General features: G+C 31.4%; 97 protein-coding genes and 1 pseudogene (1 of these 98 running past the window's edge). 39 read left to right on the forward strand and 59 right to left on the reverse strand.

Translation table 11 applies throughout. The features are described from left to right. The 4 genes from Q7I96_06685 to Q7I96_06700 form a co-directional block, all read left to right on the forward strand. Positions 1-379: hypothetical protein (locus Q7I96_06685; GenBank protein ID MDO9627291.1), on the forward strand; the 379-nt coding region annotated here is incomplete at its 5' end. Positions 380-629: 250 nt separating this feature from the next. Further along, a complete protein-coding gene (locus tag Q7I96_06690; GenBank protein MDO9627292.1) occupies positions 630-2729 on the forward strand; it encodes a right-handed parallel beta-helix repeat-containing protein in 2100 nt (699 codons plus the stop codon). A 208-nt stretch (positions 2730-2937) separates the two neighbouring features. Continuing rightward, positions 2938-3672: an acetolactate decarboxylase gene (gene budA, locus Q7I96_06695; GenBank protein ID MDO9627293.1), complete on the forward strand. Its 735-nt coding sequence runs from the start codon at positions 2938-2940 to the stop codon at positions 3670-3672. 140 nt (positions 3673-3812) lie between these two features. Next, a complete protein-coding gene (locus tag Q7I96_06700; GenBank protein ID MDO9627294.1) occupies positions 3813-6617 on the forward strand; it encodes a PEP/pyruvate-binding domain-containing protein in 2805 nt (934 codons plus the stop codon). A gap of 111 nt (positions 6618-6728) precedes the next feature. Here Q7I96_06700 and Q7I96_06705 read toward each other — a convergent pair whose 3' ends face one another. Continuing rightward, on the reverse strand, positions 6729-7715 hold the full coding sequence (locus tag Q7I96_06705) for an NAD-dependent epimerase/dehydratase family protein (GenBank protein MDO9627295.1): 987 nt from the start codon (positions 7713-7715) through the stop codon (positions 6729-6731). Between the two features lie 311 nt (positions 7716-8026). Between Q7I96_06705 and Q7I96_06710 the strand changes: the two genes are divergently transcribed. Beyond that, positions 8027-8908 (forward strand): hypothetical protein, encoded by an 882-nt coding sequence (locus tag Q7I96_06710; protein ID MDO9627296.1) that lies wholly within the window; start codon positions 8027-8029, stop codon positions 8906-8908. An 80-nt stretch (positions 8909-8988) separates the two neighbouring features. Here the strand turns inward: Q7I96_06710 and Q7I96_06715 are convergent, their stop codons facing one another. The 7 genes from Q7I96_06715 to Q7I96_06745 form a co-directional block, all read right to left on the reverse strand. Further along, positions 8989-9669 carry a SprT family zinc-dependent metalloprotease gene (locus tag Q7I96_06715; protein ID MDO9627297.1) on the reverse strand — a complete coding sequence of 227 codons (681 nt, stop codon included), beginning with the start codon at positions 9667-9669 and terminating at the stop codon, positions 8989-8991. A 320-nt stretch (positions 9670-9989) separates the two neighbouring features. After that, the gene (locus tag Q7I96_06720) at positions 9990-10292 is read right to left on the reverse strand and encodes a carboxymuconolactone decarboxylase family protein (protein ID MDO9627298.1); all 303 of its coding nucleotides are present in this window, start codon (positions 10290-10292) and stop codon (positions 9990-9992) included. A 59-nt stretch (positions 10293-10351) separates the two neighbouring features. After that, positions 10352-12415 (reverse strand): AAA family ATPase, encoded by a 2064-nt coding sequence (locus Q7I96_06725; protein MDO9627299.1) that lies wholly within the window; start codon positions 12413-12415, stop codon positions 10352-10354. Positions 12416-12851: 436 nt separating this feature from the next. Continuing rightward, a complete protein-coding gene (locus Q7I96_06730; GenBank protein ID MDO9627300.1) occupies positions 12852-13709 on the reverse strand; it encodes a prenyltransferase in 858 nt (285 codons plus the stop codon). A gap of 88 nt (positions 13710-13797) precedes the next feature. Next, positions 13798-14634: a phytoene/squalene synthase family protein gene (locus tag Q7I96_06735; protein ID MDO9627301.1), complete on the reverse strand. Its 837-nt coding sequence runs from the start codon at positions 14632-14634 to the stop codon at positions 13798-13800. 5 nt (positions 14635-14639) lie between these two features. Further along, a complete protein-coding gene (gene crtI / locus Q7I96_06740) occupies positions 14640-16112 on the reverse strand; it encodes a phytoene desaturase family protein (protein ID MDO9627302.1) in 1473 nt (490 codons plus the stop codon). A gap of 209 nt (positions 16113-16321) precedes the next feature. Beyond that, a complete protein-coding gene (locus Q7I96_06745) occupies positions 16322-17074 on the reverse strand; it encodes a carotenoid biosynthesis protein (GenBank protein MDO9627303.1) in 753 nt (250 codons plus the stop codon). A gap of 163 nt (positions 17075-17237) precedes the next feature. Between Q7I96_06745 and Q7I96_06750 the strand changes: the two genes are divergently transcribed. From Q7I96_06750 to Q7I96_06760, 3 genes are all read left to right on the forward strand, one after another. Further along, entirely contained in the window at positions 17238-18920 is a 1683-nt protein-coding gene (locus Q7I96_06750) for an AarF/ABC1/UbiB kinase family protein (GenBank protein ID MDO9627304.1), read from the forward strand. Positions 18921-18996: 76 nt separating this feature from the next. Beyond that, entirely contained in the window at positions 18997-19359 is a 363-nt protein-coding gene (locus Q7I96_06755) for a DUF5518 domain-containing protein (GenBank protein ID MDO9627305.1), read from the forward strand. Between the two features lie 211 nt (positions 19360-19570). Continuing rightward, positions 19571-20017, forward strand: coding sequence for an Hsp20/alpha crystallin family protein (locus Q7I96_06760; protein MDO9627306.1), 447 nt, complete (start codon positions 19571-19573; stop codon positions 20015-20017). Positions 20018-20173: 156 nt separating this feature from the next. Here Q7I96_06760 and Q7I96_06765 read toward each other — a convergent pair whose 3' ends face one another. After that, positions 20174-20386, reverse strand: coding sequence for a hypothetical protein (locus Q7I96_06765; GenBank protein ID MDO9627307.1), 213 nt, complete (start codon positions 20384-20386; stop codon positions 20174-20176). A gap of 59 nt (positions 20387-20445) precedes the next feature. Between Q7I96_06765 and Q7I96_06770 the strand changes: the two genes are divergently transcribed. The 3 genes from Q7I96_06770 (at position 20446) to Q7I96_06780 (ending at position 23348) form a co-directional block, all read left to right on the forward strand. After that, positions 20446-20817 carry a DUF2085 domain-containing protein gene (locus tag Q7I96_06770; protein ID MDO9627308.1) on the forward strand — a complete coding sequence of 124 codons (372 nt, stop codon included), beginning with the start codon at positions 20446-20448 and terminating at the stop codon, positions 20815-20817. A 247-nt stretch (positions 20818-21064) separates the two neighbouring features. Continuing rightward, entirely contained in the window at positions 21065-22858 is a 1794-nt protein-coding gene (locus Q7I96_06775) for an endonuclease NucS (GenBank protein MDO9627309.1), read from the forward strand. A gap of 82 nt (positions 22859-22940) precedes the next feature. Beyond that, on the forward strand, positions 22941-23348 hold the full coding sequence (locus Q7I96_06780; GenBank protein MDO9627310.1) for a zinc-ribbon domain-containing protein: 408 nt from the start codon (positions 22941-22943) through the stop codon (positions 23346-23348). A 208-nt stretch (positions 23349-23556) separates the two neighbouring features. Here Q7I96_06780 and Q7I96_06785 read toward each other — a convergent pair whose 3' ends face one another. Beyond that, positions 23557-24255: a hypothetical protein gene (locus Q7I96_06785; GenBank protein MDO9627311.1), complete on the reverse strand. Its 699-nt coding sequence runs from the start codon at positions 24253-24255 to the stop codon at positions 23557-23559. A 351-nt stretch (positions 24256-24606) separates the two neighbouring features. On the opposite strand from Q7I96_06785, the gene Q7I96_06790 reads away from it, so the two are divergent. The 3 genes from Q7I96_06790 to Q7I96_06800 all read left to right on the forward strand — a co-directional run bounded on the left by Q7I96_06790 (position 24607) and on the right by Q7I96_06800 (position 26879). Beyond that, positions 24607-25725 (forward strand): histidine kinase dimerization/phosphoacceptor domain -containing protein, encoded by a 1119-nt coding sequence (locus Q7I96_06790; protein ID MDO9627312.1) that lies wholly within the window; start codon positions 24607-24609, stop codon positions 25723-25725. Between the two features lie 225 nt (positions 25726-25950). After that, positions 25951-26460, forward strand: a complete 510-nt coding sequence (locus Q7I96_06795) for a hypothetical protein (protein MDO9627313.1) — start codon at positions 25951-25953, stop codon at positions 26458-26460. Between the two features lie 95 nt (positions 26461-26555). Then, positions 26556-26879: a sensor histidine kinase gene (locus Q7I96_06800; GenBank protein ID MDO9627314.1), complete on the forward strand. Its 324-nt coding sequence runs from the start codon at positions 26556-26558 to the stop codon at positions 26877-26879. Positions 26880-27011: 132 nt separating this feature from the next. On the opposite strand, the gene cofH is transcribed toward Q7I96_06800, so the two are convergent. Then, positions 27012-28055, reverse strand: coding sequence for a 5-amino-6-(D-ribitylamino)uracil--L-tyrosine 4-hydroxyphenyl transferase CofH (gene cofH, locus Q7I96_06805; GenBank protein MDO9627315.1), 1044 nt, complete (start codon positions 28053-28055; stop codon positions 27012-27014). 96 nt (positions 28056-28151) lie between these two features. On the opposite strand from cofH, the gene Q7I96_06810 reads away from it, so the two are divergent. The 4 genes from Q7I96_06810 (at position 28152) to Q7I96_06825 (ending at position 35291) form a co-directional block, all read left to right on the forward strand. Then, the gene (locus Q7I96_06810) at positions 28152-28643 is read left to right on the forward strand and encodes a hypothetical protein (protein ID MDO9627316.1); all 492 of its coding nucleotides are present in this window, start codon (positions 28152-28154) and stop codon (positions 28641-28643) included. Between the two features lie 327 nt (positions 28644-28970). Next, positions 28971-31649 carry a PAS domain S-box protein gene (locus Q7I96_06815; GenBank protein MDO9627317.1) on the forward strand — a complete coding sequence of 893 codons (2679 nt, stop codon included), beginning with the start codon at positions 28971-28973 and terminating at the stop codon, positions 31647-31649. A gap of 288 nt (positions 31650-31937) precedes the next feature. After that, positions 31938-34553 carry an MEDS domain-containing protein gene (locus Q7I96_06820; protein MDO9627318.1) on the forward strand — a complete coding sequence of 872 codons (2616 nt, stop codon included), beginning with the start codon at positions 31938-31940 and terminating at the stop codon, positions 34551-34553. Positions 34554-34766: 213 nt separating this feature from the next. Beyond that, complete coding sequence (locus Q7I96_06825) at positions 34767-35291, forward strand: DUF308 domain-containing protein (protein ID MDO9627319.1); 525 nt, start codon at positions 34767-34769, stop codon at positions 35289-35291. Between the two features lie 106 nt (positions 35292-35397). Here Q7I96_06825 and Q7I96_06830 read toward each other — a convergent pair whose 3' ends face one another. Together Q7I96_06830 and Q7I96_06835 are read right to left on the reverse strand one after the other, a co-directional pair. Beyond that, complete coding sequence (locus Q7I96_06830; protein MDO9627320.1) at positions 35398-35796, reverse strand: SHOCT domain-containing protein; 399 nt, start codon at positions 35794-35796, stop codon at positions 35398-35400. 147 nt (positions 35797-35943) lie between these two features. Continuing rightward, positions 35944-36168 carry a hypothetical protein gene (locus Q7I96_06835; protein MDO9627321.1) on the reverse strand — a complete coding sequence of 75 codons (225 nt, stop codon included), beginning with the start codon at positions 36166-36168 and terminating at the stop codon, positions 35944-35946. A 191-nt stretch (positions 36169-36359) separates the two neighbouring features. On the opposite strand from Q7I96_06835, the pseudogene Q7I96_06840 reads away from it, so the two are divergent. The 5 genes and pseudogenes from Q7I96_06840 to acs all read left to right on the forward strand — a co-directional run bounded on the left by Q7I96_06840 (position 36360) and on the right by acs (position 41646). Continuing rightward, positions 36360-36821: pseudogene (locus Q7I96_06840) on the forward strand (permease). 85 nt (positions 36822-36906) lie between these two features. Next, on the forward strand, positions 36907-37281 hold the full coding sequence (locus Q7I96_06845; protein ID MDO9627322.1) for an AI-2E family transporter: 375 nt from the start codon (positions 36907-36909) through the stop codon (positions 37279-37281). Between the two features lie 153 nt (positions 37282-37434). Then, positions 37435-38550 (forward strand): histidine kinase dimerization/phosphoacceptor domain -containing protein, encoded by a 1116-nt coding sequence (locus tag Q7I96_06850; GenBank protein ID MDO9627323.1) that lies wholly within the window; start codon positions 37435-37437, stop codon positions 38548-38550. Positions 38551-38667: 117 nt separating this feature from the next. Further along, positions 38668-39504 carry a hypothetical protein gene (locus Q7I96_06855; GenBank protein MDO9627324.1) on the forward strand — a complete coding sequence of 279 codons (837 nt, stop codon included), beginning with the start codon at positions 38668-38670 and terminating at the stop codon, positions 39502-39504. Positions 39505-39741: 237 nt separating this feature from the next. Continuing rightward, a complete protein-coding gene (acs, locus tag Q7I96_06860; protein MDO9627325.1) occupies positions 39742-41646 on the forward strand; it encodes an acetate--CoA ligase in 1905 nt (634 codons plus the stop codon). 836 nt (positions 41647-42482) lie between these two features. Here acs and Q7I96_06865 read toward each other — a convergent pair. The 7 genes from Q7I96_06865 to Q7I96_06895 all read right to left on the reverse strand — a co-directional run bounded on the left by Q7I96_06865 (position 42483) and on the right by Q7I96_06895 (position 55850). Beyond that, a complete protein-coding gene (locus tag Q7I96_06865; protein MDO9627326.1) occupies positions 42483-44408 on the reverse strand; it encodes a PP2C family protein-serine/threonine phosphatase in 1926 nt (641 codons plus the stop codon). Positions 44409-44560: 152 nt separating this feature from the next. Beyond that, on the reverse strand, positions 44561-44974 hold the full coding sequence (locus tag Q7I96_06870) for an ATP-binding protein (protein MDO9627327.1): 414 nt from the start codon (positions 44972-44974) through the stop codon (positions 44561-44563). A 66-nt stretch (positions 44975-45040) separates the two neighbouring features. After that, entirely contained in the window at positions 45041-45337 is a 297-nt protein-coding gene (locus Q7I96_06875; protein MDO9627328.1) for an STAS domain-containing protein, read from the reverse strand. A gap of 90 nt (positions 45338-45427) precedes the next feature. Beyond that, entirely contained in the window at positions 45428-47170 is a 1743-nt protein-coding gene (locus tag Q7I96_06880; GenBank protein MDO9627329.1) for an MATE family efflux transporter, read from the reverse strand. A 9-nt stretch (positions 47171-47179) separates the two neighbouring features. Next, complete coding sequence (locus tag Q7I96_06885; GenBank protein ID MDO9627330.1) at positions 47180-54931, reverse strand: amino acid adenylation domain-containing protein; 7752 nt, start codon at positions 54929-54931, stop codon at positions 47180-47182. 23 nt (positions 54932-54954) lie between these two features. Next, on the reverse strand, positions 54955-55128 hold the full coding sequence (locus Q7I96_06890; protein ID MDO9627331.1) for a hypothetical protein: 174 nt from the start codon (positions 55126-55128) through the stop codon (positions 54955-54957). A 62-nt stretch (positions 55129-55190) separates the two neighbouring features. Further along, entirely contained in the window at positions 55191-55850 is a 660-nt protein-coding gene (locus tag Q7I96_06895; protein ID MDO9627332.1) for a 4'-phosphopantetheinyl transferase superfamily protein, read from the reverse strand. A gap of 259 nt (positions 55851-56109) precedes the next feature. Here Q7I96_06895 and Q7I96_06900 point away from each other — a divergent pair, with 259 nt between their 5' ends. Then, positions 56110-56913 (forward strand): nitroreductase family protein, encoded by an 804-nt coding sequence (locus Q7I96_06900; protein MDO9627333.1) that lies wholly within the window; start codon positions 56110-56112, stop codon positions 56911-56913. 135 nt (positions 56914-57048) lie between these two features. Here Q7I96_06900 and Q7I96_06905 read toward each other — a convergent pair whose 3' ends face one another. The 3 genes from Q7I96_06905 to Q7I96_06915 form a co-directional block, all read right to left on the reverse strand. Next, entirely contained in the window at positions 57049-57930 is an 882-nt protein-coding gene (locus Q7I96_06905; GenBank protein ID MDO9627334.1) for a cation diffusion facilitator family transporter, read from the reverse strand. A gap of 344 nt (positions 57931-58274) precedes the next feature. After that, complete coding sequence (locus tag Q7I96_06910) at positions 58275-58976, reverse strand: hypothetical protein (protein ID MDO9627335.1); 702 nt, start codon at positions 58974-58976, stop codon at positions 58275-58277. Positions 58977-59193: 217 nt separating this feature from the next. Next, entirely contained in the window at positions 59194-61389 is a 2196-nt protein-coding gene (locus Q7I96_06915) for a response regulator (GenBank protein MDO9627336.1), read from the reverse strand. A 260-nt stretch (positions 61390-61649) separates the two neighbouring features. On the opposite strand from Q7I96_06915, the gene Q7I96_06920 reads away from it, so the two are divergent. From Q7I96_06920 to Q7I96_06935, 4 genes are all read left to right on the forward strand, one after another. Then, complete coding sequence (locus Q7I96_06920; protein MDO9627337.1) at positions 61650-61871, forward strand: hypothetical protein; 222 nt, start codon at positions 61650-61652, stop codon at positions 61869-61871. Between the two features lie 295 nt (positions 61872-62166). Next, a complete protein-coding gene (locus tag Q7I96_06925) occupies positions 62167-62538 on the forward strand; it encodes a hypothetical protein (GenBank protein MDO9627338.1) in 372 nt (123 codons plus the stop codon). A gap of 72 nt (positions 62539-62610) precedes the next feature. Continuing rightward, positions 62611-62910, forward strand: coding sequence for a hypothetical protein (locus Q7I96_06930; protein MDO9627339.1), 300 nt, complete (start codon positions 62611-62613; stop codon positions 62908-62910). Between the two features lie 286 nt (positions 62911-63196). After that, positions 63197-64234, forward strand: a complete 1038-nt coding sequence (locus tag Q7I96_06935) for a hypothetical protein (GenBank protein ID MDO9627340.1) — start codon at positions 63197-63199, stop codon at positions 64232-64234. On the opposite strand, the gene Q7I96_06940 is transcribed toward Q7I96_06935, so the two are convergent. From Q7I96_06940 to uvrB, 7 genes are all read right to left on the reverse strand, one after another. Beyond that, positions 64235-65356 carry a DUF763 domain-containing protein gene (locus Q7I96_06940; protein MDO9627341.1) on the reverse strand — a complete coding sequence of 374 codons (1122 nt, stop codon included), beginning with the start codon at positions 65354-65356 and terminating at the stop codon, positions 64235-64237. Between the two features lie 135 nt (positions 65357-65491). Continuing rightward, complete coding sequence (locus Q7I96_06945) at positions 65492-66352, reverse strand: methanogen output domain 1-containing protein (GenBank protein MDO9627342.1); 861 nt, start codon at positions 66350-66352, stop codon at positions 65492-65494. Positions 66353-66400: 48 nt separating this feature from the next. Beyond that, positions 66401-68158, reverse strand: coding sequence for a histidine kinase dimerization/phosphoacceptor domain -containing protein (locus Q7I96_06950; protein MDO9627343.1), 1758 nt, complete (start codon positions 68156-68158; stop codon positions 66401-66403). Between the two features lie 103 nt (positions 68159-68261). After that, positions 68262-68699 carry a response regulator gene (locus Q7I96_06955; GenBank protein MDO9627344.1) on the reverse strand — a complete coding sequence of 146 codons (438 nt, stop codon included), beginning with the start codon at positions 68697-68699 and terminating at the stop codon, positions 68262-68264. A 140-nt stretch (positions 68700-68839) separates the two neighbouring features. Next, complete coding sequence (locus Q7I96_06960) at positions 68840-69775, reverse strand: ATP-binding protein (GenBank protein ID MDO9627345.1); 936 nt, start codon at positions 69773-69775, stop codon at positions 68840-68842. A 397-nt stretch (positions 69776-70172) separates the two neighbouring features. Further along, positions 70173-73100 carry an excinuclease ABC subunit UvrA gene (gene uvrA / locus Q7I96_06965; protein ID MDO9627346.1) on the reverse strand — a complete coding sequence of 976 codons (2928 nt, stop codon included), beginning with the start codon at positions 73098-73100 and terminating at the stop codon, positions 70173-70175. Between the two features lie 153 nt (positions 73101-73253). Next, positions 73254-75215, reverse strand: coding sequence for an excinuclease ABC subunit UvrB (gene uvrB, locus Q7I96_06970; protein MDO9627347.1), 1962 nt, complete (start codon positions 75213-75215; stop codon positions 73254-73256). 500 nt (positions 75216-75715) lie between these two features. Between uvrB and uvrC the strand changes: the two genes are divergently transcribed. The 3 genes from uvrC (at position 75716) to Q7I96_06985 (ending at position 79984) form a co-directional block, all read left to right on the forward strand. Next, the gene (gene uvrC / locus Q7I96_06975) at positions 75716-77479 is read left to right on the forward strand and encodes an excinuclease ABC subunit UvrC (GenBank protein MDO9627348.1); all 1764 of its coding nucleotides are present in this window, start codon (positions 75716-75718) and stop codon (positions 77477-77479) included. A gap of 421 nt (positions 77480-77900) precedes the next feature. Further along, complete coding sequence (locus Q7I96_06980; protein ID MDO9627349.1) at positions 77901-79172, forward strand: methanogen output domain 1-containing protein; 1272 nt, start codon at positions 77901-77903, stop codon at positions 79170-79172. Between the two features lie 98 nt (positions 79173-79270). Further along, positions 79271-79984 (forward strand): ATPase domain-containing protein, encoded by a 714-nt coding sequence (locus Q7I96_06985; protein MDO9627350.1) that lies wholly within the window; start codon positions 79271-79273, stop codon positions 79982-79984. Positions 79985-80121: 137 nt separating this feature from the next. Here Q7I96_06985 and Q7I96_06990 read toward each other — a convergent pair whose 3' ends face one another. Together Q7I96_06990 and Q7I96_06995 are read right to left on the reverse strand one after the other, a co-directional pair. Continuing rightward, entirely contained in the window at positions 80122-81150 is a 1029-nt protein-coding gene (locus tag Q7I96_06990; GenBank protein ID MDO9627351.1) for a M42 family metallopeptidase, read from the reverse strand. A gap of 105 nt (positions 81151-81255) precedes the next feature. Continuing rightward, entirely contained in the window at positions 81256-81486 is a 231-nt protein-coding gene (locus Q7I96_06995; protein MDO9627352.1) for a DUF5668 domain-containing protein, read from the reverse strand. Positions 81487-81872: 386 nt separating this feature from the next. Between Q7I96_06995 and Q7I96_07000 the strand changes: the two genes are divergently transcribed. The 3 genes from Q7I96_07000 (at position 81873) to Q7I96_07010 (ending at position 83692) form a co-directional block, all read left to right on the forward strand. Then, entirely contained in the window at positions 81873-82616 is a 744-nt protein-coding gene (locus tag Q7I96_07000; GenBank protein ID MDO9627353.1) for a 4-phosphopantoate--beta-alanine ligase, read from the forward strand. A 105-nt stretch (positions 82617-82721) separates the two neighbouring features. Next, complete coding sequence (locus Q7I96_07005; protein ID MDO9627354.1) at positions 82722-83285, forward strand: AAA family ATPase; 564 nt, start codon at positions 82722-82724, stop codon at positions 83283-83285. 17 nt (positions 83286-83302) lie between these two features. Next, positions 83303-83692, forward strand: a complete 390-nt coding sequence (locus Q7I96_07010; protein MDO9627355.1) for an RNA-binding domain-containing protein — start codon at positions 83303-83305, stop codon at positions 83690-83692. Positions 83693-83801: 109 nt separating this feature from the next. On the opposite strand, the gene Q7I96_07015 is transcribed toward Q7I96_07010, so the two are convergent. The 7 genes from Q7I96_07015 to Q7I96_07045 all read right to left on the reverse strand — a co-directional run bounded on the left by Q7I96_07015 (position 83802) and on the right by Q7I96_07045 (position 90510). After that, positions 83802-84488 carry a TIGR00289 family protein gene (locus tag Q7I96_07015; protein ID MDO9627356.1) on the reverse strand — a complete coding sequence of 229 codons (687 nt, stop codon included), beginning with the start codon at positions 84486-84488 and terminating at the stop codon, positions 83802-83804. Between the two features lie 138 nt (positions 84489-84626). After that, entirely contained in the window at positions 84627-85436 is an 810-nt protein-coding gene (locus Q7I96_07020) for a hypothetical protein (protein MDO9627357.1), read from the reverse strand. A 72-nt stretch (positions 85437-85508) separates the two neighbouring features. Continuing rightward, entirely contained in the window at positions 85509-85940 is a 432-nt protein-coding gene (locus Q7I96_07025; protein MDO9627358.1) for a hypothetical protein, read from the reverse strand. 69 nt (positions 85941-86009) lie between these two features. After that, on the reverse strand, positions 86010-86408 hold the full coding sequence (locus tag Q7I96_07030) for a hypothetical protein (protein ID MDO9627359.1): 399 nt from the start codon (positions 86406-86408) through the stop codon (positions 86010-86012). A gap of 9 nt (positions 86409-86417) precedes the next feature. Next, positions 86418-87455 carry a hypothetical protein gene (locus Q7I96_07035; protein MDO9627360.1) on the reverse strand — a complete coding sequence of 346 codons (1038 nt, stop codon included), beginning with the start codon at positions 87453-87455 and terminating at the stop codon, positions 86418-86420. A 12-nt stretch (positions 87456-87467) separates the two neighbouring features. Then, positions 87468-89606: a hypothetical protein gene (locus Q7I96_07040; GenBank protein MDO9627361.1), complete on the reverse strand. Its 2139-nt coding sequence runs from the start codon at positions 89604-89606 to the stop codon at positions 87468-87470. Between the two features lie 4 nt (positions 89607-89610). Beyond that, positions 89611-90510, reverse strand: coding sequence for a hypothetical protein (locus Q7I96_07045; GenBank protein MDO9627362.1), 900 nt, complete (start codon positions 90508-90510; stop codon positions 89611-89613). Positions 90511-90704: 194 nt separating this feature from the next. Here Q7I96_07045 and Q7I96_07050 point away from each other — a divergent pair, with 194 nt between their 5' ends. Continuing rightward, the gene (locus tag Q7I96_07050; GenBank protein ID MDO9627363.1) at positions 90705-91091 is read left to right on the forward strand and encodes a pilus assembly protein; all 387 of its coding nucleotides are present in this window, start codon (positions 90705-90707) and stop codon (positions 91089-91091) included. A gap of 58 nt (positions 91092-91149) precedes the next feature. Here the strand turns inward: Q7I96_07050 and Q7I96_07055 are convergent, their stop codons facing one another. The 15 genes from Q7I96_07055 to Q7I96_07125 all read right to left on the reverse strand — a co-directional run bounded on the left by Q7I96_07055 (position 91150) and on the right by Q7I96_07125 (position 107458). Further along, a complete protein-coding gene (locus Q7I96_07055) occupies positions 91150-92127 on the reverse strand; it encodes a DUF2101 family protein (GenBank protein MDO9627364.1) in 978 nt (325 codons plus the stop codon). 27 nt (positions 92128-92154) lie between these two features. Then, positions 92155-92577 carry a class III signal peptide-containing protein gene (locus Q7I96_07060; protein ID MDO9627365.1) on the reverse strand — a complete coding sequence of 141 codons (423 nt, stop codon included), beginning with the start codon at positions 92575-92577 and terminating at the stop codon, positions 92155-92157. 164 nt (positions 92578-92741) lie between these two features. Then, positions 92742-93899 carry an A24 family peptidase C-terminal domain-containing protein gene (locus Q7I96_07065; GenBank protein ID MDO9627366.1) on the reverse strand — a complete coding sequence of 386 codons (1158 nt, stop codon included), beginning with the start codon at positions 93897-93899 and terminating at the stop codon, positions 92742-92744. A gap of 259 nt (positions 93900-94158) precedes the next feature. Then, complete coding sequence (pyrG, locus tag Q7I96_07070) at positions 94159-95763, reverse strand: CTP synthase (glutamine hydrolyzing) (GenBank protein ID MDO9627367.1); 1605 nt, start codon at positions 95761-95763, stop codon at positions 94159-94161. A gap of 449 nt (positions 95764-96212) precedes the next feature. Then, on the reverse strand, positions 96213-97409 hold the full coding sequence (locus Q7I96_07075; GenBank protein MDO9627368.1) for a cofactor-independent phosphoglycerate mutase: 1197 nt from the start codon (positions 97407-97409) through the stop codon (positions 96213-96215). A 222-nt stretch (positions 97410-97631) separates the two neighbouring features. After that, a complete protein-coding gene (locus Q7I96_07080) occupies positions 97632-98648 on the reverse strand; it encodes a homoserine dehydrogenase (protein ID MDO9627369.1) in 1017 nt (338 codons plus the stop codon). Between the two features lie 121 nt (positions 98649-98769). Next, positions 98770-99258 carry an amino acid-binding protein gene (locus Q7I96_07085; protein MDO9627370.1) on the reverse strand — a complete coding sequence of 163 codons (489 nt, stop codon included), beginning with the start codon at positions 99256-99258 and terminating at the stop codon, positions 98770-98772. Positions 99259-99382: 124 nt separating this feature from the next. Next, the gene (gene gatC / locus Q7I96_07090) at positions 99383-99595 is read right to left on the reverse strand and encodes an Asp-tRNA(Asn) amidotransferase subunit GatC (protein MDO9627371.1); all 213 of its coding nucleotides are present in this window, start codon (positions 99593-99595) and stop codon (positions 99383-99385) included. Between the two features lie 253 nt (positions 99596-99848). Then, entirely contained in the window at positions 99849-101438 is a 1590-nt protein-coding gene (gene asnB, locus Q7I96_07095) for an asparagine synthase (glutamine-hydrolyzing) (protein MDO9627372.1), read from the reverse strand. 355 nt (positions 101439-101793) lie between these two features. Continuing rightward, positions 101794-102174 (reverse strand): helix-turn-helix domain-containing protein, encoded by a 381-nt coding sequence (locus tag Q7I96_07100; protein ID MDO9627373.1) that lies wholly within the window; start codon positions 102172-102174, stop codon positions 101794-101796. 178 nt (positions 102175-102352) lie between these two features. Then, positions 102353-103066, reverse strand: a complete 714-nt coding sequence (gene cysE / locus Q7I96_07105; GenBank protein ID MDO9627374.1) for a serine O-acetyltransferase — start codon at positions 103064-103066, stop codon at positions 102353-102355. A 141-nt stretch (positions 103067-103207) separates the two neighbouring features. Next, a complete protein-coding gene (cysK, locus tag Q7I96_07110; protein ID MDO9627375.1) occupies positions 103208-104194 on the reverse strand; it encodes a cysteine synthase A in 987 nt (328 codons plus the stop codon). Between the two features lie 413 nt (positions 104195-104607). Next, positions 104608-105600 carry a sensor histidine kinase gene (locus tag Q7I96_07115; protein MDO9627376.1) on the reverse strand — a complete coding sequence of 331 codons (993 nt, stop codon included), beginning with the start codon at positions 105598-105600 and terminating at the stop codon, positions 104608-104610. Between the two features lie 36 nt (positions 105601-105636). Beyond that, complete coding sequence (locus tag Q7I96_07120) at positions 105637-106023, reverse strand: response regulator (GenBank protein ID MDO9627377.1); 387 nt, start codon at positions 106021-106023, stop codon at positions 105637-105639. Next, the gene (locus Q7I96_07125; protein MDO9627378.1) at positions 106004-107458 is read right to left on the reverse strand and encodes an ATPase domain-containing protein; all 1455 of its coding nucleotides are present in this window, start codon (positions 107456-107458) and stop codon (positions 106004-106006) included. Before Q7I96_07125 ends, Q7I96_07120 begins: the two co-directional genes overlap by 20 nt. 642 nt (positions 107459-108100) lie before the next feature. Between Q7I96_07125 and Q7I96_07130 the strand changes: the two genes are divergently transcribed. After that, complete coding sequence (locus tag Q7I96_07130) at positions 108101-108967, forward strand: 4Fe-4S dicluster domain-containing protein (protein MDO9627379.1); 867 nt, start codon at positions 108101-108103, stop codon at positions 108965-108967. Between the two features lie 297 nt (positions 108968-109264). Here the strand turns inward: Q7I96_07130 and Q7I96_07135 are convergent, their stop codons facing one another. After that, positions 109265-109630 (reverse strand): DUF5518 domain-containing protein, encoded by a 366-nt coding sequence (locus Q7I96_07135; protein MDO9627380.1) that lies wholly within the window; start codon positions 109628-109630, stop codon positions 109265-109267. 231 nt (positions 109631-109861) lie between these two features. Beyond that, positions 109862-110326, reverse strand: a complete 465-nt coding sequence (locus Q7I96_07140) for a DUF2124 domain-containing protein (protein ID MDO9627381.1) — start codon at positions 110324-110326, stop codon at positions 109862-109864. 141 nt (positions 110327-110467) lie between these two features. Between Q7I96_07140 and Q7I96_07145 the strand changes: the two genes are divergently transcribed. Continuing rightward, positions 110468-111658: a Xaa-Pro peptidase family protein gene (locus tag Q7I96_07145; GenBank protein MDO9627382.1), complete on the forward strand. Its 1191-nt coding sequence runs from the start codon at positions 110468-110470 to the stop codon at positions 111656-111658. A gap of 38 nt (positions 111659-111696) precedes the next feature. Here the strand turns inward: Q7I96_07145 and Q7I96_07150 are convergent, their stop codons facing one another. Continuing rightward, on the reverse strand, positions 111697-112164 hold the full coding sequence (locus Q7I96_07150; GenBank protein MDO9627383.1) for a hypothetical protein: 468 nt from the start codon (positions 112162-112164) through the stop codon (positions 111697-111699). A 113-nt stretch (positions 112165-112277) separates the two neighbouring features. Between Q7I96_07150 and Q7I96_07155 the strand changes: the two genes are divergently transcribed. Further along, positions 112278-112997 (forward strand): MBL fold metallo-hydrolase, encoded by a 720-nt coding sequence (locus tag Q7I96_07155; protein ID MDO9627384.1) that lies wholly within the window; start codon positions 112278-112280, stop codon positions 112995-112997. 62 nt (positions 112998-113059) lie between these two features. Here Q7I96_07155 and Q7I96_07160 read toward each other — a convergent pair whose 3' ends face one another. After that, positions 113060-113845: a fumarylacetoacetate hydrolase family protein gene (locus tag Q7I96_07160; GenBank protein MDO9627385.1), complete on the reverse strand. Its 786-nt coding sequence runs from the start codon at positions 113843-113845 to the stop codon at positions 113060-113062. 200 nt (positions 113846-114045) lie between these two features. Between Q7I96_07160 and Q7I96_07165 the strand changes: the two genes are divergently transcribed. Further along, on the forward strand, positions 114046-114897 hold the full coding sequence (locus Q7I96_07165) for an MBL fold metallo-hydrolase (GenBank protein MDO9627386.1): 852 nt from the start codon (positions 114046-114048) through the stop codon (positions 114895-114897). A gap of 74 nt (positions 114898-114971) precedes the next feature. Here Q7I96_07165 and Q7I96_07170 read toward each other — a convergent pair whose 3' ends face one another. Then, a protein-coding gene (locus Q7I96_07170; protein MDO9627387.1) for a HEAT repeat domain-containing protein crosses the window boundary here: on the reverse strand, positions 114972-115343 show its 3' portion. It continues 489 nt past the right edge of the window; the window shows 372 of its 861 coding nt (coding positions 490-861); the start codon falls outside the window, past its right edge; its stop codon occupies positions 114972-114974.

Here is a 115343-nt window from a genome sequence, read left to right on the forward strand (position 1 = left end):
GGTGCCTGAAGGTTTAGAATTTGCTGGAACTAATGTGGATGTAGGAACTTACACCTACAACCCAACTACTCGGACTATAACCTGGAATATTGGTGATGTACCTGTAGGAGATCCATACATGTGGTTATCCCTTAAAATACTGCGTGCAGGAAGCTTCTTGATTAATCCGCAACTATCAACCAGTACCTATGACCCTACACTGAACACTGATACTCAAAGCCTAACTATACATGCCTCTGCAGCAACAAACAATAATACAAACAATACAATAAACGCTTCAAATAACACTGTAACTATGCAACACACAGGAATGCCATTAATGGCCCTAATATTGGCCTTATTCATGGTAATAGGTGGGATGATAAGTAGTAAAAAATAAATAAACCCTTTTTTTTTCTTTTTTTCTTAATTGGAATTATAGTTATATGTCTTTTTTTAATAGAAAGTTATAATAGTTTTATATTTTATAATAATATAAGAGGAAAATATATTTATTTTTTATTAAACTCATTTCACCTCGTTTAAATTCATAATTAAGTAAATTAAATTTATTTAAATTTTGAATAATAATTTTAATTTTAATAATTTATTTTATCAAAAAAAATAAGCATAAAGGAGGTGAAAAAAAGTTGAAAACAAAAACTATAAAATTCGACTATAAAATCTTCCTAATTTTAAGTTTAGTGCTTTTTGTAGCATTAACTACCATATCTACTTCTAATGCGGCCACACCGTTGCATGTTAATGGTGCTGATGGTAATGACACCTGGGATGGAACCACTCCCACTTATACTATTGGAATCACCGGGCCCATGAAAACCATACAAACCGCCATAGATGCTGTAGACAATGATGGAACAGTTCATGTAGCCGATGGAACCTATAAGGAACACTTAACATTAAATAAAAATGTTAATTTAATAGGTGAAAGCCAGAACGGTACCATTATCGACGGGAATAATACTGGGCGACCCATAACCATAAATCCGGATATGAAAGTCACCATAAGCAAATTCACTGTGAAAAACGGAAATTCATCTGGTGGTGGTGGAATCAGTAACAATGGTGATTTAACCATCACTGAGACTACCATAACCGAGAACACCGCTACCGCCATAGATGGATATGCTTATGGTGGGGGAATATATAACCACGGTAATTTAACCATCATTAACAGCATAATTTCAGAAAATACGGTTATTGGAGATACTGCTTATGGTGGGGGAATCTACAACGATGTGAATTTAATCATCAACAATAGCACTATAACTGGTAATACTGCCACTTCCACCGATGGATATGCGGATGGTGGAGGAATAAGCAATGAGTATGGTATTATAACCATCAATAACAGTATCATAACAGGTAATACTGCCACTGGGGCTAGCGTTTATGGTGGAGGAATTAGTCATTCTTTTTTAGGCACTTTAACTATTAATAATAGTTCTATAACTGGCAATACTGCCACTGGAAATTATATTTATGGTGGGGGAATCAACAACTGGGGTGCATTTATTACCATCAATAACAGTTCCATAAATGGTAATACTGCCACTGGAACAAAAAATGCTTTTGGTGGGGGAATCTACAACAACGGTGATTTAACCGTTAATAGCAGTTCCATAAATGGTAATACTGCCACTGGGGGCCGTGTTTATGGTGGAGGAATTTACAACTACAATTATTTAACCATTAGAGAAACCACATTAACAGACAACACTGCAACAGGAGTTATGGTTTATGGTGGGGGAATCAACAACAATGGTAATTTAACGGCGAATTTTAACCGTATAGTAAATAACTCACCTAATGCCATATACATCGACAAAGAATCTGTTCAATCTGATGTTGAATATAATTGGTGGGGTTCTAATAACCCGGATTTTGCTACTTTAATAAATGGTACGGTGGACTACAATCCATGGCTTTACCTGACTATCGCTGCCAATCCAACAATTATCAACAACGGAGAAACCAGTCAAATTACGGCCAGTTTCAATAACTTGTTTAATGGAACTACTATTACTCCATTGGATCCACTAACAGGTCATATACCTGATGGATGTCCGGTAACCTTCAATACAGACAAAGGGAGTATAGGATCTAAAATCATAGACAAAGAAACCACGGGAGGAATCGCCACGGCTATACTAACTGCTGATGAAACCGCAGGAATAGCACACATCACAGCCACCACCGACGCACAAGCAGTAAACACGGAAGTAACTATCAATCCTAAATCCAGCCTGTACCTTACTATAACACCCAATAAAACCAACCCGGTAGTTGGTGACACTGTAATTTACACCCTGAAAGTGGGTAACCACGGACCAGACACCGCAAAAAATGTGGTAATGACCTATGTGGTGCCTGAAGGTTTAGAATTTGCTGGAGCAAAAGTGGATGTAGGAACTTATACCTACGATACTGCAACTCGAACCATAACATGGACTATCGGTGAAGTACCAGTAGGTGATCCTTACATGTGGTTATCCCTTAAAATACTGCGTGCAGGAAGTTTCTTGATTAATCCGCAATTATCAACCACTACCTATGACCCTACTCTGAACACTGATACTCAAAGCCTAACTATACACGTCGCTGCAGCAAAAAATACAGTAAACTCAGCAACTAATACAGTAACCATGCAACACACAGGAATGCCACTAATGGCCCTAATATTGGCCTTATTCATGGTAATTGGTGGAATGGTAAGTAGTAAAAAATAAATAAACTTTTTTTTCTTTTTTTAGTGATTTAAAGCATACTCTCGAGCTAATTATTTAATAAAATGCTAATTGTATATTAATTACTAAGTTAACTCATTCAATGGTAACAGATGGATCTTTGGAAATTAATCTTTTTTAATCAAAGTTACTTCAAATTATTCCTTACAAAAAATAAATAATTTATACTAAAATTTATAGATATTATATTATGTCACACACGCTTCTCATTTTCATCGGATTAATAATGTTTTCACTGGCAGGGATGAACTCTTATTTGGTTACACCTATGCTCCAGGAGGATCAAGACACTTTGTATCAGGTTTCAACTATCCAGAACCTGTCTGCCGGAGGTTACGATGGTTACCTGACCCTGAGCCAACTTAAAAAACAGGGCGATTTTGGTATCGGGACTTTCAATAAACTTGATGGGGAAATGATAGTATTAAATAATACTGTATACCAGGTTAAATCTAATGGAACTATTGTAAATCCATCTGATTATGAAAAAATACCTTTTGTCATGTTGACTTACTTTGATGCATATAATACAACAATTGTAAATAGTTCGAATGGTAGTGACCTGGAAAATTCTTTAAATAAAACTTTTCCACAATCCAACATCTTCTATGCCATTAAAATAGAGGGAAATTTCAGCCATATAAAGGCCAGAAGCGTACCTGAACAGAATCCGCCCTATAAAAACCTATCAGAAGTTATAAAAAACCAGACCGTCTTTGAGTTTAATAATACAAATGGGACCATTGTAGGATTCTGGTGTCCCAATAATATGGGTGGTATAAATAATCCTGGTTTCCATTTCCATTTTATCTCCCAGAATAAAACCGAGGGTGGACACGTCCTGGAGTTCGCTGTAGATAATGCCACCATGCAGGTGGATGATACGCCTAAATTTTACATGAATATTCCTATGAATGGTTTTTAAATTAAAACCATAGGAATTAAATTTTATTTTTTAATATTATAATAATTTAGATTCATCTATCAGTTTATTTTTTAATATGTGATGTATTGAAATTTAACTCAAATGGCTGACCATTGATAGATATTTTTGGGCATAGCATCGTGATAGATTCAAATCATAGCGAGTATCTATTAAAAGGAAATCTTATTGTTTTATATTCTACTTATTTTAAAATAAGTACAGAAATTATACTGATTAATAATGGCAATGATAACATGTCCGATATACAGCATTATGTGCTAGATCTTAGAGAAAAAGAACTTCCTATTGAAAAAATTGGAGGCAAGGCCCTTAATTTGGGAAAAATGTCAGAAGCAGGTTTTAATATTCCCCCAGCATGCATTGTCTCGGTTGATGCCTATGATTTTTTTATTAAAAAGGAATTAGAAGGTAAAATATCTAAAATACTTGATTCTATTGATTTTAAAGATGAAAATTCTATCTCTTCTGGATGTTCTTCCATTAGAAGCATAATAAAATCAGAAGAACTACCAACAAACCTTTTTTTAGAAATTAACAATAGCATAAAAAATCTCCCGGAAGGATATTATGCCGTGAGATCATCGGCCGTGGCTGAAGATCTGGCCGATGCCAGTTTTGCCGGGCAACTGGACAGTTTTTTGAATGTGAAAAAGGAAGATATTCTAGCGAATATCGTTGATTGTTGGGCCTCTTACTGGACTGATCGTGCGGTAAAATACCGACACGATTCTTCCATTGGACACTTAGACAGTGAAATGACAGCGGCTGGAATAGCTGTATTGGTACAAAAAATGGTCAATGCAGATATCAGTGGAGTAACTTTCACCGCCAATCCAGTAAATGGTAGGAATGATATTGTTATTGAATCTTCCTGGGGCCTGGGTGAAGCTATTGCATCCGGAATAGTAACCCCTGATATTTTTGTTTTAGGAAGAGATGGAAATATCATTGAAAAAAATATTAAAACAAAAAAGAAGGGATATTTCCTTGAAGATGGGAGCAATACTTTAATTGATATAAGTGTGGAAAAAAGGGAAAAATCAAGCCTCAATGAAAAAATTCTGGAAAAATTACTAAAATCTGCTTTGGAGCTGGAAAAATTCTTTAATCTTCCCCAGGATATTGAATGGGCTTTGGAATGTAACAAAACAGAAAACCCAGATATCTATATCCTCCAATCACGACCAGTAACCACCCTCACTGATACCTCTGAAAAAGATGATATCTTATGGAGCCGGGCCTATGGGGACGAGTACTGGGCCGATGCCACCACTCCTCTCTTTTACGATGTCATGGGTAAAATGCTCACTGATTACGTTAACCATGAAGGGGCCTGCATAATGGGCTATAAAGAAATAACAGACACTAAACTATTAAAGCTTCACAAATCAAGGGTTTATTTTAATAGCTGGGTTTTAGAAAAAGCATTCTCCTATTATCCTAAATTTGCCAGATCTAAAGAGTTATTAAATTATTTCCCCTTAGAAGACCAGGAAAGAATTTCCCAGTATCCATCCAGTTTACATAAAACATTACTCTCCCAGATTTTAGTGGCTATCCGGGACCCGGACGGTATGATGCATAAAACTGATAAGGCCTATCGAAAATGGGCTAAAGGTTTCATGAAAAAATGTAAAAAATTTGATAAAACAGATTTAACTCTGCTAAATAACTTAGAACTGGCAGCTTTTTATAATGATATTGAAACTTCAGGAATTAAACACTATCAACTCATACGATACGGTATGGTCTCCCATTCCATAGCCACTAACTTAATGGTTAAAAACTGGTTGGTAAAATGGTTGGATGATAAGAATGGTACTCTATATGCTGGCTTAATCTCTGGTTTAGACGATAATAAAACGGTGGAAATGAATATTAGATTCTCGGATTTGGCCAAAATTTTAAGAAAAAACCCGGATTTATTAACCAAAATAAATTCCATTGATGATTTAAGCACGCTAAGTGAAAGAGAACTTGAAAATCTTATCTCTTTTAATTCAAAATTCAAAAAAGAATTTAATTCATTTATAAAAAGATATGGGCACCGTTCCAATACTAGAGAAATACTTTATCCTCGTTGGAGGGAAGATAAGGCTTACGTATTAGAAGTTATTAAGTTACTTTCATCTTCTGATTTAGATTTAAGAAAAAAGGAATCAGAAAGTCGTCACTATAGATTTAAAACCGAAAAAAAGGTCTTCAAGAAAATAAAAAAACAAAAAGGTGGGTTCATCAAGGCCAGGCTATTTGGGGTGGTGCTTAATCTTGCCCAGACCTACTTAACTTTCCGGGAAAATCAGAGATTCTACCTCGATCACCTGCTTTTCCGTCAGAGATTGATCCTGAGAGAAATGGGAAGGAGATTGATGGCTAGGAATATTATTGATGAAATAGATGATGTTTTCTTCCTTTTTGAAGTAGAATTATTCTCATTTTTCAAAGAAACTCCATCAGAAAAAGAATACAATGATATTCTTCCTGATTTAAGAGATAAAATTCTAAAAAGGAAAAAGGAATTCTACCGCTATAAATCGTCACTCCCACCTAAATTCTTAAAAAATGGGATAGAATTTGACGATACAGTAATGGAATATGGTCAGAATGCTATTTATGGAGCTGCTGCCAGTCCTGGAACATTCCAGGGCATAGCAAGAGTAGTGGAATCCATTGAAGAATTGTCAAAACTGGAAGATAATGAAATTCTTATAACCAGTAACACCGATCCGGCCTGGACTGCTGTATTTTCCAAGATAGGTGGCCTTATCACGGAAACTGGAGGAATATTATCCCACGGTGCGGTTATTTCACGTGAATATAGGATACCTGCTGTAACTGCGGTTAAAGGAGCTACTAAAATTTTCAAAACAGGTGAAAACTTAGTTATTGATGGTAATGAAGGTGTGGTCTATAAAAAAGAATAATTAAAAAAGAATAAATTATATTGTAGAAGGAATATTTCTTATGAGAAATTCAACAATATATTTATTTTAATTATTAATTTTAAATACTGAATCCGCCATTTTATAAAAGGCTTATTTAAAATCATTCTTTAATTGATTACCAATCCAGAAATAAGTTTCTTTTAATCCATCTTCCAGGCTGGTTTTTGGTTCCCATTTAAGAATTTTTTTAGCCAATGTTAAATCAGCATTTCGACCTCGAACTCCCTGAGGAGCACTAAGATCATATTTTTTCTCAATATCCTTACCTGAAATAGAAATGATTATATCTGCAAGTTTATTTATGGTAACCAGAAAATCAGTACCAATATTTATTGGTTCAATGTGATCAGATTCCATTAATTTCAATATTGCATCCACACAATCATCAATAAAACAATAGGATCTGCTCTGGTGTCCGTCACCCCATATTTCAATTTCACCCGGGTCAGAGGCTAAAGCCACTTTTCGACATAAAGCAGCCGGAGATTTCTCTCTACCGCCCTGGTAAGTTCCTTCTGGACCATAAATATTATGAAATCTTCCCACTCGCACGTCTAAACCATAATCCCGGTTATAGGCTTCGCACATCTTTTCGGTGTATAATTTTTCCCATCCATAAAAATCATCAGGATCTGCAGGATATGCGTCTTCCTCTTTTAAACTCACATCATTTGGATTATTTTGTTTATATGTTGGATAGATACAGGCCGATGAGGAGAAAAATAAACGATTAATATTATTTTCATGGGCGGCTTGTAACATATGGGTATTAATTAAAACATTATCATGCAGGACATCAGCACCAATTTCCGAAATAAAACCGATCCCACCCATATTAGCTGCTAAATTAAATACATAATCCATATCTTTAACAGCTTGTATACAATTGTCTTTTTCTCTTAAATCAAGAGTCAATTTCTCGCAGTAGTAGGGTTCTTCCAGATATCCATCCCATTTAATATCAACTGCACGAACAAAGCTTCCAAGATCAATTAGTTTTCTTGCCAGATGACTACCAATAAAGCCCCCGGCACCAGTAATTAGTACATTTTTTCCTTCCCAATATACAGATTTCATTTAAATCCCCTTTGATAATATTTTATACCATTGTTAATTAAAATTAAGTTTAATTTCTATATTTAATAGATGGATTTAATTAATATTAAATTATTGTATTAATTTCATTTAAATAGATGAAAATAAAATTATGTACCTCAAATCAAAAATTCCAAAATCGGTATAATAAAATTATAATATAATTTCCCTAAGTTAATGGGGGGAATTAAAAACTGAAAATAAATACCATTATAAATAATTGAAATCATTTTAATTATTAAAGATTAATTCAAAAACTTACAATATTGTAATTATTATTAAATGGGGATTATATGGAAATTGATCTAAAAACTCTAAAAAAACATGAAGAATGGAATGAAAGCTATTATTTTAATTTTCACGACAAAAAAAACGATTTAACGGCCTTTATGCGTATCGGAAACAAGATCAATAAAAATGAAAAATCAATGTTCTTCTATCTAATGTCTTCCACCATGACTGCTGGGATTAAATTAGAGACTCCTTGTGATGATAAACCATTAAGTATTGCTGGTTTAGAGTATCAGGAGATGGAAACGGGCCAATGGAGACTCAAGTATGATGGTTCAATTTTTAATCCCGTAGAGAAAACGCAGTTTATAATTAAAATGGACGTAACTTGGGAAGCATTAAACCCCATCATGGATTACGTGGAATGTGTGGATGAAAAAGAAACTGAAATGTCATCTAATGTGGCTTCGGAGCATTACGAACAGTTTGGAAAAGCTCAGGGAACAATTGAAATTGATGGTCAAGTATTGAAAATTGACGCATTAGGTGAGAGAGATTTAAGCCGAGGTATACGGGCCTGGGGATCTCCCAAGATGTGGATGTGGATTAATGCCGAGTTTTCTCAAGAAGAAGCTTTTAATATAACCAAACTATCAGTTGAAGAGGGAGATATTGATGCCGGATACTTATATACTGATTCAGTTAATGAACCACTGATAAAGTCCGACATTGATGTAGAATTTAATAATGGAATTCCTTCGTGTTTTTCCATGGCCTTATTAGATAAAAAAGGTTCTGAATATTCCATTGAAGGAGAAGTAGTTAGATTTGGAATGATTCCTGTAGATGAGAAGATGATTCTCATAGAAACCCTTTCTAAATACAATTGGGATGAAAAGGAAGGATATGGTATTGCTGAGTTTTTAATTCCTAAAACGGTATAAACCGGGAAATACTTTAATTATTTTATTATTTTTAAATTTATTTTCTAATTTTTAATAATAGAATTTTTTAAAGAATACAATTATAAATCCAAATCAGACCCATTAGTTCTCAACCAATCTTTTCTTGATTGATAGTCATGCATAACAGATTCCACAATTTCCCAAAAGCGTTCGTTGTGTTTAATTTCTATTAAATGGGCTAGCTCATGTACTATCACATAATCAATTATAATCATGGGAGCCATAATTAATCTCCAATTAAAATTCAAGTGTTTATCTGAAGTGGAACTCCAGTGATTATCCAGTCCCATAATCCTTATAGGATCTGGTGAAACTCCTAATCGGGCCTGGAAGTAATCTATTCTCTGTTGGATATGTTGCTGGGCTTTATCTTTATAGAATTTAATGAAATATTCTCTGGCTTGGTCCTGATAATCTCTATCCAGATGAAAACGACCTTGTCTGAGAGAGAGGGGTTGTTTTAGATTTTTTTTAATATTTAATTTATAGGATTTTCCTAAATACAAAAATACTTGGCCATTTTTTATTTCCCTTTTAACATTAGATTCAGGTTTCAATTTTGGCATAGATTTATAAATTATATGCTTTTTATTATCAATAAACTGGTTTAATTCGTTAATGGTAATTTCTTGAGGCGCCAGGACATTAATTGCTCCACTGGGTTCCACAGAAATGTTCATAGTCTCTCTTTTTTCTCTTTGAAGATTGAAATAAATATCCCCACATTTCATTTTAATCATTGCAAATCATCTCAAGTTTTAGCTAATTAATAAATTTATTATTGTTAAATATTTTTTATAAGTAATCAGAGTATCAAATATACTTTATCTTCATATTTTAATCTTTGTGGATATTTCCGGATTAATGATCACGAATACAAATAAATGGTTAATATTTAAAGATTATTTAATTAGATAATTATCTTTTTTAAAATAAGAATGGCATTCCTTAAAATAATCTTAGAATATAATTCCTGAAAAAAGTTACTTATTTTAAAAAAATCACAAAATTAATAAAAGAATATCTTAATTAATAAAAAAAATAAAGAAGAATATTTCAATCATTCATCAAGTACAAATGATGCAAATGTGAATCCAGATCCCAATCGTACCTGGCCCGCCACGGCAGCGGCTTCTTTAATTTCATCTATACTGGCCCCTGCCAAAAGAGCATTTTCTTTGTGGGCATTTACACATTGTTCACATTTTATGGCCACCGCACATGCTAAGGCTATAAGTGATTTATCTTTGGATGATAGGGCACCGTCCTTCATTATTTCTGCTGCTAAGTTTTTAAATGCGACATCTAATTCTTCACTAACTGATTCTGTAAAACGGTAAGGCCTAGGTTTTTTTTCTTGCATTTAATGTACTCCCTTAACTTTATTCAGTGATAAACCCTGCATCAATTAATTCTTTTTTTCTAATTAAACTTTTCATTGAGACATTTTTTAAATTCAAAAGCATCTACATGTAATTTTAATTGTTCAGAAGCTGGAAGTGCTGATCTTTCAAAATGTCTCATATTAGAGAGTATACTCATTTCAATTATAGCTTCCATGGATCGAACCCCATGCTTATATTCTGGAACTTTAATTAATGCATTTAATACGGAAGGATCAATATTTGCTTCTGATTCTAAAAAGATGTTTTTAGCTTTTCTCTCTAAAATAGATCGTAATACCATGGCCCTTCTTATCATGTAAAGGTAATCATGTTCTGTTTTTTTATCAATACCAGCTATATCAACATATCCTCGTAACCTACTTATGAAATCGGCTCCTTTGACCTGGTCCTTATCTTTATCATTATCAAATTCTTCAAAGGTTTTGTTCCGGCCTCCGGCAAAAACAAAAATACATTTTCCAATAGGGTGAATTATCTCTCCTTGTTTAAAAGTACCATCATTCATAGGGGCTAAAAAGTATTTTAACCAACCATAAGGAACATTATCCAGATCAGAATCAAATTCATCAAAAAATACTAATGGTGTTTTACCTGTAAGTGATGTACTCTGAATGATGTGGAAAGCGCTGAACAAATCACTGGGCGATTGAAATTGAGACAAATTAAATTCTATAGGTTCTATATCCTTAGAAATAGTTTTTGCAATTTGAGTAACACCAAATGATTTTCCAGACCCCGGAGGTCCAAAAACTGCTATGGAAAGGGGCTCTTTAATGTTCTTTTTAGATAAATAGTCCAGTATAAGGTTTCTACTATTATGAAAGCTTTCAATTTCTTTTCTATCAACCGTACGCAATTCCCCAAACTCAGCAATAGGAGACTGTAATAAAACGCTCTCTTTAGATTTTACATATTGGCCCGCTGCTTTAGAAACCTCGTCTTCTCCTTTTAGTTTTTGTTCCATAATTTTCCAGTTTAACTTATCCACAAATTCCACATCTTGAATTTTTCCTTTATCTTCATCAAGATTTTTAAACATTTCTGGGAAAGGATAATTCATTTTCTCAGTCTCATCTATAATAAAACCAATTTCAAGAAGATTACGACTGGATATTATTCCTTTTTTAATCCCCTCAATTAATTTATCTCTATAATTTGATGGATTGTTTTGAATTTCATGTATTAATCCTGAAATAAAGGCACTACGTAATCCTTTCATATAATGACCATTATATCTTTGTTCCAGTGCTCCTTCTAAAACTTCAGGATCAAAAAATAGGGTATAATTTGCTTTTTCTCCATCAAATTGATATAGGATGGCACCATCTACTCCAAAACGAACAATCAAATTTTTGCATTGACTAATATCTTTAATATGTGAATTACCTTCTCCCTTCCGAATTTTCTCCATTTCATTTAAAAAATCATATGCGGAACGTTCCCAGGATAAACTTCTACTTATTCTTAAACCTTTTTCTCGTAAATCATCTGCTCTGATGATGACTATTAAATTTGCTTGATTTTTTAAAGATTCCCATAAATCGCCGCGGACTAAAGGTCGGCTCATTTTAAGTATAAATAAACTATTTATCCAATCTGAATTTTGAAATTGACTCCAGAGATTTTCTGAATCCCTAAAATATTTATTATCATCATGTATTACTACTACATTGGGAGGACTTTCGTTATCGGGATAATTAAGTTCAGGTTTTATGATTTTCTCTGGTTTTTTAAACCCTGAAAAAATTCTTACCAAATTTTTTTCATTATATTTATCTTTAGAAGGACTATACCTTTCCAGAATGCACATACTATTGATTAGATCTTTAGAATGACCCATATCAATTTCGTTTTTTATTTTTGATTCGTCGTATTGAATCAATTTAATGTGATCTTTTTTAACTTCATTAATCATTTTTGCAATAAGTATGGCCCCTCCCATCTGATACTTAATGTCATATTCTTTGTAGATTTCTCGATTGGTTTGTTCATATGGATAACCCTTTGAATCCTTATTATCCCATTTTAACCAATCTTTAGTAACATCACCAACAACCGCAATTTTAGTTTTTTCAGTCAAAATAAAACCCCTTTATAATAAATAAAGTTAATTAATAAATTATATGTTAATTTTAAGATTTATAATTAAGGATGATTTAATAAAAAGTAATGAATCATGAATAAACGATAATCTTTACATAAATTAAAAACAAATATTATATATTGAGTGGTAAAATGTCAAAAATCAAAGGAACTAACAGAAGAACTAGACAAAAGAAACGTTATAGGAAAGCTGGAAGTAAAAGAGGAAGGGGAGTTAGACATTAAGGTTATAATATTTAACATTTAATAGATAGTTTATCTAAAAATAACTCCTCTTATTAGTTTTTGAGATTATTAAAAGTATAAATTGATTTATTATATTTTTTTTGCTTAAGCAATATCAAAAAGGTTTTAATAAATTATTAATAACAGATATTTTATTCTATGATTTTTTTTAATATGAACTATTTTGTTCATCCCAGGAAAAATAGTTTGTAAACCACCAGGGAAGTGAATAATATCCCCCCTAAAATAGTGTTAACATAAGGCAGATACCAGTAAACATCTATTATTTTTATATTCTTTTTTAGAAGTAGAATAAGTGGGAACAGAGGATATAAAAATACCAAGAAACTTAAAAGATAATATCCTGCTAAGGATACCACAATTATTGATAATCCTAACCAGAAAATTAAACATAGAATAAGTGATGCCTTTTCACCAATAAAAACTGGTGTAGTGGTTATGTTGGCTGCTTTATCATATTTAATATCTGGTATGGCCGAGAATATGTGCATGGCGGATATATGTAAATAAGCCCCTATTAATATAATAACGGATGGAATAGAACCTGAAGCCAGGTAATAGGCAAATATTCCCGGTATTACATACAAATAGTTAGAAGAAAAGTCAAGAAATGGTTTTTCTTTAAACCTCAGTGGTTTAGCACTGTAAAAGTAGGACAATATGAGAAATAAAGAGAATATTATCTTCTCAGGAATGTCCTGGAATAACATTAATATTAAACTAAACCCAGTTACTAAATAAATAACATTTAAAAGGTTTTTTTTATCTGAATTAGTGACACGGTATTCCTTCTCATCCTTTTTGGGGTTCAAATCGTCAGTTTCTTTATCCCAGTAATCATTAACTCCATAAATGAATATATTGGCTGGTATGAAAAAATAAAAAAGGTAAAGATAGTATGCTGGATTAAAAAAATCATTAAAGGCGTTAAAGCCCAGTGCATATCCAACTACATATGTTCCACCTGTATAAATCCAGAATCGGAAACGTGAAACTTTAAAAAGGAATGATAAAAAGTCTTTCATGTTTTTATTTCCTGGTGTGGGTGTTTATTTTAAAAAAAATATTAAAGTGAGGGGTGTACCATTTTTTTACTATCTTGAGATAGAATCATTATCTTATACTGAGTCCCAGGGAGTTGGAAAATACATTGAAAACAACTTTAGATGCCGATGGTTTCACCTTCCGTCTATAAACTACAAATGGATCATTTTCTATCTCGCGAGCAGTCCAGTTGTACATATCTGATGCTGTTTTTATAGATATTAAGTACCTATAAGGAATAAGGGCAAACCCTTTTTCGGCCTCCTTCTGCCAAATTTTATAAGTTTCAAGTTGCTTTTTAATAAATCCCTTAAAATTTACCTCATTTACCCTAGTATTTTTCTCTTCCAGGTTTTCCAATCCAAAGGATTCTAGATCGTCTTGAGGAAAGTAAACCCGACCCAGTTCTATGTCCTCTGATATGTCCCTTATAAAATTTATGTACTGCATGGCCTTTCCCAGGTGTCTGGCAGCTTGGAAAGATTCTTGGGGAAGATCCATGATTTTAGCCATAAATAGGCCTACTACCTCAGAGGAACCATAAAGATAGGTCTCCAGTTCTTCTAGATTCTGATAAGTGGATTTATAAATATCCATTTCCATAGAATTTAGGAATGCATCTACCCATTTGTCTTCAAAGTTCTTACGTATTGAAAGTTCTTTAAATGAATCTATAACCACATCTCCAGTTACCGAACCACTTTTTGAATCGTGGTATCGATCTTTAAATGCATAAAATCCATCTGAATCTTGAGGGATGGAATCAACATAATCATCTGCCTTTCTTAAAAAACTATAAAGTGTGAATACATCCCTCTTAACCTTTTTTGGGAAGAATATGGTGCTATAAAAATATGTTTTACTCCCTTTTTTGAATATGGAGTAAATAGTTTTATTTATTTTCATAGTTTTCAACCGTGCCTATCTTTAATTTCGTTTGCCACTATCTGAGATGATATTAAGACCATAGGTACTCCAATACCAGGGTGAGTGTAATGGCCCGAGTAATAAAGGTTATCAACCTTTTTACTCATGTGAGTAGGCCTCCAAAGAGCAGTTTGCCTTAATGTATGTGAAAGACCTAAAGCAGTGCCTTTGTAGGCATTATATCTATCTTTATAATCATTTAAAGCAAATATTCTTTTGACCACAATATGATCCCTGATGTTTTCTCCGATTTTTGCTTCCAGATCATCCATAATCTTATTGTATAACTTATCTCGAAGTGCGGGAGTATCTTCAATTCCTGGAGCCAGTGGTACCAGAATAAATAGTGTATCTGAACCTTCAGGAGCAGCAGATTTGTCTGTCCGGGATGGTACATTCACATAATATGATGGATTTTCGGGCCATCCTGCTTTTTCACGATTGAAGAGTGTTTCAAAGCCAGCTTCCCAATCTTTATCCAGGAATAAGTTGTGGTGAGTTAATTTATCGACTACATAATCAACTCCCAAATAGGCCACTAAAGCAGAAGGAGCCATTACTTTTTTATCCCAGTAATGTTCATCATAAGTTTGATTTTCAGCTTCTAGAAGTTCTATTTCTGAAAATGCATAATCTGCATTTACCAATACAATATCTGGTTCATAAATGCCTTTACTGGTTATTACACTTTTAACTTGCTTATCTTCAACTTCAATCTTTTCAACTGATTCATTAAATTTAAATTCAACACCATAAGATTCAGCAAGCTCTTTAATCGAACTTACAATCTTTCTCATACCGCCCTGAGGGTAAAATACGCCCATGGTAAGGTCTATGTGAGACATGATGTGATAAAATGAAGGCGTATTTTCAGGAGATCCACCTAAAAATCCTATGGAATATTGGAGAATTTTACGGGCCTCATCACTTTCAAAACGGTTATTTACATAGTGTTGAAGGTTCTCCCATATTTTAAGTTTATAGCCTTTAAGCATTAAACGTCCATTAATAAAGTCCAGAATTGAGTTGTAATCCCGGTAAAGCATTTCGTCAATGGAAAAATCATAAATTTCTTTAGATGTTTCCAGATATTTTTTTAATTTTTCAGCTCCACCCTCTTCAAAGCTTTCAAAAAGTTCATAGTTCTTTTCAATGTCTGATGCCACATCTACAACTTTTTCGCTCCCAAAAAACATCTTATAAGATGGATCCAAGCGATCAAGTTCAAAAAAGTCCTCGGGTTTTTTATCAAATTCCGCAAAGAACTTTTCAAAAACATCAGGCATTAAATACCACGAAGGCCCCATATCAAAATTATAACCATTCTTACTATAAACACTGGCTCTGCCTCCAGCTTGCTCATTTTTTTCCAGAACAGTAACTTCAAAACCATCTTTTGCAAGAAGGGCTGCTGCTGAAAGTCCCCCAAAACCGGATCCAACTACTATTGCTTTCATTTTATCATCTGGTTTATTTTTAATAGGTATTTATTTGTATAGACATAGTTTTATTTTTGATCAAAATTTTAGTATTGATATGATTATAAACTCACTATAATTTAAATTTATTTATTAAAAGACTATAAAATGAACAAATAAGAAAAATAAAGTTCTAAATCAGATATATCTTTCTTATAAAACGTTATATATGGATAGATAATTATTGATTAATTAGAATTCAATTCACCGACTTTACCCTGGGTTTCATATAATATATAACCTATGAAAACTAGGCCTATGATGCCTGGTATAAACAGATAAAGGTAAAAGCAAACTGCACTCCAAAATACCAAAATTAAAAACAAACTGGATATAATGGCTTTAGGCTTATTAGACTCATTAATATGATCACTTAAAATGTATACTGTTATTAAAGAGCTTAAAAAACCAGTTAGTATCCATCCCATGAAATTCATTAAGGGAACACCATAAAAAAATCCAGGCGATTGATAATTCCAAAAATTAAGTGCTACCGCCGCAGGATCAAGAATCAAATCAGCAGCCAGTACCAGTAAGGTAGATAAGATAATAATTTTCCATTTATTAATGATTTTAAGTGATGCTAAATAAAAACATCCCATGAAAAGAGGAACATATGCAAAAGGAACTGTGTAGGGAGTGTACCCTAAAATTTTAAATCCAATTAATTCGGTGTATTGAAAATTTGAATAGGGGAAACCAGTGATTATGGCTAGGGTTTCAATAGTAAAAGCATAAATACTGAGGGTAATAATCAAGATCAGAGCTTTTTTAAGGCCCAGCCATTTATACAGGGCAAAATAACAAGGTAATGCTAAAAGAATGATAAAAATTCCAGATAAAGGAGCCATTTCTGGATTTAAAGTTAGTTTTGCAGGAAAAAATGCGGCAAAGACCAGGCAAATTGCAGTTATCCAAAAATATTTTGAGTAATCCTTCATAGAATCCCACTTTAAATAAATTATCAATTTAAATAAATTATCAAATTATAGATTTTCTTATAGTTTTAATTTTTATTTTCATTTTGAGAGATTGTTAATTGAATCAATAATTTATAAATAACTTATAAAAAGTATTATATGTTTCTAAGAGATATTTTAATTTATGTTTATAGGGCCACCAGATAAACAAAAACCTGATTTAGGTAGACTTAGTGAAATAATTCGTGTCCTGGTAAAGTATCAGTTTGGGAATTTGGTGGAACAATCTGGAATTAAAAAAAGTTTCAAAATCAAATTTTCCCGAAGAGATGATTTTGAGGATGAATTAAATGATACGGCTCCGGAGAGGCTGCGACTTGTTTTAGAAGAGCTGGGCACCACATTTATTAAAGTTGGTCAAGTATTAAGTACCCGTCCAGATTTGGTTGGTAAAGATATAGCTGATGAACTGGCCAAGCTACAGGATGAAGTACCTCCTTTCCCTTATGACTCTGTTAAGACTATTATTGAAGAAGAATTAGAAGGACCTATAGACGAATTTTTCAAGGAATTTGAAGAGACACCAATAGCTTCAGCATCCATTGCCCAAGTACATAGGGCTCGATTGATTGACGGAACTGAAGTGGCGGTTAAGGTTCAAAGATTGAATATTGAAGAGCAGATAAAAAAAGACATTGTTCTCATGCGCTACCTGGCCCGACAGGCCAATAAAAGAATTAAAAATTTAAAGTATTATAACATTCCAATCATAGTTGATGAATTTGAAGCGGTTATTGAAAGGGAAATTGATTTTTCCCAGGAAGCCAGAAATCTGGAAAAATTTAGAACAATGTTTGAGGATGATCCTCACATATATGCACCTCAAGTATACCGTAAATTTTCTACCAGCCGCATATTGACCATGGAATTCATTAATGGAGTTAAAATCAGCGAAATTTTAGAATCAGACATGGATATTAATCGGCGAAAAATTGCAGAGATTGGTACGAAATGTTACTTTAAAATGATATTTTTGAATGGTTTTTTCCATGCAGATCCTCATCCTGGAAACATTTTTGTGATGGAGAATGATACGCTATGTTTCGTTGATTTTGGAATGACTGGACGTCTGGATAATGAATTTATGGAAAACCTGGCCGAACTATTCATTTTCACGGTTAATAATGATATAAAAGGTCTGGTAAATCAAATGATTTATATGAGGTTAATTGAAGACCCAGTCAGACTTGATGAGCTTAAATTGGATCTTTTGAATATTTTGGACAAATATTATGGTGCTGAAATTAGTGACATTGGTGGTATGATAAACGAATTCAGCATGCCTAATATGATATTTAAATACAAAATTAAACTTCCCCGGGACTTTGTATTGCTGGGAAGAGTGCTTGCCATGGCTGAAGAATTAGGTCGGAATTTAGACCCTACTTTTAATGGTATTAGTGTGGCACAGCCTCTTATAAAAAAAATTTTAAAGAAGAAGTTAAGTCCCATGAGATTTTTAGACTATCAAACACAGTATCTATTTGAAATCGAGCATTTACTAAAGGACTTGCCTCAAACCATGAATCGACTTTTATTTCGACTGGAAAGTGGAAAAATTGAAATCGATCTCCAATATAAAGAAATGGACAGGTTGACTTCAAAACTTGAAACCATGGTAAATAGGGTGGCCTTAGCACTCATAATTTCATCACTAATAATTGGTTCATCACTGATTTTGCAGACTGATAAAGGAATGCCCATGCCAGTAATTGGTTTCTCAGAGATAGGGCTTGCAATTTTTATTATTGCTTCTATCCTTGCCCTGGGACTGGGCATTTCAATATTACGTTTTGGAAGGATATAAATGGATTAAATTCTATTCAAATAGATTAAATAGGTGAATTAGAGAATTAATGTAATAAATAATAGGTGCTTTAAGAATGTTTAATTTGGATGGATTTATTCATTATATTGAAGTTTTTTGGGGGGCTATTTTAACCAGTATTCTTAGTATGGTTTTGGGATACTTCTTTGGAAGTATAGGGTCATATTTAGGGATAATTATAGTAACTATGTGGATTGGTTACATTTTAAGTGAAGATCTGATTATAGGTGCACTAAATGGAGCTTTTGTAGGTGTATTTGGAGGTATATTGTCCATTATATTGATGCTTATCATGGGAAGTCTGGGAGTAGGGCCCGGTTCATCAATCATGATGTTTGGAATTGCCGGGATAATAATTGGCCTATCAATTAATTTTATAGTTGGAGCTTGTGGAGGGGCCATTGGATCATCTCTCTGAAAATAAATAAACTAATAATGCTTTAAATTCTTGGATTAATTTAATGATAGAATTAATAAATCATTGTTTAAACTAAATAAATATCCAAGATTTTAATGATGATTTATATATTAAATTTAATACTAATTATTAAATAGAAAATTTTAATATTATTGAATTAAAGAATTATATTAAGAGTTTATTAAAATAATAAAATAGGGTTGGTGATAGTTTGCATAAATATCATAGAGACCATATGAATCATATGAAATGTCATCTTAAGGATATTATGAAAGATGGGGCTAAAAACTTAGATAATTTAAGATTCCAAATGGAAGAATCCATGGTTAAACACGACTTAATTCCTGGAAAAACTGTAGAAGAAACTTCAGAAAACATTATTGTCAAAATTTTGATACCAGGTATAAAAAAAGAGAACATAAATTTGAATATAACTGAATCCCAAATTTCACTTGAAGCAAATTTTACCATGGAAAAACACTTGAAAAGCAATTTAATTAGCTTTAAAGACAAACAAGAAGGAACCATTAAAAGAAAAATTTCTCTACCTCAAAAGGTTATACCTCAAGAAGCTACGGCCAAACTTGAAAATGGTATTTTAAAAGTTAAAATTCCTAAATTAGAAAAAGAAAAACATTTCAATGTTGAAATTGAATAATTACATTTAATATTCATTCTTTGTTTTTAAAAGGATAATATATTTTTTTATATATTCCAGCTAATATTATTTTATTTCATTAAATCAATTATTAGTACATTTTTTTAAAAAAAAATAAATAAATTAAATTAATCTTTTATTCTAATATTTTTATTTCTAATCAGCAAGGGCACAACAGCAAAAACCAGCTATTAAAATAACCAGAAGGGCCCAACCCACAGGATTAGTAAACAAGAATAACACAAATCCAACTACTAAAGCTAAAAAGGCCGGAATTAAGAATAATGCAATAATGAGTATAGCAATAATCAAGACTATTACTCCAATGGTAAATGCCCCTAATTCGGCAAGAGTATCTATAATTTTCAAGCATCACACCTCCCTTTTCATAAATAAGTATTATATGTTTTAATCATATAATAATTGTTATGTCCTTAATTAAAATAGTCCGAAAAAAGTTCTTAAGAGGCCATATAATTTGCCATGGACTTCCTGAGCGTTCATTTAAAATAAAAGGTCATCAGTTTCCTGTTTGTGCACGGTGCACAGGTATATACTTGGGAAGTTTCTCAGTGATAGGTCTGGTTATGATTTTTAACCCAGTTTTCAATCCATTACTTTTAATAATGGGGTTTTTAATGATAATACCTACATTTATAGATGGGCTTACTCAATACCTTAATCATAGGGAGAGTAATAATAATTTAAGGTTCATAACTGGTTTAATTGGCGGGATAGGTATGGCCATTGTTATTACAAGTTTACGGTTCATTCCAGGATTATTAGGAATACCAACTTAAATTAAATATATTATACTTATTATATCTCGATCTCAAATTTATTATTGATTATAACTAATTATTAGATTAAAACTTAAATTCAGGTATAATTACAACTAATTAATAGATCAAATTTCAATTAATATTTTATAAAAAATTAATTAGATTAAAATTTCATAATATCACAATTTATACAAATTAATTACGATTTAAATTTAAATTTAAATTTAAAAAATAACTCACATTTACGCTTATAGGAGATGAATAAATGGATAAAAAACAGTATTTTGATGAAGCTATGGATTTTTTTAATGAAGAAGAATTCGAAGAAGCATTGGAATATTTTGAAAAACTCACTGAAGATAATCCCACCTGCCAGGATGCCTGGTTCATGAAGGCCGTGACCTTAATTAATTTAGAAGAAGATGAAATGGCCCTTCAATCAATAGAAAAAGCTATCGAGCTAGAACCAGAAGACACTGAAGCTTGGGCTAAGAAGGCCTGGATTTTACTATTATTAAATGAATTTAGAGATGGATTACAGGCTGCTGAGAAGGTTTTGGAATTAGAAAATAATTTTTCGGATGGTTTATATCTTAAGGGAAGGTTTTTACTTAATATGGGATTGTATTCCGAATCACTTTATTACTTTGAAAAATATCCTGAAGATGAATTCCTATACCCAGACGCGCTCTTCCACCGAGGGGATGCATTATATAACTTGGCCAAATACCGTGACGCTCTTAAATGCTTTGATGATGCTTTAAAACTTGAACCAAATAATCCTGAGGTTCTAAATTATAAAGGATTTGTCTTCATGCGGCTGGAAGATTATGATAATGCTCGGCCATGTTTTGAAGAAGCATTAATTTATAGCCCGGGGTTTATTTTACCTAACTTTAACATGGCTATTCTAGAGAAGGAATCCAAGAATTTTGAAGAAGCCTTAAATTTCTTTGAAAAAGTTTTAAAAGTAGACCCGGAATATTATGATGCATATTATCAAATGGGGATTATTCTTCAACGTATAAACAAGCCAAAAGAGTCACAAGAAGCTTATCAACAATTTGTAGAAATTGTAGAAAAAAATGACATCAGCGACAGCAAATTGATTGCCCGCCGAGTAAAAGAATATATTTCTAATATTAAGAAGAATAAAGGACCAGTTAAATTAAAACCCCGCAAAAAACCGGTGCACTGGCAATGGGTAGCCAAACCTGAAAATTTCCTGGATGAAGATGGTAGCGAAAAAGAATCTTTAGAACCACAAGAAACACTGGAATCCGGGGGATGGTGGACTTCTCATAAAGATACTCGTTTTGGAGATTTAATCCTTGTATACCGGGCCGGTAAAAAAGAAGGAGTCACCTATCAAGATTTAAAATATCTCTTAATGGCCACCAGCCATGCTTATTCCATTGAAGATGATGAATATGCCTTCGAACATGGATTGACTTATGGATGTGACTATAAACCTTTATTCAAGTTTGAAAATTCTATTAGCTTAAATGAAATGAAAAATGAGGAGTATTTAGAGGGATGGAATGCTCTAACTTCTAATTTCAACCGTTTAACCTATAAAACTGATCAAAGGCATTGGGAGCATTTAATGAGATTATTCAAAGAAAGAAACCCTGATTTTGATTTAGATGATCTTAAAATACAGGAAACGATTGATGATCTTAAGAAACAATACGATTTAGTGGAAGAATTATATGAAAACATCAACATTCTGGAAAAGTTAGGATATAATCTAGAAACAATTGACCGACAGGTTGTTTGTAAGGGTGCCGGTGGAAGAATTGATATTTTAACTAAAGACAAAGAAACCGGGAATTTAGTACTAATCCAATTAAAAAATAGCAGAGCTTCTAAAGCCACTTTTAATCAAATCTCAGAATATATGGGATGGGCCAGGGACCGTTTATCCACTGGTGAGAAAGTTAAAGGCTTGGTTATAATTAATGGGTATGATGATGAATTTAAATCAGCCATTGATGGTGATTCTAATATTGAATACATTGATTTAAGTGATGTTTTAGGTGAATTGGTATTGAATTAAATTATTTTGTTTCAAAATAGGGGAATATTTAAAATATTAATGGCCATAAAACAGACTTATGATATAGTTTTAGAGGGAAATTATGGTAAAAATAAACACCAACTTCAATAAATGTCCCTACTGTGGGGCCCAGAATAGGCCTTTATCCACTTACTGTTCTCAATGTGGTAGGGAATTATCTCCCCACTATAAAAAAGTGCAGACGGTCAAAAAAATATTTAAAGGATCTAAAATTATTATTAAATCTGCAGTTTCCAAAAAGTACCGGGAAAAGACCATGCAAAAAGTAATGGGTAAAACTTATGGTTTTAATATGAACCAGAACATGGGAAACTTTTCACCGAAAAAATCAGGTGATTTTGGATATCTCCTCTGTGACAAGTGTCCGGTGTATTATAAATTAGATCATCAACTGGGCCCTGAAGATTCACAAGTATGTGGTTGTGGTGGTAATTTAGTTTACTCTAATAAACCTCGTTATGATGATTAATTTCTATTATTTTTATTAAAATATTTTTTTAAATCTTTTAGTATGACTCGAAAGATGAAGAAGAAAAAGAGCGGAAAATAAAAAAATAATTAAGTGATAATAACCTTTTCAGCGTTTTTGAGATAATAAACAATTAAAAGATCATTATATTTTGATAAATAAATATTTAAGATTATTTTTTTAAAAAAGATAAGAAAATAAGAAAATATTAAATAACCTTGAAAGCACTGTCCAGTAATCGGGTTGTGTTATGCATAACATCTGCTTTTCCAAGCCATTCTGGGATTTCATAGACAATTAAAGGAGTTCCAGTGGCCACTATAGGGTCATCCACCCTCTCAATGGAGGTACTATCTGCTTTTTTGCTTAAATCCCGGGTACAGAAATTGAAATCTGTTAAAATATAACGCATTGATTGGGCTATCTCCATGGATTTGGTATCCATACTGGGAGTAGCAAAGTAATATCCCTCACCATAACCCTCTTCATGGTCATGGCAAATTATTACCAAGCTGTATTTTGATTTTTTAATATCAGGGACTACATACTTAGCCACGAGGTATTCACCATTGTTACGACCAGTATAGAAGTTTTCTGGATAGGCAGTAACATTTATTTTGTAATTAACAATTTCCACATCGTGATTTTTAGTGTATGATTTTACAACTTGCGGCACGATATTTTTAGCTGATACTTCTCGAGGATGCATTCCAGTTACCACCGCTATTTTTTTGGTGGAATTGCTGGAATTTGAATAAGTAATCTTAGTAACTACGCCTTTATTATCTGAGCCGATAATTTTTGTGGGTGGGCCTTGATGGGCATCCACATTAATTGTACCTTGTAACATTATAATTGATGTAATTAGTACTACCATTATAATGGTTATTCTATGTAGTGTCTCCATAATATCACATTAAATTCTTAATTAATTAATAATTAGTTGGAAATTAAAAATTGTAAGCTTAAAATAAGCATTAAAATCCTTAAAATAAATTATTCCATATTTAATTAACATACCATATATTCTTTTACATTTAATTCTCAGCAATGATTTTAAATAAAAATTATAAAATGGAATAAATTTTTTAATATAAAATTAGTAAAAATTTTAATATATAAAATTATCTAATTTTAGAAATTTCATTAAAATATCAGATAACTGATTTTTATTATTAATTAATATAGTAAATAAAACAAAATATATTATAATTTAAAATTATTCAGGGGTTTTGAAATAAAAATTCGGGGGATTTCTATGGGTGATAAAAAAACCAATGAACAGCTTCTTTTTGAAATTGCAGGACTTAAAAAAAGAATTTTTGAGTTGGAAAAATTAGAAACTGATGGTGAAAAGATAAAAAAAGACCTTGAAACATCTCGTGATTTTTTTATAAATTTATTTGAAGAGTTTCCAGCACTTATATGGCGTGCAAACACCGACGGTAAATGTGATTATTTTAATAAAAATTGGCTTGCATTCACTGGTAGAACCATTGAAGAAGAATTTGGAGATGGATGGACTAAAGGAGTTCATAAAGATGATTTTGATCGGTGCCTTGATATTTATCTCACTTCTTTTAAGGCCAGAAAGCAATTTGAAATGGAATATAGATTACTTCATAATACTGGAGAATATCGTTGGATTTTAGATTTAGGAATGCCATTTTATGACCTTGATGGTGATTTTGCAGGTTATATAGGTTCATGTTATGACATTACTAAAAAGAAAGAACTAGTTAAACAATTAGAAAAGTCATTAGAAGAAAAGGACTTGCTTCTCAAAGAGATTCATCACCGTGCTAAAAATAATTTAATGATAATATCTAGTCTTTTGAATATTCAGTCGACATATATAAAAGATAAGGAATCCCAGGAAATCTTCAAAGAAAGCCAAAAACGGGCACGCTCAATGGCTATTATTCATGAAAGACTTTATCAATCGGTAGATTTAAAAAAAATAGATTTTTCAGATTATATTCGCACACTGAGCAGCGAATTATTCCATGCTTATGTAGATGATTCAGCCCGAATTAAGCTGGAAATAAATCTGGATGCAATATTTCTAGATATAAACCTGGCTATACCCTTAGGCCTCATTATCAATGAACTCATAACCAACAGCTTGAAACATGGATTTCCTGAAGGTAGGTGTGGAAAGATTACCATTAATTTCCATGAAAAAGAGAATTTATATGAATTAATTGTGGAAGACAATGGTATCGGTTTTCCAGAAAAATTGGACTTCCAGAATACAAAATCAATGGGTTTACAAATTGTAAACAGTTTAACTGATCAAATTGATGGTGAAATTTATTTAGATCGAAGTCAGGGAACATCATTCACTATAACTTTCCAAGAGAAAAAATACGATTAGATTATTTTTCCAAAAATAAAGTGAAAAAATAGTGAATTTTTAACATCATAGTTTAAAACATAATATTTTCATTTATTTCTGGATTTGAAGTTAATTTTTTCAAAATTTATATTATTTAGTAAATCTAAAATATATAACTAGAAATTTTAATATTTTAATAAATATTAATTGCTTTTACAAAGGGTTTTTCATGAGCAAAAAAAAATGAAGATATGAGGTTTGAAGATGAATAATGACAAAAAATCTGCTGATGAATCGGATAACAAAGTATCAAACATCAAAACAATAATTGTAACTCAGAGCTTTTCTAAACAGCTTTTTTTTGTTGCTATAGCAGTTTTTGGGTTAATGTTTGTGTATGAATTTCTTAAAACTTACTTTATCCCTACACTAAGTGTTTGGCAGTCGCATTTCATAACCATTGGTTTTAGCACGGTCATTGCTACCTTGGCAGCATATGTAATACTCAAAAATCGTAACAAACTTTTAGAAGAGGTTACTGAAAATAGAGATAACTACAAGTTAGCCCTGAAAAAATCAGAAAAAACTGAAGAAAAATATCGAATTATATCCGAAAAATTCCTAAAAGTATCCAATGAAATACTACAAGAAATGAACAAACCAGAATCAGTGGAAAAAACTGAAGAAAAATATTCCATTATCGTGGAAAAATTCCTAAAAGTATCCAATGAAATACTACAAGAAATAAACAAACCCCTAAAACCAAAAAAATGATGATAGAAATAAACATACTGTGAAATTAAGCTTTCCTAAGGTAATAAACAGAATTAAAAATAATATTTAAAGATTTAGAATAAAAACAGATGATTTTGAATTATTTTATTCCAATTAATATTGCCATACCATTGGGCCTTATTATCAATGAACTCATAACCAACAGCTTGAAACACACATTTCCTGATTATAGAAGTGGAGAAATAAGCATAGATTTCCATCAAAAAGAAGATTCATTGGAATTATCAGTAAAAGATGAGGGTATAGGTTTTCCAGAAGATCTGGACTATCGTAGCACCAGATCTCTGGGCCTGCAACTTATTAATAGTTTAACAGAACAAATTGATGGTCAGGTTGAAATGGATGGAAACAATGGCACCTCTTTTAAAATTACTTTTAAGAATCAAAATAATGAATAAATATAATGAATAAATATAATGAATAATTAAAATAAACAACGATCATTAGATATAATATCATAAAAAACAGATTTATGATTAGAATATATAATAAACCGCCTTTAATAATCTCATTTACAAAAAAATAAGGATTTAAACCCGTTCATACGATGTAGTTCGTTCTACAGGAACACGGCCAATTGCATTTATAGTTTCTTTCATTTTATTACTGGCTAAATGTTCTCCATGGGATGCACCAGCAGCTATGGATATTTTATCTTCCATCATGGTACCTCCTAAATCATTGGCCCCACAACATAGTGCTACCTGGGCCATTCTAGTTCCTATTTTTATCCAGGAAGCTTGAATATTTGGTATATCTCGGCCAAGAATCACTCTTGATATAGCGTGCAATTTTAAATCTTCCATTCCACTGACTCCTGTAGATTCATTACCCATCTTGTTATTTTCATTTAAGAAAGTCATAGGAACTAATTCAGTGAATCCATTAGTTTTTCGCTGTATATCCCTTAATATTAATAAGTGATCTATACGATCTTCCCAGGTTTCTACGGTGCCGTACATAATGGTGGATGTGGTGGGAATACCGACTTCATGGGCCTCCGTAATGATTCGTACCCATTCTGCCGTTGAAACTTTTTTTGGACAGATTTTGGCCCGGACAGAATCAACCAGAATCTCTGCTGATGCGCCAGTCATGGTGTCCAAACCAGCTGTTTTTAAAGATTTTAGTGCCTCTTTGGTACTAATTTGGGATGCTTGGGCGGCGTGAAATATTTCTACTGGTGATAAACTATGAAGTTCAATATCATAACTATTTTTAATAGCCTCAATAATATCACAGTAGTAATTTATATCCATATCTGGCATTATACCACCAAATAAACATATTTCCGTGGCACCAACATCTTTAGCTTCTCCCACGGATTCTAATATTTCCTCAATGGTCATTTCATATCCAATACTGTTTCTAAAGGAGCAAAAAGCACAATTGATCATGCATTTATCTGTAATGTCTATGTTTCTATTGACTACATAGGTCACTTCATCCCCTACAATCTCCTGGCGTAGTTTATCAGCCACATCAAAGAGTTGGAATGGATTGGAGTCAATTAAGTTCAAAGCGTCATTTTTTGTAATCTCACCCGCGAGAGAAAGATCGTATATGTCTTCCATTAAAATAAATCCTCCTTCTAAATATGATCCTTCTAAATATGATAATTAATATCAACTTAAGGTTAATAAAAACTACTATTTTAAAAATAATAGGAGATGGTTAAAAAGATTTTTAACCCGGATTTTGATCTTATGCCTTTTCATGAGGATATTAAATCAGATAATGTTCTCTCTAAAATAGTTCCTAAATTGAAAGGTTTAAAAAGGTCCATTACCACTTCTGTTTTTGAAGCCATGGTTTCAACTATTATTGAACAGCAGATATCTTTGATTGTTGCCAAAAATAGTGAAAGAAAAATAATCAAAAGATTTGGCAGTAATTTAAATAGAGAAGGACATGTTTATTATGCATATCCCACACCTAAACAATTGAATAATGTAAGCGTATCTCAGCTTAAAGAATGCGGCCTAACTTTAAGAAAAACTGAATATATTAAGTCTATATCAAAGGACATAGAAACTGGTGTTTTAGATCTTGAAAAATTCAAAGATTATACAGATAACCAGAAAATAATTGATGATCTATGTGAAATAAGAGGAATAGGCCTTTGGACTGCTGAATTTGTTTTAATTAGAGGATTATCCTGACCAGAAGCATTTCCTGCAGATGATATTGGAATTAGAAGAATTATCTCTCACTTTTACGGATGATAAAAAAATAAGCAGTCCTGAAGCAAGAGTAATAGCTGAAAAATGGGTAAAATGGAAAGGTTTGGCCAGTATTATTTGGTAATAGCTAAAATGCTGGATATTGAACTTTAATTCATATTAAATTGATATTGATTGATTTTTTTATTTTTACATAAAAAGAAATAAGACGGGTTATATATTAAATTAATAATTAGAAATAATTTATCTATCATTAATCTAGCTATCATGAAAATAAGATTTTTATTTATATTTTAAGGGGATAATATGGCCCGAGATAATCCAAAGGATGATGAACTAAAGATGCAAAATAAGGATTTAAAGAGTATTCAACTTGAATTGGAAGAATCCCAGCGTAAATATTCTGAACTTTTTAATCTATCATCCCTAGGATTCATCACCTTGAATCCAAATAAGATTATCACCAATATTAATTTGACCGGGGCTTCATTTTTAGGTTTTGATAGAGAAAAATTATTAGATAAATCATTTATTTCACATATTTCACCTGAATCGCAACAAATATTCCAAGAACACACACGAAAAATCCTGGATAGTGGAACCAAACAAAAATGTGAAATTAAACTTAAAAATAGGAAAAAATCATTGGATGTATTAATAGAAACCTTACCAGTTTTTAATAATAATAATAATAATAATAATAATAATGATAATGGTGGAGGTGATAATGATATTAAAGAGTTCCAATTAGCTGTCAATGATATAAGTGAACTTAAAACTGCTAAAAATTTACTTCATGGTAGTGAATCTGACTATAGGCTCCTTATAGAAGGTTTAAGAGACCTGGTTGTCAAAATAGACAACGAAGGCAGGTTTCTTTATGTAAGTCCTAGTTATTGCCACATGTTCGCCAAAACTGAGGAAGAATTATTAGGTAAAAATTATATGCCTTTAGTTCATGAAGAGGATCGGGAATTAACTTCTAAATCAATAGAATCTATTTATAATCCACCATATACCAGTTATCATGAACAACGCGCCATGACTAAAGATGGTTGGCGTTGGTTGGCCTGGTCCAATAAAGCGGTTTTAGATGATGAAGAGAATGTTATCGCCATAATCGGAGTTGGCAGAGATATAACTCACAATAAAAATCATGAAATTATTCTAAAAGAAAGTGAAGAAAAATACAGAACCCTTTATTCTTCTATGAATGAAGGTGTAGCCATCCATAAATTGGTTTATGATAATAATCAAATTCCAGTAGACTATGAAATAATTGATGTAAATCCATCTTATGAAGAAATTCTGGGAATTAAAAAAACTGATATTATAGGAAAAAGAGCCTCTGAAGAATATAATGCCAAAAAGGCACCATATCTTAATGTTTATTCTGAAGTGGCACAAAATAGGAAGCCCGCACAATTTGAAACCTATTTTGAACCTATGGATAAATATTTTAACATATCCGTATTTTCACCATCAAAAGGAACCTTTGCCACAGTATTTGAAGATATAACCATTAATAAAAAAGCAGAAGAATCCCTTCAAAAAAGTGAAGAAAAGTATAAAATCATGGTTAAAGACCTTAAAATTGCTGAAAAGGCCCTGAAAGAGAGTGAAAGAAATTATCGGGAACTAGTGGACCACTCTTCAGTCGCGATTTTTAAGAGTAATTTAAAGGGTGAATTTTTATTTGCTAATGCTGCCACGGCCCACATATTTCATTATGATGATGTATCTGATTTAAAAAAAGGGAATATATTAAAGTTATACAAGAATCCAGAGGATAGGCTCCCCTTAATTCATGAACTCCAAAAAGAAGGTCGAGTTACTGATTATGAAATAGAAACAATTAGCAAAAAGGGTAAAGTAGTTAATGTTATTTTAAGTGCTAGTTTAAAGGATGATGTTCTTTCCGGCATGTTCATGGACATAACTGACCGTAAAAAGTATGAATCAAAACTAAAAGAAAGTGAAATGCAAATAAGTGTCATCTTTAATACGGTCAGCTCAGGTATAGTTCTTGTAGATTCTAAAGGGTCCATACAACTTGCAAATCAACATCTAAGTGAACTATTTGGTTTCAATCTCTCAGAATTAGATAATATGTCTTATTTAGATTTAATCAGTGAAAGTGAGAGAAAAGCCGCAGAAAGCAGTATGATTAAACTTATTAATGCTGAAACAGAATTTGTTCATTTAGAGAGACTCTACCGGCGAAAAGACACCTCTACTTTTTGGGGTGAACTAACTGGATCTAGAATACTAAATGAAGATGGTACACTAAAAGGACTTATAGGCGTAATTACTGATATAACTGATCGTAAAAAAGCTGATGATGCTTTAAAAGAGTCTTTAAATGAGAAAGAAGTGCTTCTTAGAGAAATTCATCATCGGGTTAAAAATAACATGCAGATTATTTCTAGCCTATTAAACCTGCAAATCCAGTTTGAAGATTTTGATGAAACGGTTAGTGTATTGAGAGAGAGTCAGGGTAGAATAAAAAGTATGTCTATTGTCCATGAAAAGCTGTATAGATCTGATAGCTTTACTAAAATTAACTTTAAGGAATATCTTACCAGCTTGATTTCTGATATTTTCTATTCCTATGGTGTCAATAAAGGACTTATTAAATGGGATTTGGATATTGAAGATGTACATATGGGTTTCGACACAGCCATTCCCTTAGGACTCATAATAAACGAACTTGTAACAAACAGTGTCAAATATGCATTCCCTGAAGACCAGAAAGGAAAAATCAAAATTATACTTAAATTAAAGGATGAAAACTACTTTTTAACAGTTATGGATAATGGAGTAGGAATTCCTGACAATATTAAACCAGAAAAAACTGAAACATTGGGACTACAATTAATAATCAGCCTAATTAATCAGTTGGACGGTACTATGGAATTAGACCGAAGCCATGGAACTAAGTATAAAATTAATTTTAAGGAGTTGAAGTATAAGAAAAGGATTTGATGAGGTAAATATTTTTGATAAAAATATGTCATTTTAAATTTCATTTTAAATTATTTCTTAAAAATTGAAGATTATTTCATTTTTTTCTTATTCTCCATAAAAACAAATAGTATTAAAAATATATTAATATTTAATTTAGTTAATTTTTTACAGATTAAAAATTATGCTTTTAGCGTAAATATTAAGATATGATTTATAATAAAAGCATGTAAATCAGGGACCTCCGTTAATATTATATTTAATAAATGCCTATGAAACTAACTTGGAGTAGTTGTGGGTCGTTTAAATATGAAAAGTTATCAATTATATAAAATTGAGAAATTGAAACCAGGAGATCATCTTTGTTGTATCTATGAGACTGACAAAGAACATAAATCAATAATTACTCCCTATATACGATTTGGGCTAGAAAATAATGAAAAAGTGTTTTATATTGTAGATTCACGTACATCAGAAACTGTTCTCGATTATTTACGTGACGATGGGATTGATGTTAATCCTTATCTGGAAAGTGGACAGTTGGCCATTTTGACCATTAATGAATCTTATATGAAAGAAGGAATTTTCGATCCAGATGGCATGATAGATATGCTTTCACAAGAGACCGAAAAAGCTTTAAAAGAGGATTTTGATGCATTGCGGGTGACCGGTGAGATGTCATGGGCACTTCGAGGGTTACCTGGATCTGAACGTTTGATTGAATATGAGGCGAAATTAAATCAATTTTTTCAGGATAATAAATGTCTGGCCATATGCCAATATGATACCCGAGTTTTCGACCCGGAAATACTCATAGATATATTAGAAACTCATCCTATAGCAGTCATTGGAACTGAAATATATGATAATTTTTATTATGTCCCTGCTGAAGAATTTTTAGCAGGAAAACTTCCTGAAGTAACATTAAAACATTGGAAAAAGAATCTTAAGCAAAGAAAATTATTAGAAATGGCCTTAAAAGAATCCATTGATACTTTAGAATTAAAGGTTAAAGAAAGAACAGAAGATTTACGAAGGTCTGATAATTATAATCGTAGTCTAATTGAAGTTAGTATTGATCCTTTAGTTACTATTGGCGCTGATGGAAAAATAACCGACTTAAATAAAGCTGTAGAAATAGTGACTGGTTATAAACGAGAAGAGATAATCGGAACTGATTTTTCCAGTTATTTTACGGCTCAGGATAAGGCAGAAGAGGGATACAAACGTGTATTCCATAAGGGCTGGGTAAAGAATTACCCTTTAGAAATTCAACATAAAGACGGACATATTACACCGGTTATGTACAATGCATCAGTATTCCATGACGAAAAAGGTAATATTATGGGCGTTTTTGCGGCTGCCAGAGATATAACTGAGCTTAAAAAAATAGAAGACACATTAAAAGAAAGTGAGCAGAAATATCGTACTATTATTGAAACTGCACAAGAAGGAATATGGATCATTGATGAAAACGCTAATACCCGTTATGTTAACCTTAGTATGGCTGAAATGTTAGGGTATATTGTTGAAGAAATGTTAGGTAAATCTCTTTTTGATTTTATGGATGATACTGCAAAAATCGATGCTCAGGCAAAAATGGAAAGACGCAGAAAAGGCTTAAAAGAAATCCATGATTTCCGTTTCCGGAATAAGAACGGTTTTGACGTGTGGATTATGGTTTCTACTAATCCACTTTTCGATAAGGAGGGTGTTTTTAAAGGGGCTTTAGGAATGATGAGTGATATTACTACTCGAAAAATGGCTGAAGAAGAAATTAAAAGTCAAATAAAACTCACCAATTCTATTAATGAAGTGTTACAAGATTCCATAAAAGCTGAAAATGACAAAGAAGTTGCAATTATATTTCTAAGTGTTGCTGAAAAACTTACCAATAGTAAATTTGGCTTCATTAAAGAAATTAATGAAAAAGGCACAACAGATACTCTAGCCATAAGCGATCCCGGATGGGATAAATGCAACATTCCTCAATCTGAAGCAATTAATCTGCTGAGTAATGTGGAGATTATTAGTTACTGGGGAAGAGTTTTAAAGCAGGGAAAACCTATAATAGTGAATAATCCAGAATATGGCCCTGATAGTATGGGAGTTCCTGAAGGAAACCCTCCCATAAATTCTTTTTTAGGAATCCCTTTAAAGCGTGGAGATAAAACAATAGGTATTATAGCATTAGCCAACAAGGAAGAGGGATATGGAAATGTTGATCAGAAAAAAATTGAAACTCTTGCTGTGGCATTTATAGAAGCACTGTATGGAAAACGCGCAGAAGATCATTTAAAAAGTTCATTAAAAGAAAAAGAAATGTTATTAAAAGAGATTCACCACCGTGTAAAAAACAATTTGGCTGTTATTTCTAGTCTTCTGAACTTACAATCGGAATATATTAAAAATAAGGATGATTTGGAGTTATTTAGAGAAAGTCAAACCAGAGCAAAATCTATGGCTCTTATCCACGAGAGATTATATAACTCAGCTGACCTTAAGAGTATAGACTTCGGTGAATATATAAATAAATTAGTTAATGATTTATTCCAGACTTATAACCTGGATTCTAGTCTCATAAAACTTAATATGGATATAGAAAGCATTTTACTTGACATTAACATTTCTATTCCTTTAGGTTTAATAGTAAATGAACTGGTATCAAATTGTATGAAATATGCATTCCCTGATGGACGAGAAGGTACTATAAATATTAAACTGAAGTCAAATAATGGAAAAAATATATTAATTGTGAGTGATAATGGAATTGGTTTATCCTCTGATATTGACTTTAAAGATACTGATTCTTTAGGCCTTCAATTAATTAATAGTCTAACTTATCAAATAGATGCAGAAATAGAACTTGATATAAGTCATGGAACGGAATTTAAAATAATATTTAATGAATTAGAGTATAAATAATATAAAATAGAGTCTATTTTTTTCTTTTATAACTTTTATAAAATTAATTATCTTTCACTATGAATTTTCTTATAACTCTTATGACAATAATCAGATAAAACTTCATTTTGATTCATAAAATACATGATGGATTGAAAATCATATAAAAATTTTTAAATCTAATAATCCATAGATTATAACATATTATAAATTATAAAATTGGAGATTTTTATCATGACCGAATCAAAAAACGTTTTAATAGGTATCATATCGATAATAATGGGTTTAATTGTTATTATATTCCCTTTAATTAGTGTTTTTACTCTAAGTCATATTGCTGGCGTTGGACTAATATTCTTAGGAATCTGGTTTATAATACAAAGTTTTAAATCAGAGAGCTTAGCTATTGGTACAGTAAATATAATTATAGCTATTTTTTCTATAATGTTAGGACTAATATTTATTGCAGATATTAAAACATTTCAATTATTCATATTCCTAGCAGTTTATTTAGTTGGATTTTTATTAGCATTGGCCGGAATATCCTCTTTATTATCTGGTGAAGGAGTTAAAGGAAAAGTTATTGGAGCAATAGGAATTATCATAGGCATATTGTTTGTAATAATGGGTGCCTTCATGGGCAATACCTTTGTATCTGCTGCTTTAATTGGTGGATTCTTAATTCTTGCAGGGATAATGGAGGTTTTTGATTTATTTGGTGATAATGAAAATAGAGAAATTCCAGAAAAAATTGATTAATCTAAAAAGATTAATCTAAAAAATTGATTAAAAATAATATTATTTCTTTAAATTTTAGAAGATTATTACTTCTTGGGATTAAATTTAAAATAAAGTTAAAATTAAGTTATAAATATTTCTTTTTTATATTTTCGAACTCTTCTTCACTGATTGCTCCAGAATCCAGTAATTCTTTGGCCTTTTTAATTTCATCCATAGGACTTAAAGTTTCAGTTTTACCCTGTTTTTCAAGGCGACTTTCGGTCAGTTTATCTCTTAATACTGTGACAAAATCGTCTCCCTCAGTTTTTTTAACCCTTTCAACTTCAATTTTCATTCCAGAAGTAGATATTTCAAGATCTCCAAAAACCAAACCTTTTTTAAATTCAATCCCAGTTATATCTTCATATTCCACAAACTGCTCGCCTTTATTCCTTCCAATTAGCCTGCCAGTTTTTTTAAGACTTAAACCATCTTTTTCCAATGTTAATTCAATTTTATTTCCTTCATGATGTCCAACTACCATTTTATCACCTTTGAAAATCAAATTACCTCTTTTTTATGGCCTAAATACACTTGAATTGAATAAATAATATGATTATTAAATAATAGATTAATTAAATTGAATTATCACTAATTGAATATCACAATGATTAAAAATTAAAAAATGTATTTATTCAAATATTAAATTATACTCGGTTTCAGTAATAACTCCTTTATCTTTTAAGAGTTTAGCTAATTTTACTAATTTTTCAGAGCTATCTGTTGTAACTACAGTTTCAGAACTTTCAGTTGGTTCCTGTTCTTGTTTTGAATTTTGCATTTCATTCACAGCATTCATTCTTCTCCTAGTTCTTCGTCTAGCTCCTCCGCGCCCCAATGGTCCTAAATCAGGCATATAATCCCCTCCGTTTTATTATTAATTATTGGCCTTTATATTACCTATATTTTTCCATATCATTTTTAATTAAATAATTTAATATCTTTTAAAATTAAAATAAGAAATGGAGAAAAAAAATGATTGATGATTTGAGTATACCACCTTTCCTCAGGCAAATATCTATTTTAGCAATTGTTATCATATTTATCATGGGTTTGAATTTTACTGCACCTATTTTAGCACCTATTTTGCTTTCCATATTCCTCGCAGTAATTATAGTGCCCTTTTTAATGTGGCTTAACAAAAAAGGTGTGCCTTATAATATTGCACATTTAATAACTATTATAGGGATTATTGTACTGGGATTATTTATCATAGGCTTATTTTATGTTACCATAATCCAATTGAAAGGGCAACTACCCAATCTTTCAATAAATTCGTCGTCAATTCTAGCAGGAGAGGCCAATACTGTCATTCAGAGTATTACATCGACTTTAGCATCCAGTGGAGTAAGTAACTTAGCAAATATTATTGAGAATGGTTTTTTTGTACTTTTAGCAACTGTATTTTTAGTATATGAAACTCCAAAAATGAAAGAGAGACTTATAAAAGCTTTGGGAAAGGGTAATCCCAAATTAGATCGTATTCTTATTTTAATCCATGAATTTATTCAGTATTTTGTAATAAGAATTAGAGTTAATTTGTTTGCAGCAGTTGGAATAACTATTATTCTTTTTATTCCTTTTGGACCTGATTTTGCCATATTGTGGGGGGCTTTTAACATTTATTCTTGGATTTATTCCATATATAGGTATTATACTCGCAACCATACTCCCTGCATTAATGGCCTGGGCCAAATATGGACTAGAAGGTGCTTTGGCAGTTGTAGTGCTATTTGCTATTATCAATACCATTGCTGAAAGTTTTATTTTCCCTCGACAGACCAGCAAAGGACTTCAACTTTCCATGTACGTAGTTTTCGTCTCACTATTCCTTTGGGGATGGATTTTAGGGCCTATAGGAGTATTTTTAGCTGTTCCCCTAACTATTGTTGTAGTGAAATACCTGGAAAACTTTGAGGAAACTCGTTGGTTAGCTTTTATGATGAAAAGTGGTGAAGACAATAATTAGACTGAAAAGAAATTTTTACAAACTAATAGGTAAACTATGAATAAATCTAAATCCAATAAAATAAAGCCGCGTAGAGCTGCCTTTAAAATTACATTAATTTATTTTATAGTCAGTATTATCTGGATAATAAGTTCAGACCAATTATTAAGTTTATTGGTTACCAATAATCATCTTTCAATAATTTTTGCCAGTGCAAAAGGAACTGTTTTCATAATTCTTACTTCAATTTTGATTTATTTTTTAGTATTTCGTAATTTAGATTCTATTAAAGAAAGTGAAGAGAGATTTTTTAAAGCTTTTAGTACTAATCCCATAGCTATTATTCTTACAGAAGAAGATGGAAAAATTATAGATGCTAATGAAAGTTATTTAGAATTAACTGGCTTTAAAAAGGAAGAAGTCCTGGGTGTAAGTTCTACTAAATTAGGCATAACTAGTGAAAAAGTAAGAAATATTTTAATTAAAGAATTTAAGGAAGAGGGAGAAATTAAAGATTTAGAAGCTGAAATAAACATTAAATCTGGTGAAAAGCGTGTTGTGTTGATTACCACTGAGTCAATGCCTATTGAAGGTAAAAACAGAAATATTAATTATTTATATGATGTTACTGAGCGAAAAAAAGCTGTAAACAAATTAGAATCATCATTAAATGAAAAAGAGGCCTTACTTCGTGAAGTTCATCATAGAGTGAAAAACAATCTCCAAGTAATCTCTAGTTTGCTTAATCTACAGTCAAATTATGTAGAAGATGATTTTAAAGATATTTTACTGGTTACTCAAAGTCGAATCAGATCCATGGCCATGATTCACTCTAAAATGTATAATTCCAATGATTTAACCCATATACACATTAAAAATTATATAGATGGCTTTGTATCAGACCTATTTTACTTATATGATATTGATAAAACAATTATTACTCTAAATACTGATATAGAAGATTTAGAAATGGGAATCGATACTGCTATACCCTTGGGATTAATTATAAATGAATTAATTATAAATATTTTAAAACACGCTTTTCCAAATAATCAAAGAGGAAATATATTAATCAGTCTTAAAGAGGTTGATAAGGAATTTATATTGAAAATTAGTGATAATGGTGTGGGTTTACCAGAGAATATAATCTTAGATTATTCTGAAAATTTAGGTTTACAATTGGTAAATAATTTAGTAGAACAAATAGAAGGATCAATGGAAATATCCACAATGGATGGAACTGAGTTTAAAATTAAGTTTAAAGAGTTAATTTATAAAAAAAGAATATGAGACGTTTATTAATTGATTAACTTATTTTTAAGATATTTTATTTAATAAATGTTTAAATAAGTTTATATAATGGTCAGATAATATTAAATAAGGTTTTATTGGTATCGGTGATCCTTTTTGAAAGACAAATTAAAGCAACTCCAAGACAAATTAAATTTCAAAAAATCAAATAAGTCCAATTTATTAAATAAAAATACTCATAATAATCAAAAATTAACCTGTCCATCAAGTAGTTGTCCATTAATTTCTCGATGGGGTATCGTAGCTATTATAGCCATTTTTACCATATTTCTAGCTTCTTTTTTTGTTCCATACAACAATATTCACCCCACCACCAATGCAACTAATACTACATCCATTATTGTCGCCACTAAAGAAATCTTAGGGAATGATTCTATGGGTGTGGTTACGAAAGAAGGGCCCTATGGAAATCCTAATTCAACAGTGAAAATTGCCTACATTCTGGGCCAACACCCCCGTGAATCTCGATCACACAATGCAACTATGGCCAATATACGAGAAAATTCGAACTCTCTGAAAAATTGCTACTATCTTTACTACATAAATGTCACCAAAGGTACCTATGATTACTCCCAAGGACGATTGAATGGACAGAAACTGTCTTATAAATACATAGTTCCTGACGTAAATAAAAATAATTACAGTCTAGTAATTGATGTACATGCTTCCAATGGCCGTTATATTGATAAATCATTCACCTTTGTTCCATTTAGTGACAGCAAATCATTAAAAATCGCAAAAAATCTAACAACAAGTCTAAAATGGCTTTATTATTACTCCATGCCCGAACCTAGCAGCCCAGCTTACAGTACTATTCCCATAATTAAAAACGGGACCCCCGCCATAATATATGAAGCATATGCCAATCCTAGCAATACCATTAAACAACAAGTAAAGGATTTTATAATGGCTGTGGATCAATTAAAACTTTGATTCTAATGTTTATATGGTACCAGTACTTATTAATCAATTAATAAACCATTATTTTATTAATTCCCATTTCAATTTATTTATTCCAATTTTAAAGGATTTTTTATTAAATTTTTTAAAAAAAGATCAAAATTTGCTAAAAATTTATATATCCTAAAATGTATCTTTATATTCTTGATGTAGGAAGTAAAAAATCAATGAAAGTATTACTTAATTTTTAAAATAATGGTGGTGAATAATATGAATAAAGATACTTCAGTTCTTCTAGATGAAAAAAGGGTTTTTAAAGCCAATTATAGAATAGTAGAAGAAGCTCACGTTAAAAACTGGGAGGCCGAAATTGAAAAGGGCCAAGACCTGGAAAAATACTGGTCTGAGAAAGCCGAACAGTTTGAATGGTTTGAAAAATGGGATAAAGTTCTTGATGATAGCAAGAAGCCATTCTACAAGTGGTTCACCAATGGAAAAATTAATTTATGTTATAATGCCGTTGATAGATGGGTTTTTACAGATAAAAGAAACAAAGTAGCCATTTTATATGCTAATGAAAATGGAGAGGAGAGAAAACTCACCTATTACGAGCTTTACCGCGAAGTAAATAAAATGGCCAATGCCTTAAAAAATCTGGGCATTAAAAAGGGAGATACCGTTTCTATGTATCTGCCTATGTGTCCGGAACTTTTAATATCTATGCTGGCCTGTACCCGTATTGGGGCACTACATAGTGTTGTCTATTCTGGTCTAAGTGTAGGTGCATTTGTAGAACGAATGAACGATTCTAATGCCAAGGTTTTAATAACTGCTGATGGAACATACCGCAGAGGAAAAATAATAGACCTTAAAAAGATCGCCGATGAGGCCTTGTTGCAGTGTTCCACCATTGAAACAGTAGTGGTAGTTCAGCATGCCGGAAACCCTATAACCATATCGGAGTTAAGTGGTAGGGAAATATTCTATGATACTTTAGTTGATGGTGAATCTGATGAATGCCCTGTAGAAGAAATGGATGCTGAAGACCCATTATTCCTTCTCTACACATCAGGAAGTACGGGAAAACCAAAAGGAGTTCTGCACACCACGGCAGGTTATATGGTGGGTGTAGCCACCACTTTGAAAAACGTCTTTGATATTCATGATGGGGATTTATGGTGGTGTACTGGTGATATTGGTTGGATTACAGGTCACAGTTACGCTATTTACGGCCCCCTACTTTTGGGAACCACAACTATGATTTATGAAGGAGCGCCAGACTATCCGGATCCTGGTGCCTGGTGGAAAATTGTAGAAAAGTACGGGGTAACTAAATTATACACCGCACCAACAGCCATTAGACACCTCATGAGATATGGAAGTAAGCATCCTAATCTTTACAATCTTTCTTCACTAAAAATATTAGGTAGTGTTGGGGAACCAATGAATCCAGAGGCATGGATGTGGTTATATAAAAATGTGGGGAAAGAAAAGACCCCAATAATGGATACCTGGTGGCAAACTGAGACCGGAATGCATATGATTGCTCCACTACCAATATCTCCTCTTAAACCAGGAACACCAACTCTCCCACTTCCGGGGATTGATGCTGATGTGGTGGATGAAAATGGGGATCCTGTTGCTCCAGGCAAAGGAGGATATCTAGTAATTAAAAAACCATGGCCAGCCATGTTTAGAACCCTTTATAAGGATGAAAAACGTTATATTGATGCCTACTGGAATAAAATACCTGGTGGAGTTTACCATGCCGGAGACATTGCTCGAAAAGATGAAGATGGGTATATCTGGATACAAGGACGCTCTGATGATGTACTGAATATTGCCGGCCACCGTGTTGGAACCTCAGAAGTAGAATCTGCCTTTGTTTCTCATCCGGCTGTTGTAGAATGTGCTGTAATTGGTAAATCAGATCCTATTAAAGGACAGGTTATTAAATCATTCATTATATTGAAAGAAGGTTATCAATTAAATACTAAGCTTATTGAAAACCTAAAAAAACACGTTCGCTATGAGTTAGGGCCAGTAGCAGTTTTAGGAGAAATACAACAAGTTGATAAACTTCCTAAAACCCGAAGTGGAAAAATAATGAGGCGTATTTTAAGAGCTCAGGAAGAAGGAGAAGATTTAGGTGATACTTCCACCTTAGAAGACTGAATATTTAATTAAATAACATATTCAGTTTTTTAAAACGATGAAAACAATAATTAACATAAAAAAATTAAATTAAATACAAATTCTTTTTTAATAATTACTAAAATTAATTAAATACTGATAATTATTTTAAAAAATATTTTATTAAGTAGTTTTTTATTAAATAATGGATAAGCAATCCTAACAAGGTAATCCTTTTAAGATAAGTAAATTATAGACATATGATAAGTAAGAAATGATTAAATTTTTAAAAATTGAATTTAATATATCCTGCCCTTAAACTTCTTATGTATGGCTATTTAAAAGCAAATAGGTAAAGTATATAAGTAATTATTAAAAAAGATATCAAAGAACAAATATTAGTGTGTTAAAGTAATTATTATTTCCTTAATCGCTAATTAATAATAAAGTTGAGATTATCATATTTATGTTAAAATCAAATTGAGTGTGTAATTAAAATTTAGATTCATGCTCTTAAATAAATAATAAAATTAATAATTTGGAGGTGAAAAATATGTCCAAAGTCAAAGGAACAAATAAAAGAACCAGGCCAAAATCCCGATATAGGAAAGCTGGAAGTAAAAGAGGAAGAGGAGTTAAGCATTAGTTTATAAATTAATTTGCAGAGGACTTTCCTTTAAGGAGGGTAACTCTCCTCACCCATTATTATAGTTATTAAGTTATTACATTATTATAGTTTAATTTTAAATGCAATTTCATGGAACTTATTTATCATTTAGTAATTCATTCTAGGTTCCATTACTAATAAAAATAATTATTAACTAATTATTAGATTAATTAGGATTAATATGCTTCTTTTTTAACATTCAGCACATTAGTTAATTTTTATATTTCATTACCAGCATGGTAATATCATCAAACTGTTCTCTACCCCTTACAAAAACATCAATTTTTTCCTGAACATACAATAGCAAGTTTTTAAGTTCTGGATCCTTTTTACTATTAATAACTTTTAAAAGCCTTGAATCCCCAAATAATTCATCATCACAATTGGTAGCTTCAGTTACACCGTCAGTATATAAATATGCTCTATCTCCGGGATTTAAAGTAATCATATTTTGATTATATTGGATGTTCTCCATTCCACCCAAAACAAATCCTGGTTTTGATTTTAACCAATTATAATCTTCACCATCATGTTTTAGTAATGGGGGATTATGACCTGCATTAGCATATGTAAAAATACCAGTTTTAATTTCTAAAATCCCCATCCAAGCAGTTACAAACATATTTTCATCATTTCCTTCATATAACTGATTGTTAACTGTGTTGAATACTTCTGCCGGGCTTTTTCCAAGTTGTGTGTGGTTTTTAATTAATGTTTTTGCAATTACCATAAATAATGCCGCGGGCACTCCTTTTCCAGAGACATCTCCAATAACAATTGCTAAATGATTATCATCTATTAAAAAGAAATCATAAAAATCCCCTCCAACTTCTTTGGCAGGTATATTAATGGCATAAACATCAAATTCATTTCTTCCCGGGAAAGCTGGAAATTTCCGAGGTAACATATCTGCCTGTATTTTTTGGGCAACATTCAACTCAGTATTTATCCTTTCTTTTTCAGCCGTGACCTTTTCCAGATTTTTTATATAAATTTTTAAATCTTTAATCATTTTTTCAAAAGAAAGTGCTAAAATCCCCACTTCACTTTCTTGGCTGGCGTACTGTTCACATTTTGATATAATACTGACGTCATTAGTTATTCCATTAGAATCACTTACATAATTTTGTGCAATATTAGATATGGACTCGATAGGAGTAGTAATATTTTTTTCGAGATACCATAAAAATCCTATGGACGACATATAAAAAATAGATAGTATCAAAGTTATATTAAGATATACTGACTCCCAAAAATATATTTTATCCCCACTCAACATGGTAATTGTGAAAAGGGATCGGATTCCAGTAACTAAGGCAATTAACATACCTGTGGTGATGAAAATTATAATTAATCTTTCGGTTAAAGAAATCTTTATTTCGGTCTTTTTTTCTATAATTTCTTTTGTTAAAGGTTTTAGAATATATATGAAAGCTAAGGAATAAGATATGGTTGCTGCAGCAAATGTCCAAATATTAGGTTCTTCAAATGTAGTGTAAATAATATTAACAACAGCCATTATAACCGCCAATACTAGCATTAAATTAAATGCTTTAGGTGGGATTAAATGTTTTTTACTTATTTTCGGTTTATACATTTTAAGGCCATAATAATTGGCAGCAATAATAATCAAACTACCAAACATTATAGAAAAATCAAAGTTATTAAATGCAAATACTATGGTAGTTAAAGAAACCAGATCATATAATCCTAAACCATCCATTAAAAATCCAAGAAAAGCTGCCATGACTGTGGCGGTTATAAACATGATTATTACAAATTTTATTAGGTGTTTAACTGTATCTAACCTAGGAGAACTATTTTCTCCAATATTCATACCATACCATAATTTATAAGGAATATAAGCATATAAAAACTGAATAAAAAAATTTATAGTATAAATTTGAGGGGGGTGGCCAGATAAAATATCAGATAATAAATATCCAAATGCTGCGCCTGCTGCTCCCCATGCACCAAACATCAAACCGAAAATGGGCGGTAATGCACTAGCTGGACCTAATTCAGAAATGGATATGGCTGGATAGAAATAATGAAAAAGAAACTTGATAGCAAAGACTATTGCACTGCAAATCAGCAGGGTCTTAATTTTTGATTTGGTGCTTATTGAATTAGTCATTTCAATCTCCACTTAGTAAGTTGGATTTTATTAAATATGTTATGAGATTATATTGTATTTCTATTTTAATTTTATAGAAGAATATATTGTTATCCATCTAAAAAAGCATTTTAAATCATTTAAAAAGAAAAAATGCTATTTTAATTCCTTTTTTATTTTTTTAATTTTTTTTGAATGGTTAAAATATTTTTACCATTAACATACTCATAACCTAAATAATCAACATTCTTTTTAATAAGATAAATTCCCAATCCCCCAATTTCTTTTTCAGAAGTTTTTGACACAATATCCGGATCTTCCTTTTCTAAGGGATTATACTGAATTCCACAGTCAGTAAACTTAATAGTTATTATTAAATGATCCTCTTCAAAAGAGTATTCAATTAAAACGTCCCCTTCTTTTTTGCCATAAGCATATTTTGCGATATTGACATATGCTTCTTCAATTGCAAGTTCTAATTGGAATCTATTTTTAAGAGGTATCTCAATTGAATCCAAGTTATGACTAACAAAACCCAGAACTTTCCCAAGATTTCCTGTATCTGCAGGGATTAATAATTTATTCATACTAACCATTCTCTCATAGTTAAATTGATTATATTTGAATTAATTATCAGAAATTCTATTAATCTTTTATTCAATAGTTAAAATATCTATAAATCCAGTAGCCTCAAAAACTTCCATTATAAAATCATTTACATCTTTAATGGCCATACTGCCTTGTACATTCATTGTTTTTTGGGTGGAAAGAACCAGTCTCAATCCAGCACTGGAAATATACTTCAATTCTTTAAAGTCCAGAATCAACTCTTTTACATCAGGCAAATCTTTTTTTAGTTCTTCTTCTAAAATAGGGGCAGTATTAGTGTCTAATCTACCTTCTAATTTAATTACTAGTCTTTTTTCTTCTACGATTTTATCAATGTTCATGCTTTAAACTCCTAAAGACTTAATTTAAAACCTAACTCAAAAATTATAAAATTTAAGCATCACTCATTATCATTATTAATTATTTCTATTTCATCTTTTTATACTAATAACTGTACTATTTAACCCTATAACACGAGCATAGCTTATATCATCTGCCATCTTCTGCAATACAGCGATATTTTCAAATGATTGTTCTTCTGCAGAGGAAAAGTTTGATGGATTAAATTCAATCCCCGAATCCTTAAAGGCAATAGTTATCTCATCATCCCCAATTCTTGATAAAATATCCATATTGTCAATTTTATTTTGATTGTAATTTATAGTGTTTATGGCCATCTCCTCCATAGTCATCCCAATTCGTAAAGCTATTTTCTCATCCACCCCATTTGCAGTGGCAAAATTAATCAATTTTTCAGATAAACCCACCACTTCCTCTACAGAATTACCAATAGTCACATCCATCACTGGAGCATCATCATGATTACCTAATAAGAAAAATCCAGAATACTTGCCCTGGGAACGTTTAGCGATTATTTTGGTGGTTAAATAAATCATGATAATAGTACCTAATTCTGCTATTAAGAATGATATCCATATACCATCCACACCTATCAATGGGGCAAGTATATATGCACTGGTTACTGGGATTAAAAGGCCTTGGGTTATGGAAATAAAGAATGATAACCCCTTTTGCTGGATGGCTTGGGTATAGAACAGCATCAAAAATGTAATTGCTGTACCTATAATACTTAAAGAAAGTATGCGTATGGCATTTATCCCCACTATCATATCCACAGGGTCACTTACTCCAAATAAATTAAGTAATGCACTGGGAAAGGCCATAAACAATAAAGTAAAAACCGCACCACTAAATAAAACTATCTTAAAAGAAGTACTAATTGTATATTTTACTCCAAAATAATCCTTTTCTTGGAAGTAAATGGAAACTATAGGTGACATGGCCTGTGATGTTCCAATCAAAAACATATAAACAATAAATAAACTATTATAAAAAACAGCAAAGGCGGTCAAACCAGGCTTACCAATTACCATAGAGATTAGAATATTTATCAAAAATAGTTTAAGAGTTAAAAATAGCTGCAATGAAGCCGGAGGAAAACCAATTTTTATTATATCTCCTAGGGCATATAATTTACATTTTGTTAATGATAGTAAACGCATTGTTCTTTCTTTAGAGAAGAAATACTGCATTATGAATATAGTTCCCACAGCATAACCAGATATTGTAGCTAAAGCCGCTCCTTGTATATCCATTCCCAGAACTAATATATAAAATAAGTCCAGTATCAAATTAACCACATTGGCTATTAAAAGAGCATAAAAAGATAGACGAGGTTTTCCATCGGCACGTATAAAGTAAGCGATACCCATTAATACAAATAATAATGGGGATCCCAACAAATAAACTCCTAGGAATCTTTTAACCAGAAATGCTAGCTGAGGATTACTAGTAAGAGCAGCAACTAAATTATCTAAAAACAGCAAGCTTATAATCGAAAATAATACCCCAATAGCAATTAAAAATATCAGAGAAACCGTGAAATACATATTACTCTTTTCTTCATCCCTTTCTGCCTTAGCCACTGCTGCAAGAAGTGATCCTCCTAAACCAACCATCCAATAAATAAGATTAATAAAAGTGATTATAGGTGCAATTAGGGCCATAGCTGAAATATTAGCTGGGCCCAAGGTGTTACCTACAATTAGAGTATCCATAAAGGTACTGATGTTCATGGCCATGGACATGAGTAGAGTGGGTAAGAAAAACTCCTTAAATTTAGCTGATACTAATTTATAATTTCTTTCATACATGTTTAATCCTCAATCAAAGAAATTCATCTCTTTTAGATATTTTATAAACATTATAAGATACTCATCACTAATTAAAGGCCATTTATAACCTAATCGATATAAAATTTGGATGGTGTAATTATTAACCACCTGGACAAGACCTCTTCCTTCACCTTTACCCATACCCATTGCAGTTACCAGTCCCGATATGGCATCCTGTTTAGTTTCATCTTCCCGGGCCACAGCAAAAGCTTTTTCAAATTTTTCATCTTCTGCTCCAGATATATTAAAACCCATCTCATTCATCATCTCTATGATATCACCAATGTAGATCTGGTGATTATTGTATAAATGGAAGACAATACATTCATGGGGAGTTTTACCTAATAATAGAATGGCTCTAGCAGTCATGTCTATTGGAGTAAGCTCCACCTTTCCTCCTAAAATTGAGTAGGGTATCTTTCCTATTGCTGCATAGGCCCTCAGACGGTTTACGAATCCATTGGTTTCAAAATTAATCTGGAATTCACTATCAGATTGTCGGGCCATTAAATTACCCACCCTTACAATCTTACAAGATAATCCTTCATTAATAGCCTCCAATACAACTCTTTCAGCTTTAAATTTACTACTTAAATATTTATTATCTAGTGATTGGCCCACATATATAGTATTTTCATCAAATTCAGTGTCTAAAGGTGGTATATTATCAACACTTTCTCCAGCTACACTAGTGGTTGAAATCTGTATATACTTACATCCTTTCTTTTTACTAAAATCAATACCATTAACCACACCACCAATGTTGATATCTTCAATCTGTGTTCCTGCTGCAAAATGCTTCACATTAGCCGCGCAATTAATAACTGTATCAATATTAAGGCCTCTGGATTTTTCAAAATCCGCTTTACTTGTAATATCTCCTTCAATGACATTAACTCGGGAACCAAATAATTCCTCATAATTTTCACTAAAGTAATAGAATAATAGGGTTTTTAAACGGTTTTCAGGTGTGGTATGTCTTCCTTTTCTAAGCATGCAATAGATTGAACCATTTTCATTTTCTATAAATTCTTTTAAAACATGTATTCCTAAAAATCCAGTGGCTCCGGTTAATAAAACATTCCCTAACTCCTCTTTTTCCCCATTCACAAAGTTATTAATGGTATTTTTTTCTAAAATTTCATTAAGAATATTATATGAATATTCTTCCTGTTCTTTCACCGAATTTTCAGCTTCGGTAATAACTCTGGATAATTCGCGGGGACTAGGATGGGCAAAAACATCGCCGTATTTAATTTCATGTCCTTGATTTAGAGCCTCAATAGTAATTTTAGTTACTAGAAGTGAAGTTCCACCTAAATCAAAGAAATTATCGGTGGCCCCTACTTTAGGTATGTCTAATATCTCAGCAAATGTTTTGGCAAAGAATTTTTCAATATTATTTTCAGGTTTTACATATATTCTTTCTTTTAAAACGGGTTCTGGTAGCTTTTTGAGATCAGTTTTACCATTAGGAGTTTGAGGCATTTTATGTATGGGCATGAATATAGTGGGTACCATATATTTGGTCAGTCTCTTTTTTAATTCATTTTTCAAATCATCAATATCGATTTCCATCTCACTGGTAAAGTAAGCACATAAATGGTCCTGAGATTGTACTTTTTTGACTACCACTGCAACAGATTTCACACCATAGTAATCTGAGATGGCGCTTTCTATTTCCCCAATTTCAATTCTCAATCCTCTTAACTTGATTTGATTATCCAGTCTTCCAAAAATATTATATTCACCATTTTTTTCTTTGCTAGCAAAATCTCCAGTCTTATAATAAGGAATACCCTTTCTGGTGATGAATTGTTTTTGATTAAGATCTTCTCTATTTAAATATCCGCGAGCTACGCCCATTCCACCAACATATAACTCTCCAATGACTCCAAAAGGCAGGGGATTTCCATCTAAATCCATAACTTCCTCTGTAACATTTAACAATGGTTTACCAACAGTTATATTATCTACATCAACAATATGTTTAGTATTACATGAAATAGTGGTTTCTGTGGGACCATATACATTATATATCTCTCCATGAGTACAATTTACCAGTTTTTTATGGAGTTGAGGGGGGTATTTCTCACCTGCAACACTAATCACTTTACAATTAGATAATACATCACACATACCATCTACTTCTAAATACTGTGACATTCTTGATGGTGTAGCACTAAAAGAATCTGCCCCAGTTTTTTTAAATAGTTTTATTAATTCTAAAGGGTTTTTAGACTCTTCATCATTAGCAAAAACCAGGGCACGGCCATTCATTAATGTAATAAAAGTTTCATGTAAAAAAACATCAAAAGAAACTGTGGTTATGGACAGCATTTTGTGGGCTTTATTTACAAAGGCGTGTACATAGCAATTCTCAGGATCGGGTGATAGGTAATTGCTAATATTAGAATGAGTTAACATTACTCCTTTAGGCTTACCTGTAGAACCAGAAGTATAAATAAGATAACATAAATTCTCTGGAGATATCACAGGATGTGGATTTTCCTCATTATCTTCTAAAAGTAATTCATCCACATCTAATGCTCCAGAAAAGCCATTTGAGCTTATAATATATTTAGCATTACTATCTTCTAAAACATGTTTAACCCTATCATCCGGGTATTCTGGATCCACCGGAATAAATGCACACCCTGCTTTTATAATACCTAACACTGTAGCAATAAGACGGCTGTCCCTTTTTAATATAAACATTATTTTGTCTTCTACTTCGACACCTCTTTTAATAAGAGCATTAGCGATCCGATTAGCTTTTTTATTAAGCTCATCATATGTTAAATCATCATCTTCAGCAATTAAAGCTATCTTATCATTGCTTTTTTGGACCTGTTTTTCAAAAAGAACATTTAATAAAGGTTCGGGAACGGGCTTTACATTGAATTCTTTTTCTGTTTCATCTTCAGATATTATAGAAATATTTTTTAATAAAGCCTCGGGGTTTTGGATTAATTTATTTACCACTAGTTCTAGGCTCTTTATAAAAGTATCCATTAAATCTTTAGAATAAAGTGCATCATTGTATTGGGATAAAATATGGAGCCTTTCACCAGTATCTATAATATTAACACTTAATTTGAATTTTAAAGCTTCATATTCTAAGCTTTCTCTTTCTAGAGTATGGCCATTAATGTTTATGTCCTCAATAATTTTCCCATGATAAGCATATAAAAATTCAGGAAATATATCATATTTATCTGAAATCTTTGTAAATGGATAAATTTCATATTTGAGCACATCTAACCAAGTATCTTCCACATAATCAAAAAAATTTGATACATTATTGTTTGTATCAACATTTAAAGCCAGGGGCAATGTTTTAACCATCATGGCCACCGTGTTCTGGAAATGAGGATTACTTCTACCATTAGAAATAGTTGAAATCATTATATCCTTTTTATAAACAAATTTACTCAATGTAAATACAGTTGCAGCTAAAAATAAATTATTAGGAGTAATTGAATTATCTTTACAAAAGTTTTCGACCAGATTTTTATCTAAAGATACACCAATTTCTCCTAAATGACCCTCATCTTCTTTTCCTTTAAGATCTGGAGAAATAATCGTAGAATTGTCAAAATCACTTACTTTATTTTCAAAATAAGTCTGGGCCTGAGAGTACAGCTGGCTTTTTTCTATATTCTGTTCTTCTAAACTTAAATCAAACCCATCGTAATCCTCTTTACTTGGCATTCCCCCATCATAAATAGTTCCTATGTCATTAAAGAGTATATTTAGGCCAGTACCATCTACAATTATATGGTGGAAATCAGATAAAAGCACGGTTTCATCAAGATAGGTGTATATTTTAAAACGAAATAGAGGACCCTCAAATAATGAAAATGGCCTTATGAAATCTTTTATAATTTCATCATTCACTCGGCCTTCCTGAATATCAATATAAACATTTAAATCATCGCGCCGTTCCTGAAATATTTCGCCTTTTTGCATAACCAGACAAGTTTTAAGATAATGGTGTTTTGAAACAACCTCTAATAAAGCATTTTTTAGTTTTTCAACATCTATATCTTTAAAACGTATCATTTTAGGAAGATTATAGGTTAACTTTTCAGGATTTTTAACACAATCAAAATATACTCCTAATTGGTTTTGAGTTAAAGGATAAAATTTTAGTTTATCATAATGTTTTTCTTCAACAATAGATGCAGATGAAACTTCATTGGCTATTTCACGTATATTTCTGGCCCGCATTATATTAGTTACATTTACATTAACCATGAATTTGGTTGAAATTTTGCTCACAAGCTTAAGAACAGATAAAGAAGTAAGTCCTAGCTGAAATAGATCAGTTATTACACCAAAATTAGTTGTATCCAAAATCTCAGAACACATAGCAAATATATCTTTTTCTAAATCAGTTTCCGGTGCTATGATTTCATCAAGCCCATAATCATCCTCTTCTGGATCCGGTAAGTTCTTTAAATCTGTTTTTCCATTAGGTGTCATGGGAAAATTATCCATTTTAACAAAGTAAGATGGAACCATATAATTAGGTAATCTATCTAAAAGATTATTCCTTAAATCAGCAATATCAATTTCACTATCCTCCGTGAAATAGGCACATAAATGTTCTGTATCATACACAGTTTTTACCAGAACAAATGCAGATTTAATCCCATCATACTCAGTTATTGAATTTTCAACTTCCCCCAGTTCAATTCTCAAACCTCTAAGTTTAATTTGCCTATCCATTCGACCTAAAACATATAATTCCCCACTACTATCTCTTTTTGCCATATCTCCCGTGTTATAATGGCGAAGACCATTATATGTGACAAACAACTTATCAGTGAGTTCTTCATTATTCCAATAACCTCTTGCTACTCCAGCACCGGCCACATATAATTCACCTACTGCATTGTAAGTTAAGGGATTAGCATCAATGTCCATAATTCTATCTGTGACATTTAGGAGAGCTTCACCCGCAGAAATATCGCTACTAGTTAATAATTTTCCATGGGATGCAATTGTGATTTCGGTAGGGCCATAAGAATTGTAGATTTCAGCGTAAGTATACTTTGATAAAATGTTGTAGAGTTGGGGAGGGAATGTTTCACCCCCTACAATTATCACCTTGCATCGGGGCATGGTTTTTTGTATTTCTTCCATTTCTAAGTACTGTAATAATCTGGTTGGTGTTGCACCAAATGCGTCTGCCCCGGTTTTTTCAAATAGCTTTACTAGTTCTAAAGGATTTATGGATTGTTCTTCATTGGCAAATACAACGGGCATACCATTGGTAACTGTGGCCAAAATTTCACGCAGGAATACAATAAATGATACTGTTGATATGGATATCATTTTATGTGCTTTGGTAATGAGCGCGTGGATAGGAGTATTTTGAGGGTCAGGAGATACGTAATTAGTGATACCCCCATGAGTTAACATCACTCCCTTAGGCTTACCAGTAGATCCCGAGGTATAAATCATATAGCATAAATTATCGTGTATTAAATCAGGATCAGGGTTCTCTTCATTTGTTTCTAAGAGTAATTCATCTATATCCAGCGCATTATGCAAATCTTCGTTGGTAGTAACGTTCTTGATAATATATTTTGCATCACTATCTTCTATAACTTGTTTTATTCTATCTTCAGGATATTCCGGATCAACCGGGATAAAAGCAGCGCCAGATTTTACAATCCCAAACATAGATGATATAAGGTGACTGTCACGTTTTAACATGAATACTATTCGGTCTTCAACATTTACTCCACGTTTAATCAAGGCATTGGCAATACGATTAGCTTTTCTATTAAGTTCATCATAAGTAAATTCACCATCCTCGGCAATTAAAGCAATTTTGTCTTTGTTTTGATCTACCTGTTTTTCAAAAAGTTTATTTAATAATGGTTCTTCTACCCGTTTTATTTTAAATTCCTCTTCCTTGTTATCATCCTTTGAAATTGAAATATCCCTAAGTAATATCTTTGGATTTCCCATTAATTTATTTAAAAGAGTTTTAATGCTCTCAGTGAAAGTTTCCAATAGGTCTTCAGAATAAATTGCATCATTATACTGGGAAATTATTTTAAACTCATTATCATTCTCTTCAATGAATATACCTAGTTTATGATGCTCTAAATTGAAGTTCTCATTATTAATCTGCTCAGCTGATCTAAAATCATATAAAAATTCGGGTAAGATGTAGTCTTCACTAGAAATATTGGTAAAAGGATAATAATCATGATTTATAACATTGATAAAAGAATCATTTATGATACTTAAATAATCTTTCACATTCTTATCTGTATCCATTTTAAGCGCAAAAGGCAGTTCCTGAATTAATTCCTGATTTTGTGAATTAAATAGAGTATTATTATTATTATTTGAATTAGGATTATTATTATTATTATTATTATTATTCTGTGAATTATAAGAAATAATAGAAACTAAAAGATCTTTGCTGAATACAAATTTAACTAAAGCAAATAATGTGGCTGATAAAAAAAGAGGGTTAGGACTAATTTCATGGTCTTTACAAAATTTTTCTATATTTGATTTATTAATAGAAAGATTAAATTCTTTTAAAGATCCATATTCTTCTTTACCATTAATATCTGGAGAAATAACAGTTGCACCATCACTTTTTTGAATCATATTTTTGAAATATTTTTCAGCAGCATAGAATTCACTTATTGCTATTTCAATATCCTTACAGGCCAAATCGGGATTATCAGAAATATCAATTAGCAGCTTTTCAATATTTTCAACCATGTGCTTGATTTGTGCATCAGAAAAACAGCCTTTATTATATTCAATCTCTAAAAGCTGTAAACCGTCTTTATCATTTAATGATGAATTTACTCGAATGTGAAATGGAAATTCACTTTTAGAATTATTAAATAAGAATTCTACATTGGAATCTGTTGAATTAGATACAATAGAATACATTGATAGCATGGCCGGGTCAATACCTCTTTGCTGTAATTTAGCCCCATACCTATTAAAAGATAATTTTCCATGGGCCAGACCAGCTTTAACTAAAGACTTATTATATAATAAAACCTCTTTAAATGACCTTTTATCATTATAATCAAGCCTTAAAGGCATCATATTTACAAACATGCCCAACATATCATGTATTTCTTCTCCAAAATCCCTACCATGGTATACACTATTCCAAACCATGTCTTCACTGCATGTGCTTTTAGCAAAGTATAATGATACTGCAGATAATGCTAATATAAATGGAGATATTCTTTCACCCTCAACCAGGGATAATTGTTTTAGTTTTTCGGTTAATTCTGGTTTTAAATAAAAGTAATTTCGATTAATATTTAAATCTTCAGATGAATACCAATCCTTGGAATATCCATCTAAATTAGAAAGCCAAAACTCTTCATCTTCCTTTGCTTTTTTACTGGAAAGGTATTCTTTTTCTTTTTTTACATATTCTTTATAGGAAATACTGGTCTCTTGGTATTCTTCTCCTTTTTTTAAGGTAATAATGCAATCTTTTAAGTTTTTGGCAAAAATACTAACGGAACTTCCATCCATGATAATATGGTGAATACGACCAAGAACCATTAACTCTTTTCCAGTTTTTAGGAGTTCAAACTGATATAATGGTACATCAAAGATTTTTTTAAAAGATTCTTGTGAAAATGATATTACATAATTGTTAATTTCGTCCTCACTTTTATTTGACATATCCTGATATGAAAAGGACTCCACTTCATCATCAAAATACTGCATGAAATTCATATCTTCATCTTTTTTTATACGTAACTGAAGATTCCCCCCATGAGAATATTTAGAGCTTTTTTTACATATTTTTCATCTTCTAATGGGAATTTTGATCTAAATGAAAGAATATATGCTTCATTGCCAGGTTTACTAATCTCAGTTATTATGGTCCTTTTTTGTGCATTAGATAAATCAAAATAATCCATAATTTCACCTCTTCCCTTTGTCACCCATTTCTCTTTTTCCAATGGAATTTATAAATCCAAATTTAATTTGAATCAAAATTTAAATTTAAAACCAAATCAGAATAATTTATTAAAACTGGCTCATTAACTTTGTTTTTAGAACATAATCCTAACATATAATCTCCCTCACAAACATTCCAGAGTCCAAATTTACCAGTATTTTCATCATTATGAATCAATTTAATTTCATCATTAATTTCAATACAGAATTCATCAAGTGCCAACCTAAATCCTAATCCAGTCATTTTCATGTAACTTTCTTTCAATACCCATAATTCAAAAAAAGCTTTTTTTTGGTTGTTATTATTTAAAATATATTCGTATTCACTGCCATAGAAATAATGCTTTGCTACAGTTAAATCTATATCATTAATGTATTCAATATCCACACCAATTGGAGAATCAGAAACTGCACAAGCCACATATTTTTCTGAATGTGATAGATTAAAATAAACATTAGGATAATTTTTCAAATAGGGCTTAGCATATTTATCTGTATCAAATATAGGATTAATAATACCAATTTTACTTAAAACATGATTTAATAAAATTTCAGCACCAATAGAAAGAAATTTGTCTTTTTGGTGGAAATACTGATTAGCTTTTTCAATTCTTTCCTTAGATACAAAAGCCTGCATTTTATACAAATCAAGCTCTGAAACATCCATGTAATATAACAACATTTTAATCACTTTAATATGATAAAAGCCTTAAAAGTCTTTATTTTAAATAAGTTCTATTATTTTTTTTTGAAAGATTATTATAAATGAATATATTCTATAATTTTTATATATTAATTCTTTTTATTATTAACAAACCGAAAAAATAGACAAAAATAGGGTAAAAAGAAAACTAATTAGTATTAATCAATTAAAAATATTATATGAATATAAATATCAAAATTGTTTATCAACTTATTAAAAAAGATATGAGATGAAAAAAATGTCCCAATTAAACCTAGATCAAAGCAAATGTAATTCCTGTGGAAGCTGTGTCTCTAACTGCCCCCTGGGCCATGTCGAAATGAATAATTATCCTCAAACAATACCTGAAACCTCGTGTTCTAGTTGTGGCCACTGCGAAGCAGGATGTTCAGAAGGAGCTATCAATATATCTGGACCTAATTTAGAACCTCCTTTAGTAAATATTTCTTCTAAAATCTCCCCTGAAGATATGGGGAACTACATGCGGAACCGCAGGTCTATTAGAAACTACAAGAAGAACACCATACCTCGGAAAACAATTGAAGAAGTTATGGATATTGTCCGTTTTGCCCCATCTGGAGTTAATCAGCAGCCTATAAATTGGATAATAATTGAAGATCCTGAAAAAGTGAAAGTTCTGGCCGGACTTTGTATTCAATGGATGGAAAAATTAGTAGAATCTAATTCACATTTAGCCCAGTTATTACCCATGAAATCTTTAATTAAAGTTTCAAAAACAGGATCAGATCCTATTTTAAGGGGAGCACCCCATGTTTTTATTGCTAAGGCCCAAGACAGTCAAGGCAGTGCCGTGACTGATGGTGTTATTGCCCTAAGCCATTTAGAACTGGCCTTGCCTTCATTTGATTTAGGTTCCTGTTGGGCTGGATTTTTAAAGATGGCCTCTGATTACGAACCGATTAGAGAATTTCTAGGATTAAAAGAAAATGAAATATTTATTGGAGCTTTAATGGTCGGATATCCTGATTGTACGTTTTATAGAGTTCCTAAAAGAGAAAAATTATCTGTTAAATATATTTAATTGAAAAATAATGAGATATAATAATAGAATATTATTTATTAAAATAAAATTAAAAATTTTTTAAAATAAATATCTCTATTTTTTCTTTTAAATTGAATCTGTTTAATTTATACTATATTTTATTCCAAATAAGCATTATAACTTTGAAGTTTCTTTGCATGGATCTACATGAACCGTGACATCGTTTATACCAGTTATAGAAATCTTAAGCTTATTTTCCACTTTATGGGCAACATCGTGTGCTTCTTCCAATGTGAAATCTGATTCCATAACAATATGCAAATCCACAAAAATACAAGAAGCTGGTCCTCGAGTTCTTATTTTATGACAATCTTTGACATTTTTTACAGAAATAACTATTTTTCGGATGGATTCTTTATCTAAAGGTGCTTTATCCATCAAAATTTCTGAACTATTTATAATAATCGTTATTCCTGCGCGGGCAATTAATAATGCGATTAAAATAGCAATAATAGGGTCTGCCACCACATAACCTAATTTAATCATTATGAAGCCAAAAATAACAGCTATAGATGCATAAATATCACTTCTGGTATGTAATGAGTCTGCAATTAGTATTGTGCTGCCTAATTTTTTACCTTGTTTATTTTCATACCATGAAACCCATATATTAATGGCAATAGTAATTCCCATGACTAAAAAACTTACTGTGGTAATATCTGGCGTTGAAGGATTGAAAAGCCGGTTTATGGCCGATTGGAATATTTCAAAGCAAGTGAAAAATAATAAAACAGCTATGCCCAATGAAGCCAAAGTTTCAAACTTACCATGTCCATAAGGATGTTCAGAATCAGGTGGTCTGGCTGCAATCATTATTCCTACAATGCCCACTACATTAGAAATTCCGTCAAACATGGAATGAAACCCGTCAGATAATATACTCAAAGAATTAGTATACCACCCATATGCCAATTTGATCACAGAAACCGCCAAATTCAAAAAAAGGATAAAAATAAGGATATTCCTAACTTTTTTGTAGTAATTATTTTCATTCATGATTATCCCTTATTACTGCTATTTATCATGATCCGTGTATTTCAATAGGTTTATTATAAATTAATTAGTTTTACAGCATATTTATGAGTTTCTAATAAGTTACTTTTATATTTCATAAACCATGGAAATAATGGACAATTATCCAAAGAATTCAATTAAAATAAAGTAGTAGAATCGAATTCACTTTTAGCCCAATTATTACCTATGGAATCCTTAATTAAATAATAGAATAATTATTTATTAAAATAAAATTAAAAATTTTTTAAAATAAATATCTTTATCAATTTTTAATCTTTTTAAATTCTTAAAATAAAAAAATAATTATGGATCTATTTAAATTTAAGCTATCCACCCATTTTAGATATATCATCGGCCACTTTCCAGTGCCCTCCATCTTTTTCATATCTACGAATTAACAATACCCCGATCAAGGCCCCAACAATAGCTCCTGCTGTATCAGTGAATAAATCGTTCATAGTATCGTCCAAGGGATCCTGGGTAGGTGAACCCTGCATCTGAGTGTTTCCAGTAATCGCACCTATAGGTCCATCAGCTAGATAAGTATCATAGGTATATTCACCCATCTCTAAAACTCCTCCCAGACCAATTGTAAGTAAAACAATTATACCAGCCATCACTGAAAGAGAAGCTTTTAGTTTTCCAAAGAAATAAGCAGTATAAACCAGCATCATACCAATTAAGGCCACATAAAGGGGTAGCATGAAGTGCATGAAATTGTCATAGTAAGGTAATTTAACATATAGCCCTAGTGCATCTCCACCTACCAGCTCGAAAAGAACCATAGATAACAACAATATTTCAATTTCTAGGGGGATTGCCCTAATATGATTGCCTGTAAAAAACGCAGGAGCATTAATTATGGCCAGAGCGATTAAAATTAACAAACCAAATATCCTCTCGGCACCATTTGCTCCACCGAAAATCAAAATATAGATACCTGAAATCAATAGAAATATTCGCATTATCATCTGCAAATTTCTCTGCAGAGGACTCACATCTTTAACATCGGGATTAAGAAAACTCATATTTTTTCTCCTTTTAATAAAATAAATAAATATAATTTAAATAATTCTATTCAATTATCTATTTAATTAATATTGCTATTTTTAATTAATACTTCAATTGAATTTGACAAATTATAGTCTTTAAGAACGTTTTTTTTAATTAAGTAAATATTATTTTTTTAAAATTTTGCATAAGATCTAATTTATTTTTATTCATTAATTTAAGATACAACTAGAGTTATTCCTCATCGCCACTGTGATCCGTTTTTGCCCAGGTCCTGTCTTTACGAGTAATCATATGCACAAAAGACGCAAAAAACAAGGGTATTAAATATAGACAATAGGCCCAGTATTTTATGGATGTAAAAACTGCACTAAAAAATCCGCGTCCTTTATCCCGGTAAATTCCAAGTATAGCACCTGGGAAAAATGCAGCAGTAGATAATAGTCCAATGGCAAGGGGGATATTTACTTTTATGGAGTATATTAATCCAAAATCTAAAATAACTACTATATATCCTAACATCACAAAGGCAATGAATAGAAGGAAGAAAAGATACTGTATGGAATCTATCTTTTTATAAATTGGAATATCCGCATCAATTATAGGAGCTAAATACACAAAAAGAGTTTCCAAGTTCCCGGTGGCCCATCTGACTCTTTGACGGAAAAATGGTCTCCAAAAAGGAACTGCTTCCTGCCAAACTTCTGCCTCACCACAGTAACGGATTTTATAACCTTTTATCATTAGCTTAATGCTTAAATTCAGATCTTCAGTCACAGCAAAGCCATCCCATCCCTCAATTTCTTCCATGACTTTTCGGGTGGTTATCTGACCATTACCTCCTAAGAATCCATTTTTACCCATGATATCACGGGATCTCAATATTACATTACCAAATATGGCAAATTCAGCTTCTTGCATTGCCGTAAGAAGATTTCTATCTTTATTATACATTCTAACCCGGGATTGAACACCCACCACATTATCTTCATTAAGGTAAGGAATGATCTTCTTTAAAAAATCACTACCGACCCTGGAATCTGCATCAAAAACTGCAATAGCTTCTCCTCTGGCCATTTTAACCCCATCATTTAAAACGTAACCTTTACCTTTACCAGATCTAGGGGGTCTTCTCGTGACAATCCGTAAGCAATCAACCTTATTTTTTAAATTTTCTAGTACTTTTCCCGTATTATCAGTAGAACCATCATTTATAACAATTATTTCAAAATTCTTTTCTCCGTGGGAATAGTAATCCATTTCAGAAAGAGAAATTACACATCTTTCAATGGTATGTTCCTCATTGTGGGCTGGAATCATAATACTGACCATAGGTGGATTGTCGAATTCAGTAGGTTTTTCTTGTTTTTTTAAGCTTATAATACATAAAAAAATGTTATAGCATGCCGGAATAAAAAGTAAATAGGCCAGCCAAGTCATATCTTTAATTAGGAATCCATAAGCAGCCAGTGAGATAAAAATTGCAGAAACAAAAAAGACTCCTGTTTTTTCCATCTTCAATTCATCTTGTTTAGAACTTATTTTAGCGCCTAATTTTTCATATTTGACTTTTTCAGACCTTTTCTTTTCCAATGCAATTTCCACTGTGCTGTGAAGCTTATCTTCATCAAATGGCTTTATCATATAACCATAAGGAGCTGTTTTTAGAGCAGTTTCCACCGTTTCTTTATCTGCATGTGCTGTTAAAAAAATCACAGGTATTCCTAACTGCCCTATCTTATCTGCAGCTTCAATACCATCCATATCCCCTTGAAGAACTATATCCATTAAAACAACATCTGGATTGAATTTTTTGGCCCTTTCAATCGCCTGATATCCTGATGCAGCCATAGTAACTACATTATATCCCATTTCCTCTAATTTATCATTTAAATCCATAGAAGTAATAAATTCATCTTCCACTATCATTAATTTAGTTTCTTGGCTTTCTAATGGAGAATTTTCTAATGATTTAGAATCCTGCCCAACTTTTTCATTTTTATTAGATTGTGGTTCTTCAATTGCTTTTAGCCGTACTCGATCCATTTCTTTTTGATCTGCGGCATATTTTTTAAGAGCAGATTCGATACTTACTTCCAGAACTGGGCTGTCATAGGGTTTAACAATGTACCCATAAGGACTACTTTTTTTAGCATTTACGAGTGTTTTATCATCACTATATGCCGTTAAAAAAATTACTGGTATCTCCAGAGAATTTATCTTCTCAGCAGCTTCGGTACCATTTATGTTTCCCTTTAGAATTATATCCATTAAAACCAAATCAGGACGAAGTTCAGCCGCAAATTTAATAGCATCCTCACCAGAAGAAGCTATTTTAAGTACATTATATCCCATTTCCCCCAACTTTTCTTCTAAGTCCATAGCAGTGATGAATTCATCTTCTACTACCAATAAATTCGCCTTCACCATAATGCACCCCAAATTAACTTTTTATTCGGTAAATCAGATTAAATAAAATATTTTCTATAGATATCTGGTAAATATGATAAATACTTGATAATATATAAAGTTCTTATTCTATTTGATTTTATTAGTCCAAATAATTATCTAAAAATGTCAAATAAAAATGATATAAATCCTTTATTAATATCTAAAAATAGATATCTAAAAAATTAATAGCTTCCACATACATAGATATATAACTGTAAATTATTTTAAGGGGTGAAAAAATGCATGAGAAGAAAGAGGATTGTGATTGTCATCATAGACATAGATATTACCATAGAGGTTATTCAACCGTTTTAAAAAGAACTTCTGAGAAAGTTGTTGTTCCTCAAGACTTATTAGACGTTGCTGAAATTGCTGAAGGAGAATTTGTAGAAATAATCATTCGCAAAGTTCACAAACACAGTGAAATGAAAAAATATCATCATAAGCATCATTACAAGTAAATTATCGACAGATAATCCATTTTATTTTCTATTTTAAATTTTTTAAATATTATATCTTTCAATTAAACTCTTATTTTAAAATATTAACTCATACAATTCAATACTTTTCAAATGCTCTCTATCTCAAGTTCTAATATATTCTAAAAACTAATTATTCATATTCACTAATAATCTGAAATATAATATTATTAGATGGATAATAAAAAAGCAGTATTTAATTAATTAAATTGTTAATCTACCATTATTTTATTCTTAAACTACTATTAGATTATCAATTACAATTTGAGAGATTAAAATGAAGTATGCTATTGTAAAACTGGAAAAAAACTGCACTAGCAGCTATAATTTAGGTGCTTTTAATAAGGAAGAGGGTATTGTTGCATTTCCATTAGATGAATTACAAGTAGAAATGATGCGATTAAAGTACTATTTAGAAAAATCTGGTGAAATGGCTGAGAATGCCCAGAAATCACAGGTTAAATTTAAAAAAAGAGAAATTAGAAAAGCGAAAAATGAACTGGAAAAAGCATCAAAAATCGTGACCTCTTTGATGAAATTTGAGACTCAAACATCCCTTGAAAACTTTAAATGGCCTGAAATGGGAATTAAAAAGAAAAAAAGAATTTGTAAAGATAAGATTAATGTTCCAGCCATTATTGGAATTTAGTTTAAATAATAATAATAATAGAGATAGTATCAATCTCCATTAACCCCAATAATATATAATTAAAGTGATTTAATGAGATCTGTTAAACTCCAATTAAAAAATGATGAAATAGTTTTTTATAGACAAAGTATTTTTCAAGAAGGGGATGAACTAGTAGTTTTTTCGTTAAAAGAGTTTTTAAAATTTCAATTAGAACTGAAAAAATGTATGGAAAATGCATTAAAAGTGTCACATGATTCAGTTAATAATAGATCTAAAAACTCTCCATCTAATGATGCTCTGCGCATTTATAACTGGATTAAAATAATGGAAAGTGAAATTGAAAAAATGGATAAAACTGACATTCAAAAGAATTTAATATCTTTTAAATGAATTAATCACTACGACATGATCTATATTCTTTAAATACTAATCAAATACTTATTATTGGGTTAATTAGTTTTTATTCTATTTAAATAAGTTTTTAATTTAGTTTTTGAGCAATAATATATATTCAAGATTATTTCAGTATTAAAAAATATTCATGAATCTAGTATTAAAAAATATTCATTAAATAAGACATAATTTTTATTACATAGTTTTAAGAGAAATTATTATTGCAAATAAATTATTTTAATTTGAAAATTTTATAGGGGGAAAGAAAATTTTCAGAAAACCTTTGTTAATTATAGGAATTATTTTATTAGTATTATTTTTTATAGGTAGTGCGACTGCTACAGACATTACCAACAATGATTTAGAAGATAGCTCTATTGGCCATAATACTGATTATGCTACTCATCAGACTATAAATAGAACTAATGTTTCGGCTGATACCAACTCTAGCAACAAATCTAGTAATATTAATTCTACAGGACTCCAAAAAGCCAAAAATACCATTAAAACCGAAAGTGGTTGTTGTTCAGTATTAATACATGTTAAAAAAGGAGTAGATGTTTTTGCATATAGAAGAGACTCTACCTATGCCGCAAATCTTTATATCAAAAAAGTGAAATGGTATGGGAAAGAAACAATTAAAGAGTACAAGCTAGTAAATGGATATTTTTTCCACACCATAATATCTAAGAATGGATGGATTGTTTCAACTGGTGGGCCTGATGTGGTCTGGATAAATAAAAAACTAGAGAGCTTAGCCGGAAAGATTTCAGTCAAAGGACGTATAACTAAAACAGATATTAACAGTGCTTATAAACTTCTGAGAAAACTTGGAATGGGACATTTTCTTATTAAGGATCCGGTTGGTAATGTAGGTATTGCTATATACAATTCTGGAAGCTCTAAAATTAAAGTATTTAAAATGAAAGATGGAGAATATGTAAGTGTGCCAAATAGTCCCCGTTATTATAGACAAGGAAGATATACTGCTAAAAAATATAATCCAGTATATAACGCCATATATTTAGCTGGTACTGATAAATGGGGAGTCAACCGACGTAATATAATTACCTATAAAGTAGAAAATAAAAATAGTTTCACTGAAATCAATTTATGGGCTTCTTATGATGGTGGAAAGCTAGTTCATAGAAATGGACGTGGGAAACCAGATAATATAATATTTATGGGCCATAAAATCTATGCCAAATCATTACCTCGAATCATGGCCAAAAAATTCATAGGAAAAGTAACATTAAGGAGCTATAAAACGACATCATTTGTTAGCAGCAGTTCAAGAGCAGCAAAACCAATTAAAATCTAATTATTCATTAATAAACTCTCTAAGCCGTTTTATTGCTCCCATTTTTTCTTTATTATTTAAATTAGATTGTTCAAGGGATTCTTTAAGTGTATTAATAGAATTATCATAAACTTTTCTATCAACAGGATATGGATATCCATCCTTTCCCCCATGAGTAAAACTATATTTTACCGGATCCCTCCAGCTGGCGGGTTCTCCAAAAACAAGATCCGAAATAAGGGCCAGAGCTCTGATTTTTTTAGGTCCAAAACCTTTTAATAGGATGAGATCTTGATAATTTTCAGGTTGAATTTCCCAGGCCTGCTTTAGAACTTGGAATTCACGATCTGAAATATCCATATCCAAAACTGGATGGTGCTGGGGCAGATTAAGCTCTGATTTTTCAGCTGAAAAGTCACTTAGCAAAGTTTGCATACTATTTTTATTATTAAAATATTTTCGAAGATGATCTGGATTATCACAAATTAAATCCACACTTATTTCCCGTGCCTTTTCACTATCTATATCTACCATATTCAATGAATTGTTCTCTTTTAAATCGCAGGAAATGGCTGCATGTGGATTTGATAAATAATCATCCACTGATTCACCTAGCCAGTGATATCGACGAGCATATTTATTGTACTCATTCATTCCCTGTTGAACAACTGCCCAGTTTCCTTTGTCATTAATAAAAAATGTATGTTGGTACAGCTGATAACCGTCTTGTATACAGGAATTGTCGATTTTAGCAGATAGTTTACTGGTTTGAATCAACTTTTCAATGTTTTTACTATTAATAGAAAGAATATCACCAGATTCAGCGATTTCTTCAGGAGTCTTACGAGATGCTTTACCTTTTCCCCCAGCAACTATAAAACCATGTGAATCTGGATTTAATGCAATTTTTAAAGCTCCACAAGTTGTTGTGGTTGTTCCAGAAGAATGCCAATCAAATCCTAAGACACATGAGAATGCTTGAAACCAAAAAGGATCTGATAAACGTCTTAAAAGTTCATCACTTCCATATTCATCAATTATAACTTCACTGATTCCTCCAGCAAGCTTAATCATCCTGCTGAACAGCCAGCGGGGTGGATGACCCCCATGAAGTGGAAGATTGGCAACTCCTTTTCTTTTCATAATGTAAATATATTTAAAATAAGATAATAATTTTTTGAATGTGTTTCTATAAAAAAGCCCTAATTCTGTAAAAATCAAAAGAATTTTTAAAAAAAAAAATAAATAAAAAATAAATAAAAAATCCAAAAAAGAAAATTAAAGATTGAAAGTAAATATACAGCTATCTGAACCACTAGCAATGGTTGATTTACGTTTTACACTTCCTTCTAAGTTTGTCCAATCAAAACTACGATTAATAATAGCTTGACAGTTTATGCAGAATATGGGATTATTTTTAGCTTCTTCTTTCCAAGGACAGTTATCAAATTCAAAGTACCATCTAGGGTTTTTTTCAATAATACCCACTCTTATTCCAAAATCACTGAATATCTCAGATAACCAAGCTAAATATGAGTCAAATATATCCTGACCATCTTCAGTATCCTCACTGATCCCGAATTCTTCCATTTTAGATTCAAATGAAGGCTTCATATCTTCTTCTAATTTTTCCCCAAAGGCATTAAAAAGCATGTCTCGCATTTCCATTTCACTTTGAGAACCACTAGTAGGAATAGCTTGAACAATAAAATTATGAAAATTATCTAAAATTTGTTTTTTAATTATTTCCTTTTCTTTTTTGGCAGCTTTATGTTTAAATAAGGCCATTTGAATATTAGCATTCAATTCCGTGGATTTAAATGGTTTTATAATATATCCATAGGGCTGGGTGACTCTGGCTCTCATAAGCATTTCTTCATCAGCATAAGCCGTTAAATAAATTATAGGAATATCATGGTATTCATGAATAGCGTGGGCTGCTTCAATACCATCCATATCTCCTTTTATAACTATATCCATTAATATTATATCTGGAACATGCTCCCCAGCAGCTCGAACTGCATTCTCTCCTGATGCAACCATTTCTACAACAGTATGTCCCATGGTTTCTAATTTATGTTTAATTCCCATGGCCACAATACTTTCATCTTCTACAACCAGAACCCTTGCATTAGCCATTACTTCATCCCCTACTTTCATTAAATAATTTTTTTCATATCTATTAAATTACATTCTTTCCTTATATTTTAGTTCTTTAAACCTAATTTCAAATTTAGAAGGTTTTGATATTTTTAATGTTCCATCAAGTTGATTTATAAGATTGTTAACAATTTGAAGACCTAAAGAGTTGGTTTTCTCTATATCTAAATCCTCAGGAAGGCCAATTCCATCATCAGATATTGATAAACAATAATCTGAATCATTGATTCTATGAAAATATACATTTATGGTTCCATTTCTATCAGGAAATGCATATTTTAATGAATTAGAAATAAGTTCGTTTATAATTAATCCACAAGGAACTGCTGTATCTATACTCATCAAAGCATCAGCAATATCAAGATTAGACTCTATAACTTGACTATCTTTTTCATAGGAATATAATAAATCACTTACCATGCTTTGGACATAATCTTTAAGATTTATTTTAGAAATATCTCTAGATAGATACAATTTTTCATGAATTAATGACATGGCTTGAATCCTATTCTGGCTTTCTTGATAGAGGTCAATTAATTTTTGATCATCAATTTGAGCCGATTGTAGGGTTAAGAGAGTGGATATTATTTGCATATTATTTTTTACCCGATGATGTATTTCTCTTAGAAGAAGTTCCTTTTCGTGAAGGGAATTCTTAATTTTATTTTCAGCAATTTTTCTATCACTAATATCCATAAAAGATATAATCCCCTTTTCAGTACCAGGTATAAGTTCAGAAGTAGCAAAAAAATCCTTAATTTTTCCTTCACGATTTTTTAACATAACTTCATAATTTTTAGGAATTGCTAAGGGATTTATTCTTTGCATACGATGGTATCCTTCCATCCTTTCCAAATCATCACTGGCCACAAATTCCAACCACTTCCTATGGTATTTTAATTCTTTATTGGTATATCCTGAAAATAATTCAAATTCAGTATTTACTAAAGAGATGGTCGTATCTTTTTCAAAAATTACAGATAAAGTACCAGTATTCTCAAATATGGCTTTATATTCCTCACCTTGTTTTTTAAGAGCTTTTTCAGCCTGCCTTTGTTGAGTTACATCTTTTCCTTGTAAAAAATAGTTTTTTTCTTTCCCTAGTTCAACCAGAGTAATGGTAATTTCCAGTATTTTTTCAATGCCATTAACCTGGAATACTAGTTCATTTACATAAATTTCCTCAGAAAACAAATTATTAAAATCAGCTAATTTAACCCAATTTTGTATATTATTGCCCATAATTTCAGAGCATGGTTTTTCCATAAATTCTAATCCGGCATCATTACAATCAATAAAAGTTCCATCTTTCTGGCAAACAAATATAGGATTTTTAGATTTTTCAAAGAGAGTTCTATATTTTTTTTCGTTCTCTTTTAATGATTTTTCAGCAATTTCTCTATTGATTTGCTCTTTAGATTCATTCAAAGCCCTTATAACCGAATGGGAAAGCTTTGTAAGATTATTTTTAAGTACATAATCAGTTGCACCTTCTTTGAGCATTTCCACACCATAGTCTTCTCCAATTTTACCACTGACAAAAATAAAAGGAATATTTGGCGTTTTATTCTTAGCAATTTTCAAAGCAGAAAGCCCATCAAAATGCGGCAAAGATTGATCCGCCAATATTATATTGGGATTAAATTCAGTAATTTCTTTAATAAAATCATCTTTGGTTTCAACCCGAAGCGATAAAAAGTCAAGTCCTTCTTTTCTTAGCTCCCGCTCAGAAAGTTCAGCATCTAAAGGAACATCTTCCAGTATTAAAACCTTGATTTTATTCATATTTTACCACATTTACCTCAAAATAATGCACTAAAATGTGATTTACATAATTATCTAATTTAAAATTAATTTCAGATTAAATTTCATCTCGATATACTATGAATCAAGGTGGATTATTAATCAGCATCCAGTAAAAACCAAGGGTCGAAACAGCATCAATAAATTGATCAAATTCAACAGGTTTACTTACATAACTGTTGACACCCAATTCATAACTCTCTACAATATCCCTATCTTCTTTAGATGATGTCAAAACAACAACAGGAATTTTACGAGTGTTTTCTTCGGCTTTTATACGCTGTAAAACCTCTAATCCATCGACTTTAGGCATCCTTAAATCAAGAAGAATTAACTTCGGAAGATCATCCGGATTTCTATGAGAATATTCTCCATTGGCGAAAATAAAATCAAGCGCTTCTTCGCCATCTTTAACCCAAACAACTTGATTAGCCATGTTCTTTCTTTTCAGTGCTCGCATGGTAAGTTCAGCATCAGTAGGATTGTCTTCCACAAGCAGTATCTCAATTTCTTCCATTCCCATTTTAGATTCACCTTTTAAGTTATTAATCCTATGAACAGATTATTAAAGGACTATAAATTTATTAAATAATTTCAATTATTTAATTTAATTAATTTAAATTTATTTTTAAATTTTTTATATGATGAGCTTAAATTAAAAACTTATTTCTTTGGCTTATCTTTAGGTAAAGAGAAATATATGGTGGCACCATTATCCACCTCTCCTTCTCCCCAAACTTTTCCATCATGTCTCTTTACAATACGCTGAACAATTGTAAGGCCCACACCGGTTCCTTCAAATTCTTCAGGGCTGTGAAGACGTTGGAAAAGACCAAATAACTTATTTATATATTTCATATTAAATCCAGCACCATTATCAGAAACAAAAAATACATATTCACCTTTTTTATCTTCATATCCAACAATTATTTCGGCAGGGTCTTTATTTGATGTAAATTTTATGGCATTCCCAATTAAATTGGTATAAACCTGATAAATCAGGGCACGATCTCCATAAGTTACTGGAAGTTCATCAATCGCAAGGTTAATATTTCTATTTTCGGTTTGATTAGAAAAGTCATTATAAACAGATTGGGCCAGTGATTTCATATCTATTTTAGTAGAATTCATATCTTGACGGCCAGCACGAGATAATAGCAATATATCATCTATAAGCTGCCCCATTTTTTTGGTATTGTCTCTAATGATATTCAAAAGCCTGATTCCTTCTTCATCAAGCTCATCTTCATAATCTTCAACCATTATTCTAGAAAACCCATCGATAGCTCTTAAAGGAACTCTTAAATCATGTGAAACTGAATAAGCAAATGCTTCCAGCTCGTCATTAGCATCAGCTAACTTCTCAGCCTGTTCACTTAATTCTTCATTCAATTTTCTCAATGAGCGAACCCTTTCCACTCGTTCTGATAGAAGTGCTACCATAACAACTATTAACATTAAAAGAATCAGCCTAAATGCATCTTCAGATATATTCAATCCCAGGCTATTAGATATAGGCTGTATAACAATAAGAGCAATTGCAACAACAACTGGTATAAAGAGAAATATTTTTTTACGACCAAAATTAAGTCTTGTCATTAAAGGAATATAATCACCCCTAAATAATTTGAATTTAAAAAATCAAAGTTAATAACATTATTAGAATACTTAAAATCAAAATTATGGCCATAAGCAGAGCATGATAACAATATAAATAAAAAAGACAAAAACAGTGAAAAATTTTTTATTTTAATATTTAATTTCTCTGTGACCATAGTTATCACGAATAATATATAATTTTCATTATTTATAAAGCATTAAGCATAAACCTGTGATTTTAGTTAATTTCTCCCTATTAAAATATTATTTATTTTATTAAATTAATTGAATATAATTTAATGAGTTTAATGTTAAATAAAAAAAGAAATTAAAATAAATTATTAATATTTATTTAATTAGATTAAAAAAATTAATAAAATAAATAATTAATTAAATATTATTTAGAGTGGCTTTGAAGAAGATCTCTGCTTAGAGGTGTCGAATTTTCATTCAATATCTCTTTTAAAAACTGGCCAGTATATGTGCCAGAAGCAGCAATTTCTTCTGGTGTTCCAGTAGCAACTACCAGACCTCCACCATCTCCGCCTTCAGGTCCCAAATCAATTATATAATCTGCAGTTTTTATAACATCCAAATTGTGTTCAATAACCACAACAGAATTACCTGAATCAGTTAAACGACCTAAGACATGAAGTAATCTTTTTATGTCAGCGAAATGTAACCCTGTAGTTGGTTCATCTAATATATAAAGAGTCCTTCCAGTGCTTTGTCTACTTAATTCCTTGGCCAATTTAACTCTTTGAGCTTCTCCTCCAGATAAAGTAGTGGCTGATTGTCCCAAACGGATGTATCCCAGACCTACATCATCTAAGGTTTGTAATTTCTTTTTAATTTTTGGAATGTTTTCAAAGAATCCTACTGCTTCCTCTACAGTCATATCCAAAACTTCTGCAATGTTTTTACCTTTATATCGAATATCCAATGTTTCATCATTGTATCTTTTACCTTTACAAACCTCACAAGGCACATAAACATCAGCTAAAAAGTGCATCTCTATTTTAATAATTCCATCACCACTACAAGCCTCACAACGACCGCCTTTAACATTAAAACTGAATCTACCAGGTTTATAACCTCTTTTCTTAGCTTCAGGAGTTTCAGCCATTAATTCCCTGATGTAAGTAAACACCCCCGTGTAAGTTGCAGAATTAGAACGTGGTGTTCGACCTATAGCCGATTGATCGATAATAATTATCTTATCTATGTGCTGAACACCTTCAATTTTCTCATGAAGGCCAGCATTCATATGTTTTCTATTAATTTTTTCATAAAGGCCTTTATACAATATTTCATTAATTAAAGTGCTTTTTCCAGACCCAGAAACTCCAGTAATGCAACTAAATACTCCTAAAGGAATTTCAACATCAATATTCTGAAGATTGTTTTGCTGGGCACCTTGAATGGTAATGAAGTTTCCATTCGGACTTCTCCTTTTTTCAGGCAAAGAAACTGATTCCCTACGTGAGAGATAATTTCCAGTAATAGAATTCTCGTTTGCTATAATTTCTGCAGGTGTCCCTGTGGCAACCACATGACCACCATGCTCACCAGCACCAGGACCCACATCAACCACATAATCAGCAGATAATATAGTTTCTTCGTCGTGTTCCACTACAATAAGAGTATTCCCAATGTCTCTTAGTCTTTTTAAAGTTTCAATGAGCCGGACATTATCTCTTTGGTGCAACCCAATACTGGGTTCATCTAAAATATAGAGAACCCCTACAAGACCAGACCCGATTTGGGTGGCCAAACGAATACGTTGGGCCTCTCCACCAGATAAAGTACCTGAAGACCTATTAAGAGTGATATAATTAAGTCCCACATCCACCAGAAATTTTAAACGTTCATTAATTTCTTTTAAAACTTCTTTAGCAATGAATTCTTCTCTTTCAGATAGTTTAAGACCCTGGAAGAATATTTGAGATTCTTTAATAGGCATTCCTACAACTTCAGCAATAGATTTCTCCCCAATAGTAACGGATCTACTTTCAGGCCGCAGACGGCTACCATCACACACTGGACAGTTATGATTACTCATAAACTGGCCCATGTAACTTCGCATGTAATTTGACTTTGTTTCCAGATAAATACGTTCCATTCTCTTGATTACACCTTCAAATTTTCGGTTTACTCGATATGAGCGATTTTTTCTTTTAAATGAAAATTCTACTCTTTCAGAAGAACCATAAAGAATAGCTTTTTGATATTCTGGATCCAAGTCCTTGAAAGGAACATCCATACTAAATCCAAAATGCTCAGAAACGGCTTGTAACATCTGTTGATAGTAATTTTCTTTAGTAGTTGATTTGCTCCAGGGCACAATGGCTCCTTCACTTAATGAAAGTTCTGGATTAGGAACTACCAACTCCGGATCAATTTCTAATTTACTTCCCAGCCCATTACACTCAGGACAGGCCCCATGAGGGCTGTTAAATGAAAACATACGGGGACTAATTTCTTCAAAGTTAATTCCACATTCTACACAAGCAAAGTGTTCACTGTATATTTTTTCCCCGGATTCTGATGAATATTTGCTGTTTTCAGTTTTTGAGTCGCTGGAATCATAAACTATAATTAGTATTCCTTCTCCAAGTTCTAAAGCAGTTTCCACAGAATCCGCCAACCTTCTCTGGAAATCGATGTCTGATCGGATGACCAAACGGTCCACAACTACTTCTATAGAGTGTTTTTTGTTTTTATTTAGCTCAAAATCTTCTTCCAAATCAGAAACTTCACCATCAACTCTTACTCTAACAAATCCCTTGGTTCGGAGATTTTCAAAAACTTTTTGATGTTCTCCTTTCCTATCTTTAATAACTGGGGCTAGAACCTGTATTTTTGTTCCTTCACCCATCAATAAAATACTTTCTACAATCTGGCCAGTAGTTTGTTGTGAAATTTCTTTTCCACAGTTGTAGCAATGAGGAGTTCCTATTCTTGCGAATAAAAGTCTTAAATAATCATAAATTTCAGTTATGGTTCCCACTGTTGAACGGGGATTCATTTTAGTCGTTTTCTGGTCAATAGAAATTGCTGGAGATAGTCCTTCAATATAATCTATCTCTGGTTTTTTCATTTGACCTAAAAACTGCCTAGCATATGCTGATAACGATTCAACATATCTACGCTGCCCTTCGGCATAAATTGTATCAAAAGCCAGTGATGACTTTCCAGACCCACTAAGCCCAGTAATTACTATTAATTTGTCTCTAGGTATCTCCAAATCAATATTTTGTAAATTATGCTCTCTCGCACCTTTAAGCACTATACTCCCTTTTTTATCTGTTATTTCGGGACTCATAAGATTAAACTCCTTATAATTTTATTTTTTTAATTGATATTTTGAGTAAAAAGTAAGTTGATAATTTTAATTAATTTAATAATTCAGCATTACATTATTATTTTATATTTATTGATACTAAATTATCTATTAAATCATTTTTAATGCCATTTATCATTTAGAAACACCTTTAAGGACCATTAGCTGGTCTCTAATCTTAGCTGCCTTTTCAAAATCAAGACCAGTTGCAGCATCTTTCATATCTCTTTCTAAATCATTGATTAAGAGTTTTAATTCGTCTTTTGGCATTTTTTCAAGGTCACTGACATCTTTAAGATCCAGATTTTCCCCTTCTTTCTTCTCTTTAAGACTTCTCATAGTATTATGCGGTTCAATGCCATGTTTTTTATTGTAAGCATTCTGTACCTTTCTACGATCATTAGTAATATTAACTGCATTTTTTACAGAATCAGTTAATACATCCGCGTACATTAAAACCTGCCCATCTACATTACGTGCTGCACGACCAATAGTTTGTATTAAAGATGTTTCAGATCTAAGGAATCCCTCTTTATCAGCATCTAAAATTCCCACTAGACCTACTTCAGGAAGATCCAGGCCTTCTCTTAAAAGGTTAACTCCTACCAAACAATCAAACTCGCCCCGGCGTAAATCATCAATAATTTCAATCCGCTCCAAGGTGTCAATTTCAGAGTGAAGGTATCTGACTTTAATACCAATTTTAGCATAGTAATCAGTGAGATCTTCTGCCATTCGTTTAGTTAGAGTGGTTACCAGAATTCTCTGATTCATTTTTATTTTTCTCTGTACTTCGACCAATAAATCATCGACCTGGCCTTTAACCGGCCTTACTATAATTTCCGGATCAACCAGGCCAGTAGGCCTAATAATCTGCTCCACAACATTAAGACTTCTTTCCAGTTCATAGTTAGCTGGTGTGGCTGAGACATAAACAACTTGATTAACAATTTTTTCAAACTCATGAAACTGAAGAGGTCTGTTTTCACGAGCAGAAGGCAGTCTAAATCCATAATCAATCAGAGTATCCTTCCGTGCCTTATCTCCATTATACATCCCCCTAATTTGAGGTGCTGTGACGTGGGATTCATCAATAATTGTTAAAAAATCATCAGGGAAATATTTTAAAAGCGTGTAGGGTATTTCGCCCCATTTTCGATCGCTGAGATGTAAAGTATAGTTTTCAATACCTGAACAATATCCCATTTCCTTTAGCATTTCTATGTCAAATTTAGTGCGTTGTTCTAGCCGCTGTGCTTCAACCAGTTTATTCTGAGAATTTAAAACTATTAAACGTTCTTCTAATTCTTCTTCGATATCTTTCAAAGCAGCTTTCAGTTTATCTTCACCAATAACAAAGTGCTTTGCGGGAAATATCATTGTTCTTTCCAGTTCCTGGATTTTTTTCCCTCTTAATGTATCAATAAGAGATATAGCATCTATATTATCACCAAATAACTCGAGTCGAATTGGTGGTGTTCCATGAACCGGGTTTATTTCAATAACATCTCCTCTTACTCTAAACTGGCCTCTATCAAATTCAATGTCATTTCTTTCATATTGCATATGAATTAAGCGGCTTAATATTTCTTCTCGATCAATTGTATCCCCTATTTCCAGAGAAAGCATGAATTCACCATAGTCTTCCGGAGAACCAATACCATATATACAGGAAACACTGGAAACTACAATAACATCATCTCTAGATAGGAGTGATTGTGTGGCAGAGTGACGCATACGGTCTATTTCATCATTTATTGATGCTTCTTTGTCAATGTAAGTATCTGAACGCGGAACATAGGCTTCTGGCTGGTAATAATCATAATAACTCACAAAGTATTCTACAGCATTATCTGGGAAAAATTCCTTAAATTCTTCATAAAGCTGGGCTGCTAGTGTTTTATTATGTGAAATAACCAGGGTGGGTTTCTGGACATTTTTAATCACATTAGCCATAGTAAATGTTTTACCAGAACCAGTTACTCCTAAAAGAGTTTGATTAGGAAAACCTTTCTTTATTCCATTAGTAATTGATTTTATGGCCTTGGGCTGGTCACCTAGTGGTTTATAGTTAGATACTAACTCGAATCGGTTCATCTCTCTTTTCCTCAGAAAAATCTTACGTTATCTTTAAAATTTAATTCATAATTAATTTCTATTAAATAATCTGACATTATATTCTGAATAAGTTCAATAAGATTATAAAATGCATGAAAATTTAAATAAAAAGTGTTATCGCAATGATAGTAATTTATAATAAAAAAACTGTTAAATAAAAAAACGATGTTAATTTTATATAAACAATGATAGTAATTTATAACATAAAAACTTTCCTCTAATATATAATTTTATTATAGTTTTGGTAAAATTTTAAGATAATTATATAAATATTTAAATTAATTTTAATGAAATTAATAGATTAAAATTTCCTTAGAGAGCATTAGAAAAGTAATAATAAATGCAATAGAGTTTAGAATCCTTTTTAGCAGTTGAAGAACTTTAATAAAGTTTTTATAAATAAAAGGACTACTAGAAGCATATAACTTGTTTATAATCAATATTTATTTATAATCCATCATCTAAATTGAGGTAAAACATTGTCCACACAAGTTGATAATCCCAATGATCTTCCAGATAAAACCGGCGTTTACATAATGAAAGATTCCCGGGACAATGTAATTTATATTGGAAAGTCAGTATCTTTAAAAAAAAGGGTTAAATCATATTTTAAAGAGTATCATGATTCTCTCAAAACAAAAATCATGATGGGCCAGTTCCAAAGCCTGGAATATATCATTACAGATACTGAAAAGGAAGCATTAATATTAGAAGCCAATTTAATAAAAAAATACAGGCCCACATATAATGTTCGATTAAAAGACGATAAGAGATACCCTTATATTAAAATTACACGGGAAAAATTTCCGCGCATATTAATCACTAGAAATATTTCTGGAGATGGTTCTCACTATTTTGGACCATTTACTGATGCCGGCTCAGTTAAAAAAACTGTTAAATTTGTAAAATCTCTTTTTAAAATTCGAGACTGTAAAAGAATGGATGGCCCTTGTCTTAACAGTCAGATAGATCTATGTCATGCACCTTGTGCCGGACAAATTACAAAAGCAGAATATAAAAAACTTATTGATAGTATCGACCTTTTTTTCCAGGGCAGATATTCTAAAGTAATAGAAATGCTAGATGAAGAGATGCATATTGCTGCTAAAAATCAAGAATTCGAAAGAGCGGCAGTTATAAGAGACCAAATTGAATCCATACATGATGTGATGGAACGTCAAAATGTGGCCTTCAACAACAATATTAATCAAGACATCATTGCCGGCTCTTATGATAAAAAAATGGCCTGCATGGTTGTTTTCTCAGTTCGTGAGGGTAAAATTACTGGAAAAGACGATTTTTTAATGGCCGGAGTGGAAAATACACCTCCTGAAGATATTTTATCTGCTTTTATAAAACAGTATTATGCCAACCCTCGATATGTTCCTGGTGAAATCATCTTGCAGTATATAATAAAAGAAGAAAAACTGATTAAAGATTGGCTTTCTGATATAAGGGAAGCTCCGGTGGAAATTATTGTTCCCCATGATGGTGTGAAGTTTAAATTGATACGGATGGCAGCCAAAAATGCAGATATTATAAAAAATCAGAAAAAACAGGTCAAAAATGCTCTTCTAGACCTTAAAAAATATTTAAAACTTCCTAAAATTCCACAAAACATTGAAGGATTTGATGTTTCTAATATCTCTGGAAAGTCAGCTGTCGGATCTATGGTAAGTTTTCAGAATGCTCATCCCAAAAAATCCAGATATAGAAAGTACCGAATGGAAACTCCAGGACCTGATGACTATGGAATGATGAGAGAACTATTAACACGAAGATATGAAAAGCTTTTAAGAGAAAATGAAGACCATCCAGATTTAATTTTAGTTGATGGTGGTAAAGGCCAGTTAAAAATTGCAGTTGAAGTTTTAAAATCTCTTAAATTGAACATGATTCCAGTTATTGGACTTGCAAAGGAATTTGAACATATATTTATTCCCCAAATGAATGAACCAATAATATTACCTCCTAATTCGCAGGCTCTTTTTTTATTGCAAAGAATAAGAGATGAAGCACACCGATTTGCAGTTTCTTACCATCGTAATATCCGATCAAAGGAAATTGATTACTCCCTGTTGGATGAAATTTCAGGAGTGGGGCCAAAAAGAAAAATTAATCTTTTAAGACACTTTGGTGATATTGAATCCATAAAAAAAGCAGAGATTGATGATTTAATGCAGGTGAAAGGTATGAATAAAAAAGTTGCCAAAACAATTTATAATTATTTTAATAATATTTGAAATAATTCATGATTCTAATAAGTATCATGAAGTTCTATTTTATTCTTATTTTTTATATTAATTAATAATCTGGCCATTTTAATCCCTATTTTCCAATTATCAATTAAATGAAATTAAGTGATTTTTTAAATTAAAACAGCCATTTTGCATTTTAAAAATTATTATATAAAACTATTAATATTATTTAGATGAATAAAATAGTATAATGATTTATAATTACATTTAAAAAAAAATAAAGAGTGTTTTTTATTTGTTTAGATAAAAATTTAAGTAAAAAACAACAATAAATAGTATATAATAGTATTATGTAACTATGAAAATTTTTCAAATAGATTATAAATGATAATAAAATTCCTTGATATATATTTCTCATAATAGATTTGTATCATTATGTTAATAAATAATATTAATGGTGGATAAAATGCCGGATACAAAATTACTGGTTGTAGAAGATGAAAGCATTGTGGCCATGGACATTAAACATAGAGCTGAAGGCCTAGGATACACCGTGATGAGCATAGCCTCTTCAGGTGAAGAAGCTATCGAAAAAACTAAAAAATATAAACCAGATCTTGTATTAATGGATATTGTATTAAAAGGTAAAATGGATGGTGTTGAAGCTGCTCAGGTGATTCGAGAGAAGTTTGACATACCTATTGTTTATTTAACTGCGTATTCTGATGAAAAAACACTTGGAAGAGCCAAACTAACCGGGCCTTTTGGATATATAATCAAACCATTTGAAGACCGAGAACTTCACAGTGCCGTGGAAGTTGCTCTTTATAAACATCAAATGGATAGTAAACTTAAAGAAAGTGAAGAAAAGTATCGAAATCTATTTGAATCGTTTCCAGACCCTATTCTATTACTTGATTCGCAAGGAAATATTACTTTTATGAATCAAACTTTGGAACAGATTATTGGAATTAGGCGAAAAAGAATCATTGGGAAATCGATTTTAAACCTTGCTCAGAAGGGATTTTTTATTGAAGAGGAAATTCAAGGTTATGTGGATTCAATTCCATCGATAATAGAACATGAAGAAACCGAACCATTTGAAATGAATCTCTTTGATAAAAATGGGCAAGAACTTTATTTTGAAATATATTCCTCTGTTTTAAGTTCAGAAGAACATGGGCCCATAATTCAATTTATTGGTCACGATATAACTTCTAGAGTTGAAGCTGAAGAACAAAGAGGAGAATTAATTAGGGAAAAGGCACGTGTAGAGTTATATGGTTTTGTAGTTAGTGCAGTACCTGTTTTTGCTTCTTCAATTCCCCCACAACTTAGAAATACTATTATAAAAAATTTTGCGGATAGATTTGAGAAAAATGTTAAGCCGAATTTTATTAAAGAAATGTCTGCAAAGGGTTTCTTAGGCCTAATAAAAGAACATGGTAATCAAAACAATATAGAAATTTTTAATGCGTATTTAGTTTGGATAAGTGAGCTTTTATCTAACTTAGGTATAAAAACCAGAATTATTAGAACCGAATCTAAAATTAAACTGGAATTCATCACATTTCCCTGGATAGAAGAAGCCCGTAAAAACCCTATTTTTACTCTGATCTTTAGAGCTATGATTATTAGAAGCTTCACCTGGACTGGACTAAAAGGAACAGTTACTCAAACATCAAGTCTTCTGGAAGGTTCCAAGAATATAAAATTCGAATTTTACATTCCTAACTAACTCTTTTATAAAAATATGCAATTAGTATGCTTTTATATATTTATTAATTTATTAAATTTTATTAGAATATTATTTAAATTAATAAGGAGGAGGCGACTATGTTAGAGCGAATAAAAACAGGAATTGATACATTAGACAATATTATCGAAGGATTTCCTCAAGGCCGGACTTTACTGGTTACTGGTGATGCAGGATCTGGAAAAACTATTTTTGGACTACAGTTTGCAATAAGCTGTGCAAAAGAAGGTTTAAAAACTGCTTATATTACAACTGAAGAAGATGATGAAGATTTAGAACTGCAAAGTAGGTCTTTTGGATGGGATATTGACTCTCTGAAAAAAAAAGGATATTTAAACCTAATTGAACTTGCAGGGTTAAGGGCCAGAATTACCGAAGCAGAAATGAATATTGGAGTCGATTCTGTAAAAGGTGACTTTGAAAAATTAATTCATAATATTTCTCCAGATACCCAAGTCGTCATTATAGATAGTTTAGGGAGTTATACTGCAAAATTAACCCCCTATGAATTTAGGGATCGTTTTGATCATTTAATATATGAATTAAAGCAGAAAAAAATTACTTCTATGATTATTTTAGATAGTTCTACCTCACACGAATATAATGAACTGGCATTATTTTCTGTTTATGGTGCTATAAGACTCATGAAAAGAGAAAATCCATATACTGGCCAAAGGGAAAGGATAATGGATATTGTTAAAATGAGAAGTACTAAAACGCCTATTGAATTCATAACATATTATATTGGATCTGATGGAATTGAAATAATTGATAAAATAGAAAAAGAGATTTAAATTATTCATTTTATTCTAAAAATGATAAAATAGAAAAAGAGATTTAAATTATTCATTTTATTCTAAAAATAATAAAATAAGAAAAAATTTAAAATAAAATACAGTGGAAAAAAAAATTTTCTTATAAAATATACCATTTATAAGTTATTAATCGCACTTACCAGCAAGTTAATTGTATTTTCAATATCTTCCATGCTAGCAATACTGACTGTAGTGTGTATGTACCTAGTAGGCACAGATACTACTCCGGCAGGAATACCCTCTCTAGTTAAGTGAATAGCAGTAGCATCAGTAGTTCCACCTTCACTAACTTCTAATTGTACTGGGATTTCTGCTTCATCTGCAGCTGAAGTCAGCCATTTTTTAATGGTCGGATGAGTAATTATTCCCCGCCCGCTGGCATCAGTAAGAATAATTGCCGGGCCTTTACCAATTTTTGCTGGTGCTTCATCTTCTTTAATTCCCGGGTGATCTCCTGCAATGGTCACATCAAGTGCCAGAGCAAAATCTGGATCAATTTTAAAAGCTGATGTTTTAGCTCCCTTTAATCCAACTTCTTCTTGAACAGTTCCTACACCATAAATATTGGCCTTTGAATTTACCCTTTTCAGAGTTTCAATCATTATTAAACAACCAATTCGGTTATCTAATGCTTTACCTGTGATTAATGAATTAGGTAATTCTGCGTAAGTATGATTAAATACAATAGGATCTCCAATACTGACCATTTTTAAGGCCTCTTCATCACTGGAAGCACCTATATCAATAAACATATTTTCATAGCCAGTAATTTTCTTTCGTTCAGCTGCTTTCATTCTGTGTGGTGGCTTAGAACCAATAACTCCAAATACTGAACCATTTTCAGTATTAATATAAACTGTCTGATTTAAAAGCATCTGGTCATTAATTCCCCCAATTTTAGAGAATTTAATAAACCCTTTTTTATCAATGTGTCGCACCATAAGTCCGATTTCGTCCATGTGTGCGGCAAGCATGACTTTTGGGCCATCCGGACTGCCTTTTTTAAGAGCAATTATATTCCCTAATCTATCTTCTTCTATATGATCAGCATGATCAGTTAATTCATCAGAGATAATTTTAGTAACTTCACCTTCGAATCCAGATATTCCTGGGACATCAGAAAGTTTTTTCATGAGTTCTTTCATTTTTTTAACCATCCTTAAAAATTAGCGAATATGATCTTTATTAATTTATTTGTATATTAATTGGGAGTTAATTGATTATTTATTGTTTTAAAAGAGCTTTTAAATCTATTTGATTGATTTAATCAACACTAAAATTCCAACAAGTACAATTAAAATTTGAGGCCATGATTGAAGATACTGGACTGGTATTAAACCCATGTTAACAGCATACCATAATGTACCGATTAAAACTAGGCATATTCCAATATAAATTCCCCAAATATTTTTTTTACTCTTTTTTTCTTTAACATCGTATTTTGAAGTCGTCTCAGCATTAATGTCAATATCTTCTTTCATAGAAATCACCTACATTATTAAATCATGAGTTTTAAGTCTTAAAATTAATTATAGTTAATTATTATAGTTTAATTTGAATTATTGATTGATTTTTTTAATTTCTTATTAAATACTATAAATAATTTTTTTATTATTGTTATTTTAGATTTGGGAATAGTCTAAAAATTCCATCCAATAGATATTTCTTATGTTTTCATATACAATTAAATTACCGGATATTTTAAATTAATTAGTCAATTTCAATACTATATTAATAATATTTGAATTACATTGAATTGTAATATTTATTAATATTATTAAGAATTTTAATTGTGAAATAATTCTTACTTAATATATAAGCTCAAAAAACATTAATTATTATATAACAAATAAACCTAATTTTTATTATGATTCCCAAAAATCATCCTCGTTACCATTCTCTGGTTCTCAGGGATAAAATAGTAAAAGCCCATAAAGATGGTATTCTTGCAGATTCGGGAATGATAGCTCATGGACGTGGAGAAGCATTTGATTATTTAATAGGTGAAAAAACAAGTGCACCTGCTAAAAATTCTATTAAAGCGGCCGCAGCAGCATTAATATTGGCAAAAAACCCTGTTTTATCAGTCAATGGAAACACTGCAGCACTGGTTGCAGATGAAATAGTAGAATTATGTCAGGTATTAGATGCTAAAATTGAAATTAATCTTTTTTACCGTACTCCTGAAAGAGTGGATGCTATTGAAGATGTCTTAAAAAAAGCAGGTGCTTCAGAAGTTTTAGGTGTAAATTCTGATAATTTAAAATACATTGATAGTATAGAAAGCCCACGGGCCACCGCAAGTCAAACTGGAATCTATGGCGCAGATGTAGTTCTTGTCCCATTAGAAGATGGAGATAGAGCGGAAATATTAGTTAATAGTGGTAAAAAAATTATCACCATAGATTTAAACCCACTTTCCAGGACAGCTCAAATGTCTTCTATTACCATAGTTGATAATATTGTTCGAGTTATTCCATTATTAAAAGAAATGGTCTTATTTTTAAAGGAAAAAGATAATGAATATATTGAAAATATTTTAAAGAGTTTTAATAATAAGAAAAACTTAAAAGAGTCTTTAAAGATTATAGAAATAAAGAAAACTAATTAAGTAAATATTAATTTATAGTATTTAAATAAATTAAATATTCTTATTATTATTAGAATTTTATTTGTAATGTATTTAATTTTACAATATTTAATATGAAGTGGAAAAATGAAAGTATTTGGAGTATCAGGGATGCCCGGATCAGGAAAGGGAGTTGTATCTCGCACTGCTCAAAAAATGGGTGTGAAAATTATACGTATGGGTGACGTGGTCCGTGATGAAGCAGAAATTAGAGGTAAAGAAATAGGTGAAACTGCTGTTTCATTGAGAAAAGAACATGGAGATTACGTAGTTGCCGAAAAGTGTGTGGAAAAAATCAAAAGAAATCATACTGAATCTGCAACAGATAAAATAACATTTATGATTGAAGGAATTAGAAGCCCTTATGAAATTGAAATATTTCAAAATAATTTCCCTAATTTCACGGTTGTATCAGTTTTTTCAAGCCCTAAAACTAGATTTAGACGTTTAAAAAGAAGAAAACGCTCCGATGACTCTGAAGAGTATTTAGAGTTTCAAAGAAGAGATAAAAGAGAACTTGGTTTTGGAATTGGTGAAGTTATTTCCATGTCTGATTATTTAATTGTTAATGAAGGCCCTCTATGGCGATTCAAAAACCAATCTAAAAGAATACTTAAGCAGCAAATTGAAAGTAAGAATAATAAAAAGTAATAATGGAGAGAATGCATATGGAATGCTTAGTTGAAATTTCATCTAAAATTAATCTAACTGAAGATCCTGAAAAAGTAAAAAAATCAATCCATAATATCTTTCCAAAAGGAAATATTCAACAGGATTCAGATAAATTTTTTTTAAGAGGAAATAAAGAGTTATTAAATAATTTTAAGAAAACCCTTGAAAAAAGAGAGATAATAGCCGTAGCCAGATTAATTATGGACAATAGCATTAAAGATAACATATTAACTTTTTATATAAGTAAACAAACAGCATTTGTTAATGAAATCAATTTTTCAGAAGGTAATAGTCCTTTAGGAGATATCCAAATTAAAATAGAATCATCTAATTTAGAAGAAGTTTTAAATTGGCTTGCTCCAATTGAAGAATTTGATAAATTTTGAAATAATTAAATTATTTAATTTAATATATTTTATTTAAAGAAATAAAAAGTTTGAATTTATTTAAACTGTTTTAAATTAATATATTAAAAAAATATATTAAAAAAAATTATTATTTATTTTTTCCTTCTAAGATGGCCTCTTTAATGTCCAAAAAACCATTATCATAAGACCAGTTTTTCTCAGATTTTAATATTTTAATTTTTTTATTAAAAATTGGACAGTCAAGAACCAGGGTTTCAGCTTCCCCACCCTCAAAAGCAATATTTATTCCGAATTTCTCATTTAATTTTATCAATTCTTCTAAAGATTCTTCATCAACTTTACGACCTAGCCATGATTCATCCAGGCCTTCAGCAGCAACACCAGTTAATATAATTTCAAAACCAATATCAATTAATTCTCGCATATATTCCTCAGAATCTCTTTGCCATAAAGGAGCTATAGATTCTAAACCAATATCTTTACAAATCTTATCAATTCTGGATTTTTGATAAACAGAATATAATGCACCAGAATAAATTGCCTCAACACCCAAGTTCTTTAAATTAATTAAAGCATCTTTTAAATCATCAACTTCTTTTTCCTCTTCACCTTTAGTTATTCCTTTTATTAAAGGAATATTCATGGCCTGGGCTGAAAGTTCAGTTATATGAATATTGGGTACATGATACATGTAGGAATGAGGATTCTCAGAAATCATGGAAAATAAATATTTAACCTCATTTCCATCTTCCATAGCTTTGTAAACAGCCATTGTACTATCTTTTCCACCAGAAAATAAAACTGCAGCTTTCATGATAAAATCTCTTGATTATAGTTTTAAAATATTAATTGTTTTATAATCTTAATTAATTATTATAATTAAAAATATTTAGTAAGATATAGTTTTATTTAAATAAAAATTGAATTAATTATAATTAATTATTCTAATTAATTATTCATCATCTTGCTTTCTAAGAGCTTTCTTCTTTAGATCTTTAACAAACAAGATAATCGTATCGATAAATACACCAGCCAATCCAATTAACATACCTAAAAATCCGCAAAAGAGTATAATGTTAGACTTATTAGGTAAAATTTCATTTAACCAAGCTATTTTATCTTCGACAGGGCCCTGGACTCTAATAACAACTATCTGTTGCTTAGAAATAGAGTTTATAATACTATTTACCTGGGATGCTTGGGCAATAATGGATACGTGTACCATACTGTATTTAGTGTTTATGCCACCAGTTAACATCATCCAATCCCCTAAATTTTTAATGGCCGTTTCTGGATTGTATCCTTTTTTCACAGTTAAAGTGATAACCCCAGATTCATTAACTTTCCAGGAAGTAATATTTGAATCAATTAAAGGAATTTTTTCTTCAATAAGTTTCTTACGTTCAACCGTGAATGGATCAGTTTTTATAACAATTCCATTACTATAAACTTCTAAAACACCGTTCAATTTGCTGGTGCTATCCATAAAATCAGTTATATCCATATTAGTTGAAACATCAACCACTATAGTTTCATTAGCATTACTAGTATATTGATAATATCCTCTGGCCATTTCAGGAACGTCATCATATAAAGGAGCTATGAAAAAAGCTCCACCAACTATTCCTACCATGAATCCCATGAATATTACAAATAATAGATTTTTCTTGCCAATTATTGGCGTTAGCAATGCCATTGAAAAAACAAAGACAAGAAGGACTAAGAATAAAATAATCATTAAAAGAGATACTAGTAGGTCCATTTTATCGTTCTCAAGTTATTATGGAATATTTATGATTTTCATTGATGATATTAATCAGATAAATTAAGTTATTTATCCTTTTACGGTGGAATTAGTGATATCTCTAGTGGCAACAATATTTCCATTTGTTTTATCTATATATACATCTTTAGCTAATTTACCATTTAAAGAAAGTGGAACTATCCATACTGAAACAGTCTGGTTATTAATTACTATTGAACCAGGTGTAGGGGTTCCTGTAACATAGCCCGGCAATGCAGCTATTTCTTTGGCCTTCTGGACAGTAATATTAACAGTTACATTAGCATTATTGGAAGAATTATTCCCAAAAGGTGAATTTACAGGAAGAAGTTGTGGATTAGATACAGGAATTGAAGAAGTATTATTTTGCATATTTACATCACTAGTGAAATTAAAAGGACCATAAGCATAAATTAATAATACTAAAACAACAGCACCGACTCCAATCAAGGCCTTTTGCTCCCAGGTTAAATCCAAGTCCAATTCTATTCCTCCATTAATTAGTATGATTATAGTATACTGTCATATAAAATAATAGTATTTGAAAAAGAGTTAAATTGAAGTGAAAGTAATTGTTCCATTGTTATTTTTTATAATATATTTCTGTCCTTGAGTCATATTAACCGAAGAGATGTTAGCTTTTGGGATTAAATTTATTTTTACTTGCTTACCGTTAAAAATTACTAATAGGCCAGAATTATTGACATTTATATTGTAATTTATATTATTTGGCAAGGTAGTGTTCATAGTGTATCCATTACCATTAATGAAAACCGTGTTAATTGAAGATGCTAAGCGCTCCCCTATCATACGGGCCTGACCTAAATCTCCAGTTTGAGTTTTGTTCATCTCATTGTTCACTGAACTGATGAGACTAGCAAAAATTACTATAGCAATGAGTGTGGCAAATAAAAGATCTGCTGTAGCTATTCCTTTTTGATCCATGGGCACAGTTAACACCTAATAATTATCTTTTAGTTTGAAATATGTTTTGTATGTAGGAGAAAGATAAAATATAGAACCTGTTGGGTCCGCCATATTTCTGTTTCCAAATTTTATCGGAGTGCCGGTTACCAGAGGTGTGGCAAAATATTCACGGTCCAAACGAGAAATATCTGCCCGACCATGATCTTCATATAATGGATCACCAATAATAAACGTACTCATTCTGGTCATGTTAGCATCAGCAGATGTAGTTTTATTTTCTAATCTATCAAAGAATGAAAGTCCATTCGGGTCAACAAAATAATATGATCTTGGTGTGATGTTACTAGGGTTGTTTGTTCCATTTAAACAGTAATATAAGTGATTTATTATGTTTTCCTTTTTGTCAACATCAACATCAAAGTAATAATTTGTTTCCCCAGCAATATTTGTATAGTACGGATATTTGTAAATTACATTACTGGACCTGTATTTAGTCTTAATCCACACATAAGGATCTTCTAATCCTTCTGTAGTAACATAGACAGATATGGGAGGAGTTATACCTTCAAAAGACTGTCCTTTTTGAACCACTTTTACAGGTATTCCACCTTTTACATTTACATAAAACCCAAATGGGTCTGTTTGATTTATAGTAATATCGCTTAATTTGAAGGTAGCATTAGTGTAGTTATCAATTAATATGTTATTAATATAGACTTGGCGTCCAGTTTGGTACTCGATTTCTCTGGTAGAATTAATAACATTATCATTTACCGAATCCAAAATCCTTTGACGTATATATTGCTTACTGCCACCACTGGCAAAGAAATTATTATCATCAATTACTTTCCTGGTTGCATTATAAGCAGCATTTCTTCCCGCATCAGTGGCTGCCTTTTCAATATTGGAATAAACTGAAGTGGCAGTAGATATAGTAACATCTCCACCAGTAGCCAAATTAGCCAATAAATTAGCTTCATTAACAATATTTCCATAGGAAATAGCAATGATAATAATAGGAATGAATAACAAAACGGTCATGGGCGTGAAAACATATCCTTTTTCATCCATTGTATCACCTATTTAATTTCTCCATAAATCTAACCTTATTGGAATTGAATTTGGTAAATTACCTGTAAATAAAGCTTCTGTTTTAATATCATCAGGGTCAACTGTATAGCCCGCTGCCGTAAGATTATTAATAAGAGATGTCTTGGCCATTTGTTTGGCATTTTCTGGATCATTAGCAAATGAACTGGACCACATATTTGCCAAGAATTTTGGATAAATAACCCCTACTCTGGTACCAGAGAATATTTCTGCATTGGAATAGTCAGGGGGATTACTAGCTCCATCCCCAGATTGCCAACTACTGGAAGAATCAACAAATATTCTTAAATAGTAAGTACCCTGCTTGGTAGTATAATTTCCAGGAACACCTGTTGCAGTAAAAACCTTAGTTGAATCAACAATATCCAAATCACCAATATCTAATGAAAATGGTATTGAAGTATCATTATATAGTGTTTTCCAATCATTTGAAGTAGAGTTCTTAACCTGAACCGCTACCTTACGAGTATCTAACCCCAGACCAAAGAATAAAACTATTTTTTGAGCATCAGGACCAATGTTGAAAGTTACATTATCATTAGTTTTATTGGTGTTGTACTGATAGCTATCAAATGGGAAGTTTTCCCATTTTATGGGTAAAGAACTGTAAGAAACTGTGGAATAACAATTTACCAGTCCAACTAAATCATAGTCGTTGCTGGGTACATTATCCCATGCCGTTATTCTAACTTTGTTATTTACTCCAGAACGTAGATAATTCCCAATATAAATTATTCCCGGCGTATTACCATAACCATCACCAAAAGTATAATCTGTTCCATTTATGTCAAATGAATTGAAAGCAGTAACCCAATTCTCACCATTCCATACTTCTACCAGAGCATTGTCAACTCCACCATAGGCATTAATAACTGTATAACCATCAAATATTCGAGAACCAGAAGTTACGGGTACATCATGTACCGTACATATTGCAGAGCCCCTGGATGTTGATGATGGTATGTTAGTAATATCAAAGGGAACACCATCTGAAAAGCTATGATTTTTAAGATACATGTCATTCCAACTAACTTCCCGCTTATTTGTAAAGGTATTAAGAGTACCCGAACTTAGATCATAAGTACGCCCATATTCATTAGCAATACCATCGCCATCTAAGTCCTGAGCATTTGGAACAGCTACACCTGCACCGTCCACAGCACTGAAAGTTTGGGTCAATATGCCTTTAGGAATGGTGATAGAAGTTTTATAATTGCCAATTATTGAAAACCAAGGCATATTATGGCCTTGTCGATTATTGTCTATATAATCAGATACTGGACTAGTGAATTTAACATGAAAATTGTTATTACCAGCATTTAAATTAGAAGAATTTATCAGTCCCCTATAATTGTACATTGGATAACTTACACTTGGTCTTCGGTACAAGAAAGTAAATTGTGAGTTATTAATAGCCTGTGTAGCCCCATTAATAGTAACATTGGATCCAAAAGCAGGACTATTAGCCAAAACATTGGTGTTATTTTGATTACAAGATCCTAATAAATAGTAACCTCCAGTAATATTGGCACCTTTAGGAATAGAAAACTGTATATTACTGGCAGAAGTACCATATCCCCAATAAGGTTGACTGGCCAATTTAGATTGACTACCCCATGGAGCATAGTTAGTCAACCAGTTATGGAAATTCCATAGAGTAGTAGTAGAATTTATTTCCTGGTCTTCAAATTGAACTTCTTCCAATTTATACCATGCCCGACCTAACCAACCGGATTTAGGGCCAGAGACAACAACTACGCGAGAAGCAGTATCTTTAGAAATAGAAATGCCTTTATCATTAATTAAAGGAGGATTAGAGCCAATAGTAATTTTATATGCAGTATTATTAGGTATTAATACATTTAGCTCCTCTCTAAGTATAGTTTCCGCGCCGGTAGTATTGTTACTAGCATACTTTGAAGCAGCTGCATACAATGTACCATCCTGGGTCATCACATCCAGTGCATCAGCAGCAATACTCTCTATTTCCTGATGATCCGCACCCATATAAGATGGTAAAGTATAATAGGTAAGAATTGATGCTGAAAAAACGAAAAATACAACTAAAGCAAGAATAGCATCAGTGGTAAATATAAATCCCCGATCATCCATCAAATCACCTTGTCCATATATATAATTCAAATTTAGCCGGCCTTAATTTAATATTATCTAAATTAATGTCTTGTTCCGGGGTTCCTTTGGGAGCAGCAATAACATAAACATCCATGGTAGAACCCGGAGTACTGACCGTCCTCACATTAACCACATTATCCTGGAAATAAGTTTCATTGTACATATATGGGATATCAATTTTCTGTTTTATTTCAGTAATATGCTGATTTATTTCATTGGGGTCTACAACCCAGTTATTGTTAACATCAACCGTTGCGGAGTTATAACCCCTGTTTATAACTAATACCCAGTAATCATAAGCTTGCACATAAACATCATTTGTGGGAAATGTAGTGGTGTAAGTTCTTGGTTGACCAGCATCTCTAATCAAACCTTCCAAAGAGGCAACAAGATCCAAATTAGAAGCAGAAACTAAACGTTCAACTCTAACAATATTCTGCGAGGATGCATTATAAGTACCAACTGTCCTTATAATAGTAGAATTATTAGAATTAGCAGTACTAACCTTTAAATAAACACCATATCCAGGACCTACCAGTGCTCCCAAATCATTTGTATCTATAGCCGAAAGCTTGGCTGGTGACATCAAATTCTTTACCGTTAAATTTTTATTTATATCATACTTAGCCAGACCAACAGTTGAAGGATTACCCGTACTTTCCCAATTATAAGGTACACCCGAAGTTTCAACCAGAGCATCTGCCGCATCACTTCCCACTCTTTGCAAAGAGCTTTGATATATGGTATTCTCCGATAAATACATGATATTATCCATATTAGCAACAGCCATTCCTAAAATAATTGTAATGGGGATTAAAGCTAAAAGCACATCTAAAGAAAATGCGAAACCCCTCGAATCAGCTCTTAATCTTCTCAGATGCATTCCCCCAGGATTATTATTATTATCATTATATCAAATTTATATTTGACAACATTTATATATCTTGCGTAATATTATTTAATAATAAGAGATTTTAATTACAAATAGATTTATTATTTAAGATATATTAATGATATTCTAAAAAGTTTAATTAATTTAATATAATACCTTAAATTAAATTATTTTGGTGTCTAGAAATGGATGTGCGTGGACAAATATCAATAGAGTTTCTTTTAATCTTAGGATTTATAATGGTTATTGTATTGGCTATTGCCTCACTTGCCGGGCCACAAATTGAAAAAAATTCTATTACCAGTGCTGCTAGGGAAGGTGCCAGTAATTCACTTTCAGAAATATCCTCAACTAATCCATCTTTTACTCCTAATCGAGTTACTAAAATGAATATGACTGATGCTGGAAATGTTACCTATATTAAGTTTCAATTTGCTAATACATTACCTGCCAATTACAAATCTTTAGTTTTAAATCAAACTATGCAATCTATTCTTAATCAGGCAGGGTTTACCTTCATTAATAATACAACTGTTAAAGGTAATAACGATTTATATACTATATTAATTTAGTTAACCATCAGTAAAATTCTATTTTTGTATTTATTAATTCAAATAAAATAAAAAAGAGTTAATTAAATCTTTCTACTTTGCCAATTACTTTAGAAGGCCTGTTGCCTTTCATATTAAATATGGATCCATCAATTTCTAATTTAACCATTTCATTTTCTGAAACATTAAATCCATTGTTTTCTACAATATACATATCTGGTTTTACATTAGAACGAATATCGTAATCCACTTTAACATGAGAAGTATTCATTCCAGCCTCAATAATCTCACCATAAGTGTAATTTCGATGATATCTAATTCTAAATAGTAAGAATACTGCAGCAACAGATATTACAGCAAATATGAGGAGTGAAAATGAAGGGAAAAATTGGAAAGGGAAGGCCATAGTTATATTAGCATTTCCACCTACAAAGACTAGCACTATACCAACTACAACATATAAAAAGAAAAAATCCCTATATGCTTTAAAATCTTGAGTATACATTAATTTTATCTTATAATAAACCGTGTAATAAATAAATGCAGACAATAAAATGCCTAAAAGTACATAAATATAAAATGAAATGAAATGGAATACTAAAAGAACTGATGCCACAAGGAATGCACCAGAAGCAATCTGTAATCTTAAAACTGTATTTTCTTTTTCTTTAGAATCAAACTTAGAAGAGTTTATAATAATAGAGCCTTCATCAATATCCGAATCATCAGATTCCATTACAATATCTGGCGCAGAACCTAATTCCTTCGCATAAATGGGAGATGACATTTCATCATCATCATCATCATCATCCTTTTTAGGTGATTTATTAGAATAATTAGAATATTTTTCATCAACTTTATTAGTTATATTTGATAACTTTTCACTAATTTCATCAGTATCAATTTTTTGAACTGTTTCTTTTATCTTTTCTGGACCAGTTCTTCTAAGATCCAATTCACGTATTGTAGTTGGAAGACGTATGATTCCAATAACAATAGCACCCGTGAAAGAAAAAAGTGTTATTATAATATCTCCAAATTTAGAAAAAATCTTCATAAACTCCCTCAATTATAAAAAAATAATTTAAGTTATTGATACAGTTATATATGAATTTCCTATAGTCCAGAAAACACTACCCGTATGCCAACCAGAGCTCACAGATGTAGTTTTATTACCTAAATTATATTGAGTCGAAGAATTGATATAACTATTTGTTCCATTAGAATATTGTAAACTCATTTTAACCGTACTGTTTACAAAAGATAAATTACCAGTTTGAGGAACAAAAAAACTAACTGTCCTTTTAGCCCCAGGGCCATTAGCATACACAACATCAGCAGCATTAGCCAATGTGTCTGTAGCTATTTTAGCATCAGAAGCATCTGAAACATCATTACTTGCATCAATAGAGTTTCCAATTAATGGAATAGTAATAACACTAAGTACTACTATCAAAATTAATACAACCAGCAAATATTCTACCGATACTTGTCCTCTTTTGTCCATACCTTTCATCATAATAATTTATCCTAAACATGTATATTAAGTTTTTCTCTTGAATTTAATATTAATTTAATTATATTAATCGATTTTTAAGGATTATTTTAAATTTTCTAAGTTTTTAGAAGAAATATTTTCAATATAATTAAGAAAGATTTAGTTACTTAATACTAATGCATTAAAAGGTCAACCAACTGGAAAAAGATGTAGGCCAAATCTCCAATAAAAAGAGAAATTAAAAGTCCAATAAATATGGATGGTGCGAAAGGAACTCCTCTTTTGACCCGTATACTATCTTTAATTTTATTTTCAGCAACTAATTCTTTTAATAACTCAATATCTTTTTCTGTTAGGCCCGCAGCAAGAGTTCCTAAAAGCATTTTTCCTTTAGGTGCATTAATTGAAGATAAATCACCGGTTTTAGAAGCTTTTTTAAATCTGGATATGATTCCTTCACTATCAAAATATACTTTATCCTCTGTTTCATAAAGTCCCTGAGCCATTATCATTCCTTCTTTTAAATCATCAACCTGATGATTATCCTGAAGAGCTTCTTTATTGACCGAAGTTAATAGTTTCTTTATTATTCCAATTATAGTTATAAAAATAAAAATTGTCACAATTCCCAATATAGTGATTTTGTTATTAGTGTAAAGAGCAAAAACAGTTATTATTGAAACAAAAACAGCTTTAATCCTATTGGGAATCTTAGAAATAAGGGCGGTTAAAATGTAAATCATTCCAAGTGTCAATATAAGAATTTGAAATGGTAAAAATGGAGTTATATAATACGTAATAGTTACCGCGGAGGTAACAACCAATGCTAAAAGGAAATTTTTCTGATATTCTTTTACTGGTGAAGCTAATTCATCTAAAAGATGTCGCTTTTCACTGTAAACTATATAAAATACAAATATTAGTAAAAATGGCAATATGGCCAATATACTATTTATAATAACTGTAAATGGGAATGGGTATTTTGCCATTACCGGCAATGAATAACCTAAAATACTATAACTAATCAAAACAGGTTGTAATGGTAAAAGAGCAGCTAAGGCCGTGAACATTTTCACATCTCCTCCAGCCCAGGCCCCGAGTTTCCAGAATATATATCCTAGAACAAAAATTGTTCCTGTAAATAACAAAGTATAAACAAGAATCATTAAATTTCCAGTTGAAAATGCGTTAATAGCATTTAAAGCTATTCCTAATCCTATTAATGGAAAAGTGAGCTTGTTGGCAATTATTCCTCTCTTTAAGTCTGTGTATGAAGCATATATGCATGCTAAAATTGCTATAAAGGTACAAATCAGTGGGATTGAAATCATGAAATCACTTTAACTATATTGTAAACATATTATTTTGTTAAACATATTATTAAATTAATTACTAAATGAAGTTAAATTATAATTTAAAACTAGGATATTTAATGCTATCTTTTATAAATGATTGGAAATAATTTTTAATGAATTTATTAAATGAAAACATTTAGGATAGTTATGAATAGCAGCAATAAATATTTAAATAAATCCCATTGCATTAATTTCTCCTGAAAATATAAAGGATAATTATAAAAAAGATTATAATTTATTTCAGATTATCCATTGTGGCCTGCATAAATGAAACAAATATTGGGTGTGCCCTATTAGGCCTGGACTTAAATTCAGGATGGAATTGACATCCTAAAAACCAGGGATGATCCTTAATTTCAACAATTTCCACTAAAAAGTCATCAGGAGACGTTCCAGAAATTATTAATCCTTTTTCTTCTAAAGCTTCGCGGAAATCATTATTCAATTCGAATCTGTGTCGATGACGTTCCTCCACAAGTTCTTCCTGATAAGCTTCATGGGCCATGGTGTTCTCCTTGAGCTTACAATCATATGATCCCAACCTCATGGTTCCTCCCATGTCTTTAATCTTTTTCTGTTCTTCCATCATATCAATAACTGGATAAGTGGTTTCAGTGTTAAATTCAGTACTGTGCGCATCATCAAATCCATGTAAACGTGCAAATTCAATCACCATGCACTGCATTCCCAGACAAATTCCAAATAATGGAATATTATTCTCAATAGAGAAACGAACAGCATCTAATTTTCCAGATATTCCTCGCTCACCAAAACCACCAGGGATTAGAATAGAGTCTAAATCCTTAAGTTTTTCCATATTTATAGAATCTTCGGCACTTATCCAATCAATTTCAACTTTAACACCCACGTGAGCTGCAGCATGCTTTAAAGATTCCCTAATACTGATGTAAGAATCCTCTAGCTCCACATATTTGCCTACAATCCCCACAAGAACCTTAGGTTCCTCTTTTTTAAGAGAATCTACAATATTCTCCCACTCAGAAAGATCATGGGAGTTTTCTTCAACACCCAGCTTAATTCTCTGAATAACATATTTACCTACATTCTCCCGATCCATTACCAATGGCACTTCATAAATGGAGGACACATCAGGACAATTAATTACTGCTTTAGGTTCAACATCACAGAAATGAGCAATCTTCATTTTTAAAGGCGTATCAATAGGCATTTCACTTCGACAAATTATCATATCCGGATTAATACCCGTACTTCGAAGCTCTTTAGTACTGTGCTGGGTTGGTTTGGTCTTAAATTCTCCAGCAGCCTTTAAATAAGGAACATATGTAACATGAACAAACATTACATTGTCATGGCCTTCTTCATTTCTAAGTTGTCTTAAAGCTTCTAAAAATGGTTGGCTTTCAATATCCCCCACAGTTCCTCCAACTTCGACCAGTACAACATCCGCCTGAGTTTTATCAGCCATTTTACGAATCATATGTTTAATTTCATCTGTTATATGGGGAATAATTTGCACACAAGACCCCAGGTATGATCCTTTCCGTTCTTTATTGATAACAGACATGTAAACTTTACCAGTAGTAATATTAGACTCACCTGAAAGATTAACATCTAAAAAACGCTCATAGTGGCCTAAATCAAGGTCAGTTTCCATTCCATCAAGGGTTACAAAAACTTCCCCATGCTGATAAGGATTTAAAGTTCCAGAATCCCAATTTAAATAAGGATCTATCTTAATAGCTGTTACTTCTAAACCATAAGATCTTAAAATTCTTCCAATGGAAGCTGCGGTAATTCCTTTACCAATGGAACTTACAACTCCCCCAGTTACAAATATATATTTTGCCAGACCAACCAACTCCTATATTTTACCTTAAAAAATTGTTATCATCAAAATTAAATCAATAATAACCAATATTCAAATTAATATAAATCAAATATCATGTAAAATTATTATTAAATATAATTAAAAAGACTATAATTAAAAAGACTAAAGAGATTTAAAAGCCATAATAAATCCATTTTTGAATTAAAATTATTATAATCTATTTTAAATTTTAGAGCCAAAAACACTAAAATGGACATATACCGAATTACGATTTTAGCCTTTAAATCAACAATTGCAAATTATAATACCTTTTTAACTAGAACTTCAGAGTAAATATATGTTTTTATTATATTTTTTATAATATAACCCTAAATTTTAAGTTATGAAATTTAATGTATATTATTTTAGTTATATTCTGATTAGTATTCAGTAATTATTTGTTTATTATCCTAATAAACGTTTAAATAATTAAATAAGCACTATAATCCATTAATAAGATTATTAATTAGATTATGGGCCACATCAATACCTAAAGAACCATTTTTACAAGAAAATTCATCATATTCCTGCACAGAGTCTGGTTTTAGATTAGTTGAAAAAACCACATAAGGAACCGGATCCATGGTATGCGTACCTATATCAATAGGTGTAGCATGGTCTGGCAGTAAAACCAGAGAATATTCTTCATAATCCTTCAAAGCTTCCATTAAAGGCCCTAATATTTTAAGATCTATTTCTTCAATGGCTTTAATTTTTTCTTCAAGATCACCAGCATGCCCTGCCTCATCAGGTGCCTCTACATGCACAAAAATAATATCATGATCTTTTAAAGCATCAGCAGCATATTTACCCTTAGCAGAATAATCTGTATCAAAATAACCAGTAGCACCAGGAACCTCAATATTGTTAAGGCCTAAATAAAGTCCTATTCCTTTTATCAGATCAACACCAGTGATAGTTGCACCTTTAAGAGAATATTTTTCTAAAAAATTATCTATTTCTGGCGCAGGACCCTGGCCCCATAGCCATATTCTATTTGCGGGTTTTTTGCCTTCATTTAACCTTTTTTGATTAACTTCAGAATTAATAAGAGTTTCTCGTGATTCTTCCATAAGTTTATTCAGTAAAATCGCATTATCATCAGTTTCTGGCTGAATAATGTTTTCGGATATTTTCTCACCAACAATATCATGAGGCGGTGTTGTTTTTAAATTAGAAGATTCTTTTTTACTGAAAACAAAAAGATTTCTATAACTTATACCATGATAAAAAGTACCTAAATCATCATAGTTCTTGTTTAAAATATCAATTAGATCCTTAGATTCAGAAGATGTAATATGACCTGCGTTAAAATCATCTAAAATGCCGTTATTTTCAGTAATTAGATTACATCGAAATGCAACATCATTTTTTGAAAGATTTACACCCATACTGGCTGCTTCCAATGGACCTCTTCCAGTATAATATTCTTCAGGGTCATATCCCATAATAGAAAGATTAGCCACATCTGAACCCGGATCCATATCATCAGGAACTGTTTTCAAAAATCCACTGCATCCCATGGATGCTAATTTATCCATGTTTGGTTTTTTTGCAACTTGAAGAGGAGTTTTATTATCCAATTCTTTTAAGGGATAGTCTGCCATCCCATCGCCAATTAATATAACATATTTCATGAAAATCTTCCATTAATCATTATAAAATTATTTTTTAGTTGAACAATCCCATATTCTGATTTAATATTCGAATTAAAACTAATTAATCCATTGTATTAATAAAATATAAACTGAAAATGCCTAATAAAAAATATAATTTCTAAATTTTTTATAAAAATTTTATCCTAGTTTTTATCTTAGAATCAAAAATATCTATTTTATAATTATTTTTTTATCATGATTTTATAGTTTTTTAGACTTCCAGATATTAACCAGATCACTTAAAATAGCTGAAGCCGTTTCTATAGAACCTGCTCCTTTACCCACAACAGTTACATCATCTGCCAGGTCTGTTTTAAGAGTCGCCATATTCAAGGTTCCATCTACCGCATATGGAGAATCTTCGCGTACTAATCTGGGTGAAACATTTAAAGAATCTGGGGAAACTTCAGCCATTAATTTAATTAAATAACCATCTTTTTTAGCAAGATCTATTGCTTCCGAGGTTATTCTTGATATTCCAGTTACTTGAACATCTTTCAATGTACAGTCAATACCTAAAATAGCATTGGCCAGAATAACCGTTTTACAAGCTGCATCAATTCCCTCCACGTCTTGAGTAGGGTCAGTCTCAGCAATACCTAATTGTTGAGACTCTTGTAATGTATGTTCATATGAAGAACCTTCAGCAGTCATTCTAGAGAGAATAAAATTAGTAGTACCATTGAGAATACCTAATATGGATTTAATTTCATTTCCAGGTAGAGTTTCTTGGGCGAAATTTAATATAGGCATAGCTCCACCAACAGAAGCTTCAAATTTAAATTCGACTCCGTTTTCTTGTGATACGTCCCTTAATTCACTGAAAAATAAAGCAAGATGCCCTTTATTAGAAGTTACCACATCTTTCTTATCTTTCATAGCCTTAATTGTGAGGGATTTAGCAGGCTCACCATTTTCAATATTAGTGGGTGTTACTTCCACCAGACAATCATATTCCACTTTATCCAGAACATCTAATCCCTCAATAGCTTTAACACCTATTTCAGGATAATCACTAACTTTTCCAGATTCTGATTTAACTTTTAATAATAATTCTGGATCCAGGCCTTCTTGGGAAATAGCTGCTCCAGATGAATCTGTAACTGCTACTATTTTCAAATCCATTCCATAATTTTTAAGGAGATAATCCTTTTTCTGTGATACAACCTTAGCCACCCCTTGGCCAACGGCACCAAAACCCATTAAACAAATTCGCATAAAATTCCTCCAATATCAAACTCATTATTGTAGAATACGTTTGAATTAACTTAAATCATTCTAATTAGAGAATCATGGACTATATGATAGAATCACGATTTAAGAAAATCACATGGTAGTATTAAACTTCACTAATAACCAAAAAATCTTTTTTATGACCAATGCTATTAATTCTGTGCATTAGTTCCTCTTTTTTGCCAAAATCTGCTTCCACAGTTATTCTTGCAGATGAATCCAGCGGTTCTTCAGCCATTTTAAGAGCCAAATCTGCTACCCTAACTCCTTCTAACTGGTTAATTTGATCCATAGTGTCTTTAACGTCTCTGTCAACAATATTTCCAATAAGAATAGTTTTTATGGTTTCTTTGAGAAGAACTCCATCCATTTCAATAACTTTGATTCCTAACTCATCTAGCTTTTTCATTACCAAATCAAGAGTATTAGGTTCTCCTTCAATAGTTATTTGAACTGGAATTAATCCTCTTTCAGTTTTAATATCTCTTTGATGAATAACTGTAACTAAATTAGCTCCTAAAGCCCCAATAGGTTCTAATACAGCTACTAATTTCCCAGGAACATCCAGAAGTTCAAGTACCAGGTTCAAACGCATTTTATCTCCTCTTTAATTATGTATTATAAATTCTAAGTATCTAAATAGTCCTAATTTTATTAATAAAAATAAAATTAATAAGTAAAATAAAAATCTTAGTTAAAATTAATTATTATGAAATAGATTATTTCCATTTACTCTTTTCAACAATCATATTTCCATTTTCATCCACATTAGTATTTCTCATTATCCGGTAAGGATTTTTATCATGAGCTATATCTTTACGTGTAAGATTAATGTTATCTACAATATAATGAGTTTCTTCCAATTCAGGAATGTTCTCCAATGTTTTTGAAAATTCTTTTAAGATTTTTTCTGCTTCTTTTTCGATTTTCATTTAAAATCCTTCTCTTTAAGTATAGTGGTAAAGTTTAATTTATTTTGAATTATTTTTAAAATTTATTAAATTAGAATATCTTATTTATATTATTATTAATTTGTTTAGCTTTATAAATATTGTTCATAGTAAATTTAGAAGATTTTAAAATAAAACCAATGCATAAAAATCAAGGAACTAAACTTATTGAATAATATTTGATTATATAATTACTTAATTAATAAATGAATTATCCTATTATAATCTTAATTATCTAAAAGCCTCTTAGTTGTTTCATGAAGGCCACCTCATCAAAATCTTTAAGGACCTTTTTTACCAATATTTTATGAACACCAGACCCATATTGGGCTGCTTTTTTGGGGCGATTTTCAATGAAATCCGGAACGCCCATTTCACCAGCCACCTGTCTCAAAATATGCTTTCGTAATATATCACTTTCACTTTCAATTTTATATTTAATTGGTATTCTAAAAGCAGTTTTAATTACCTCTTTATCCAAAAAAGGAACTCTGAGTTCAACACCATGGGCCATAGTAGCAGCGTCATCTCTTTGAAGGTTCACATGATAAATATTCTTTATATCTTGCTTTAATACTTCTTGAGTGCCTTCCCCATAATTAAAATAATCTTTTAGGTAACGATTATATCCCCCAAATAGTTCATCAGCACCTTGACCAGATAATACAACTTTTAATTTATCTTCACTGGCCATTTTTGCTGCAAGAAAAATAGGCATGGCCACCCCAATTTTCATTACATTGAACTCTTCAATGGCCTCTAAAACCGGTTTTAATGTATTTCTAACAATCTCTTCATTTACATCAAAAGTTTTTAATTTTAAATCGTAATATTCAGCAGCCCTATTAGCAAATTGAAAGTCAGAAGAGTTTTTTGTTCCAACCGTGTAAAGTGTGGTTTCGATGTCCCTATTTTTTAAAATAGAAGCTAATATTGTACTATCCACACCACCCGAGAAAACTAATCCCACTTTATCCAAGCCATAAATTCTTTTATCTACCGATTTTTCTAATACATGTTTTAATTCATTTTTCAAAGATTTTAATGAATTATTATTTATTTTATAATCATTATCCTGATTATGGATATTAGGATCTTTCAAATCTAACAATGATTCAGCAAGAATCAGTTCGTCATTGAACAGAATGTGGCCCGGAGGTAATGAATGAACTTCTTTTATCCCTACTTTCCATAAGGCCTTTCTTTCAGAAGCAAAAGCTCGTATTTTACCTTTAATTTTACCATAGTAAAGTGGTTTGACACCTACCGGATCCCTAGCCAATGCTAAATTCTTTCCATCATAAATAGCAAAAGCGTAATCTCCATCAATTTTTTGCATGGTTTTTTTTAAAGAATCTAATAATATTTTCTTATATGAATCCTCAGTTCGATAGTCAAAACTATCATTTTCCTTTGAATTATACTTAAAGTTCAAATCAAGGCCATTTTTTTCCATTAAAATTTCCAAAAAGTATTTGTTTAAATTAATAACAATTTCACAATCAGAATCCGTTTTAAAATCGTTTTCAGAAGAGATTTTTATAGATTCTTTAATTTCTTGGAAATTATAGATTTCACCATTACAAACCAATAACCACTGGTCATTTACAATTGGTTGCGATCCATGGCACCCTACAATAGAGAGTAAATTATGCCCCAGGCCAAAATTTCCTTCAGGAGTGATTATTTGTGATATGTCTCCATGAATCAAGTGATTATTAATCCATAGGCCAGAATCATCAGGCCCTCTATGTTTTAAAAGACCTAACATTTCTTTTAGATCATTAGAAATGTTATCTCCCGCTATGCCAACGATTCCACACATTTATATCCCAATTTTTTATAAGTTATTTTAATGGCTGGTTAGTTTATTATTGATTAATTTTAGTATTGAATAATAAGATAAGTTATAAAATCTTTAATTTATAAGTTTATTAAATCCTAAATCGTATTTTATAATCGAATTATATAAAATTAATTATTTACTAAGAATTTACTAAGATTTAATTTCATAAAGTTAAAAAAGGTCAAATTTCATGAAATATTCAATTGAAAAAATAGATTAGAATACGTAAAATATATTTAAATATATAATAATTTATGCATTTATAAAAATATTTATTTTAAAAGTCAAAATTAGATTATATGGCTTTGTTTAGTTTCTTAGTTAATATATGGGATCATCCGCAGTCAGCTTCAGAACCCATACACGCATTACAATCAGATGGAATATTATCTTTTTCTTTATGTAATTGACACATAATATCTTCAGTTTTAACCCGTTTACATATATGACAAGTACGAGGTATTATATCCCTGGTAGTTGCTGTGCCCTCTTTAAGGTCTAATGCAAAAGTTTTGATTAATTTCTGGATATCATCATTGAATTTTATGCCGTGTCCCCTTTTATCACTAATGTATTGGGAAACTGCCGGTTGAGTAATGTCAAGTAATTCAGAAATTTCTTTTTGTTTCATACCCAATTTTAGAAGTTCTTTAGCCAGTTCTGAACGAACTGTTGGTATAACATACCACACAACCATTTCACATGGAGGTCTCATTTAAATCACGATTTCCTGTTATATTTATATTAATAATTAAACAATTAATTAAAAAAATGACTTTTAACATATTATTTTTAATTAAGATATTTTAAATTAATATCTTTGTTAAAATCTTCAATTATAATCATTTTATTTAAATTAAATTTGATTATATATTATGTTTTTCCATATTTTTTTAGATGCCTGCCCCCTCACAAAATATTTCTTCCATTTCTGATTTTCTTTTTAATAAGCCATTTATTTTCATTACCTCTGAAGTGAGTCCCAGTTCTTTTATCTGAGCTTCCATTTCATCCTGTCGTTTTAAAAGTAAATTAATGACTTCTGCAACAGGATCCGGGAGTTCACCATGATCTAAATCAATGGCACATTTTCGCTCTTCTTGTACAACTCTTCCAGGAATTCCTACACATGTTGCACCTGGAGGAATAGACCTTAAAACAACAGATCCTGCTCCGATTTTAGAACAGGTCCCGATTGTTATATTACCTATAATTTTTGCTCCAGAACCTATAACAACACCGTCTTTTATAGTGGGGTGCCTTTTCTTTCGCTCAAGACTTGTACCACCAAGTACGACCCCCTGATAAATTAAGACATCATCACCGACAATTGCAGTTTCTCCAATAACTACCCCCATCCCATGGTCTATAAAAACCCTCCGACCTATAACTGCTCCTGGATGAATTTCAATTCCTGTGACAAAACGAGCAAAAGCAGATATGAATCTTCCTAAAAAAAGTAAATTGTGGTTCCAGAACCTTTGACTTATTCTATGGAACCATATTGCAAATAATCCCGGATAACAGAGTAATATTTCCAGAGTACTGCGTGCAGCAGGATCTCTCATTCTTACCATATTCATATCCTCTTTTACCATTTCAAGCATGAAAAACCTCCAATTTAGTTTTTAAGACATAGAATTTTAGTAAATTTATAATAAAGATCTAGTTATTTAAAAGATTATCTAAATCAAATCTTTATTCAATAAAACTAATTTTTTTAAATGCTCTATAAATTTTAATGTTTATTAATGGGGGAACATTGCCTGATCATATGATTGGTATAATTCCTCAAAAACCCATTCCATACTGAGGTATCTTTCTCCAGTATCTGGTAAAACAGCTACAATTAATTTACCTTCATTTTCAGGTCTTTTAGCTAGTTCAATTGCAGCCCATGTAGCCGCTCCTGAAGAAATACCCGCAAAAATTCCTTCTTCACGAGCAAGTTTTAGTAAAGTTGCTGCAGCATCTTCATCTTTAACCGGAATAATTTCATCAATTAGATCTGTTCTGAGAACCTCAGGAACAAATCCTGCACCTATACCCTGTATTTTGTGAGGTCCTTTTACACCAGTGGCTAATACTTGTGAAGTCTCAGGTTCTACAGCAACAGCTTTGAATCCCGGTTTTCTTTCTTTTAATACTTCAGCCACACCAGTAATTGTCCCTCCGGTACCTACTCCCGCAACAATAATATCTGCTTTACCTTCAGTGTCTCTCCAGATTTCTTCTGCTGTAGTTTCCCTGTGAATTTTAGGGTTAGCTGGATTTTTGAATTGTTGAGGCATTACCGCATTTGGAATTTGACTGGCTAACTCTTCAGCTTTAGCTATCGCACCAGGCATTCCATCTGCGCCCGGAGTTAAAACAATTTCTGCACCAAATACTGCCAGAAGTTTTCTTCGCTCTAAAGACATGGTATCCGGCATGGTGAGAATCAATCGGTATCCTTTAGCAGCAGCCACAAACCCAAGTGCAATTCCCGTGTTCCCACTGGTTGGTTCAATGAGTACAGAATCCTCTTTAATTAGTCCTTGCTCTTCACCGTATTCTACTAAAGCAACACCAATTCTATCTTTTATACTACTTATAGGGTTAAATGATTCAACTTTTACAACAACCTCAGCTTTAAGGCCTGTAGTTAATCTGTTTAATCTTACTAATGGAGTATTTCCTATTGTTTCTGTGATATCGTTTGCTATTCCTCTTTTAAGTTCTGGTATCTTTACCATATTCTCACCGTTATTTTTTTTATTTATTCATTAAATTATATATAACCATTGTTATATAACAATTGTTATAATTCTTTTGTATTAAAACTTATAAAGTTTAGACAACTCAAGGTATTTCAAACAAAACATAATATTAATAATATGAATTGAAAATTAAAATTAAATATTATATTGTTTTTTTAAAATGTCATATAATTGATCAATCACATTACTCAGATGATCAAAAGCATCGGTTATGAAACATGACTTTTCAAAAGGAATAATACCTTTATAAATAAGCTTTTGAGAAGCACCCGGACCAATGACTAAATTTCATTTTTTTATTAATAGTCAAAGATAAAATATTAAATAAATAAAGTTAACAATTTGTTAAAGTAATTTGTAAATTTTAAATTTAATTTTTTAGATTGAAATTAGCTATCACTGAATCGTATACGGAAAGTAGTCCCTGATTCATTCGACATTTCCATTTCTCCATCAAGCTGAGAAGTGAGGCCGGATATCAGTCGCATACCTAAACTATCACTTTTATCTGTATCAAAGTCTTCTGGTAGACCTATACCATCATCAATTACCTCCAGCACATATTCCGAACCAATCTTATGAAAATTAATATTAATAGTACCTGTTCGATTAGAAGGAAATGCATATTTAAGACAATTGGTAACCAGTTCATTGATTATAAGGCCCAGAGGAACAGTATTATCTACATCCACCATTATATTTTCCACATCTAACTTTAGCTGGATTTTATCTTTAGATGTAACATATGTATCAAAGAGATCTCTGGACAGTGAGGCAATATAATCTGAAAAATCAATACTTTTAACATCTTCTGAACGATAGAGTCTCTCATGAATTAGGGCCATGGATTTAGCCCGGTTTTCACTCTCTTTAAATAAATCTTTATCGGATTCATCCTTAATATAACGTGATTGAAGACTTAGTAGGCTGCTGATTACAGTTAAATTATTTTTCACCCTATGATGGATTTCCTTAATTAACATCTCTTTGTCTTTAAGAAGTTGATTTACTTGGAGGGAAAGATCACGTGTCTGCAAAAGAACCTTTACTCTGGAGGAAAGGACAATCTTTGTTATAGGTACGATTATCACTTCATCAAAGCTTTCCCAAATAATATTTTGTGCATTTTTAAGATCATTAGGAGCAACAACCAGAAGAAAAGGTAAAAATAGTGGCATTTCTTTTTCTTTGATATATTTTAATTTTTCCCCATTTCGAGACCAGGAAATTAAATCAGTGATTAACAGACTTATAGTATCTATATCTTTAGAATCTTCCTCAATTTCAGATAGGGAGTAAATAATATCATAATTAGTCCCTAAGAGAGTACCTATCATCTCACTGTTCTTGGGATTTGTAAGTAAAATCAAAATCTTTTCCATATAATCTCTCCAAGATCATTGTATTAACAATTGTATTTAATCATCAATTAGACTTTTAATAAGTACTAAAAGTTCTTTAACAACCAATGGTTTGACCAATACTCCCTGGGCACCTTCAATTTTACCTTGCTCTTCAACTGCTCTTTGATGATGTGGACTTAGAATTAGAAAAGGTATTTCTTTTATTCTCAAGCGTTCACAAGACGTCCAGATACTTTTATCAAAACCAGAAATGTCCATTAATGCCAGATCAATTTTTTCTTGTTTTTCAATTTCAGAATCCAATTCCTGAGGATGCAAAACACCTACAACTTGATATCCTTCTTTACCCAATATCTTCTCTAAAATTTCCAAATTTCGTTTATTTCTATTTAAAGCCAAGATTAGTGGTTTAAGTGACATTTTAGTCACTATCCTCTTCATTGAATCTTTCAGGTGAGCCGTTGAGTATGCCACGTATGTTTTTAAGCGGTTGACCAACTCTAATTCCATATTTTGTTATAGTAATCTCACGAAGGCCTTTTTCAAAATCACTTAAACGTTTTTTAAGAACTCCTATTGCTTTTCGCATTTCACCACTCATCTCAAAGTAGCGCAAGAATACAATGTTGTCTGCCAGGTAACTGATTCCAATTTCAGTTACTTTAAGGCCCCCAGTGATATTTTCCACTTCATTTATAAGAATAACTGTAACACCACTACGGGTCATGTATTTAGTGATAGAGTGTAAGTGGCTCACTGGATCCTCTCCACGTAAAGATAAGGTGTATCCAGACGTACTATCAATCATTACAATCTTAGATTCATTAGAATCAACTTCTTCACGTACCAGTTGTGCAAATTCTTCAGGTGAATATCGAAGAGGCTCTACCGGGATTACCTCCAACATACCCGTATTAATCATGCTTTTGACCGGTATATTAATAGATTCACAACGGTTTATGAGACTTTCTAAACCTTCTTCAAAGGTATATACAACTGAACGTTCACCTCGCCCGGCAGCTTCTTTCATAAATTGAATTCCAATTGTAGTTTTACCAACACCACTGGGACCACTGATAATAGTTGCTGTGCCTCTTTCTATACCCCCATGTAAAAGTTCGTCCATCTCAGGAACCCCTGAAGATATGGTTTCGTGTTTGAACTCTTTTTCTTTTAACATAGGGCGCAAACGAGGATATATTTTCACCCCCTCCGGAGTTATTCTCATAGAATGGGTTCCAAAACGAAAACCTGAACCTCTGAATTTACTTACTGAGATACTTCTACCTTCCGAGAAAAAATCAAGGTTAATTATGCCATCACTCATGAATTGTAGATCATCGTCCGGATCATTAGCACTAAATTCTGAAGTGAATAGAACTGTAGCGCCTTTATCAGTCAGAAATCTAAGAAAAGAAAGGGCTTGTTTTCTAAACTGAAATTCATCAGTAGAAAGATATCTAAATTGGGTTATAGGATCTAAAAATACTCTTTGGGGGTTTAATGATTCAATTTTTTCAATAATCTCGGAGGTAGTCGATTCTCGTTCCACTTCCGCAGGAGAAAATATATCATAAGCCTCCATTTTAGAAAAAAAACTTTCATCAGGACTTAAATCTAAAAAATCAATATTATCTACATTAAAGCCCATTTTTTTGGCATTGGAAATAATCTGATCTGTTGGTTCCCCCATGTTAATGAAAAGAACTTTCTCATTATTTTTCACACCTTCAGATAGAAAATGCATTCCCAGAGCAGTTTTACCTGTTCCAGGCATTCCGCGAAGTAGATATGATCTGTTAGGTACAAATCCGCCCATTAAAATTTCATCAAGCCCTGATATCCCACTGGATAATTTTTCTTTATCATAAGACATTGCGTTACCCCAACTCCCAATTATAAGATTAATTAATTAGTAATTTTACTATTCTTTATTATTTTTTTATTTTTTATTTGATAAAAAACTTTGGAGAATTATTAAATATTTTTTATAAAAAATGAGAATTAAATTGTATAATTTCAGCTAAAATCAAAGTTAAATGATTATAAATAAAGAATAAGATTCTAATAATTAATAAAAATTAATTTAAAAATAAATTATTCACCACCCTATTCTAAGATAATTTCTGATTCTAATTTTATCAAAAACCAATCTTTATGATATTAATTAACATTTAAAAATAACATTTGTTATAATAAGCATTAGAGTATTCCAATTTAAGATAGAAGATATTATTGATAAAGATTTAATTAGATAATATTGATAGAAAATCCTAATTATGAAATTCCACTGAATTTAGCAGATTAAGCTTTAAATTAAAGAATAATGATTTTAAAGTGTAAATAAGTTTAGAATAAATTATTTGTTCATAAAAATATGCATTTAATAGGATAAGTTGATTAAAAATTTAATATAAAAATAATCCTAAAAATAAAAAATTAACTATTCTTCTTACTGAAATAATTAATTAAACCATTAATTACATTTAATTCTAAAATATTTATTAGGAGATAATAAATGGCCAGAATAACCATATCCGACATTAGTATACAAATCATTAAATCAACCTTCAATCTTCGGTTTTTCATGGCTCGGACATGTCAAAAAATTCCTCCAATGGCTTGGGCAGCTAATAAACTATTTTTTGAAGGAGATAATATGATAGTACTTCCTAGAGATAGTACTGTTGCTAAAACGAACCTCAATATTGCAGAAATAAACCTTAATACTAATATTCCAGTTTCCAATGATACAATACTACCCAGCCAGATATTAAAAGAAATAATAAAAAAATCCAATAACCACGTTATTATGGATTCATGCTTATGTCGTGTTTCTAATAATTGTAAGGATTATTCGCATGATTTAGGCTGTTTATTTATGGGCCCTGGTGCCAAAAAAATCTCATCAAAATTAGGAAAAACTGTGACTGCTGAAGAAGCTATAAATCACGTTGAAAAATGTCAAAAAGCAGGTTTAGTGCATATTATTGGTAGAAACAAACTGGACAGCGTGTGGTTAAATACTGGACCTAAAGAAGAACTTTTAACCATTTGTAACTGCTGTCCTTGCTGTTGTTTGTGGAAAATGGCTCCATATCTTCCTGAAAAAATGGGCCGAAGTATTGGGCCTATGATTGGTGTGGAACTTAAATTCCGAGAGGATAAATGTTCGGGGTGCAGTAGATGCCTGGAAGATATTTGTTTTGTTAATGCACTGCAACTGGAAAATGGGAAAGCAAAAATAGATAGAGAAAAATGTAGAATCTGTGGTAGATGTGCGGAGATTTGTAATAATGGTGCCTTGAATGTTATAATGGCCTCTAATGCGGTTGAAAGGTCCATTGAGTGTGTTAGTGAGTTAGTAGATGTTGAATTTAAGTAGTTACTTTTATAATTATTTCATTTTTAAAACAAAATATATAACAATATTTAAGTTTTTATAAAATATTGCTTTCCCCAAGCCATTCTTGAAGAGGCCTTAAAAAGAATAGAAAATCCAGTAATAGATTATAATCTGCCCAATTAAATTATAATTAATTTTATTCACAAAACATTTTTTTTTAAAATATTTTTTAATATTCTATTTAAATAAAAAGAAATAAGTAGAATTTTTTTAATCAATGAATTAAAAAGAATATTATGAAAAAAATAAAATTTTAAATGATTTTTATATTGTTTTTTAATCACTACCTGCCAATATTCCACCAATTGCTCCTCCAACTCCCATAAATACTATATTAAGAATTAAAGCAGCAATTACAACAGTTGCTCCAGTTACAGCACCTGCTGCAAAACCGGCCAGGCCTCCAAAGATTGTTCCACCCACAATCAATAAAATAGCCAGTACAATGGCCCCAAATGATCCAGCCACAGTAGCATTCCATATTCCACCGAAGAATCCTTCATGGACCCAATAACCAACAATGAAACCTGCTATGAATAGCCCTAAATTCACTCCCCAGTATTGATTTACATAAGCTCCTAACAAATTACCTAATATAATTGCCAGGAAAAATCCGACAATAACCGGTCCCCATTTTACCATATTATCACCCATTATTCAATTAACTCTAAAAAAGGATTTTTTAAAAAAATCATATATTTCTTATATTATATTTTAGTTAAATAAAGTAATAAAGTTATTGTGAACTATGAACTTTTTAATTAACAAAGATAAAATGCAATTGAATTTAAATTTATTCGATATAAAATCCCTAAACACACAAATAGAGTAATAATAACAATTTTAAGATAGATATCCTTTTTTATAAAGATATTATTTGTAACTATTAACCGACCCTATTAGTGTTCCATTTATTATACAGTCAAAATTAACCTTATTTTCCCATCCAGCCTCTACAAACATATCCATGTAACTTAATCCAATGATTTTACCATTCTCATTAAGAATTTTACCAATCATTTCATTTAATTCATCGACATTGACCTTAGCTTTGGGCATGGACAATCCACCAAGTAAGGCCACTACATCGGCCTGTGGATCTACAGCTTCAGACAATTGCATTCCCTGTGGAGTAAGTTTAAAAGACCTGGCACTTTCAATATCAGTTAAGGTAATAAAACAGGACTTTTTATCCCTGACAGCATAAGCAAAAAGCTCTGCAAATGGCGTGCAAACACCTGGAGCCCCAACAAATGTTATTTTTTCTGCATCAGATACTTGTTCCTTAAATGCTACTATGTTACCATTTAAACCTTCAAAATCACTCACTTTTTTCATAGAAATCACTAATAACTATTTATTTCCTATTTTAATAAACTTAATTAATTCCTAAACTTTTTTTAATCATTAAAAATTTAATATAATTAAATAACAACCAAAGATTATCAATGAAATTTATTCAAATACGGAGTTCTTAAAATGGAAAAAGTTCCTTCCACAGAATTAAAAAATCGTATGAAACGGTTTAAAAATCATATGAATTTATCAAATCTCTCTTGGGAAATATCAGTTATTTTCAGTAAAATCAACCAGTATTATTTCACCGGCACCATGCAGGACGGAATATTAATTATCCCCCGCGACGGTGAGGCCACCTACTGGGTAAGGCGCAGCTATGAAAGGGCCCTTGATGAATCATTATTTGACAATATTCAACCCATGCGAAGTTACCGGGATGCAGTTCCTGATAAAATTCCAGAAACAGTTTATCTGGAAACCGAAGTAGTGCCTCTGGCCATGTATCAAAGATTTCAAAAGCATTTCCCCTTTAAGAATATTAAATCAGTTGATAGAGATTTATTAACTGTCCGAGCCATTAAAAGTGATTATGAACTCTCTTTAATGCGAAAATCTGGAAAAATTCATGAAAATGTCCTGGAAAATATTGTACCTGAAATTTTAAAAGAAGGTATGAGCGAAGCAGATTTAGCCACAAAGCTTTATTCCATTATGATTAAAGAGGGCCATCACGGTGTGGCCCGTTTTGGTATGTTTGAAACAGAAATGGTTTTAGGACATGTCTGTTTTGGTGAAAGTTCAATTTATCCATCATATTTTGATGGAGCCAGTGGTAATTATGGCTTGGGCCCTGCAGTACCATTAATTGGAAGTCGTCAGAGGAAATTAAAAAAAGGGGATCTGATTTATATAGATATTGGGTCTGGGGTGGATGGATATCATACTGATAAAACTTGCACCTACATGTTTGGCCAAAATCCTCCAGAACACGTTGCAGAGGCCCAGATTAAATGTGTGGAAGTTCAAAATGATATAGCCGATATGTTAAGTCCGGGAATGATTCCTTCTGATATTTATAAATCAATTATAGGAAATCTGGATAGTGAATTTTTGGAAAATTTTATGGGTTTTGGCAATAGAACCGTGCGATTTTTAGGCCATGGCATAGGCCTACAAGTTGATGAAGTACCTGTGATTGCTGAAGGATTCCATGACCCTATAGAAAATGGAATGGTCTTTGCCCTGGAACCTAAAAAAGGAATTAAAGATGTAGGGATGGTAGGAATAGAAAACACTTTTATTGTTGGGAAAAAGGGTGCAGAGTGCATTACAGGTGAAAGTGAAGGTTTGATTAGGATAAAACAAAAATAAAAAATATTTAAAGGGGCTATTTAAAAATATATCCCCAATTAATTATCTATTTTAATAATATAAATCAAAATGAATCTTGCAGCTTCAATAAATGTGGCTATTACAATACCAAAAAGAGCAAGTATCAAAGCTATTCCCAGTCCCCAAGTAATCCATATATTGGAAAACACGAATGGAAACACCACATAAAGATAATAAACTACTAAAATACCAATTATGTTGAGTAAAATTTGAATTAAACTTTTTAACCAGTCGGAAAAGTAAATTAGAAATATAATATTGGCCACTATATTCGCAACTATGGAAATATTCAAAATCCACAAAATATCATTGAAAGAAGCCGTGATAAATGATATATTCCAGGAAACCAGGTTATTGACCACATATAAAAAAATAACATTCACAATTATGGCTATAAGAAACTCTGGCTTTTTAGGTTCTTTTTCTTTTAAAAATCTTTTTAAATTTATAGAATTTTTACTATCCTGATTTGATTCGTCATTCAATTTGATCACTGTGTTTAGTTATGGTAATTAATAGTAAAAATATTTTTATGATTATTTAATTCTGAATATAAATTCAAATAAGTTTATAAAATTAATAAATTAAGGGATTAAAAATGAAAAAATGGATAAAAAGCCATGGATTGATCATTTATCAAGTTCTATCTGGCCGAAGTAATTCTTTTTTAGTTTCCTCAAATGATAAATTCTTTTTAATAGATACTGGTAGAGCAAGCTCCTGGAAAAAATTAAGTAAAAATTTGGATGATATTCTGGGTGAAAACCAGTTATCCTGCTTAATACTTACCCATACTCATTTTGACCATTGCGAAAATGCAACCAAAATTAAAGAGAAATATAACTGCAAAGTAATCGTTCATAAGTGTGAAGCAAATTATTTAAAAAATGGAGACAGTCCATTACCTAAAGGAACTAATATTTTAACCAGATTTTTAATTAATTTCATTGGAAAAAGAATTCAAAGCAGATACAAATATGATCCAGTTCATCCAGACATTGAAATTGATGAAAAATTTGATTTAAATAAATTTGGATTCCAGGCATACGTCATACCTACTCCTGGCCACTCTCCCGGGTCAATCAGCATAATAATTGATGATGGATTGGCCATTGTGGGGGATGCTATGTTTGGAGTTTTTAAATGGTCCATATTTCCACCTTTTGCAGACCATATATCATTAATGGTTGAAAGCTGGGGAAAACTTCTTAAAACAGATTGCTCAATCTACTTACCTGGCCATGGATCAGAAATTTCTGTAAATTTGTTAGAAAAACAATATAAAAAATATAATAATGATTCAATTAAAAAAGAATGAAAATCTATGAAAGTAATTTGAAGTTAGATAATTCAAAAGTAGGCCTAAGTCATTTTAACAAATTAAAAGGAACTAACTACATTCCTTAAAATACCAATACCATCTATTTCTACTTCCACACTGTCCCCCACTTGCAAGCTGCCCACACCTGGAGGAGTACCAGTAGCAATTACATCTCCCGGATTTAAAGTCATTATATTTGAGATAAAATTAATAATCTTTTCTACAGAGAATATTAGATTTTCTGTATTGGAATCCTGCTTTAATTCACCATTGACCTTTAAAGAAATATTTCTATTATGGGGGTTTATATCTGTCTCAATCCAGGGGCCTAGTGGACAGAATGTATTAAAACTTTTGGATCTGGTCCATTGACCATCCTTTTCCTGTAAATCACGGGCTGTAACATCATTAAGGACTGTGTAACCTAAAACATAGTCCATGGCATCTTCTTCTGATACTTTTTCTGCTTTTTTAGAAATAACAATGGCCAGTTCGGCCTCATAGTGAACATTATTGCTCTGAGGCGGATAAATAATAGTATCTTCATGGCCTATAACCGTAGTAGAAGGTTTAATAAAAATAATAGGTTCATCAGGAATCTTCATATTTAATTCTACCGCATGATCGTGGTAATTTAATCCCACAGCCACTACTTTAGATGGGGCAACGGGAGGAAGAATTTTAATGTCCTCCAGCAAATATTCTTGTTTTTTATCTAAATCTTTATCAGATAATGGGAAATCAAATAGAGATTGACCTATTTCCACCACTTTGTTAGCAATTAATATTCCTGTTTTTGGCTCAAATGATGAAGAATCTTGTTTTATGAATCTTAATAGTTTCATGATATCACTACCCTATTAGATTAAAACTACTTGAAATAATTTTTTCTTAATTAATTTTAACTTAACCCTAATGAAAATGAATGAAGAATTTATCTATTGATCAGATAGTGAAACATAATTTCTATCGTTTTTATTAAAAACTTTAATCATAGTCGTCACAATATTGAATATAAAGAATAAAAATTCAGGGAGTAATTATAATGCAGATTAGTAAATATGTTCACGCTTTAAAAATACCATTTGAAATAAAAACCGAAACGGGAATACTTGAAAGATTTGTTTACTCTTATTTAATAGCTGGAGACACTTTAGTTCTAATTGACAGCGGTGTTAAAAACTCAGAAGAGATAATCTTTGATTATATGGAAGAAATTGGATTAGATCCTGAAGATCTAACTTTGCTGATTTTAACCCATTCCCATCCAGACCATATTGGTTCTGCCAGTTCTATAAAAAGAAAAACATACTGTGAAGTGGCCGCCCACTGTGGCGAAAAAGAATGGATTGAAGATATTGAATTACAATTCAAAGAAAGACCAGTTCCTAACTTCCATTCTCTAGTGGATGGGCCTGTGGAGGTCGACATTGTCTTGGAAGATGGAGATGAATTTGAATTGGATGGAAAATTAAATTTAAAGATTATCCACACACCGGGCCATTCTAATGGTTCTATTTCTATATTTTTAAGAGAAGAAAAAATATTATTTAGTGGAGATGCCATTCCCCTTAAAGGAGGTTTACCTATTTATGATGATTATAGGGCCTCCTTAAAATCAGTTCAGAAGTTAAAAGAAATAGAAAAGTTGAAATGCCTTTTATCTTCCTGGGATGATCCACAGCAAGGTGATGAATTGTATCTAATCTTTGAAGAAGCTATTGATTATTTAAAAACAATAAATGATACTGTGGCCCAAGTTTCTGAATGTGAAGAGGATGCTAATTCACTGGAATTTACAAAAAAGGTTTTAAAAGAACTGGGAATTCCGGAAATGGCCGCCAATCCTATTGTGGAGAGGAGTTTTCAGGCCAATTTAAGGGAATTGGGAGAATAGTGATTATTCAGTTAATTGAATACTAAATTCTTTATTTTTTTCTTCTAGAATATGTTAAATTTATTAATTTCTTATCAACTAAAGCCCCACTGATCTTTCCAAGGCAAATTAGTATTACTTTTTCTTTTAAGATATTCATAAACAAAGGCTATTATTAATAAAAACATGAACACTAGGTAGTAATCATATGTATAAAATTGAAAACCATTTTTAAGAATATAAAATATTCCTATTGCTCCAAATCCAATTATTAAACTTAAAAATGTCAGGAAATATGTTTTATTTTTGTAGCCCAAACGAGTAAATATTCCATTAATAATGACAAAAATACCAATCGGAACCAAAAATTTAGGAAAATAAGGAAAGCTAACTAGTCCTTGCATTATAAAAAAGATACCTAAAGCAAATAGTCCCAATCCAGAATCCTGTTTTCTTTCCACACTTTT

It is taken from the genome of Methanobacteriaceae archaeon (genome assembly GCA_030656015.1).
In the GTDB taxonomy this organism is placed as follows: domain Archaea; phylum Methanobacteriota; class Methanobacteria; order Methanobacteriales; family Methanobacteriaceae; genus UBA349.

Coding starts and splice junctions, on each gene's coding strand:
- budA (MDO9627293.1), top strand. CDS start 2,938: ATGTCACACACGCTTCTCATTTTCATCGGATTAATAATGTTTTCACTG.
- Q7I96_06705 (MDO9627295.1), bottom strand. CDS start 7,715: ATGAAATCTGTATATTGGGAAGGAAAAAATGTACTAATTACTGGTGCC.
- Q7I96_06710 (MDO9627296.1), top strand. CDS start 8,027: ATGGAAATTGATCTAAAAACTCTAAAAAAACATGAAGAATGGAATGAA.
- Q7I96_06715 (MDO9627297.1), bottom strand. CDS start 9,669: ATGATTAAAATGAAATGTGGGGATATTTATTTCAATCTTCAAAGAGAA.
- Q7I96_06720 (MDO9627298.1), bottom strand. CDS start 10,292: ATGCAAGAAAAAAAACCTAGGCCTTACCGTTTTACAGAATCAGTTAGT.
- Q7I96_06730 (MDO9627300.1), bottom strand. CDS start 13,709: ATGAAAGACTTTTTATCATTCCTTTTTAAAGTTTCACGTTTCCGATTC.
- Q7I96_06735 (MDO9627301.1), bottom strand. CDS start 14,634: ATGAAAATAAATAAAACTATTTACTCCATATTCAAAAAAGGGAGTAAA.
- crtI (MDO9627302.1), bottom strand. CDS start 16,112: ATGAAAGCAATAGTAGTTGGATCCGGTTTTGGGGGACTTTCAGCAGCA.
- Q7I96_06745 (MDO9627303.1), bottom strand. CDS start 17,074: ATGAAGGATTACTCAAAATATTTTTGGATAACTGCAATTTGCCTGGTC.
- Q7I96_06750 (MDO9627304.1), top strand. CDS start 17,238: ATGTTTATAGGGCCACCAGATAAACAAAAACCTGATTTAGGTAGACTT.
- Q7I96_06755 (MDO9627305.1), top strand. CDS start 18,997: ATGTTTAATTTGGATGGATTTATTCATTATATTGAAGTTTTTTGGGGG.
- Q7I96_06770 (MDO9627308.1), top strand. CDS start 20,446: ATGTCCTTAATTAAAATAGTCCGAAAAAAGTTCTTAAGAGGCCATATA.
- Q7I96_06775 (MDO9627309.1), top strand. CDS start 21,065: ATGGATAAAAAACAGTATTTTGATGAAGCTATGGATTTTTTTAATGAA.
- Q7I96_06780 (MDO9627310.1), top strand. CDS start 22,941: ATGGTAAAAATAAACACCAACTTCAATAAATGTCCCTACTGTGGGGCC.
- Q7I96_06785 (MDO9627311.1), bottom strand. CDS start 24,255: ATGGAGACACTACATAGAATAACCATTATAATGGTAGTACTAATTACA.
- Q7I96_06790 (MDO9627312.1), top strand. CDS start 24,607: ATGGGTGATAAAAAAACCAATGAACAGCTTCTTTTTGAAATTGCAGGA.
- Q7I96_06795 (MDO9627313.1), top strand. CDS start 25,951: ATGAATAATGACAAAAAATCTGCTGATGAATCGGATAACAAAGTATCA.
- cofH (MDO9627315.1), bottom strand. CDS start 28,055: ATGGAAGACATATACGATCTTTCTCTCGCGGGTGAGATTACAAAAAAT.
- Q7I96_06810 (MDO9627316.1), top strand. CDS start 28,152: ATGGTTAAAAAGATTTTTAACCCGGATTTTGATCTTATGCCTTTTCAT.
- Q7I96_06815 (MDO9627317.1), top strand. CDS start 28,971: ATGGCCCGAGATAATCCAAAGGATGATGAACTAAAGATGCAAAATAAG.
- Q7I96_06820 (MDO9627318.1), top strand. CDS start 31,938: ATGAAAAGTTATCAATTATATAAAATTGAGAAATTGAAACCAGGAGAT.
- Q7I96_06825 (MDO9627319.1), top strand. CDS start 34,767: ATGACCGAATCAAAAAACGTTTTAATAGGTATCATATCGATAATAATG.
- Q7I96_06830 (MDO9627320.1), bottom strand. CDS start 35,796: ATGGTAGTTGGACATCATGAAGGAAATAAAATTGAATTAACATTGGAA.
- Q7I96_06835 (MDO9627321.1), bottom strand. CDS start 36,168: ATGCCTGATTTAGGACCATTGGGGCGCGGAGGAGCTAGACGAAGAACT.
- acs (MDO9627325.1), top strand. CDS start 39,742: ATGAATAAAGATACTTCAGTTCTTCTAGATGAAAAAAGGGTTTTTAAA.
- Q7I96_06865 (MDO9627326.1), bottom strand. CDS start 44,408: ATGACTAATTCAATAAGCACCAAATCAAAAATTAAGACCCTGCTGATT.
- Q7I96_06870 (MDO9627327.1), bottom strand. CDS start 44,974: ATGAATAAATTATTAATCCCTGCAGATACAGGAAATCTTGGGAAAGTT.
- Q7I96_06875 (MDO9627328.1), bottom strand. CDS start 45,337: ATGAACATTGATAAAATCGTAGAAGAAAAAAGACTAGTAATTAAATTA.
- Q7I96_06880 (MDO9627329.1), bottom strand. CDS start 47,170: ATGTATGAAAGAAATTATAAATTAGTATCAGCTAAATTTAAGGAGTTT.
- Q7I96_06885 (MDO9627330.1), bottom strand. CDS start 54,931: ATGCAGTATTTTGATGATGAAGTGGAGTCCTTTTCATATCAGGATATG.
- Q7I96_06890 (MDO9627331.1), bottom strand. CDS start 55,128: ATGGATTATTTTGATTTATCTAATGCACAAAAAAGGACCATAATAACT.
- Q7I96_06895 (MDO9627332.1), bottom strand. CDS start 55,850: ATGTTGTTATATTACATGGATGTTTCAGAGCTTGATTTGTATAAAATG.
- Q7I96_06900 (MDO9627333.1), top strand. CDS start 56,110: ATGTCCCAATTAAACCTAGATCAAAGCAAATGTAATTCCTGTGGAAGC.
- Q7I96_06905 (MDO9627334.1), bottom strand. CDS start 57,930: ATGAATGAAAATAATTACTACAAAAAAGTTAGGAATATCCTTATTTTT.
- Q7I96_06910 (MDO9627335.1), bottom strand. CDS start 58,976: ATGAGTTTTCTTAATCCCGATGTTAAAGATGTGAGTCCTCTGCAGAGA.
- Q7I96_06915 (MDO9627336.1), bottom strand. CDS start 61,389: ATGGTGAAGGCGAATTTATTGGTAGTAGAAGATGAATTCATCACTGCT.
- Q7I96_06920 (MDO9627337.1), top strand. CDS start 61,650: ATGCATGAGAAGAAAGAGGATTGTGATTGTCATCATAGACATAGATAT.
- Q7I96_06925 (MDO9627338.1), top strand. CDS start 62,167: ATGAAGTATGCTATTGTAAAACTGGAAAAAAACTGCACTAGCAGCTAT.
- Q7I96_06930 (MDO9627339.1), top strand. CDS start 62,611: ATGAGATCTGTTAAACTCCAATTAAAAAATGATGAAATAGTTTTTTAT.
- Q7I96_06940 (MDO9627341.1), bottom strand. CDS start 65,356: ATGAAAAGAAAAGGAGTTGCCAATCTTCCACTTCATGGGGGTCATCCA.
- Q7I96_06945 (MDO9627342.1), bottom strand. CDS start 66,352: ATGGCTAATGCAAGGGTTCTGGTTGTAGAAGATGAAAGTATTGTGGCC.
- Q7I96_06950 (MDO9627343.1), bottom strand. CDS start 68,158: ATGAATAAAATCAAGGTTTTAATACTGGAAGATGTTCCTTTAGATGCT.
- Q7I96_06955 (MDO9627344.1), bottom strand. CDS start 68,699: ATGGGAATGGAAGAAATTGAGATACTGCTTGTGGAAGACAATCCTACT.
- Q7I96_06960 (MDO9627345.1), bottom strand. CDS start 69,775: ATGACAAGACTTAATTTTGGTCGTAAAAAAATATTTCTCTTTATACCA.
- uvrA (MDO9627346.1), bottom strand. CDS start 73,100: ATGAGTCCCGAAATAACAGATAAAAAAGGGAGTATAGTGCTTAAAGGT.
- uvrB (MDO9627347.1), bottom strand. CDS start 75,215: ATGAACCGATTCGAGTTAGTATCTAACTATAAACCACTAGGTGACCAG.
- Q7I96_06980 (MDO9627349.1), top strand. CDS start 77,901: ATGCCGGATACAAAATTACTGGTTGTAGAAGATGAAAGCATTGTGGCC.
- Q7I96_06985 (MDO9627350.1), top strand. CDS start 79,271: ATGTTAGAGCGAATAAAAACAGGAATTGATACATTAGACAATATTATC.
- Q7I96_06990 (MDO9627351.1), bottom strand. CDS start 81,150: ATGAAAGAACTCATGAAAAAACTTTCTGATGTCCCAGGAATATCTGGA.
- Q7I96_06995 (MDO9627352.1), bottom strand. CDS start 81,486: ATGAAAGAAGATATTGACATTAATGCTGAGACGACTTCAAAATACGAT.
- Q7I96_07000 (MDO9627353.1), top strand. CDS start 81,873: ATGATTCCCAAAAATCATCCTCGTTACCATTCTCTGGTTCTCAGGGAT.
- Q7I96_07005 (MDO9627354.1), top strand. CDS start 82,722: ATGAAAGTATTTGGAGTATCAGGGATGCCCGGATCAGGAAAGGGAGTT.
- Q7I96_07010 (MDO9627355.1), top strand. CDS start 83,303: ATGGAATGCTTAGTTGAAATTTCATCTAAAATTAATCTAACTGAAGAT.
- Q7I96_07015 (MDO9627356.1), bottom strand. CDS start 84,488: ATGAAAGCTGCAGTTTTATTTTCTGGTGGAAAAGATAGTACAATGGCT.
- Q7I96_07020 (MDO9627357.1), bottom strand. CDS start 85,436: ATGGACCTACTAGTATCTCTTTTAATGATTATTTTATTCTTAGTCCTT.
- Q7I96_07035 (MDO9627360.1), bottom strand. CDS start 87,455: ATGGATGAAAAAGGATATGTTTTCACGCCCATGACCGTTTTGTTATTC.
- Q7I96_07040 (MDO9627361.1), bottom strand. CDS start 89,606: ATGGATGATCGGGGATTTATATTTACCACTGATGCTATTCTTGCTTTA.
- Q7I96_07045 (MDO9627362.1), bottom strand. CDS start 90,510: ATGCATCTGAGAAGATTAAGAGCTGATTCGAGGGGTTTCGCATTTTCT.
- Q7I96_07050 (MDO9627363.1), top strand. CDS start 90,705: ATGGATGTGCGTGGACAAATATCAATAGAGTTTCTTTTAATCTTAGGA.
- Q7I96_07055 (MDO9627364.1), bottom strand. CDS start 92,127: ATGAAGATTTTTTCTAAATTTGGAGATATTATAATAACACTTTTTTCT.
- Q7I96_07060 (MDO9627365.1), bottom strand. CDS start 92,577: ATGGACAAAAGAGGACAAGTATCGGTAGAATATTTGCTGGTTGTATTA.
- Q7I96_07065 (MDO9627366.1), bottom strand. CDS start 93,899: ATGATTTCAATCCCACTGATTTGTACCTTTATAGCAATTTTAGCATGC.
- Q7I96_07075 (MDO9627368.1), bottom strand. CDS start 97,409: ATGAAATATGTTATATTAATTGGCGATGGGATGGCAGACTATCCCTTA.
- Q7I96_07080 (MDO9627369.1), bottom strand. CDS start 98,648: ATGCGAATTTGTTTAATGGGTTTTGGTGCCGTTGGCCAAGGGGTGGCT.
- Q7I96_07085 (MDO9627370.1), bottom strand. CDS start 99,258: ATGCGTTTGAACCTGGTACTTGAACTTCTGGATGTTCCTGGGAAATTA.
- gatC (MDO9627371.1), bottom strand. CDS start 99,595: ATGAAAATCGAAAAAGAAGCAGAAAAAATCTTAAAAGAATTTTCAAAA.
- asnB (MDO9627372.1), bottom strand. CDS start 101,438: ATGTGTGGAATCGTTGGCATAGCGGGAGATAACATTTCTAATGATCTA.
- Q7I96_07100 (MDO9627373.1), bottom strand. CDS start 102,174: ATGAGACCTCCATGTGAAATGGTTGTGTGGTATGTTATACCAACAGTT.
- cysE (MDO9627374.1), bottom strand. CDS start 103,066: ATGCTTGAAATGGTAAAAGAGGATATGAATATGGTAAGAATGAGAGAT.
- cysK (MDO9627375.1), bottom strand. CDS start 104,194: ATGGTAAAGATACCAGAACTTAAAAGAGGAATAGCAAACGATATCACA.
- Q7I96_07115 (MDO9627376.1), bottom strand. CDS start 105,600: ATGGAAAAGATTTTGATTTTACTTACAAATCCCAAGAACAGTGAGATG.
- Q7I96_07120 (MDO9627377.1), bottom strand. CDS start 106,023: ATGAAGAGGATAGTGACTAAAATGTCACTTAAACCACTAATCTTGGCT.
- Q7I96_07125 (MDO9627378.1), bottom strand. CDS start 107,458: ATGTCTTATGATAAAGAAAAATTATCCAGTGGGATATCAGGGCTTGAT.
- Q7I96_07130 (MDO9627379.1), top strand. CDS start 108,101: ATGGCCAGAATAACCATATCCGACATTAGTATACAAATCATTAAATCA.
- Q7I96_07135 (MDO9627380.1), bottom strand. CDS start 109,630: ATGGTAAAATGGGGACCGGTTATTGTCGGATTTTTCCTGGCAATTATA.
- Q7I96_07140 (MDO9627381.1), bottom strand. CDS start 110,326: ATGAAAAAAGTGAGTGATTTTGAAGGTTTAAATGGTAACATAGTAGCA.
- Q7I96_07145 (MDO9627382.1), top strand. CDS start 110,468: ATGGAAAAAGTTCCTTCCACAGAATTAAAAAATCGTATGAAACGGTTT.
- Q7I96_07155 (MDO9627384.1), top strand. CDS start 112,278: ATGAAAAAATGGATAAAAAGCCATGGATTGATCATTTATCAAGTTCTA.
- Q7I96_07160 (MDO9627385.1), bottom strand. CDS start 113,845: ATGAAACTATTAAGATTCATAAAACAAGATTCTTCATCATTTGAGCCA.
- Q7I96_07165 (MDO9627386.1), top strand. CDS start 114,046: ATGCAGATTAGTAAATATGTTCACGCTTTAAAAATACCATTTGAAATA.